At 63.3% G+C, this 114,304-nt stretch carries 102 protein-coding genes and 3 pseudogenes (2 of these 105 cut by a window edge); 48 read left to right on the top strand and 57 right to left on the bottom strand.

Features of this window, described 5'->3' with window-relative positions:
• The 3 genes in view from EJ078_RS24475 to EJ078_RS24485 are tightly spaced (each overlapping or abutting the next) and all read right to left on the bottom strand, a layout consistent with a single transcriptional unit that may run on beyond the window.
• Positions 1–214: the start of a TIGR04295 family B12-binding domain-containing radical SAM protein gene (locus EJ078_RS24475; RefSeq protein WP_127403169.1), read on the bottom strand. 1,079 nt of this gene lie to the left of the window's left edge; only the first 214 of its 1,293 coding nucleotides appear in the window; it begins with the start codon at positions 212–214; its stop codon lies beyond the left edge, outside the window.
• Positions 211–1,284, bottom strand: coding sequence for an NAD-dependent epimerase/dehydratase family protein (locus tag EJ078_RS24480; protein WP_127403168.1), 1,074 nt, complete (start codon positions 1,282–1,284; stop codon positions 211–213). Before EJ078_RS24480 ends, EJ078_RS24475 begins: the two co-directional genes overlap by 4 nt.
• Positions 1,281–2,387, bottom strand: coding sequence for an SDR family NAD(P)-dependent oxidoreductase (locus EJ078_RS24485; protein WP_127403167.1), 1,107 nt, complete (start codon positions 2,385–2,387; stop codon positions 1,281–1,283). The genes EJ078_RS24480 and EJ078_RS24485 overlap by 4 nt, the downstream gene beginning before the upstream one ends.
• Positions 2,388–2,600: 213 nt before the next feature.
• Here EJ078_RS24485 and EJ078_RS24490 point away from each other — a divergent pair, with 213 nt between their 5' ends.
• On the top strand, positions 2,601–2,873 hold the full coding sequence (locus EJ078_RS24490) for a hypothetical protein (RefSeq protein WP_095779479.1): 273 nt from the start codon (positions 2,601–2,603) through the stop codon (positions 2,871–2,873).
• A 386-nt stretch (positions 2,874–3,259) separates the two neighbouring features.
• Here EJ078_RS24490 and EJ078_RS24495 read toward each other — a convergent pair whose 3' ends face one another.
• On the bottom strand, positions 3,260–4,438 hold the full coding sequence (locus tag EJ078_RS24495; RefSeq protein ID WP_127403166.1) for a zinc-dependent alcohol dehydrogenase: 1,179 nt from the start codon (positions 4,436–4,438) through the stop codon (positions 3,260–3,262).
• A gap of 80 nt (positions 4,439–4,518) precedes the next feature.
• Positions 4,519–5,304 (bottom strand): SDR family NAD(P)-dependent oxidoreductase, encoded by a 786-nt coding sequence (locus EJ078_RS24500; RefSeq protein WP_095826294.1) that lies wholly within the window; start codon positions 5,302–5,304, stop codon positions 4,519–4,521.
• 160 nt (positions 5,305–5,464) lie between these two features.
• On the opposite strand from EJ078_RS24500, the gene EJ078_RS24505 reads away from it, so the two are divergent.
• Together EJ078_RS24505 and EJ078_RS24510 are read left to right on the top strand one after the other, a co-directional pair.
• A complete protein-coding gene (locus EJ078_RS24505; protein ID WP_095779478.1) occupies positions 5,465–5,704 on the top strand; it encodes a hypothetical protein in 240 nt (79 codons plus the stop codon).
• A gap of 564 nt (positions 5,705–6,268) precedes the next feature.
• The gene (locus EJ078_RS24510; protein WP_127403165.1) at positions 6,269–7,135 is read left to right on the top strand and encodes a Ku protein; all 867 of its coding nucleotides are present in this window, start codon (positions 6,269–6,271) and stop codon (positions 7,133–7,135) included.
• A gap of 187 nt (positions 7,136–7,322) precedes the next feature.
• On the opposite strand, the gene EJ078_RS30775 is transcribed toward EJ078_RS24510, so the two are convergent.
• Positions 7,323–7,445, bottom strand: a complete 123-nt coding sequence (locus EJ078_RS30775; protein ID WP_259979821.1) for a hypothetical protein — start codon at positions 7,443–7,445, stop codon at positions 7,323–7,325.
• Between the two features lie 78 nt (positions 7,446–7,523).
• Positions 7,524–7,844: a hypothetical protein gene (locus EJ078_RS24515; RefSeq protein ID WP_127403164.1), complete on the bottom strand. Its 321-nt coding sequence runs from the start codon at positions 7,842–7,844 to the stop codon at positions 7,524–7,526.
• Between the two features lie 270 nt (positions 7,845–8,114).
• On the opposite strand from EJ078_RS24515, the gene EJ078_RS24520 reads away from it, so the two are divergent.
• From EJ078_RS24520 to EJ078_RS24530, 3 genes are all read left to right on the top strand, one after another.
• Positions 8,115–8,516: a hypothetical protein gene (locus EJ078_RS24520; RefSeq protein ID WP_127403163.1), complete on the top strand. Its 402-nt coding sequence runs from the start codon at positions 8,115–8,117 to the stop codon at positions 8,514–8,516.
• A gap of 321 nt (positions 8,517–8,837) precedes the next feature.
• On the top strand, positions 8,838–9,263 hold the full coding sequence (locus EJ078_RS24525) for a hypothetical protein (RefSeq protein WP_067320635.1): 426 nt from the start codon (positions 8,838–8,840) through the stop codon (positions 9,261–9,263).
• 546 nt (positions 9,264–9,809) lie between these two features.
• Positions 9,810–10,124, top strand: coding sequence for a hypothetical protein (locus EJ078_RS24530; protein WP_095826296.1), 315 nt, complete (start codon positions 9,810–9,812; stop codon positions 10,122–10,124).
• 69 nt (positions 10,125–10,193) lie between these two features.
• Here EJ078_RS24530 and EJ078_RS24535 read toward each other — a convergent pair whose 3' ends face one another.
• Complete coding sequence (locus EJ078_RS24535) at positions 10,194–12,185, bottom strand: protein-L-isoaspartate(D-aspartate) O-methyltransferase (RefSeq protein WP_208720886.1); 1,992 nt, start codon at positions 12,183–12,185, stop codon at positions 10,194–10,196.
• Between the two features lie 395 nt (positions 12,186–12,580).
• Here EJ078_RS24535 and EJ078_RS24540 point away from each other — a divergent pair, with 395 nt between their 5' ends.
• Positions 12,581–12,844, top strand: a complete 264-nt coding sequence (locus EJ078_RS24540; protein ID WP_127213747.1) for a hypothetical protein — start codon at positions 12,581–12,583, stop codon at positions 12,842–12,844.
• Positions 12,845–12,910: 66 nt separating this feature from the next.
• Here the strand turns inward: EJ078_RS24540 and EJ078_RS24545 are convergent, their stop codons facing one another.
• Both EJ078_RS24545 and EJ078_RS24550 read right to left on the bottom strand, forming a co-directional pair.
• Positions 12,911–13,123 carry a hypothetical protein gene (locus EJ078_RS24545; protein ID WP_245456812.1) on the bottom strand — a complete coding sequence of 71 codons (213 nt, stop codon included), beginning with the start codon at positions 13,121–13,123 and terminating at the stop codon, positions 12,911–12,913.
• A gap of 8 nt (positions 13,124–13,131) precedes the next feature.
• On the bottom strand, positions 13,132–13,692 hold the full coding sequence (locus EJ078_RS24550; protein ID WP_127403161.1) for a hypothetical protein: 561 nt from the start codon (positions 13,690–13,692) through the stop codon (positions 13,132–13,134).
• A 587-nt stretch (positions 13,693–14,279) separates the two neighbouring features.
• Between EJ078_RS24550 and EJ078_RS24555 the strand changes: the two genes are divergently transcribed.
• The 5 genes from EJ078_RS24555 (at position 14,280) to EJ078_RS24575 (ending at position 17,251) form a co-directional block, all read left to right on the top strand.
• Positions 14,280–14,441: a hypothetical protein gene (locus EJ078_RS24555; RefSeq protein WP_082953723.1), complete on the top strand. Its 162-nt coding sequence runs from the start codon at positions 14,280–14,282 to the stop codon at positions 14,439–14,441.
• 181 nt (positions 14,442–14,622) lie between these two features.
• The gene (locus EJ078_RS24560) at positions 14,623–15,429 is read left to right on the top strand and encodes a nucleotidyltransferase (protein ID WP_067320790.1); all 807 of its coding nucleotides are present in this window, start codon (positions 14,623–14,625) and stop codon (positions 15,427–15,429) included.
• On the top strand, positions 15,422–16,168 hold the full coding sequence (locus EJ078_RS24565) for a metallophosphoesterase (RefSeq protein ID WP_067320643.1): 747 nt from the start codon (positions 15,422–15,424) through the stop codon (positions 16,166–16,168). The genes EJ078_RS24560 and EJ078_RS24565 overlap by 8 nt, the downstream gene beginning before the upstream one ends.
• A 76-nt stretch (positions 16,169–16,244) precedes the next feature.
• Positions 16,245–16,421 carry a hypothetical protein gene (locus EJ078_RS24570; protein ID WP_164750340.1) on the top strand — a complete coding sequence of 59 codons (177 nt, stop codon included), beginning with the start codon at positions 16,245–16,247 and terminating at the stop codon, positions 16,419–16,421.
• 5 nt (positions 16,422–16,426) lie between these two features.
• Positions 16,427–17,251: a Ku protein gene (locus EJ078_RS24575; protein ID WP_127213744.1), complete on the top strand. Its 825-nt coding sequence runs from the start codon at positions 16,427–16,429 to the stop codon at positions 17,249–17,251.
• Positions 17,252–17,267: 16 nt separating this feature from the next.
• Here the strand turns inward: EJ078_RS24575 and EJ078_RS24580 are convergent, their stop codons facing one another.
• Together EJ078_RS24580 and EJ078_RS24585 are read right to left on the bottom strand one after the other, a co-directional pair.
• The gene (locus tag EJ078_RS24580; RefSeq protein WP_066992031.1) at positions 17,268–17,549 is read right to left on the bottom strand and encodes a hypothetical protein; all 282 of its coding nucleotides are present in this window, start codon (positions 17,547–17,549) and stop codon (positions 17,268–17,270) included.
• Between the two features lie 131 nt (positions 17,550–17,680).
• Positions 17,681–18,712 (bottom strand): ATP-dependent DNA ligase, encoded by a 1,032-nt coding sequence (locus EJ078_RS24585; protein WP_127213772.1) that lies wholly within the window; start codon positions 18,710–18,712, stop codon positions 17,681–17,683.
• Positions 18,713–18,871: 159 nt separating this feature from the next.
• Between EJ078_RS24585 and EJ078_RS24590 the strand changes: the two genes are divergently transcribed.
• Together EJ078_RS24590 and EJ078_RS24595 are read left to right on the top strand one after the other, a co-directional pair.
• The gene (locus EJ078_RS24590) at positions 18,872–19,480 is read left to right on the top strand and encodes a cysteine hydrolase family protein (RefSeq protein WP_067320655.1); all 609 of its coding nucleotides are present in this window, start codon (positions 18,872–18,874) and stop codon (positions 19,478–19,480) included.
• 872 nt (positions 19,481–20,352) lie between these two features.
• Positions 20,353–21,111, top strand: coding sequence for a response regulator transcription factor (locus tag EJ078_RS24595; protein WP_067320656.1), 759 nt, complete (start codon positions 20,353–20,355; stop codon positions 21,109–21,111).
• A gap of 147 nt (positions 21,112–21,258) precedes the next feature.
• On the opposite strand, the gene EJ078_RS24600 is transcribed toward EJ078_RS24595, so the two are convergent.
• Positions 21,259–22,341 carry a hypothetical protein gene (locus tag EJ078_RS24600; protein WP_127213743.1) on the bottom strand — a complete coding sequence of 361 codons (1,083 nt, stop codon included), beginning with the start codon at positions 22,339–22,341 and terminating at the stop codon, positions 21,259–21,261.
• A 548-nt stretch (positions 22,342–22,889) separates the two neighbouring features.
• On the opposite strand from EJ078_RS24600, the gene EJ078_RS24605 reads away from it, so the two are divergent.
• A complete protein-coding gene (locus EJ078_RS24605) occupies positions 22,890–23,477 on the top strand; it encodes a sugar transferase (RefSeq protein WP_208720894.1) in 588 nt (195 codons plus the stop codon).
• Positions 23,478–23,562: 85 nt separating this feature from the next.
• Here EJ078_RS24605 and EJ078_RS24610 read toward each other — a convergent pair whose 3' ends face one another.
• Entirely contained in the window at positions 23,563–23,811 is a 249-nt protein-coding gene (locus EJ078_RS24610; protein WP_127213742.1) for a hypothetical protein, read from the bottom strand.
• A 411-nt stretch (positions 23,812–24,222) separates the two neighbouring features.
• On the opposite strand from EJ078_RS24610, the gene EJ078_RS24615 reads away from it, so the two are divergent.
• The 7 genes from EJ078_RS24615 (at position 24,223) to EJ078_RS24640 (ending at position 30,037) form a co-directional block, all read left to right on the top strand.
• Positions 24,223–25,527 carry an O-antigen ligase family protein gene (locus EJ078_RS24615; RefSeq protein WP_095826287.1) on the top strand — a complete coding sequence of 435 codons (1,305 nt, stop codon included), beginning with the start codon at positions 24,223–24,225 and terminating at the stop codon, positions 25,525–25,527.
• A 43-nt stretch (positions 25,528–25,570) separates the two neighbouring features.
• Complete coding sequence (locus EJ078_RS24620; protein ID WP_127403160.1) at positions 25,571–26,410, top strand: hypothetical protein; 840 nt, start codon at positions 25,571–25,573, stop codon at positions 26,408–26,410.
• Positions 26,407–26,754 carry a hypothetical protein gene (locus tag EJ078_RS30545; protein WP_245458934.1) on the top strand — a complete coding sequence of 116 codons (348 nt, stop codon included), beginning with the start codon at positions 26,407–26,409 and terminating at the stop codon, positions 26,752–26,754. The genes EJ078_RS24620 and EJ078_RS30545 overlap by 4 nt, the downstream gene beginning before the upstream one ends.
• A complete protein-coding gene (locus EJ078_RS24625) occupies positions 26,745–27,416 on the top strand; it encodes a hypothetical protein (protein WP_245458937.1) in 672 nt (223 codons plus the stop codon). The genes EJ078_RS30545 and EJ078_RS24625 overlap by 10 nt, the downstream gene beginning before the upstream one ends.
• 158 nt (positions 27,417–27,574) lie before the next feature.
• Positions 27,575–28,723, top strand: coding sequence for a PqqD family protein (locus tag EJ078_RS24630; protein WP_067320667.1), 1,149 nt, complete (start codon positions 27,575–27,577; stop codon positions 28,721–28,723).
• Complete coding sequence (locus EJ078_RS24635) at positions 28,714–29,715, top strand: nucleotidyltransferase family protein (protein WP_245433363.1); 1,002 nt, start codon at positions 28,714–28,716, stop codon at positions 29,713–29,715. Before EJ078_RS24630 ends, EJ078_RS24635 begins: the two co-directional genes overlap by 10 nt.
• 79 nt (positions 29,716–29,794) lie before the next feature.
• Complete coding sequence (locus EJ078_RS24640) at positions 29,795–30,037, top strand: hypothetical protein (RefSeq protein ID WP_082953725.1); 243 nt, start codon at positions 29,795–29,797, stop codon at positions 30,035–30,037.
• 193 nt (positions 30,038–30,230) lie between these two features.
• Here EJ078_RS24640 and EJ078_RS30550 read toward each other — a convergent pair whose 3' ends face one another.
• From EJ078_RS30550 to EJ078_RS24690, 10 genes are all read right to left on the bottom strand, one after another.
• Positions 30,231–34,643 (bottom strand): hypothetical protein, encoded by a 4,413-nt coding sequence (locus EJ078_RS30550; RefSeq protein ID WP_245456810.1) that lies wholly within the window; start codon positions 34,641–34,643, stop codon positions 30,231–30,233.
• Between the two features lie 151 nt (positions 34,644–34,794).
• Positions 34,795–36,300, bottom strand: coding sequence for a lipopolysaccharide biosynthesis protein (locus EJ078_RS24650; RefSeq protein WP_245307672.1), 1,506 nt, complete (start codon positions 36,298–36,300; stop codon positions 34,795–34,797).
• Entirely contained in the window at positions 36,297–37,325 is a 1,029-nt protein-coding gene (locus tag EJ078_RS24655; RefSeq protein WP_208720896.1) for a sulfotransferase, read from the bottom strand. Before EJ078_RS24655 ends, EJ078_RS24650 begins: the two co-directional genes overlap by 4 nt.
• 59 nt (positions 37,326–37,384) lie before the next feature.
• On the bottom strand, positions 37,385–38,731 hold the full coding sequence (locus EJ078_RS24660) for an HlyD family type I secretion periplasmic adaptor subunit (RefSeq protein ID WP_127213739.1): 1,347 nt from the start codon (positions 38,729–38,731) through the stop codon (positions 37,385–37,387).
• Positions 38,731–40,914: a type I secretion system permease/ATPase gene (locus tag EJ078_RS24665; RefSeq protein ID WP_245456808.1), complete on the bottom strand. Its 2,184-nt coding sequence runs from the start codon at positions 40,912–40,914 to the stop codon at positions 38,731–38,733. Before EJ078_RS24665 ends, EJ078_RS24660 begins: the two co-directional genes overlap by 1 nt.
• 27 nt (positions 40,915–40,941) lie before the next feature.
• The gene (locus EJ078_RS24670; protein ID WP_245456806.1) at positions 40,942–42,306 is read right to left on the bottom strand and encodes a polysaccharide biosynthesis/export family protein; all 1,365 of its coding nucleotides are present in this window, start codon (positions 42,304–42,306) and stop codon (positions 40,942–40,944) included.
• Positions 42,307–42,442: 136 nt separating this feature from the next.
• Positions 42,443–43,663, bottom strand: coding sequence for a glycosyltransferase (locus EJ078_RS24675; RefSeq protein WP_127213738.1), 1,221 nt, complete (start codon positions 43,661–43,663; stop codon positions 42,443–42,445).
• A gap of 184 nt (positions 43,664–43,847) precedes the next feature.
• On the bottom strand, positions 43,848–45,596 hold the full coding sequence (locus tag EJ078_RS24680; protein WP_245456804.1) for a hypothetical protein: 1,749 nt from the start codon (positions 45,594–45,596) through the stop codon (positions 43,848–43,850).
• Between the two features lie 272 nt (positions 45,597–45,868).
• Positions 45,869–46,432, bottom strand: a complete 564-nt coding sequence (locus EJ078_RS24685) for a transcription termination/antitermination NusG family protein (protein ID WP_095802267.1) — start codon at positions 46,430–46,432, stop codon at positions 45,869–45,871.
• 21 nt (positions 46,433–46,453) lie between these two features.
• A complete protein-coding gene (locus EJ078_RS24690; RefSeq protein ID WP_245458939.1) occupies positions 46,454–48,517 on the bottom strand; it encodes a polysaccharide biosynthesis tyrosine autokinase in 2,064 nt (687 codons plus the stop codon).
• 438 nt (positions 48,518–48,955) lie between these two features.
• Between EJ078_RS24690 and EJ078_RS24695 the strand changes: the two genes are divergently transcribed.
• Positions 48,956–49,513, top strand: coding sequence for a hypothetical protein (locus EJ078_RS24695; protein WP_127213737.1), 558 nt, complete (start codon positions 48,956–48,958; stop codon positions 49,511–49,513).
• 574 nt (positions 49,514–50,087) lie between these two features.
• Positions 50,088–50,702, top strand: a complete 615-nt coding sequence (locus EJ078_RS24700; protein ID WP_067328760.1) for a Crp/Fnr family transcriptional regulator — start codon at positions 50,088–50,090, stop codon at positions 50,700–50,702.
• Positions 50,703–50,788: 86 nt separating this feature from the next.
• On the opposite strand, the gene EJ078_RS24705 is transcribed toward EJ078_RS24700, so the two are convergent.
• From EJ078_RS24705 to EJ078_RS24715, 3 genes are all read right to left on the bottom strand, one after another.
• Positions 50,789–52,324 carry a 3-hydroxyacyl-CoA dehydrogenase gene (locus EJ078_RS24705; RefSeq protein ID WP_259979823.1) on the bottom strand — a complete coding sequence of 512 codons (1,536 nt, stop codon included), beginning with the start codon at positions 52,322–52,324 and terminating at the stop codon, positions 50,789–50,791.
• Between the two features lies 1 nt (position 52,325).
• Complete coding sequence (locus EJ078_RS24710; RefSeq protein ID WP_127213735.1) at positions 52,326–53,114, bottom strand: enoyl-CoA hydratase-related protein; 789 nt, start codon at positions 53,112–53,114, stop codon at positions 52,326–52,328.
• 173 nt (positions 53,115–53,287) lie between these two features.
• Positions 53,288–54,406, bottom strand: a complete 1,119-nt coding sequence (locus EJ078_RS24715; protein ID WP_127213734.1) for an NAD(P)/FAD-dependent oxidoreductase — start codon at positions 54,404–54,406, stop codon at positions 53,288–53,290.
• A 263-nt stretch (positions 54,407–54,669) separates the two neighbouring features.
• On the opposite strand from EJ078_RS24715, the gene EJ078_RS24720 reads away from it, so the two are divergent.
• A complete protein-coding gene (locus EJ078_RS24720) occupies positions 54,670–56,046 on the top strand; it encodes an aspartate aminotransferase family protein (protein WP_208720898.1) in 1,377 nt (458 codons plus the stop codon).
• Between the two features lie 78 nt (positions 56,047–56,124).
• On the opposite strand, the gene EJ078_RS24725 is transcribed toward EJ078_RS24720, so the two are convergent.
• The 18 genes and pseudogenes from EJ078_RS24725 to EJ078_RS24810 form a co-directional block, all read right to left on the bottom strand.
• On the bottom strand, positions 56,125–56,937 hold the full coding sequence (locus EJ078_RS24725; RefSeq protein WP_095802273.1) for an NAD(P)-dependent oxidoreductase: 813 nt from the start codon (positions 56,935–56,937) through the stop codon (positions 56,125–56,127).
• Between the two features lie 3 nt (positions 56,938–56,940).
• On the bottom strand, positions 56,941–58,143 hold the full coding sequence (locus tag EJ078_RS24730) for a pyridoxal phosphate-dependent aminotransferase (protein WP_127213732.1): 1,203 nt from the start codon (positions 58,141–58,143) through the stop codon (positions 56,941–56,943).
• Complete coding sequence (locus tag EJ078_RS24735) at positions 58,140–59,759, bottom strand: hydantoinase B/oxoprolinase family protein (RefSeq protein WP_127213731.1); 1,620 nt, start codon at positions 59,757–59,759, stop codon at positions 58,140–58,142. The genes EJ078_RS24730 and EJ078_RS24735 overlap by 4 nt, the downstream gene beginning before the upstream one ends.
• Positions 59,756–61,852 carry a hydantoinase/oxoprolinase family protein gene (locus EJ078_RS24740; protein WP_127213730.1) on the bottom strand — a complete coding sequence of 699 codons (2,097 nt, stop codon included), beginning with the start codon at positions 61,850–61,852 and terminating at the stop codon, positions 59,756–59,758. Before EJ078_RS24740 ends, EJ078_RS24735 begins: the two co-directional genes overlap by 4 nt.
• Complete coding sequence (locus EJ078_RS24745; RefSeq protein ID WP_127403158.1) at positions 61,849–63,519, bottom strand: thiamine pyrophosphate-binding protein; 1,671 nt, start codon at positions 63,517–63,519, stop codon at positions 61,849–61,851. Before EJ078_RS24745 ends, EJ078_RS24740 begins: the two co-directional genes overlap by 4 nt.
• Positions 63,520–63,639: 120 nt before the next feature.
• Complete coding sequence (locus EJ078_RS24750) at positions 63,640–65,043, bottom strand: FAD-binding oxidoreductase (protein ID WP_127217444.1); 1,404 nt, start codon at positions 65,041–65,043, stop codon at positions 63,640–63,642.
• A gap of 53 nt (positions 65,044–65,096) precedes the next feature.
• Positions 65,097–65,771, bottom strand: a pseudogene (locus EJ078_RS24755) (amino acid ABC transporter ATP-binding protein); the annotation flags it as partial.
• A 130-nt stretch (positions 65,772–65,901) separates the two neighbouring features.
• Complete coding sequence (locus EJ078_RS24760) at positions 65,902–66,984, bottom strand: amino acid ABC transporter permease (RefSeq protein ID WP_208720900.1); 1,083 nt, start codon at positions 66,982–66,984, stop codon at positions 65,902–65,904.
• 3 nt (positions 66,985–66,987) lie between these two features.
• Positions 66,988–68,154: an ABC transporter permease subunit gene (locus tag EJ078_RS24765; protein WP_245458943.1), complete on the bottom strand. Its 1,167-nt coding sequence runs from the start codon at positions 68,152–68,154 to the stop codon at positions 66,988–66,990.
• Positions 68,155–68,231: 77 nt separating this feature from the next.
• Positions 68,232–69,266, bottom strand: coding sequence for an amino acid ABC transporter substrate-binding protein (locus tag EJ078_RS24770; protein ID WP_095802280.1), 1,035 nt, complete (start codon positions 69,264–69,266; stop codon positions 68,232–68,234).
• An 87-nt stretch (positions 69,267–69,353) separates the two neighbouring features.
• Positions 69,354–70,301: a LysR substrate-binding domain-containing protein gene (locus EJ078_RS24775; protein ID WP_066992107.1), complete on the bottom strand. Its 948-nt coding sequence runs from the start codon at positions 70,299–70,301 to the stop codon at positions 69,354–69,356.
• Between the two features lie 83 nt (positions 70,302–70,384).
• A complete protein-coding gene (locus EJ078_RS24780; protein WP_095802281.1) occupies positions 70,385–71,134 on the bottom strand; it encodes an SDR family oxidoreductase in 750 nt (249 codons plus the stop codon).
• An 11-nt stretch (positions 71,135–71,145) separates the two neighbouring features.
• On the bottom strand, positions 71,146–71,856 hold the full coding sequence (locus EJ078_RS24785; RefSeq protein WP_127403156.1) for an SDR family oxidoreductase: 711 nt from the start codon (positions 71,854–71,856) through the stop codon (positions 71,146–71,148).
• 280 nt (positions 71,857–72,136) lie between these two features.
• Positions 72,137–72,925, bottom strand: coding sequence for a FadR/GntR family transcriptional regulator (locus EJ078_RS24790; protein ID WP_164757237.1), 789 nt, complete (start codon positions 72,923–72,925; stop codon positions 72,137–72,139).
• Between the two features lie 76 nt (positions 72,926–73,001).
• A complete protein-coding gene (locus EJ078_RS24795) occupies positions 73,002–73,349 on the bottom strand; it encodes a RidA family protein (RefSeq protein WP_066992119.1) in 348 nt (115 codons plus the stop codon).
• Between the two features lie 14 nt (positions 73,350–73,363).
• Positions 73,364–74,170, bottom strand: coding sequence for an SDR family oxidoreductase (locus tag EJ078_RS24800; RefSeq protein WP_127217406.1), 807 nt, complete (start codon positions 74,168–74,170; stop codon positions 73,364–73,366).
• A complete protein-coding gene (locus EJ078_RS24805) occupies positions 74,163–74,975 on the bottom strand; it encodes a shikimate dehydrogenase (protein ID WP_067328798.1) in 813 nt (270 codons plus the stop codon). Before EJ078_RS24805 ends, EJ078_RS24800 begins: the two co-directional genes overlap by 8 nt.
• Positions 74,976–74,978: 3 nt before the next feature.
• A complete protein-coding gene (locus EJ078_RS24810) occupies positions 74,979–75,869 on the bottom strand; it encodes a 2-hydroxy-3-oxopropionate reductase (protein ID WP_127847209.1) in 891 nt (296 codons plus the stop codon).
• Positions 75,870–75,973: 104 nt separating this feature from the next.
• Between EJ078_RS24810 and EJ078_RS24815 the strand changes: the two genes are divergently transcribed.
• Both EJ078_RS24815 and EJ078_RS24820 read left to right on the top strand, forming a co-directional pair.
• The gene (locus tag EJ078_RS24815; RefSeq protein ID WP_127214899.1) at positions 75,974–76,738 is read left to right on the top strand and encodes an HpcH/HpaI aldolase/citrate lyase family protein; all 765 of its coding nucleotides are present in this window, start codon (positions 75,974–75,976) and stop codon (positions 76,736–76,738) included.
• 59 nt (positions 76,739–76,797) lie between these two features.
• Positions 76,798–77,970 carry an FAD-dependent oxidoreductase gene (locus EJ078_RS24820; RefSeq protein ID WP_208721679.1) on the top strand — a complete coding sequence of 391 codons (1,173 nt, stop codon included), beginning with the start codon at positions 76,798–76,800 and terminating at the stop codon, positions 77,968–77,970.
• Positions 77,971–77,986: 16 nt separating this feature from the next.
• Here the strand turns inward: EJ078_RS24820 and EJ078_RS24825 are convergent, their stop codons facing one another.
• The 7 genes from EJ078_RS24825 to EJ078_RS24855 all read right to left on the bottom strand — a co-directional run bounded on the left by EJ078_RS24825 (position 77,987) and on the right by EJ078_RS24855 (position 87,249).
• Entirely contained in the window at positions 77,987–80,656 is a 2,670-nt protein-coding gene (locus EJ078_RS24825; protein WP_127403482.1) for a nitrate reductase, read from the bottom strand.
• Positions 80,657–80,659: 3 nt separating this feature from the next.
• On the bottom strand, positions 80,660–80,989 hold the full coding sequence (gene nirD / locus EJ078_RS24830) for a nitrite reductase small subunit NirD (protein ID WP_127214902.1): 330 nt from the start codon (positions 80,987–80,989) through the stop codon (positions 80,660–80,662).
• 58 nt (positions 80,990–81,047) lie between these two features.
• Complete coding sequence (gene nirB, locus EJ078_RS24835) at positions 81,048–83,498, bottom strand: nitrite reductase large subunit NirB (RefSeq protein WP_127214904.1); 2,451 nt, start codon at positions 83,496–83,498, stop codon at positions 81,048–81,050.
• Between the two features lie 17 nt (positions 83,499–83,515).
• Entirely contained in the window at positions 83,516–84,817 is a 1,302-nt protein-coding gene (locus EJ078_RS24840) for a nitrate/nitrite transporter (RefSeq protein ID WP_127403481.1), read from the bottom strand.
• Between the two features lie 63 nt (positions 84,818–84,880).
• Complete coding sequence (locus EJ078_RS24845; protein ID WP_095802340.1) at positions 84,881–85,060, bottom strand: hypothetical protein; 180 nt, start codon at positions 85,058–85,060, stop codon at positions 84,881–84,883.
• Between the two features lie 357 nt (positions 85,061–85,417).
• A complete protein-coding gene (locus EJ078_RS24850; protein ID WP_095824986.1) occupies positions 85,418–86,650 on the bottom strand; it encodes a CmpA/NrtA family ABC transporter substrate-binding protein in 1,233 nt (410 codons plus the stop codon).
• Positions 86,647–87,249 carry an ANTAR domain-containing response regulator gene (locus tag EJ078_RS24855; protein WP_127214906.1) on the bottom strand — a complete coding sequence of 201 codons (603 nt, stop codon included), beginning with the start codon at positions 87,247–87,249 and terminating at the stop codon, positions 86,647–86,649. The genes EJ078_RS24850 and EJ078_RS24855 overlap by 4 nt, the downstream gene beginning before the upstream one ends.
• A gap of 274 nt (positions 87,250–87,523) precedes the next feature.
• On the opposite strand from EJ078_RS24855, the gene EJ078_RS24860 reads away from it, so the two are divergent.
• The 11 genes from EJ078_RS24860 to otsB all read left to right on the top strand — a co-directional run bounded on the left by EJ078_RS24860 (position 87,524) and on the right by otsB (position 100,505).
• On the top strand, positions 87,524–88,408 hold the full coding sequence (locus EJ078_RS24860) for an AraC family transcriptional regulator (protein WP_066992353.1): 885 nt from the start codon (positions 87,524–87,526) through the stop codon (positions 88,406–88,408).
• A 227-nt stretch (positions 88,409–88,635) separates the two neighbouring features.
• Positions 88,636–89,703, top strand: coding sequence for a sugar ABC transporter substrate-binding protein (locus tag EJ078_RS24865; RefSeq protein WP_066992156.1), 1,068 nt, complete (start codon positions 88,636–88,638; stop codon positions 89,701–89,703).
• A gap of 263 nt (positions 89,704–89,966) precedes the next feature.
• Positions 89,967–90,779: an ATP-binding cassette domain-containing protein gene (locus tag EJ078_RS24870; RefSeq protein ID WP_066992159.1), complete on the top strand. Its 813-nt coding sequence runs from the start codon at positions 89,967–89,969 to the stop codon at positions 90,777–90,779.
• Positions 90,776–92,029 (top strand): ABC transporter permease, encoded by a 1,254-nt coding sequence (locus EJ078_RS24875; RefSeq protein ID WP_066992162.1) that lies wholly within the window; start codon positions 90,776–90,778, stop codon positions 92,027–92,029. The genes EJ078_RS24870 and EJ078_RS24875 overlap by 4 nt, the downstream gene beginning before the upstream one ends.
• A gap of 21 nt (positions 92,030–92,050) precedes the next feature.
• Positions 92,051–92,779: an SDR family oxidoreductase gene (locus EJ078_RS24880; protein WP_127214908.1), complete on the top strand. Its 729-nt coding sequence runs from the start codon at positions 92,051–92,053 to the stop codon at positions 92,777–92,779.
• Positions 92,780–92,819: 40 nt separating this feature from the next.
• Positions 92,820–93,578: a glucose 1-dehydrogenase gene (locus tag EJ078_RS24885; RefSeq protein WP_095802296.1), complete on the top strand. Its 759-nt coding sequence runs from the start codon at positions 92,820–92,822 to the stop codon at positions 93,576–93,578.
• A gap of 40 nt (positions 93,579–93,618) precedes the next feature.
• Positions 93,619–94,332 carry an L-iditol 2-dehydrogenase gene (locus EJ078_RS24890; protein ID WP_208720902.1) on the top strand — a complete coding sequence of 238 codons (714 nt, stop codon included), beginning with the start codon at positions 93,619–93,621 and terminating at the stop codon, positions 94,330–94,332.
• Between the two features lie 150 nt (positions 94,333–94,482).
• Positions 94,483–95,541, top strand: a complete 1,059-nt coding sequence (locus tag EJ078_RS24895; RefSeq protein ID WP_127214912.1) for a glycosyltransferase family 4 protein — start codon at positions 94,483–94,485, stop codon at positions 95,539–95,541.
• A 40-nt stretch (positions 95,542–95,581) separates the two neighbouring features.
• Complete coding sequence (locus EJ078_RS24900) at positions 95,582–97,744, top strand: amylo-alpha-1,6-glucosidase (protein ID WP_067328824.1); 2,163 nt, start codon at positions 95,582–95,584, stop codon at positions 97,742–97,744.
• A gap of 188 nt (positions 97,745–97,932) precedes the next feature.
• The gene (locus tag EJ078_RS24905; protein ID WP_127214913.1) at positions 97,933–99,726 is read left to right on the top strand and encodes a trehalose-6-phosphate synthase; all 1,794 of its coding nucleotides are present in this window, start codon (positions 97,933–97,935) and stop codon (positions 99,724–99,726) included.
• On the top strand, positions 99,723–100,505 hold the full coding sequence (otsB, locus tag EJ078_RS24910; protein ID WP_095802300.1) for a trehalose-phosphatase: 783 nt from the start codon (positions 99,723–99,725) through the stop codon (positions 100,503–100,505). The genes EJ078_RS24905 and otsB overlap by 4 nt, the downstream gene beginning before the upstream one ends.
• Positions 100,506–100,597: 92 nt before the next feature.
• Here the strand turns inward: otsB and EJ078_RS24915 are convergent, their stop codons facing one another.
• Both EJ078_RS24915 and EJ078_RS24920 read right to left on the bottom strand, forming a co-directional pair.
• Positions 100,598–100,903 (bottom strand): hypothetical protein, encoded by a 306-nt coding sequence (locus EJ078_RS24915; RefSeq protein WP_095779425.1) that lies wholly within the window; start codon positions 100,901–100,903, stop codon positions 100,598–100,600.
• A gap of 227 nt (positions 100,904–101,130) precedes the next feature.
• The gene (locus tag EJ078_RS24920) at positions 101,131–102,162 is read right to left on the bottom strand and encodes a hydroxyacid dehydrogenase (protein ID WP_127403479.1); all 1,032 of its coding nucleotides are present in this window, start codon (positions 102,160–102,162) and stop codon (positions 101,131–101,133) included.
• 138 nt (positions 102,163–102,300) lie between these two features.
• Between EJ078_RS24920 and EJ078_RS24925 the strand changes: the two genes are divergently transcribed.
• The 5 genes from EJ078_RS24925 to EJ078_RS24945 all read left to right on the top strand — a co-directional run bounded on the left by EJ078_RS24925 (position 102,301) and on the right by EJ078_RS24945 (position 107,218).
• Positions 102,301–103,374, top strand: a complete 1,074-nt coding sequence (locus EJ078_RS24925; protein WP_067328835.1) for a LacI family DNA-binding transcriptional regulator — start codon at positions 102,301–102,303, stop codon at positions 103,372–103,374.
• 72 nt (positions 103,375–103,446) lie between these two features.
• The gene (locus tag EJ078_RS24930) at positions 103,447–104,436 is read left to right on the top strand and encodes a substrate-binding domain-containing protein (RefSeq protein WP_127217102.1); all 990 of its coding nucleotides are present in this window, start codon (positions 103,447–103,449) and stop codon (positions 104,434–104,436) included.
• Between the two features lie 160 nt (positions 104,437–104,596).
• Positions 104,597–105,589: an ABC transporter permease gene (locus tag EJ078_RS24935; protein ID WP_067328839.1), complete on the top strand. Its 993-nt coding sequence runs from the start codon at positions 104,597–104,599 to the stop codon at positions 105,587–105,589.
• Entirely contained in the window at positions 105,586–106,362 is a 777-nt protein-coding gene (locus EJ078_RS24940; protein ID WP_066992195.1) for an ATP-binding cassette domain-containing protein, read from the top strand. Before EJ078_RS24935 ends, EJ078_RS24940 begins: the two co-directional genes overlap by 4 nt.
• 1 nt (position 106,363) lies before the next feature.
• A complete protein-coding gene (locus tag EJ078_RS24945; RefSeq protein WP_127403478.1) occupies positions 106,364–107,218 on the top strand; it encodes a sugar phosphate isomerase/epimerase family protein in 855 nt (284 codons plus the stop codon).
• Positions 107,219–107,223: 5 nt separating this feature from the next.
• On the opposite strand, the pseudogene EJ078_RS24950 reads toward EJ078_RS24945, so the two are convergent.
• Positions 107,224–108,879: pseudogene (locus EJ078_RS24950) on the bottom strand (sulfatase-like hydrolase/transferase).
• 145 nt (positions 108,880–109,024) lie between these two features.
• On the opposite strand from EJ078_RS24950, the gene EJ078_RS24955 reads away from it, so the two are divergent.
• The 5 genes and pseudogenes from EJ078_RS24955 to EJ078_RS24975 all read left to right on the top strand — a co-directional run.
• Positions 109,025–110,014 (top strand): sugar phosphate isomerase/epimerase family protein, encoded by a 990-nt coding sequence (locus EJ078_RS24955; RefSeq protein ID WP_208720904.1) that lies wholly within the window; start codon positions 109,025–109,027, stop codon positions 110,012–110,014.
• Positions 110,011–110,880, top strand: a complete 870-nt coding sequence (locus tag EJ078_RS24960; protein WP_127216180.1) for a MurR/RpiR family transcriptional regulator — start codon at positions 110,011–110,013, stop codon at positions 110,878–110,880. Before EJ078_RS24955 ends, EJ078_RS24960 begins: the two co-directional genes overlap by 4 nt.
• Before the next feature lie 13 nt (positions 110,881–110,893).
• Positions 110,894–111,829: a PfkB family carbohydrate kinase gene (locus EJ078_RS24965; protein WP_127216181.1), complete on the top strand. Its 936-nt coding sequence runs from the start codon at positions 110,894–110,896 to the stop codon at positions 111,827–111,829.
• 55 nt (positions 111,830–111,884) lie between these two features.
• A complete protein-coding gene (gene pcaD, locus EJ078_RS24970; protein ID WP_127216182.1) occupies positions 111,885–112,700 on the top strand; it encodes a 3-oxoadipate enol-lactonase in 816 nt (271 codons plus the stop codon).
• A gap of 59 nt (positions 112,701–112,759) precedes the next feature.
• Positions 112,760–112,921 (top strand): annotated as a pseudogene (locus EJ078_RS24975) (4-hydroxybenzoate 3-monooxygenase); the annotation flags it as partial.
• Between the two features lie 13 nt (positions 112,922–112,934).
• Here the strand turns inward: EJ078_RS24975 and pcaF are convergent.
• Positions 112,935–114,140: a 3-oxoadipyl-CoA thiolase gene (pcaF, locus tag EJ078_RS24980; protein ID WP_127216183.1), complete on the bottom strand. Its 1,206-nt coding sequence runs from the start codon at positions 114,138–114,140 to the stop codon at positions 112,935–112,937.
• A protein-coding gene (locus tag EJ078_RS24985; protein ID WP_127216184.1) for a CoA-transferase subunit beta crosses the window boundary here: on the bottom strand, positions 114,140–114,304 show its final stretch. The gene runs 636 nt beyond the window's last position; 165 of the gene's 801 nt are visible here — the last part of the coding sequence; the start codon falls outside the window, past its right edge — the gene reads right to left on this strand; its stop codon occupies positions 114,140–114,142. The genes pcaF and EJ078_RS24985 overlap by 1 nt, the downstream gene beginning before the upstream one ends.

A 114,304-nucleotide genomic window follows, 5' to 3' on the forward strand; every position in this document is an offset into this window, starting at 1 on the left:
CGACGGTCATGTCCGGCGCGAACGCCGCCACGCGCTCGGCAAGTTCCGCGTTGTCGAGATCCTGCAACTGTCCGTCCAGCATCAGCACGCTGTGGCCGTCGGTCTCCAAGAGCGCTTTGCAGTAGCCAAGCTCCAAGGGCAGATGCGGCTGGCGGCAGCCGAAATAGATGCTGTGTTCATACGTCCAACGTGGATTGACCAGTGCGACTTTCATGCGACGTACCTCGCCACTTCAGCGTGCGGCTGAAGACGGTGCCGCAACAGCCAGCCGGCAAGGTCGCTGATGCCTTCGCGCCACGGGACATGCGCCCGCCAGCCAAGCGCGGCCTCTATCTTGCGGGTATCGGCGATGAAGAAGGGCTGGTCGCCGGTGCGTTCGAGATCCTGCCGCACCACGATGTCGCGGCCGGTCATGATGGCGATCTCCGACAGGAGCGAGCGCAGGCTGACGGCATTCCGCGGTCCGCCGCCAAGATTGAACGCCTGTCCCTTGAGGTCTTCGATCCTGGCCAGCACTCCGCGATAGGCGGCAACCGCGTCGGACACATGCAGGATGTCGCGCACCTGCTTGCCGTCGCCATAGACGGTGATGGGCCGGCCGCTGAGCGCGCTGAGGAGGAAATGCGCGACCCAGCCCTGGTCCTCGGTGCCGAACTGGCGCGGTCCATAGATGCAGCTCATGCGCAGCACCGCCGTCGGCAGGCCATAGGACTTGGCATAATCAAGGACATACTGGTCCGCAGCGCCCTTGGAGCAGCCATAGGGCGTGCAGAAATGGAGCCCGATCGTCTCGTCGACTCCATTGGCGCGGATGGCTTCGTCGCAAGGCTCGTAACGGTCGTCCGTTTCCTGCACCGCGAGCTGGGGCAAGCTGCCGTAGACCTTGTTAGTGCTGGCGAAGATTACCGGGGCGCTCACCTGGCGCGCCGCCTCAAGCACGTTGAAGGTGCCTTTGAGATTGATGTCGAGGTCCTCCGCGGGATCGATCAGGCTCGTGGTCACGGCGGTCTGGGCGGCCAGATGGAAGATCGCTCTTGCTGGCGTCAGCACGGAGGCCAGTCTGGCTTGGTCGCGCACGTCCACGGCTTCAACCCTGAGATGGTTGCCGTGCTTTTGCGCCAGCCATTCGAGGTTCTGCTCGACGCCGGCTCGGCTGAGATTGTCGATGACCAGAACGGGCTCGCCATCCGACAACAGGCTGTCGGCGAGGTTTGAGCCTATGAAGCCGCTGCCGCCGATGACGGCCACCGGCGCTTTGCCGAGGCCGCGATGCCGCTCACTCATGACACCAGCCCCCGCTCTTCAAGTTCGCGCTTCATGTCGGCGCCGCGGTCGATGACGACGGTGTTGCGAACCCAGGCCGCGAATTCACCGAGGGAGTTCTCAAGCCGATGGCTCGGCTCGAAGCCAAGCAGCTCGCGCGCCTTGGCAATGTCGGCAAAGCAGTTGCGGATGTCGCCGGAGCGCGCCTTGCCGAGGATTTCGGGCGGCCGCTTCGGAACGCCCATCGCTTCTGCAAGCAATCGAGCGACCTCGCTGATGGTGTAGGACCGTCCGCTGCCGATATTGATCGGGTGGCCGGCTGCCTGGCGTTGCTCCAGCGCCAGCCGGAAAGCCCGTGCGACATCGCGCACATGGACGAAGTCGCGCTTTTGCTCGCCGTCCTCGAAGATCATCGGCCGCTTGCCGTTGGCGAGCCGCGAAGCGAAGTTGGCAAGCACGCCGGTGTAGGGATTTGCGAGCGCTTGACCGGCGCCGAAGACGTTGAACAGGCGCAATGCCACCGCATCCACGTCATAAGCCTGACCGAAGATCAGCACCGCGCGTTCCTGCGCATATTTGGTCAGCGCGTAGATCGAAGCGAGGTCAGGACGTTTCTCCTCGTCGGTCGGAATCGGCGACAGCGCTTCGCCGGCAGCCGACAGCGGGTCCCATTGGCCGATCCTGATGTCGCTTGGCTTGCGATGGGCATCGTCGATACGCCGCCCGTCTGGTGTCTTGTAGAGGCCTTCGCCGTAGATGCTCATCGACGATGCGACGACAATGCGTTCGACTGGTTTCTTGATCAACGCCTCGAGCAGGGTCGCGGTGCCGAGATCGTTGGTGCCGACATATCGGGCGATCTCGTACATGGATTGGCCGACGCCGACCTCGGCAGCGAGGTGGATGACGGTGTCGACATCCGCTACCGCGTCGGCGACCGTGTCTCGATCACGTACATCTCCCCGTATCAGCTCGGCGCCAGCTGGAATGCTGACGGCTTCATTGCCGTGCACTTGGTCCAAGAGTGCGTCCAGGACACGGACCTCGTAGCCATGCTCGATGAGTTCCTGGGCGACATGCCGGCCAATGAAACCGCAGCCTCCCGTAACCAGGACACGTTTCACGAGAACTCCTTGCCGAGTTAGCGTTGGGGCCGATTTAGCGTTGGGGCCGATTTAGCGTTGGGCTCCCGAACTTCGGGACAAAAGGTTTGTTCCCTGCTTCATCAAAGTTCCCTCCGTGGCGAAGCTGTCGGCGGGTCGCGCGCATGCCTGGGAACATTGCCCTTTGCGCGCTGTTAGGGCCGCTCACCGACGTGCGGCGAGAAAGGGAATGCCATGTCTGAAGCGAAGACGACCACCAATCACGACGAAATTCGCAAATGGGTTGAGGAGAGGGACGGCCATCCCGCCGTGGTTCGCACCAAGGGCGAGGGCGGCATCCTGCGCATCGACTTCGGCGAGCCGGAGGAAGCGCTCGAACCGATCGAGTGGGATGAGTTCTTCCGGATCTTCGACGAGAACGACCTTGCCTTCCTCCATCAGGACAAGGCCGGGAGCGGAGGAAAGAGCCGCTTCAACAAATTTGTCGAGCGGAGCGGGAATGGTTGACGCGGGCGGCGGCAGGTAACCAGCAACGAACGCACGCAAGCGGCCCGACCGGCGGAGGCTGCCGCGCCGCCCCGGTTGCCTCAATCCAATGGCTTGTCGGTTGGGCGCGGGGTGGTTCCGGCCTCGCGCTTGCGACCGGCATTGCGATTGGCAACCTTGCTGTCGAGCGGTGATGTCGACTGTTCCTCGGCGGCGCCGGCTGTTTTGGGAACTGCCGGTCTCGCGCCAGCGTCGCTATCCATGGCATCGCGGTCAGGACGCGGAAGGCCTTCGGCGTTCGGTGACCTGGTGGCCGGCCGAGATGTGTTTTTCAGTTGAGCCATTTGATACCTCCTTACCTGATCGCAACGACAGGGCGCCCGGGCGAGTTCCGGGCAAAGACGTGGTCACCCGTGTGGGCGCATCACGACCTTGATGCAGCCGTTCTGCTTGTCGCGAAACTTCCTGTAGAGGTCGGGTCCGGCCTCGAGCCCGGCGCGGTGGGTGATCACGAAGGACGGGTCGATGTCGCCGCTTTGGACCTTGTGCAGGAGAGGCTCGAGATAGCGTTGCGTGTGGGTTTGTCCCATGCGGAACGTCAGCCCCTTGTTCATCGCCGCGCCGAACGGGATGTGGTCGACAAGGCCGATATAGACGCCGGGCACCGAAATGGTGCCTCCCTTGCGACAACAATAGATCGCCTCGCGCAGCACATGCGGCCGGTCGGTGCCAAGATAGACACTCGCCTTGACCTTATCGAGCATGGAATCCGGGGTGGCGCTGGCATCGGCTTCGGTGCCGACACAGTCGATGCAACTGTCCGGGCCGCGACCGTTGGTCATGGCCATCAGGGCATCGTAGATATTCACGTTGCTGAAATCGAGGGTCTCGGCCTTGCCGTGGTCCCGCGCCATAGCAAGCCGCTCCGGCACCTTGTCGATGGCGATCACGCGTCCGGCGCCAAGCATCCAGGCGCTCTGGATCGCGAACTGGCCGACCGGCCCGCAGCCCCAGATGGCGACGGTGTCGCCCTCCCGGATGCCGGCGTTCTCCGCCGCCATATAGCCGGTCGGGAAGATGTCGGAGAGGAACAGGATCTGTTCGTCGTCCATGCCGTCCGGCACCTTGATCGGGCCGACATCGGCAAAAGGCACGCGCAAATACTCGGCTTGCCCGCCCCAATAGCCACCGACCAGATGCGAATAGCCGAACAGGCCCGCGGGCGACTGGCCCATGACCTTGGCGGCCTGGTCGGCGTTGGGGTTCGACCGGTCGCAGAGTGAAAACAGGCCGTTCTGGCAAAACCAGCATTCGCCGCATGAGATATTGAAGGGAACGACGACGCGATCGCCCTTCTTGAACTTGGTGTGTCCACGGCCGACCTCCACCACTTCGCCCATGGTCTCATGGCCCAGCACGTCGCCCGATTTCATCGTCGGCATATAGCCGTCCATCAGATGCAGGTCCGAACCGCAAATGGCGCAGCAGGTAACCCTGATGATGATGTCGCGGTCGTCCTCGATCGCGGGATCGGCGACCGCGTCGCACCGGATATCGCCCTTGCCGTGCCATGTCAGCGCTTTCATCGTGCCATTCCTGTCGATCGGAGGATTGAGTGCATCGAACTTGCGCCCGGCTGGAATGTTCCCCGGGCGGCGCCTCGCATTCATCCGTTGTTCGCGGAACCCGGTTCGGCGGCCTTGCGATGCTGCTCGGCCAGCGTGCCGGCCGGCGTGACATGGGCCGCGGCAGCCTGCATCTTGTTCTTCAAACCGCTAACGACCTGCTCTTTTCCGGCCATCATGGCATCATAGCCGTCCTTGGCCACATCGGCCGGATTGTCTTTCTCCTGAGTCCCGATTTCGGTGTCCATCATGTCGGCCCGCTCGAAGAAGCGGGTCTGCGTCGCGCCGGGCATCAGCACTGTCACGGTCACACCGCTGTCCTTCAACTCATGGCGCAGCGCGATGGCGAAAGAATCGATGAAGGCTTTGGTGCCGTTGTAGACCGCTTGGAAGGTGCCGGGCATGAAGCCGGCGATGGAGCCCGTGAACAGGATCCGGCCGCGGCCACGCCGGACCATCTGCCGGCCGAGCCGATGTGCCAGATAGACCGTGCCGGTGATGTTCGTGTCGATGACGCGGCGCGCCTTGGGCCAGTCCTGATCGATGAAGCCCCGGCCCAGGCCTCGTCCCGCGTTGAGGAACAGAAGGTCAATAGCGCGGTCACCAATCCTCGCGATCAGTTGATTGGCCCCTTCCTCGGTCGCGAGGTCGGCTTCTACCGCCTCGACTGCAACGTGGTGAGATTGCAGCGCCTCGGCAGCCTGCTCTATCGCCGGCTCGTCGGCCACGATCACCAGTTCGTAGCCATCTCTCGCGCATAATTTCGCCAGTTCCTTGCCGATGCCGCTGGAAGCGCCGGTCACCACGGCGAGCTTTCCGTTTTCCATTTCGTTCTCCGACCGTGCGAGTGTGGTCCGGCCGAACATGCGCAGAGTGCGATTGTTCCGTTCGAATTCTTGGGATTCGGCAACGCGCGGCAAACGAGGCTTGGCGAGACGGAACCAATTCGGGGCACGGCTGTTCCGCCGTCAATGTGGAGCGACAGCCATGGGCATCTTTTCCGATCTGGATAAGAAACTTACCGACAACCTTTATGAGCATGGCAGCCAGCTGACCGATCCCAGCGCTGATCTGCCCCGTCGGGTCAAGGAGAGGGTCGATCTCCTCATGCCGTTCATCCAGCCGGAGGCGCGTGAGGCGGTGAGGCTGCAAATCCTCGGCATCATTCACGAGCACATATTAGATGAGACCGAGATTGGGCCTGGAGAGCCAGCGGCCAAGGAATGAGAGAAGCTGGCTGGACGCGTCATCGATTTCCGGCCGCCCTAAAGCGGCAGCGCCGAACGGAGCCAGGCGCTAGCTGATATCTATGATTTTTCGCTTCTTGGGCGTCCGGCCCGGCCTGGCCGCGGGAGGAGGCGACTTTGCCGCCGGTGCCGCGGCCAAACGCTGCTCGCGTAGTCGCGCCGTCTTTGCCTGGCGCGCCAGTCGTTCCGTCTCAAGCAGTTCGCGCGCCGCATTCGAGGTGCGCTCACGCCTGTCCTTGTCGATCTTCCGCGTCGCCACGGTCGTTCCAGATCAATTCGCCGTTGGAGCCGTATCCAACTTGCCCGAAGGCCCATTGTTCCGAATGATCCCGCGACGGACGGACGTTTCGAACGAAATGTCTGCAACTCGAATATGTCGGGCCAAGCCCTTGTCGAAAGCTCCCGTTGCTTCTCCCGCCGGGAACTTCAGCGCTGCTTCCCGGTTCAGCCGGCTGAAGCCGACGCGATGCGCCGGCCTGCGACGTCGGAACCGAAGCGGTGCGTTCGCCGTTCCGGCTGCATTCCTGTCGCCAAGGAGATCGCCATGGCGCCGCGTCCCGCCTGGAGCGGTTATCTCAAACTGTCGCTGGTCACCTGTGCCGTCGAATTGACGAACGTCGTGACCCATGCCGAGAAGGTTTCCTTCCACGTGCTCAATCGCAAGACCGGCAACAGGGTCCGGCGCATCTATGTCGATGCCGAGAGCGGCAAGCCGCTGGATAAAGACGACGAGGTCAGGGGCTACGAAGTCGGCAAGGACGAATTCATCTTCATCGAAGAGGAAGACATCGAGGCGGTGCAGATCGAGTCCTCGCACACGCTCAATCTCGACGGCTTCGTCGACAAATCGTCGATCGAGCAGATCTATCTCGACGCACCCTACTACGTGACGCCCGCCGACAAGGTCTCGGAAGAGGCCTTTGCGGTGATCCGCGACGCGCTGGCAGAAAAGAAGATGGCCGGGCTCGCTCGCATCGTGCTCTATCAGAGGGAACGCCCGGTGGTGGTCGAGTCGCGCGGCAAGGGCATGATGCTGACCACCCTGCGTTATGGCGACACCGTGCGCGAGCCCGCCGGCGTCTTCGCCGAGATCAAGTCGGGAAAGCCCGACAGCGAGATGATCGGGTTGGCCGAGCACATCATCGATAAGCAGAAGGGCAAGTTCGATCCCACCGAGTTCCGAGATCGATATCAGGAGGCACTGCTGGAACTGGTTCGCGCCAAAAAGGCCGGCAGGAAGGCGCCGAAAGCCAAGGCGGAACCCAAGCCGTCCAATGTGGTCAATTTGTTCGATGCGCTGAAAAAGAGCCTCGGCGCGGAGGCCGGGGCAAAACCCAAATCCCCGAAGTCCAGGGGAGCGCCGAAACGAAAAAAGACGAAGAATTCTGCACGGGGGCGCAAGTCGGCATAGCAGTTGTCTGTGCGGTGAGCGACATCAAGCTGGCTTGCAGGCCGAGGCAAACAAGGCTGGAGGCTTGGCGCCTTCGCCGAGGAGGAATTCGGGTAACGCTCAGCGCGGGCTAAAACACCGTCCGTGGCAGAAGAGCACGAGCTCGAGGATTTCGCGCGCCGGGGCGCACCGGGCACGATCCAAAAATCTATCCGTTGCGTTCCTCGCTTTCACGCAACAGCCGCACGATCGCATCGACTGGGGATGGATTGGCCGCTGGCTGGATTTTCCGTCGCCAAAGATGGCGAAGAAGCTTTTTCAACATGCGCATGCACATACTCCCTAGCTATCAGACCTTGCATCGGGCGTTCCGGGTTGGAGCGCCACTTCCTCGGCGAGCCGGCATCCATCAACCCAGCCGGGCGGCAAGCAGGAAAGCGGCGCCCGCCAGAACCACGAGCGCCGCAATCACCAGCACCGGCCCGTTCCTGCTCGGCTGAAGGCCGGGCGCGTTCTCGGGGCGCTGCATGGCGTTGGCGAAGCTCGCCTGATTGGTGAATTTCGGTTCATCTGATGCGACGCGATGGGCGGAACTCGTCGACCCTCCCGCCTCTGCATCGGTTTCCTGCGGGGCGGCAGAAGGGTCGAATCCGGGCGTCTTGTCCCGGGTAAGGCCCATCTGCATTTCGCCTCGACCCTCGGCGGGCGTTCGCTTGCTCGGTGAGGTCATCGGACAGCTCCTTCGCTACCAAACATCTGTCCGGCGTCGGTGTTCCCACGGGATCTTGAACGCGAAGTAGAAACGCTGCTGTGCGGGAACTCGTTTCCGGGAAGGGGGAACTATCAATCGCTGAGCGCGGCCGGAACATTTCCTGTTGGGCAGCTTTTACCTTCGTTATCTAAGATGACGAGGCACCGATGCAGGTTCTCGAGACCCACATACTTTCCAGGTCGGAAGGCGTGGTGACAGTCGAATTTCTCGGTGAGGGCGGCGAAAAGATTGCCGTCACAATGGCTGGATCCGATCCACGGCCCACGTACGGCGACCGCTCTTATCGATCGCGCCAAAGAGATGATGGTGCCGTGCGCGGTTTTCGAGACCGTGGAAAACCGGTCCGAGCAGCAGAGCAGCCGCGACTTCAGCGAGCCCGCCAAGCCGGACAGCCCCTTCACATTCGAATATCGCGACAATGATGGCGTGCGGCAGCTCAAGGGCGTGGAATTCCCGAACCTGGAGGCCGTGCACGACGAGGCGCTGCGTTCGGCGATTGATTTGCTTGACGACACGGCCGCCGAAGGTGGGCAGCAGGGCTGGGCCGTCCGGGTTCGCGACGCCAACGGAAAGATCGTGCTGTCAATCGACTTCGACGAGGCGAAACGGAAGAAGGCGGCAGCGGAATGAGGACCGCGGGGGCCTGAGAAAGGACCATGCTCCCGTTCCTATCACTGGATATGAGATATTCGACAATGCGCCTGCATCTTAGTCCAGCCTGGGCTCGCAACTGAAACGCCGTGCAGTCCTGCACTGCGGAACCTCATTCCAAATGAATTCCGTGTTCATCCGGAACTTTGGGGACGACTGTCAGTTCGATGATTTGCAGGCGCCGCTTTTTTGGCGCCTGCCGGAGATCGGTGGGAAACACTGATCGGCCCGCACCTCAGACGCGGGCCTGCCGACCCCGCCAGGACAAGCCGGTCAGCCAAGTATGGACGGGAGCCTATCATGAAACACCAAACGCTCGACCAACTGCACGCAGTCGCTGATATCAATCCGCTGGTGCCGCTCACGACAAGGACTGAAAAGATAGAGAGGTGGGCAGAACTGCTCGAGCGGAATCCGTTGCGCTGTCTCGCCGCGCTCACCGGCACCGAGTATCTCTATCCAGGCATGCGGGAAGAGGCGCGGGCGGCTGGATCCCCGCTGACGGTTGCGTTCGAAGACCCGCTGCTGAGGGCCTCGGGCCTGCAGTCCGATACCTATGGGGAAGCCAAACGCTTCTTTGAACTCTCCGATTGGCAGTTGCATGAAGTCGTCTGCAGCTGCCACACCGGCGCAACCATGCAGGCCAGTTGGGCTGCTGGACGCGTCCGGAGAATTGTCACAGGCAATCGCATTTTTGCCTGGCTGAGAAGCCGCTTCATACACTGACTGCGTCTCAACCTGCTCGCTATCGCGGCTGTTGCGACAGCCGCCGGCTTTGCTCGGACGTTGATCGATCCGCGGAGCGATAGGTCCATGCAGGGCGCGCGAGACCGCAATGCGGCGAAGACGGCGATGCGGTGAGAACGGCAAGTCGCCGATCGAAAGGCCCTGCTTCAGCCGTTCTGGTCGATCGCGTGGGGCGCTGGCTGCTGGCTCCCGCCGCTCGGGCGCTCGGGCTCTCGGCCGATCCAGGCCCAAACGGTTATCAACAAAATCACCACGATCGCGATCACTGCAACGATCCGGGGCATCAGAAATCCTTTCGTCCGCTGCTAGCCGCCCGGCTTTTTCGTGTTTGGAGCCGAAGCCGCGCCGACTGTCGGATCGGGCGCAACCGGACCGCGCTTGGCCTCCGAACCTCTTGCCTAATTGGGCGATGGCGTGTTTGTTCCATCGGACTGATGGAGCCGATTGCCCGCGTCCCTTATCGGCCAGGTCGGGGAACGCTCTTCCGACGATCTTGTTATCCTCCAGATCAACCCGGAGAGAGTCATGGGCAAGGAAGAGAACCGCCGCGAGACCGGCGCCAGGAAGTACCCGGCCAATACCGATCCGGATCCCTCAGACCGGTTTTCGCAGGCCGCGGCCGGCAACGAAAAGCCTCACGATCGCTTTGGGCTCACCCGCAGACAGGGCGAGGTGGAAGACAAGACACATCAGTCGGAAGGGCAAAACCCTCCGGGACGGGCGACGCCTGGTCCTGCGACGCAAAAAACTTCCGGAGCCGGCCCATCGGTCGCCGAGCATTCCAAGGATGCGAAAGCACCCAGAGGCGGCCGCCGGTCTGGTGCCTACGTGAAAGAATAGTAGTCTTCGCTCGCCGCACCACGCGCCGAAGGTTCCGCATCAGCGCGATGTCGAATGCATTCGTCATGCCTACACGCCGAAGGGGTAGGTGTCCGGGACCCCGCGCGTCGCATGCTCCGGCCCGAGCGGCGTCACGGCGGTGGTTTCATCGAACCAGACGAAGGCATCGAATTGCCGCGCAAGCGAGGCGTCGGCATAGTGGCTGTGCAGTTCCGTTTCCGGCCGATAGATCACGCCGATGAACCGTTCGAGCCGACGTTCGGTCAGCCGATCATGAAGGGCTGGATCGGCTCCAAGGTCGAGCAGGAAACGAGCGGTGCCGGCGTCGTGGCAAAGCCGCTCATAGCTGTCCTCGCGCGAAGGCCGCACGGACATGATTTCCATTTCGCCGTCCCAATGCTTGGCGGCAGCGACCGTGCCGGCATGCGTGCCGAAGCCGATGACGGCTACGTCGTCGCCGAACCGCTGGCGACAGAGCTGACCGATGTTCACTTCGTCCCTGACGATTCCCATCTCCGTGAAGCGGGCGTCGCCGATATGGGAGTTGTGCGCCCAGACCACGGCCTTGGCATCGGGAGAACGCGCTTCGATAACATGTTGCAGCGTGTCGAACATGTGCGTGTCGCGCAGGTTCCAGGATTGCGCGCCGCCATAGTACATCACGCGATAGTAGTGCTCGGCGGAGGCAATGAGCCGGGCGTTCTGCGCGGCGTCGAACAATTCGTCGCCGTCCTGGCCGGCGTGATCGAGCTGACGCGACAGCATGTCCCGGCACTGCCGCAGCACCGCCTCCTCGCATTCCCGGTAGCCTCGGGTTAGCGCCGCCCGGCCATAGGTGGCGGGTTCGTGCTGCCACGGCGTCAGGCAGCCGTAGCGTTCGCGGGCAATGCTTGCCGCCTCCGGATCGATGCGGTCGAGATATTCCAAAACCGCCGCGATCGAGCCTCTCATATTGTAGATATCGAGGCCGTAGAACCCTGCCTGGCTTGCCGGTGTTTCGATCTGCTCGTTGTGCGCACGCAGCCACTCCACGAATGCCGCGAATTCGGCGTTGCGCCACATCCAGGTGGGAAACCGCTGGAAAGGCATGTCGGCGCGCGGCGAAGGTGGGCGGTGGCGCACATAGCGGTCGATCGCCGCGGCGTCGGGCCAGTCGGCTTCAGCGGCGACGATCGTGAAGCCATGTTTCTCGATCAGTCTTCTGGTGATCCAAGCCCGCGCCCGATAGAATTCGGATGTACCGTGGCTCGCTTCCCCGAGAAGCACGATCCGCCGGTCGGCAAAGCGATCGAAGGCCTCCACAAAGGCGGGATCATCGAACTCCGGAAGCGGTTCGGCCGCTGCGGCAATCATCTGCGGAAGACTGCGCGCTGGCAAGAGCGGGGAGACACGGCTGGATCGGATGCGGTTGTCCTCCTGCCAGCCTTCTTCGCCGATCAAAGGGACAAAGCGCACGGCACCGAAATCTTCCTCGCTGTAGGTGGAAGCGCCCCTGCGGGTGACTTTGAGGAGGCGCTGCTCGTCAGGGTCATCTCCGACCGGAATGACCAACTTGCCGCCGACATCCAACTGCTGCTGCAGCGCGAGCGGCGCGCCGGGCCCGCTCGCCGCGACGACAATGGCATCGAACGGTGCCGCTTCGGGCCAGCCCTTGGTGCCGTCGCCGGTGCGGACATCGATGTTGCGATAGCCAAGCGTCTCGAAGCGCCGTCTCGCGGTTTCCGCCAGGCCGGCGTGCCGTTCCATCGTGTAGACATGATCGACGATGCGGCTCATCACGGCGGCGGCGTAGCCAGATCCCGTGCCGACCTCGAGGACGTGATCGCCGGGCCCGATCTCAGCCATTTCCAGCATGAACGCGACGATATAGGGCTGCGATATCGTTTGACCCTCGGCAATCGGCAGCGGTCCATCCTCGTAGGCAAATTCTTCGAAGCCAGGGTCCACGAAAGTCTCGCGTGGGACCTCGCGCATCGCTGCCAGGATCTCACGATCATGAATGCCGCGGCGGCGGAGATGAACATCGACCATTCGGCGACGTTCGCGGGACAGGTCGAGCATGTGCATCCTCAACAGGAAGTTGGAATCGCAAGCGGCTGCGGCAACGTCATCCCTCGGCTTCCATCATCGTCCTGGCCGGCTCCCGCGCGACGTTCTCCTCGATCCGCTCCCGCCCCGGAGCCTCCGGCAGCGCCTTGGGGAAATGGCGGGCCCAACATGACCTCGACATCCCCAGGCAACCGGAGTGTCGACGAAAATTTCGGCTGCATTGGCATGGCAAGGCTCCAATGAATGCATTCCGAACCAGTAGGGCGGCAGTTGGTTCCCTTGGCCACGCAGCCAGGCCACCGCCTCGCAAGGAGCGATTTCGCGGGAACGAGCGAGCCGGACGCGGATTGAATCCTCATTCGCTGACGCAAAGCGCCAGGATCGGCGATTAGCCGGAAGGGTTGATCATGAGCGAGCCACTGAAAACCACAAGTCACGAGGTGATCCGGGCTTGGATTGAAGCCCGCGAAGGCAGACCTGCAGTCGCGCGGAGTGCGGGCAAGGGAGCGGTGCTGCGCGTCGACTTCGGCGAGCAGGAAGAGGATCTGCAGCCCGTCGAATGGGAAGAGTTCTTCGCCATATTGGATGAGAACGAACTTGCTTTCGTGCACCAAGACCTGACGGCGGAAGGTTTGCCCAGCCGTTTCAACAAATTCGTCGAGCGCGGATGAGAGAAGCGCCATGCGATCGGGCGGAAAGCAACTCGCTCACCTGATGCTCGCTGCTTACGCCTGCCGCTATTGATTGCCCGGCATTTTGTTGCTGCCTTGCGGATCCTTTTTTATGCCGGCGGCCGGAGACGTGTCCTGGGGTGCGTTTCCGCCCTGGTTCTGCTCAGGTGTCCGCTTCAACGGTGCCGTCGGCCAGCTACTCTGGACATAGGCGAAGGCCCAGTAACATGCCAACAGCACAACTACCGTCAGCATCAGCGGCAACAGCACTCGTCTCACGCTGACTCCTATTTGCTCTGCTGACGGTAATCGCCGGCCCGCGGATCGAATCCGGTCCAACCGCCAGCTTCGTAGTCGTTCCGCCGTTCGCCGATGTCCACCGACCTGGAATCGTGGAGGATCGCTTGTGCTTGCGGTGCGAGGTCATCTTCGACGCGAGCGGTAACGAGAGTGCCGCCCCGGCGAATGCCTTCGGCATAGACATGGGCGTCGCCCTCCGACACGCCGCCGTCGGTCAGACTGCCGATGATGCCGCCGGCCGCTCCACCAACAACTGCGCCCGCGGCCGCGCCCGCGGCTGTCGCCGCCAGCCAGCCAGCCGCCACGACCGGACCGACGCCAGGTATTGCTATCGCGCCGAGGCCCGTAGCCAAGCCGCCGGCGCCGCCCACGACCGCCCCGATCCCGGCTCCACTGGCTGCATCTTCGGCAGCCGCGGAAGAATGCCGGCCGTCGGCATTGTTGGCGAGGATGCTGAGATCGCTCGGCGGTACGCCCATGGACTCCAGCTCGCCCACGGCATCGGCGGCATCGTCATAATCGTCGAACAGTGCGGTGATCGTCTGCATTTTGATGTCTCCTGTCGATTACTATCGGCCGGCAAAGGTTTGCGCGTTATCGGCTGCGACCGCCGGAAAAAACGAGGAGGTCGCAGCGACGGCTAATGGCGCGAGAAGTGTCCGCATGTTCATGGCTTCCAGCTCCTGTGCTCGATGGGCCGGAGCCGAACAAGCGACTCAGGGCTTTGTTCCAGTCCGAGCCTGTCGATTTTCAGATGGCGTCTGCCGGAACTGTGATCCGAAGGCCGCGTTCCACGACAAGCCCACCTCAGAGGTTCTTGCTCGCCGCAGTCGCTTGGACGGAACGACCTTTCCTGCTGCGGTTTGGTCAAGAGGCCGCTCTCGGCAAAGAGACATCGCGCATACGGCGGGCCCAAACGAACTGGCGGCTACCGTCTGCGATTTCCTTCGGCCGTTTGGCTCAGGGTGCCGCAACGGCCGGACATGGTCGCCAAGGCGATCCCGCCGGGCGCGTAAGCGGCTGACCACGCAGGCCGCCTACTCCCTTGGACAGGAACATTTGCAGCCCTTATCGGTTAGCTCAAGACCAGCGATAGGTTGCTGGAGAAACCACCTTCGACAGGAAGGGAAACGCCATGTTCGGCTCCGATTTATGGCTGTTCGTTGTTGCCGGCGGTCCGCTGATCCTTCTCATTGCGATCATCTACGTGCTTTTCACCCGCCGTCACAGAGGTCCAGTCGAACGGCGCGAGAGCGACCGCGCGACCGAGCGCTTGTACCGCGAGCAAAAGGACTAGCGCACCAGCCAAGCTGTCGCGCCCAAGTCGTTGTTTTCACGCGATTTCGGCAATGCTCCGCGCGCGGCGCGGCTTGCCTGCTCTCCGGACGGTGTTGCCGGGCCCATTTCGCAAGCTCCGACAGCGGAACAAGCGGGCCCCGCGGCTGTTATCGAAAGGTCCGAAATCGGAGCAGCAGTTGATGACCAACGACGAGTTGCCGGGTCTGCCAGCATCGCTCCCCGTGATCGACGCGAAAGCCGAGCCAACGCTGAGAAGCGCCGCGGCGGAGGCGTTCTACACCCATGCGATCCGCGAGCTCGCCGCTACCGACATTCCTTTCCTGGTCGCCGGGACCTACGCGGTGAGCGCCTATACGGGCGTGGTTCGGCAAACCAAGGATCTGGATATCTTCTGCAAGGCCGGAGATTGCGCGCGCATACTCGAGCACTTCAAGAACATCGGCTATGCGGTCGAGATCCGGGACGACCGCTGGCTCGGGAAGGTCTTCGAGGGCAAGCATTTCTTCGATGTTATCTTCGCCTCGGCCAACGGCACAATGCAGGTCAAAGATCAGTGGCTGGAGCATGCCCGCCAAGTCGAGCTGCTGGGCAGCCGGGTCCGGATCATCGGCCCAACGGAGCTCATCTGGTCGAAATGCTTCATCCAGGACAGAGGACGCCACGACGGCGCCGACATCGCCCACACCATCCTCAAGGCGCACGACCAGATCGACTGGCAAAGGCTGCTCGCCTATCTCGATGTCCATTGGGAAGTGCTGCTGATGCAGGTCCTCAACTTCCGGTGGATCTATCCCAGCGAGCGGGACCGCATCCCAGACTGGCTGCTCGACGAACTGCTGGGCCGGCTTGCGCGGCAACGGCAGCTGCCGTCGCCCAAAATGAAGATCTGCCGCGGCCGCCTGCTGTCGCAGGTCGACTATGAGATCGACGTCAAGGAATGGGGGTTTGCCGGCGTCGGCGGCGTTGGAGAGATGCGCGATGCCTGAACCAGCCACATCAGCGAAATCAAACGGCAACGGTGTCATCAAGGTCGCCGCCATGGGCGACCTGCATGTTCAGGAAGATGCCCAGACCTCGTACCGCGACCTGTTCGGCGAGATATCGCGCGAGGCCGACGTCCTGGTCCTTACAGGCGATCTCACCAATCTCGGAAAACCGCGTGAGGCGGAACTTCTGGCCGAGGATCTGCGCGCATGCTCGATTCCCGTGGTCGCGGTTCTCGGCAACCATGACTACGAATCCGGTTGCGTCGAGCAGATCGCTGCAACGCTCCGCCAGGCGGGGGTCCATCTCCTCGATGGCCAGGCGATCGAACTGAACGATGTCGGCTTCGTCGGCGTGAAGGGTTTTGTCGGCGGCTTCGGTCGAAGGATGCTGGGCTCCTTCGGTGAGCCGGCCATCAAGGCGATGGTGGCCGAAAGCGTCAATGAGGCAATGCGGCTCGAGAATGCTATGCGGCAGGTGCGCGCCAAGCGCACGCTCGTGGTGCTCCACTATGCGCCGGTCCCGGAGACCGTGGCGGGAGAGCCTCCGGAAATCTTTCCGTTCCTCGGCTCCTCGCGGCTGGCCGAAACCATCGATCGCTTCAAGGTAAGCGCCGTGGTGCATGGCCATGCCCATCGCGGCTCGTATGAAGGCCGGACCCCTGGTGGGGCCAGCGTCTACAACGTCGCCATGCATATCGCGAAGCCGACCGGCCGTCCTTACGCGCTGCTCGAAATCTGAGGCGCAGCGCTGCCTGCCGCTTCGGAACCATGCCGGCAGCGATGAGTTGTGCAGGAGACCAACGGAACCAACTTCGATGCCTGACCCCAGACAACCGGATCCCAATCGCGACACGCCGATGCCGGCGCCCAGCTGGAAACCGGAGCCGGTCAGGAAGCCGGAGCGGCACGGGCTGCCGGACGAGGCGCCGCGCCCAAATCCCGATGAAACCGACGATCCGCCGGCGCCTGCCGGGCGCATCCGGACGGAGTAAGCTCGATGGCTGCGCCTCGCGCGATCTGGAAAGGCTTCATGAAGGTCGGATCGGTTTCATGCGGCGTCAAGATCGTCGGCGCCACCAGCGAAGCGTCGAAAATCCATTTCAGGATATTGAACCGGAGGGACGGCCTGCCGGTGAAAAGCGCCTATGTGGATGAGGAGACCGGCGAACCGGTGGACGCCGAGGACCAAGTCAAGGGCTTCGAGACCGATAAGGAGGATTTCATCCAGATCGAGCCCGAGGAGATCAAGGCGCTGAAACTCACCTCCGAGCACACGCTGGAAATCGGCGAGTTCGTGCCGGTCGCAGACATCGACACGCGCTATCTCGAGAAGCCCTATTACCTCATTCCGGCGGAGGATGCTTCCGCAGAGGCGTTCAACGTCCTTCGGGAGGCCATGAAGAACAAACGGGTGGCGGCGCGATCCTGTGTCGTCCTCTACCAGCGCGGACGCGAGGTTCTCATCCAGCCCTTCGGCCAGGGAATGCTTCTCACCGAGCTGCGGGACCGCAATGAGATGGTTTCGGAGGCGACGGTGTTCGAAGGGCTGAAGAAGCAGGACTACGAGGCGGACCTGCTCGAGATCGCCGGCCTGCTGATCGACAAGAAGGCGACGAAGTTCGATCCTTCGAAATTCGAGGATACATACGAGAACGCGCTGATCGCCATGATCGAGGCCAAGCGCAAAGGCAAGAAGCTGCCCAAGGCGGCGCCGAAACCGCGTGAGAACGTCATCAATCTGGCCGACGTTCTACGCAAGAGCCTTGCCAAGGAGGGCATCGCCGCGAAAGGCGCGAAGCAAGGCAAACGCAAGTCAGCTTGACGCCAAGAAAGGCCGCTCAGACCTCGTCGAACCGGCTTCCTTCCTTGGAGGGATCGCGCGCGAGGACCCGCTCCTCCTCGTCGTCCGGGAGTGCCTCGTCACTTTCCTGATAGGGATTGTCGTCGTCTTCTTCGGGGAGCGTTCCCTCCGCTTCTTCATCGTCCTGCGGGTCGCCGTTGACGGCGACGCTGTCGGGCAGGATCCGGCCGCCCTCAAGCGCGTCCCAGTCCTGCTGCTCGACTGCCGGAGCCTCGGTTTCGTCCTGATTTGCGGTGCGTTGCTTTTTACGCGGGTCCATCTCGTTCTCCAATGCTGCAAGCCTATCCGGCTCGCGGTTCGCTCAGTTGGAAAACCGCTCAGGCGATTGGTGGTTCCGCCCGTTGCAGCAAGTGGCGGCCGTTGTGGCGTCGCCTCTCCCTGGTAGGTGCCCTACGCGATCTGTTCTAACGTGCATTGGCGCGGCGCCTTGTCGGGCCGCCAGCGCACCAGCCTTGTTCCATGCCGGAATCGGTCGCCGGTGACATGGTCGAAGCGGACCTCCACGACCAATTCGGGCCGCACCGGCTCCCATTCTCCGCTGCGCTCGGTGCTCCAGCGGCTCGGGCCGCCGGGTGCCTTGCCGGTGAAGCCGAGCCCGCCGCGCAACGCTTCAAGCCTCTTGGTCAGCGCCGCTCGCTCGTCACTGGCGATGGTCGAGGTGAAGCCGACATGGTCGAGCTGGCCACGGTCGTTGTAGAGGCCAAGCAGCAGCGAGCCGATCTGGCGCTTGCCGCTCAGGTAGCGAAAGCCACCGACCACGCAGTCTGCTGTGCGCAGCCGCTTGACCTTGATCATGGTTCGCTCGCCCGGGCGATAGGGTTCGGCCAGTGCCTTGGCGACCACGCCATCGGTGGCACCTCGGCCGGCGCCGCGCAACCATCGTCTGGCGGTCGCGAGGCTCGTTGTGGCCGGCGAGAGCTTCAGCCCGGCGTTCTCTGCCCTGGCAACGAAGTCCTCGATCGCCCGGCGCCGATCGGGCAAGGGCAAATCGAGCAACATCTCGCCTCCCGGGGCAGCCAGTGCATCGAACAGGATCAACCGCGCCGGTGATTCCGCGCTCAGCTTGCGGATACGGCTCTTGGCCGGATGAAGGCGCATCTGCAGCGCGTCGAAGGAGACGCGCCCGTCGATCTCGATCACGATCTCGCCGTCCACGACGAATTGCCTTGCGGCGAGGTCGCGCAGCATCGTGGTCAGTTCGGGAAAGTAGCGGCCGAGCGGCTTGCCGGATTTGGCGCGAAGCTCGACGGCGTCGCGGCCTTTGAAGGCCAGGCAGCGAAACCCGTCCCATTTGGGTTCGTACTGCCAGGGACCTTCAGGCAAGGCGTCCGCGGTCCGCGCCTCCATCGGCGGCGTATCCAAAGACAGCGGAAACTCGGGACTCGAGATCGCCGGTTGGGACGTAATCCTGGAGGTCTCCATCTCGGTAGAACGTTCGACCACACCTGTAGTTTCCGGTCGACGGGAACGAGTTGCACGGCGAGGCGTTGCCTCACCAAAGTTCAGAAACGAAATGTCGAGCTTTGACCGCGTCGGGCACTTCTTCACCAGAGCGAACATGAACTTCCGATAGGAAATCCGATGTCGGCTTCCGGCTTGAGCTATGGTCCTCTGGGCGAGCGCTGCGCGCATCTATGCGTCGACATGCAGAAATTGTTCGCGGAACCTTCGGAATGGGCCACGCCGTGGATCACCCGCGTCCTTCCGAGGATCGTCAGCCTGGTCGAATGGAAAGCCGAGCAGACCCTTTTCACGCGCTTCGTGCCGGCTGAAAAGCCTGGCCTGGGTGCCGGCACCTGGAGGCGCTACTATGAGCGCTGGGCGTCGATGACGATCGAAAATGTCGGGCGAGAAATGGTCGGGTTGCTGCCGCCGCTGTCATCCTTCTGTCCGCCGGCGCAGGTGATCGACAAGCATGTTTATTCGCCCTGGCCGGAGGGCAGACTGCAGAGGGCACTTGCCGCGCGCAGCATCGACACCCTGGTGGTCACGGGAGGCGAAACCGATGTTTGCGTGCTTGCAACCGTCCTGGGGGCGATCGACATCGGATATCGCGTGGTGCTGGTCACGGATGCGCTTTGCAGTTCATCGGACGCGACGCACGATGCCCTGATGACCGTCTACCATCAGCGCTTCGCGCAACAGGTCGAGACCGTCGAGATGGAGACGGTCCTTTCGGCCTGGACCTGAACGTTATGGGACGATCCGCACCGGCTACAGCCGAAAGCGACCGATCAACTGCTGTTTGACGGGAACCGCAATGTTTCTCCGAAATTGCGCAGGCAGGGAGTGTGTAGATGCCTAAACCAGCGAAACGGGAAAAAGCTCGCAAGCCAAATCCGTCTGACCCCAACCCAAAGCAAAAGCCGCCGTGGGACACGCGCGAAAACCCGACACGGAATCCGGACGGTCCCGGCGAATTGCCGGACACCACCACGCGTGAAGGAGTCGAGACAGTCAGGCCTAACCTGAAACGCTAGTACCGGTAGGCGTACGTATTTCCGAGGCGCGACGCTTTGATGTTGTGGAGATAGGCCGCGCGAAGATTGACTTGTCGGCCCGACAAGACTGCGATTGCCGGCCAAAAAAGGAACCCCGGCTGCAGTGGTTGGGTGGGGGCACGGCAGCCGAGGTCAATGTTTTTCTCAGAACTGTGGCGCCGTTTGCTTCAAACCGCAAATCTCGCTCTAAGGTCGAGATATGCTCGCGCGCAGCTTTGAGGAGCAGAGTTCCTGTGATGGCAACTTAAGGTTGTCATCCTTTCGGTCATATTAGCCACCTAAGATATAATTACCAAATTGTTAACCAGGATTAATGCGCCTTTTCCACAGCATCGTAGTATGCATTTGAGGCTGGATTACCTCAATGGAGCGGGGATCCCATACGTCCGTGGGTTGGGCCGGCGTATGCACTACTCCTTGAATCTATTCCTCACTTCGCAGCAAGTCGCCCGACACACGGTAAACAGCGTATCAGTTCATGCCGCTGAACAGGCCCTGCGTGGGAGTCAAGATAAAAAGGGGAGCGAGCGAAGTCGGCGGCGGAGAGGAGTAAATAAGGCGATGGGACATCTTCAAATTTCCGAGTCTTGGAAAGACGCGACGGGGTCGTTGCAGAACGGGCATCTGACGGACGTGAACGGGCTCGGCACGTCTGATCTCGAAGAAGGACACCCGACCGAAGGTCTGGTGGTAATTGTGGACAAGCGGGCACTCGAGCGCGAATGTCTTGCTCGAGGCCTTATCGAACATAATCCGGCTTTGCGCGTCAGCGCCGTAGGATCTCTTGATGAGATTCAGCACGTCGCCGGCGGGGCGGAGGCTTCCGCGATCCTCGTTATTCTCGGCGCCCGAAAGGTGACCGACCAGAGCGTTCGGGCGGAACTTGTGCACCTCATCTCCGAGGTCGGCGCCGTACCGGTAATCGTCGTGGTGGATTCCGACGAGCCGGGGGAGATCCTTGCGGCTCTCGAATGCGGCGCCCGCGGCTACATTCCCACGAGCGTCAAGGTGAAGGTCGCTGCCGAGGCCATCGGTCTCGCCCGCGCCGGAGGAATCTTCGTGCCCGCCAGCTGCGTGCTGGCGCTTCGCGAGATCATCCATTCGACGGCAAACGGCGCCCGTCCGCTCGCCGGAATGTTCACCTCGCGCGAGGCCGCGGTCGTGGAAGCGCTCAGGAAAGGCAAGGCCAACAAGATCATTGCCTACGAGCTCAACCTCTGCGAGAGCACGGTCAAGGTCCATATCCGCAACATCATGAAAAAACTGAAAGCCACGAACCGCACTGAGGTGGCCTACAAGCTTAGACAGATGATGCTTTGAAGGCTGCCCAGGCCTGGTGCCTGGCAATAGAACGACGCACGCCGATCCTCGACGTGGAGGCGGACCTATTTCAGGTCCGCCTCCCTTCGAGATTCAAGAATAGGACGGTGCCTGCAGGTCTTGAAACGGATGCGCTCAGGCCGATGCTCAGGCATGTTCCCGGTCGAGCATCTCGAATCCTGCCTTCACGAGAAATCCAACACTGTCGCGGCCCAACTCCGCACCGCGATATGCTGCTTCGGCAGCCTTCAGGCCTCCCGTCAGTCTGCGGATCACCGGAGCCGCTCCGAGTATCTCGAGCGGCAGGCCCAGCTCGCCGCGGTTGGGGCGCTTCGGCGGCCATACCCTGAGGCCGAAATAGCTGGCGGCCGAGCGGTCGATCCCGCCGCTGAACTGCACCAGCAGCGCCTGGCGCGTTCTCCTGGCGATGCGGCCCAGACTGTTGATGTCCATTGGGGGTTTGGCGGAGGGCCGCATAGCGACGATGATCACCTCCCATGCATCATCGGTCAGCAGAACCGGATGCGAAAAAACACCAACTCTTGCTCCACGTTCGGCGAGCATACGTTCGAGGAATGGTGCGCAGGGCGTGTCGCAGACGACGGCGAATCTCGAGGCACGCTGATCGACACCGGCATCCTCGAGTAGGACCCGGCATAAGCGCGCGAATTCCGGCATCAGGTCTATGGCCGGGTGACCGAGATTTGGAGCAGCAACCTTGATGCCGGCCTCGTCACAGGCATCGAAGTCCAACACGCCTTGCCGAAGCTCCCAAGGCTCCGCCATGAGCGCAACGACCGCGTGAGAGGGCAAGAGCTCGATGAGCGATCTCGAAATCGGTCCGACCTGGGGACAATTGGTGATGAGGTCGACCTCCTGCCATTTGCGGCTTTCGATGCGGTTCGTCACTTCCACGCGTTCGGCGACCTTGGCGTACTCGGCAAATGCCAACGTCGCGTCCGCGGCCGCCGCCAGGCTCGGATGTCTGGAGGATACGCGGGTGAGTGCAACGACACGGTCGGCATTGGCTAGCGCCGCGGCTGTCGCAGTCACCGCCTGATAGCCCGTCGCCGCGCCAGCCACGACAGTGAGGCCGGAGAGATCAAGATCGAGCAAAGCTATCTGCTTGCGGACGACGGCAAGTGCTTCCGCATGGTCGACCTCCAGAAACTGACGAGCGCCCGGCCTTGCGGGGAAGTCACCGGACGAAGGCTTCGGAATGGGCGTCACGTTGCGTGCTCCACTGACAGGCTGGCAGGCATTCTTTCGACGCGGAAGATCTGTCTCGTCGAATCTCGTCGCATGCGCGCGCATGCTTTTCAGGCATTGCCAGACGGCTGCCGGCTCGCCCATCCGGCACCAGTGGCTCCAGACATTCTCTCGGCATCCTTACCATCAGAGCTAGGGCCTGAATTCAGTCGGCGGTCTGGATCGCCCCTAGCCGGACCAGTTGATTTCGTCGATCACGAATACAGTCGAAGGTGCCCACACTGCTACTGCAGAAAATGGGTGCCAGTGTTACGCCGTTTGATCAGAAGGCTTATCGACACCGCGCAGGCAATACGCGTTCAGGCTAAGAGGCTAACCGGCGCCAGATAGGGCGCTACCTCCTTTTCGGTTCTTGCCGGGAATGATCCGCCGCGTGAAGTTGAGCGCTAAAATCAGCCGTTTTCCTTGGCGAAGCTCATGACAATCAGCGCATTCGACACGAACCCCCGCAGACCCGGAATAGGCGTCGGCCAAAACCATCGTCCGCTTGGGGGCGGCGCAAGAGGATCATGGACGTCACCATCGCATCGATCGCGCTTGTGCTGGCCGCTCCGATCATGCTTGTGGTTGCCCTCTTAATATTGGCGACCGACGGCGGACCGGCGATATTCTCTCACACTCGGGTCGGCTTCAACGGCAGGCGTTTCGCCTGCTACAAATTCAGGACCATGGTTGCCAACTCCCAGCAGGTTCTGGCCGACTATCTTGCGAGCAATCCCGAAGCCGCCAAGGAGTGGGAGCAGAATTTGAAATTCAAGAACGATCCGCGCGTCACCTTCCTGGGGCACATTCTCAGAAAGTCGAGCCTTGATGAGTTGCCTCAGCTCATCAACGTGCTGCGCGGCGACATGAGTTGCGTCGGCCCTCGGCCGGTCGTCCCCGACGAGCTGCAACGTTACGGCGCCTGCGCTATCGATTATCTTCGAACCCGGCCCGGGCTGACTGGCGCGTGGCAAGTGACGGGCAGAGACGCAATAGACTATCCCAGCCGTGTCTCCCTCGACAGCCGCTACGTGCGAAACTGGTCCATATGGGCCGACGTCGTCATTCTCGTTCGGACGGTCTTCGCTGTGATGAGATTCGATCATGCGTCCTGACTGGCGAGGCAGGCAGCGAGCATTGGCGGCATCGCCGCTTTAAAAAAAATTCCGGCGCCGGCGACGAAATGGCAGCCGCAATCCGTCAATGCTCATCGGTCACGGCGCGACGCCACACGATGCCGAAGAAGACGCCGAGCAGGTAGGCGCCCTGCAGCGTGACAACGAAAAGCAGGATCGAAAGCAGACGGTCCCAGGCAAACAGGCTGCCGATGCCGCCTGCAATGGCGCTGAACACCACAATCACCGCGGTCATGACGATGAGCGCCGGCGCGCGAACACGAAATCCGAGCAAAATGCCGATCACGCCGACAGCGACAAGACCCCAAAGCACGGCGATCTCCTACGGTGTGAAAGACTCGGTGTGCCGCGCCCAAGTCTCCCACATATGCAAATCCGCACCAACACCGAATCCCCGCCGCGGCTGGACCGGATCTCGACCAGGCAGACTGGAATCGCAGCACCACCAGCCCTTGCACAAAAGGCGTAGGACACCTTGTCCCAATGACGCGTTTTCGCTCATTTCCTTGTCATCCCACTGCGCCTACGCTGCTTATGAAATAGGTACGCGGAGTATTCACCCGCGGTGCGGCAGCGCGCCTTGAATCACCGTCCTGGAGTGAACGTTGTGTCTCTATTTCTTGGCGTTGCCGTTCAGGACACAGGGGCACCGGACGCAGCCTGGCGAGGCAAGAGCGCGTCGGCCCGCGGTTGTTGCATAGCATTTTCAGCGTGACGTCCATCGATGCTGCAGGCTTCCATCCTTTTGCTGATCGTGTCGATATGGTTCCCTGGCGCCACGCGGATTGCCGGAACAGATGGCTCGATTTCCTTTTTGCTGGCTTTGTTCTGCGGCCTGGTAAGCCTCGTTCCCTACGCCGAAGCGACAAAACGTCTGCATCGCACCGACACGGCCCTGGCAACTGCCGTGCTGACAACATCTGCCCTCATCATGGTTCTATCGCTGCTGTCGGCGCTACACGCGGACAATCCGGTCAGGACCATGCGCGCTGTCTTCGCCCAGGTGTTTGGTTTCGCCACTATCCCGACCATTGCATTGATCGCCGCGAGGCCTAGGAGTTTTGAGGCAATCGACAGGATTGGGATGACCATGGCCATCATGGTTGCTGTTACATCCTGCCTTGTCGTTATTGGCCTCGGCGATGCTCGATTCGCCGATCGGGCGGAGGGCTATTTCAAGCACGCAAACCAGCTCGGAATTGCCTTGTCGGCCGGTCTGCCGCTTGTCGCCGCGAAGCTGGTCGCTTCTCGAAGGCACCGAATCCTCCTTTCGGTTTGCCTCCTCGCGGGGTTGCTGGGTTTGGTCAAATCGGGATCCAAGACGAATTTCGTTCTTGGGGTCGTCGGTCTCGGCACGTTCTACGGGCTATACTGCATCTATCTGGTGATAAGGAAGCAGCGTCCGGTAACAGTGATCGCGGCGACCGTTACGGCTCCGATATTGTTCCAGGCTAGCTTTATGATGTTGCAGTTCCTGAACCCACGGGCCTACAAGCTGCTGTCGCTTCAGCTCTCCGGCGGGGAGGCACATTCGATCGTTTCGCGGCAGCGACTGTGGTCTATATCAATCGATCTGGGCCTGTCGCATCCATTCATGGGCGTGGGCGCAGGGCAATGGGTGGGCGACATCGCTCCGCACAGCCACAACCTGTTCATCGATTATTTTAGAACGCTGGGAGTGCCCGGCCTCGCCCTGGTGGTGATCATGGTTCTGCTGGTGGTGGGTTATCTGATCAGCGCCGTTCTGCACACATTGGTCGACAGGGGCAGGAGCGAACAAGCGACCGAAGTGAATGTCATGGTGCTCGGAACATCGGTCGCCGTATGGAACTACTTGGTCGCCAACCAGATGAGCGATTCCTTCGGGCCGTCAACCGCCGCCTTCTTCTGGCTGCCGCTCGCTTTGCTCATAGTCTACCGCGGCATGCAGCGATCGCTGCAGACCGGCCTTGCCAAGACCCCGAGGTTGTATGTCGGGACCGGGTCTCAGCTGCTTGAAGTTGAGTATGCCCCTCGAACATCGCCTTGACTTCATTGGCGTTCCAAGAGTTCATCGTACCACCCGAAATCCAATGACCTCGCACACTGTTGGTGACCTGGCGGCAAGCCTCCCGCCAAGCGTCGAAGCACGCGCGCTGCGGACAGACATTCGATTTGTCGAATTCTTTGGTCTGCCCGGGGTCGGAAAGACAACCACCTCCGGCCTGCTGGCGAACAGCCTGCGACGGTGCGGCCCGCCGGTAGGCGACGTGCGAGTGGCGTGGGAAGGAAGAACATTCATCGAGAGGCAGATACACAGAATGGGCGTTGTCGCCCCTCGGCTGCTAGATCGTGAGTTTCGCTCGTTGCTTGCTCGAATTGCCCGCTTCGTCATCGAAAGCAGGCAAGTGTCGCGCCTTGATGCCATCAGGCTTGTCTGGAATCTTATCAGCCTGGTCGCATTTATCCAGCATGAGAGGGCAAGAAGAAATTCAATAATCATAATGGATCAGGGGTTGCTGCAGGGATTCTGGTCCATATTGCTGAAGAGCAGATGCAGAAAAACATCCGAGAATTGGCTGGATATGCTTTCTGCCGTCGGATTGCATGACATGGTTTTTGTCCACCTGCGCAGCGAGACCGGCATCGCCAGAGACCGGCTCCTGACCAGGGGCGATCGCTCCTCGCGGCTGCAACGGACATCTCCGGACAGCGATCCCGACCTTTGGTCGGCGGCGGATCGGGCCTGCCGCGAAATGGCGGCCGCCCTTGAGCGGGGAATGGGAACGGAAGATCGCATGGGCGTGCTGGCGGCCATCGACATCGAAAGGCTTGCTTCGCCCGAAGCCGTGGCCTCGAGAGCTCTCGAGGCGGTCCGTTCGGCCTGTCTCGACCGGCATCGGCAATCCCTTTCTTCAGGTCAACGAGCATGAGGATGAACCGCCGTTCATTCATGGGTCTTGCTGGGCTGTCTCCCGTGTTCGCGCTGTTGCCGGGCTCGTGCCAGGCGGAGGGCGGGCAGATGCCGGAGGGCAAGCAGCTCGTTCTGACGGGTGAGCACGGCTACGAACAACAAATGTTTCGGGATCTCGAAGCCGGGGCGACAATCGATGCCCGGAATGCTTCCTTCACAGTCGCCAACAGCAGAAATCCTGAGCCCAGCGCGATGATGGGCTGCGACGAAGGAGACCTGCCGGTCAATCGCTACCCGGTGGTCATCCGCAACTGTCCGGACGTTCATTTCATCGGGGGCGCTTCGACGGCCAGGTGCCGCTGACCTCCGATTGGCGCGACACCTACTGCAACAGCGCGGCTCTGCTGGTCAGGGACGGAACCGCCAATGCGACAATAGAAGGTGTGCGCGCGCGGCGCTGCTGGGATGGCGTGCGTTTCGCAGCGCGGGCCGACGGCTTTCACCTGAAAGGCTGCTGGCTTAGCGAAATCAGGGATGATGCGGTGGAGAACGACTACCTGCTCAGCGGCATTGTCGAAGATTGCCTGTTCGACGGCTGTTTTTCGGGGATCAGCGTGGATCCTGCCTCAAACGAGCGGGATGGGACAGGGGAGACAGTGCAGATCGATCGAACCCTCATTCGCATGCACCCGTTTCTCTCCAAGGGCGAAATCACACATCAGGCGCCGATCAAGGCCGTCGATCAGTCACCCAGGCTGAGGATAACGGGATCGGTTTTCGCATTGGCTTCGGTGAACATGCGTGGACTCCGTCGCCTGGAAAGAACCTGGGGGCTGGCTATCGAAAGCCGGGACAACGTGTTGCTGTGGCTGCCCGACGAACCAATTCCTTCGGAATTGCCGCTGCCGCCATCCGGTTTCAAGGTGCTGACGGGCGCTGACGCGCGCGAATACTGGAACAAGGCGCATCTGCAATGGGTCGCGGCGCATCAGAACGTGGCCCGGTTCTCCGACGAAGCGCTGTGAGAAGTCGCACTCGGGGGCAAAACATTCGGTTGCTTAGCTGTGTTGGGCGAAGTGAACTCCTGCCGAAACGCTTGTCGCTTCGCCCATTGAACGTACCTGTTTCGCAACGATAGGTTGGACCGCCGTCGCGTTCCGGCAGAGGGGGAGAGGACTACTCGATGAATCACGAGGCGGGTAACGGAACGGCGCCGCCAGGCTCCACCGCTCATATCCCGGCCACGTTTGTGACCCAGGGACGGCTGGCACGCGTCAGGGGGCAGAATATCCTGTTCAGTCCTTCCCAGCGGGCCATCTTCGCCGTCAACGATACTGCCGCCGAGATCTGGCGCTCCCTGGAAGAGGGAACATCGCCGCGCGCCATTTCGGCCGAGATGGCGCGCGCCGGCGTCGATGGGATCGAGGCAAACAGGCATGTCGAGGCCGCGCTGAGGGATTGGCAGCGGCTGAGCTTGATACGGCCCGACGCACCGCCGTCTGTGTCGGCTCGAGAGGCTGTGAGCCAGGTCGTCGCGATCGCGGGCCTTTCCGTACGCATCGAGTATCCTGCAGCCTGCGCCTTTCCCGCGGTCGCCGTGTTCCGGCATCTCGAGGTCCGACGAGAGACTGCCGACATTCTGTTCCAACTGGTCGAGCATGAAGGACGGGTCCACCTGTTCCGGGATGGCGACTGGGTTCTTTCCTGCGCGCCCGACGAGCTGCCCGTCATGGTGAAAGGGCAAATGCTGATCGAGGTCCTCGATCGCAGCGCCTACGAACTTGCTCTGCACGCGGCTGCGCTTCTCAAAAATGAGCGCATCGTGCTTCTTTGCGGCAACCCGGGCGCAGGCAAGACTACGTTGACCCTGGCCCTGGTCAATGCAGGGTTCGGTTTCGTATCTGACGATGTGACCCTGTTGGACTCCCGGGGACATGGCATTGGTCTGCCGTTTGCGCCTGCCGTCAAGGCAGGAGCATGGCCGCTTTTGGCCGAACGCTTCCCCGATCTCGACGCTGTTCCGGTTTGTCGCCGGCCAGACCGCAGGCGAGTTCGGTTTGCGGTGCCCAGCGAGGTCGTGCCGTCCTCTCCCATACCAATCGGCTATGCAATCCAGCTTCGTCGAGGTCGCGACGCGAAAGCTTGCCTCGAGCCGATCGACCCGGCCAGCGCATTGCGTGTGCTGCTCAACGGGGCGTTCGCACCCGGCCGAGAGTTGAGTGGCAGCGCCTTCGACACTCTGACCGAAGTCATCGGATCGGCGGGCACCTATTGCCTGAATTATTCGAAGCTCGATGATGCAGTAGAGCTGATCACGAAGGCATGCCGGTGAGACACAGAGGCAACGCGCTCGAGGCTCTGATCGCCGGACTTCGCGGCAGTCCGGCCGACCGGGCCGATTGGCACGCCGTAATCGCTCTGGCCAATCGCACTTTGCTCACGCCGGATTTGTTCTCCTCCCTCGCGCGCGCCGGCCAGATCCACCGGCTACCGCAGGACGTGTACGAGTATCTCCGGTTCGTTCATGACTGCAATCGGGAGCGGAACTTGCGCTTGCGTGCGCAACTGCGCGAAGCCGTTGCGGCGCTCAATCGCCGCGGCATCGTTCCGCTCCTGCTCAAGGGCGCTGTTCCCTTGTTCCTTGCGCCGGCAGGCCAGGCTCCCAGCAGGATGACAAGCGACCTCGATCTGGCCGTGGAGCCGGCCAACGAGGCGGCCGCCCAAATCTGCCTTGAAGAGCTCGGCTATGTCGAGGTGGCAGGTGAGCGAGGCATGGCGCGTGAGCAGGATGCCGGAATGCTGGAACTCCGGGCGCGCCGGGCGATCGACTTTGAACCTCCCAAGCTCGTCCAGCACGACGATTTGTGGGTGAATATTCCTACTGCCCAGTCCCGGGCTCTGCACTGGATCGTGCACGACCTGTTTAAGGAGGGCGACTATTGGCGCGGAAGGATTGATCTCAGGCACCTTCACGACCTGGCGCAATTGGCGGAGACCGAGAACGTGGACTGGAGCGCGCTGCAGGCATCCATGTCGGACCGAAGCGCCCGCAATGCCCTGGATACCCAGCTCCTGGCCTTGCATCACTTCTTCGGAACCAGGATCCCGGCAAGATGCGCGCGGCGCCCGATCGTCCGTTTCCAGCACTGGAGGCGCGTCTTCACGGCAACCCACCCGATCATCGGCGCTCCGTTGCGCCTGGCCGGGAATTTGATTTGGGGAACGCGGCGGTTTCTAAGCGCCAGGGGTTCGGCGAGGGGGGGCTCGTCCGATTTCGCGCGGCGCATCGCTCGGACGCTTTTGCTTCCAAGCGCGAAAATCTAAGCCTTTTGGTGAACTAGTATCCTGGCATCGGGAAACATAAGCTGTTGTGATACTTTGGAACCCGCATGGGAGAATCGTCATGCCAACCGAAAGCACGAAACGCTCGGAAAGGACGCAGGAAGTCCTCGTTTCAGAGGCTCAGGCGCGCCGGGACTTTCTCAAGAAGGCAGGGCGTTTTGCGGCGGTGACTCCACCGGCCATAACGGTTCTGCTCGGCACCAGCCTGAACTCCAGAGCGATCGCCAAATCGGGAGGAACACGCCCGGGCAACGGCTGGGGCGACAACAATCATATTCACATTGGTCCTCCCGGCCAGTCGTAAGGTTGACCGTCAGGGTCGCTGAAGCAGCGTTTTGAGAACCAAAAGCGCGTCGCGGGGAAATGGATCCCGGCGGCGCGCTTTCGCGTCTTTGCTTCAATTTTGATACCCCGATCGCTGGCGGCACGCCGCGGTCGGGGTATTTTGTTTGTTGGCGGCGACCGGGTTGGCGCAAGCGTAAATCGTTCCTGTCAGATCAGGCGAGCAGCCAATCGTTCAAATGGAATTCATAGATCTTGCCGTCGTTCTCGGTCGGATTCGAGTCGTTGTCCACGCCGCGATCGACGACATAGAGGCTCATTTGGTGGCTCGGATCGTCGCTGCTCGGCGCCAGGGCAAGTCCCGCCGGCTTTTTCGCGTTGGCGGCGGAGATGTCGAGTGTGCCCAGCAGATCCCCGGTTGGCGTCACCATTGCCACGGAGGTGCGTGACACGATGACATAAAGCAGGTCGTGGACCGGATCATACGCGATGCCCCCGTCAGAAGGGGTTCCGAGCGCCTCTTCAGAAAAACTCGTCACGACATCATCGCCCCCCGTGCTTGGGACCCCGTCGAATCTGCCGTTCTGGCCCGGAGCGATGGTGTAAATCCTATGGGTTGTGCCATCCTCGAGATAGAGCACGCCGCGGTTTGTGTCGTAGGCAATACTCTCCGCATCCGTACTGCCGAACGCGGCGGTCCTGAACGAGGTCACGATATCGTCGGAGGTGTTGTAAAGCCCATCGTTGCCCGGGTTCAACTCGTAGACGCTCTTCGTGCCGGTATCGTCCGAGAAGAAGAGATGGTGGTTCGCCGGATTGTAGGTGACCCCGGCCGGCTCATCCGAGAAATTGATGGTGGTGAGCGTGCCCGTCAGGGTGCCGTTCAGATTCATCTGGAAGAGATTCTTGCCGGTGAAAATCGACATCTCCTCCACCTCACTATCGGCCACCAGCAGCTTGCCGAGATGGGAGATATAGACGATATCGGTCGGGTCGGGGCTCGGCGGTGACCACTGCGAAGTCAGAATGGTGTGCGCCAAGGTCACGGATGTCGGCAACTGGGTGGCGGTGACGCCGACGGTGAAGGTGTGCGTGGCGATGCTGCCGTCGGACGAGGTGGCTGTCACGTGGAGATCGATCGTCGGTTCGGACTGAGCGTTGAGCGTGCCGCTGCTCGATCGCGTGATGACGCCGGTGCTGGAATTGATGGCAAAGCGCGAGTCGTCGATCGTGTAGGTGACCGTCGAGCCGGCATCGGGATCCTTGGCCGAGGCGGTGATGCCGACGGCAGTGCCGGCGGCGGCATTTTGGACGATCTGATTGGCCGCGGTGTTGGCATCGGGCGGCGTGTTGAACGCGATCGGTTCGGGGCTGTTGAGGACGGCGAGGGTGAAGCTCTTGTTGGCGGTGCTGCCGTCGGAGGAGGTCGCCGTCACCGTCAGGTTGATGGACGACTGAGTCTCGAAGTCGAGCGTGCCTGTGCCCGAACGCGTGATGACACCGGTGCTGGAATTGATGGCAAAGCGCGTGTCGTTGATGCTATAGGTGACCGTCGAGCCAGCATCGGGATCCGAGGCCGAAGCGGTGATCCCTGTCGGTGCCCCCGCCGCGGCGAGCTCGGCGATCTGGTTGGCGCCGGAGTTGGAGTCGGGCGGAGTGTTGAAGGCCACGGGCTGTTGGCCGGCCGTGACGCTGACAGTGAAGGTGCTCGTGGCGCTGCTGCCATCGGACGACGTCGCTGTCACCTGGAGATTGATCGTCGGTTCGGACTGGGCGTTGAGCGTGCCGGTGCCCGAGCGCGTGACGACCCCGGTGCTGGAATTGATGGCAAAGCGCGAGTCGTCGATCGTGTAGGTGACTGTCGAGCCGGCATCGGGATCCGAGGCCGAAGCGGTGATGCCGACGGCAGTGCCGGCGGCAGCGTTCTGGCCGATCTGGTTGGCCCCGGAGTTGGCATCCGGCGGCGTGTTGAACGCGATCGGCTCCGGGCTGTCGAGGACACCGAGGGTGAAGCTCTTGGTGGCGGTGCTGCCGTCGGAAGAGGTTGCCGTCACCGTCAGATTGATGGACGACTGGGTTTCGAAGTCGAGCGTGCCTGTGCCCGAGCGCGTGACGACGCCGGTATTGGAATTAATGGCGAAGCGTGCATCGTTGATGCTGTAGGTGACGGTCGCGCCGGCATCGGGATCGGTGGCCGAAGCTGTGATCCCGGTGGGTGCTCCCGCCGCGGCGAGCTCGGCGATCTGGTTGGCGCCGGGGTTGGAGTCGGGCGGAGTGTTGAAGGCCACCGGACTTCCGGATCCCGGCAAGACATATTCGATGTGCAGCAGCGGCGCGCTGGCGGGATTGTATTCGTAGGAATCGGCGGTGCGCGTGCCGGTGCCGGTGATCAGGAAGGCCATGTCGTTGAGCGCTGCCCAGCCCGAGCGGCTGACGATCTCCTGGACGATAGCCGTGAGGTCTGGCGTGCGCTCGGCCTGGACGTGCTCGCCCACCGTGGTCCACGGGGCCGGCGTCCAAGCTGTCGACGCGTCGGTCGTTGCCCGTGACGATACATTGAAGCTGGTGCTGGTGAAGGGGCTTGCGTCGTCGGTGTCCTGGCCCTTGATCAGCAGCGAGGCCGCGCCTGTCTTCACCTCGTTGGCCTGGAACTGGATGTAGGCGCTGGTGATGATCGCGCCTTGCGGGATATCGATACCGGTGAAGCGGAGACCGACCGTCTGGCGGGTAGAGCCGTCAAAGCCCAGTTCCAGATCACTGACGTTGCTCGAAATCGAGCCGGAACCTTTCTCCTCGACATCGTCGCCCGCGGCCGCCACCCTGGCCTCGAAAGTCCCAGGCGTGCTGCCGCCGGTGACGTCAACATTGAAGGCGTGGGTGTTGGTGCTGCCGTCCGACGAGGTCGCGGTGACCGTGAGCGCTACCGTCGGCTCGGACTGGGCGTTGAGCGTGCCGGTGCTCGAGCGTGTTATGACACCGGTGCTGGGATTGATGGCAAAGCGCGGGTCGGTGAGACTGTAGGTGACCGTCGAGCCGGCATCGGGATCCGAGGCCGAAGCGGTGATGCCGACGGCAGTGCCGGCGGCAGCGTTCTGGCCGATCTGGTTGGCCGCGGAGTTGGCATCCGGCGGCGTGTTGAACGCAACCGGTTCCGGGCTGTCGAGGACGGCGAGGGTGAAGACCTGGTTGGCGGTGCTGCCGTCGGAAGAGGTTGCCGTCACCGTCAGGTCGATCGACGACTGGGTCTCGAAGTCGAGCGTGCCTGTGCCCGAACGCGTGATGACGCCGGTGCTGGAATCAATGGCAAAGCGCGCATCGTTGAGGCTGTAGGTGACCGTCGAGCCGGCATCGGGATCCGTGGCCGAAGCGGTGATGCCCGTGGGTGCTCCCGCCGCGGCGAGCTCGGCGATCTGGTTGGCACCGGGGTTGGAGTCGGGCGGAGTGTTGAAGGCCACAGGCTGTTGGCCGGCCGTGACGGCGACGGTGAAGGGGTGCGTGACGACGCTCCCGTCCGACGAGGTGGCGGTGACGGTGAGGTTGACAGACGGCTCGGACTGGGCGTTGAGCGTGTCGGTACCTGATCGCGTGATGACGCCGGTGCTGGAACTGATGGCAAACCGCGTGTCGTCGATCGTGTAGGTGACCGTCGAGCCGGCATCGGGATCCGAGGCCGAAGCGGTGATGCCGACGGCAGTGCCAGCGGCAGCGTTCTGGCCGATCTGGTTGGCCGCGGTGTTGGCATCCGGCGGCGTGTTGAACGCGATCGGCTCCGGGCTGTCGAGGACATCGAGGGTGAAGCTCGTGGTGGCGGTGCTGCCGTCGGAAGAGATTGCCGTCACCGTCGGATTGATGGACGACTGGGTTTCGAAGTCGAGCGTGCCTGTGCCCGAGCGCGTGATGACGCCGGTATTGGCATTGATGTCGAAACGCGAGTCGTTGAGGCTGTAGGTGACGGTCGCGCCGGCGTCGGGATCCGTGGCCGAAGCGGTGATCCCGGTCGGCGCTCCCGCCGCGGCGAGCTCGGCGATCTGGTTGGCAGTGGGATCGGCATCGGCAGGCGTGTTGAAGGCCACGGGACTTCCGGATCCCGGCATGACATATTCGATGTGCAGCAGCGGCGCGCTGGTCGGATTGTACTCGTAGGAATCGGCTGTGCGCGTGCCGGTGCCGGTGATCAGGAACGCCATATCGTTGACCGCCGCCCAGCCCGAGCGGCTGACGATCTCCTGGACGATAGCCGTCAGGTCGGGCGTGCGCTCGGCCAGGGCCTGCTCGCCCACCGTGGTCCACGGGGCCGGCGTCCAACTCGCCGACGCGTCGGTCGTTGCCCGTGACGATACATTGAAGCTGGTGCTGGTGAAGGCGCTTGCGTCGTCGGTGTCCTGGCCCTTGATCACCAGCGAGGTCGCGCCGGTCTTCACCTCATTGGCCTGGAACTGGATGTAGGCGCTCGTGATGATCGCGCCTTGCGGGATATCGACGCCGGTGAAGCGTAGGCCGACCGTCTGGCGGGTCGTGCTGGCAAAGCCCAGTTCCAGATCGTCGACATTGGTCGAAATCGAGCCGGAACCTTTCTCCTCGACATCATCGCCCGCGGCCGCCAGCCGCGCTTCGAATAGTTCAGCCATAGTCGGTCTCCTCTCGTAAATTTCCTCCGCAACGACGGAATCTCCCGGTGCCCGATCGGGCGTCAGGCTGAGCCCATGATCGAGCAAGGCGATGGCGTCGTTGCGCGTGAAGAACGTGATCCTGGGAACTGACCTCGAGTTCCGCCGCTGATCAGTCTGTTGCCTGCCTCAGTCTTGGCCATGCGGGCACGACTGCCGCGAGCAGGCGCAGCAGTGACAGGCCTTCCCGCCCAAGGAATAGCGACGGCAGGAGCCAGCACAACAGCAAGCCCCCCACAGACGCCAGCAATGCCGTATCGATGAGCAGCGGAAGAGGCGATAGATGGAGGGCGCGAAGCCAGTCCACGAATGCCCAGATACCGGTTCCGACAACGCCGGCGAGCGCGACGCCAGGCAGGTGCGCAAGGAAGAAATTCGCCCACGTCATCCCGGTCACGCGGAGACTCAGCTGCGCCATGAGAAAGAAATTGGCCCCGAATGCCAGGCCGACACCGAACGCCACCCCTTCCACGCCCCAGAATTGCCCTATGAAGGCTCCGATGCAGACACCGACGGTGAAAACAGCCTGGCGCCAGGCCCGGGCATAAACCGTTCCGGTTGCCCGCGAGACGGAATCGCTAAGCTTGTAGCTCGTGCGGAACAGCATGCTGAACGCCAGGATCTGGAGGGGGCCGACCACGCCCTCCCAGCCCCGTCCGAGAATGACCCGAACCAATTCGGGTGCGACGATCGCCACCACCACGCTGGCCGGCAGGACAAGCAGGCTGCAACCGGCGACCGCGCTGCGATAAGCGCGCGCAAGCCTGACGGGCTCTTCCTGGACCAGCGCCATGGTGGGGAACAGCACGCGATCGAGAACCTGGCCGACGATCACCGCCGGAGTGGTCATGAGTTGGGACGACAAACCGTAGACACCGAGCGCATCGGCGCCGAGATAGCGGCCCACGACAAGCCTGTCCACCTGAGTGGCAAGGTAGTTGCAGACCCGCGCAATGGTGAAGCCGCCGCCAAAATAGAGCAGTTCGAAAATCGCGCTCCGCTCGAGCAACGGCCGCATCGGGTGCCGCTGGCCGACGAGCAGCACGATCGTGCGGAACAACTGCTGGACCAGGATCGCTGCGACAAGTGCCCAGATACCGAAGCCGAGCCAAGCCAGCACTGGACCGACGACCACGTAGCCGATGGCGAAAGCGACCGCGTCGACAAGCGCGAGCCAACGGAACCGCAAGGCACGCTGGGCCGAGGCCAGCGCCACCATGGAGGCTCCTTGGAAAAGAAAGATGAAGCAGACCGCACGCACGATCGGAGTGAGCTCGGGCAGGCGAAGAAGACCGGCAATAGCGGGTGCCAACGCCCATACCAGAGCGGTTACGGTAAGCCCAAGGAAGAGCGACAGGGTATATCCGACCCGGAGATGCCGCTCCTCCAGTACAGGTCGCTGCACGATCGCAGGCGTGATGCCGAGGCCCTGGAAGATGGCCGAAAACTTGATGACGATCAGTGCCGCGGAGTAGAGACCGAACTCGTTGGGTGAGAGCAACCGGGCCAGGAGGACGAGGGCGACAAGCTCGGCAACCGCCAAGGCGCCCATGGACAGGCCCGTCCAGAACATGCCTACGACACTGCGTTTTGCCAGCCCGCGCCGGATGTCGCTCACGCCAATCTCCACATGCCGCCTTGCTTACTCGACCGACCAAAGAAGGGCGGCCATGCATCTCCCCGGAACCGCTCAGCGGGGGGAGGGGATATTCGGATGGCCATGCTGAAACGCCAACGGCGCCCGCGTGGGCCGCGAGCCATGCCCGACGAGAAGGGACGGGGGATCTCGTAGCGGTAGAATCCCATCTCATCCCGCACCTCGGGGATGATCGCCGCCAGTTCGTTCGCATCCAGGCGCAGCCACTTCTGCTGGCGGCCGGGATCGATCATCTCCTTCGCCACGCGAAGGATGTCGTCAGAGCAATGCAGCCCGCAATGTTCATAGATACGGCGCAAGACCAACTCGGGATCCTGTATCAGATCCTCATAGCGAAACGACAGCACGCGGCCTTCGCCCAGCCTGGCGAGATCCTCTCGGGCCATTCGATTGCCGCGCGCCCACTGGCGCGCGATCACTGTCAATTTTTGATGCTCCTGCAAATCCCGATCTATTCCCTTGTAGCGCGGTCCGTAGATCGACGTGTATTTTCTGTGTAATATCCTCTTGGCGACTATCTGCTTTACGACGTCTCCCACGTAGTAATGGACTTGTGTGGCCGGCGTTTCTTTCAATAGTCGCAGAAGACCTTTGAAACTTTTTGCGCGCTGCCACTTAAGTTCCATGGAGCTTATATAGGAAAACGGATTCCTTGTAATATATAGAAATATAGCTTCTGGGAATATCTGGTGGATAAATGGCACGCGCAAGACGTTGGCGGGCGTATTTTCCATGATTTGCCGGTTGCCGTTCCGCAGCTGATAGTCGAGGAACCGGTTGCGAATGTAGCGCACGACCTTCTCGCTGGCATCGGCTTTGACAAATTCGTCATGCCGGCGCGCCGGATCGGCATAGAGCCACAATGTTTTTGGCTCGTACCAGGTGACGACATCCGGGTGCAGCCCGATCAATTTCTGCGTGATGGTGGTGCCCGACCGGTAGTTGCCAATCAGAAAAATCGGAGGTTTCAACTCTGCTGTCGTCATGACAAGCCCCTATCGCTAAAGGTCAACCAGGATGCACGGATGCGCACGACAACGCGCTGCTACTGGTCTCTGAACGCACGCATCATCTGGTCCGTCAAAGGCTTCATCAGGTATGAGAGCACCTTGCGGTCGCCAGTCCGTACGAACGCTTCCACCGGCATGCCGGGCGCCAGCGAGAGCGCTCCAAGCTTCTTCAGCTCCTGGGGGTCGGGGGTGATGCGCACCGTGTAGTAGATTTCGTTGGTATGCTGATCGCGCGTCACGTCTGCTGCGATCATGGAGACCATACCTTCCGTTTCGGGCGTGGTGTGGACGTTGAAAGCCGTGAAGCGAAGAAGCGCGCGCTGACCGATCGAGAGCTGATCGATGTCCTGAGGTGCGGCCTTTACCTCGACCGCGAGAGCATCGGTGTCGGGCACGATCAGCATGATCGGATCCCCCGCGCCAATCACGCCGCCAACGGTATGGACTGCGGATTGATGGACCGTGCCGCTGGCGGGGGCGCGAATATCGATGCGCGACAGCTGGTCCTCGGCGGCGACCTTGCGCTCCTCGAACTCGGCGATCTTGGCCTCGACATCGCGCAGATCGCTCCCGGTCTCGCTGGAAAACTCCTTGTCCAGCTGCAGGATCTGCAGCTCGATTTCGGCGATCGCTCCCTTTGCCTGCGCAATGCTCGACACAAGTTGCGCCCGCTCACCCTCGATGCGCGTTGCCTCACGTTCATATTCGGTCAGCTTCGATTTGAGGGTGAGTTTCATTTCGACAAGACTGCGTATGTCGACGAGCTCGTCGTTGATCAGCTTGATCTCCTTCGTCTTTGCCGATTCCTGCGCCGAATAGCCTTCGATCTGCTTCCCGAACTGCTCGATGCGTTCGCGCAGGCGCGCCTTGTTGCCAGACACCTCGGTTCGACGAAGCTCGAACAGCCGCTGTTCGCTCGCCACCGTGGCAGCTATCTCAGGGTCGTTCATTCTCGCGACAAGCATCGGAGCAAGCGTGATGCGCTCGCTGCCGTCACGCTCGGCCTCGAGCCGGGATTTTCGCGCATAGAGCTCATCCAGGTTCTTCGTCACGTAGGCCAGGCTGGCACGCGGAACGGTGTCGCTGAGCTGGACCAGAACGTCTCCGGCCCTGACGCGGTCGCCGTCGCGCACAAAAATCTTGCCGACCACACCGCCGGTCGGGTGTTGAACCTTCTTTTCGCTGCTGTCGACGACCACCGTGCCGTGCGAAATCACCGCTCCCGAAATATCCACCGTCCCGGCCCAGACTCCCATTCCGCCGACGAGCAATGCGACGATGGTCGTGCCGCCCAGCAGATTGCGACGGATCGACCGTCGGTTCAAAAGCGACACGTTCGAAAGGGCAGCTGTCATTTCCCCATTCCAATCCGGGTCAGCCATCAACGCGGTGTCGGAGTGAGCTTGAAAACCGGCTGCAGGCCTGCGGTCACGGTCTGTGGCGCGGGCAAGAGTGTCGACAGAACGCTTTCCCTGGTGCCGAACATCTGCGTCTGGCCTTCTTTCATCACGAGCAGGAAATCCACTGTGCTGAGAATGTTCGGCCGATGCGCCACGATCGCTAAGATGCCGCCGCGGGCCTTGATTGCGAGGATGGCCGCGGCAAGCGCCATTTCACCTTCGGCATCGAGATTGGAGTTGGGTTCGTCGAGGACCACCAGGAACGGATCGCCATAGAGCGCGCGCGCCAGCGCAATGCGCTGACGCTGGCCGGCTGAAAGCGCGGCTCCGCCCTCTCCGATCTGCGTCTCGTAGCCATTGGGGAGACCGATGATGAGCTCGTGGACGCCCGCGGCGCGGGCGGCTGCGACAATGGCCTGCGGGTCCGGCCCGGGATCGAAGCGCGCGATATTGTCGGCAACCGTTCCCGCGAACAGTTCGACGTCTTGCGGAAGGTAGCCTATGTAGCGGCCCAGCCGCTCCGACGACCACTGGTCGAGAGCGGCACCGTCCAGCTTGATACGGCCCGCCAACGGTCGCCATGCGCCGACCAGCCCGCGAACCAGACTCGATTTGCCGGAACCGCTTGGTCCTATGATGCCTAGCACCGAGCCGGCATCCAGGCTGAATTCCACACCTTGCACGATGATGCGTTGCGCGCCCGGCGCACCGATCGCGATGCGCTCCACAGTCAACTTCGACCCGGGCACCGGAAGCGCCATCGGTTGAGCGTCCTGCGGCAACCGGGCGAGCAATTTGCTCAGCCTGCTCCAGCTCTGTCGCGCCCCGACGAAGTTGCGCCAATGGGCGATGGCAAGATCGACGGGCGCCAGCGCACGGCCTACAAGGATGGAGCCGGCGATGATGATCCCGGAGGTCGCCTCGCCCTCGATCACAAGCCAGGCGCCCACACCCAGCATCGCCGACTGAAGCATCAGTCGCAACGCGCGAGCGAAACTGCCGAAACCGCCAACGATGTCGCTGACACGCTGTTGCAGCGCAAGATGTTCGCGGCTCGCTTCGCGCCAGTGGTCGTGCAGGCGCCTGCCCATGCCCATCGCCTGAAGCACCTCCGCGTTGCGGCGGCTGGCCTCGGCCAAGCTGTTGCGCCTCACGCTGCTTTGAACCGCGGCGCCCATCGGTCTGCGCGTGAGGATCTCCGTCGCGACCGTCAGCGTCACCAGCACCAACGCGCCGCAAGCGGCGGTTGTCCCGAGGGTCGGATGAAGGCTCCAGATGATCGCCAGATAGAAGGGCAGCCAGGGAAGATCGAACAGGGTGCCAGGCCCGGCACTCGACAGAAAAGTACGGATGTTGTCGAGATCGCGTTGCGGCTGCAATCCATCTCCCTGCTGGCCGATGTACAGGGGCAACCTCGAAACGGCGGTGAATACGCGTCCCCCAACCGCTTCGTCCAACTCAGCACCGATCCGGTTCATGATGCGGCCGCGCACGAGGTCGATGAGCGCCTGCCCGGCAAACAGAACGCCGGCCAGTATTGCCATGGCGATCAGAGTGGGGACGCTGCGGCTCGGCAGCACCCTGTCGTAGACCTCCAACATGAACATTGCGCCGGTCAGCATGAGGATGTTGCTCACGCCGCTGAAAACTGCAACGCCCGCGAAGGCTGCCTTGCAGGAGTGCAACGCACTGGCCAGTTCGGAGCCGGGCGCCGGTTCCTTGGTCGAGGGCGGGGCGCCGGCGTTCGCGAATGCGCCGGGCAAGTCGTTTCTTCGTCTCCGCCTTGCGCTGCGGACGGCTGCCATGAGCAGACCAAGGGCCGCGACCGCCACGAAAACCTGGAGGGCACCCGGACCGGCCAGAAAGGCCCGCGGATCGGAAAAATAGCGCCAGCCAGCCACGAGGTCCGTCCAGGGTCGCGTCTGCGAAACCCTGGCGAGATCAACAAAGCGTGGCAGAAACTCCGCACCCGCAAGCGCGGCGGCGAGAAGGAGCAGGATTGCAGCGGGAAGTCGGACGATGAGGCGGCGGCGCGGGGCCTTGCTCGACTTCTTGCGGCGCGCAGTTGTGCGGGGGCGCTTTGGCGGCCGCTGCTTCGTCTTGGCATGGAAATTCGCCCGGCGGGGACGCGCTCCAAAGGCCGTCAATACTGTGCCAAAGATCACGTCAAAATTCCGAAGATATCTGCTGCTCTATTGGCCGACCATGCTGCGCTGGACGGCCGGATTTTGCACTTTGGGAGAGGTACCAGCGTCCGGAGCGTAGAACCCCTTGTTGGCCACGACGGAAACCTCGATGACGTCGCCGGCTCTCACTTCCGTGTTTTGATCGGCGACGATGTCGTGGGCGATCTTCTGGTCGCGCCTGAAGATGGAAATCCTCACCGAGCCCTGCAGGTCGTCGAAGGTTCTCTGTTCGCCGTAAGTGAAGATAAAGAGAAGCTTGTCGGCCACGTATCTGATTTGACTTTGGATTTTTCCGAGCTCAACTTGCGCGTCCTGGGTCTGGCCGATCAATTCCATTTCGTGACTTTGGTGCTTCTTTCGCAGCTCGCTTTCAGCGTTCAGCATCGCCTGCTGCGCCTGTTCCTGCTGCAATTCCGTCTGCGCCAGTTCAGCCCGATAGCTGGTATGTGCTCGTTCCGCCGTCAACACATTCGAGTTCGTTATCAAACCCTTTTCCCGCAGAGACCGGGCAGACTGCAGTTCTTGCAGTTGGATGTTCGCGGTCTTTTCACGTTCTTCCCTGGCCGCGGCTAGCATGGCCGCTTCCTTCTTCGCCCGATCCAGCGAGGCCTCCAGGTAGGAAACGTCATCCCGATACGCGGCAAGGCGGGCGTCCAGCTGCTGCTGTTCGGACGCGATGATGCCGTCAATCAATTGCCCGCCAAACTCGACGGGCGAATCGGGAGGAGCGACGAAGGACTTTTCCAGTCGACTTTCCGCCTGGAGCCGAGCAAGACGGACCTTCAGGCGATATTCTTCAAGCGCCAGGTTTGAGCGCGCGCTTCGCAGATCAGCTATTTCCAGGGCCGGCTCCGTGTTGCCCACAGCGCTGGCGCGAAACCCGCCTGCTATAGCGAGTGCATGGCGAACCGTTATTCCGGGTTGAAACGGATAGGATCCAGGGTGGGCCACCGTTCCGGAGATGAAAAATGGCCGGTATTGTCCGATCTCCACTTTCACGAACGGCTGGAGGATCAGCTTCTGCTGCTGAAATGCTTGCTGGATGGCCTGCGAGAGGGCAACGGTGGTCAGGCCGCGCGCTTTGATGTCACCCAACATTGGCAGTGAGATAGAGCCCCGATCATCGACCACGACCTCCAGCGGATAGGATTGTTCGCCGATCACGGACACACGCAGGATGTCACCGGTGTCGAAGGTGTATCCATCCGCGCGCGATGCACTTGCGGTGAGCAGTACAATGGCAACGGCAAGTCCACCGATCATTGCGAGCATGCTGCCGACCGCGGGTTCGAAGTTGGAAACTAGCCGTCGGCCCCAGCCCTTCATGCGCAGAGGCTTGGGAGGAAATTGCTGGTCAATACGCATACGCATCGTCGGTACTCCGGTTGTCTAGCCTGCTGCCATCGGGGCCCGTCGACATTCGCCGGCGGGAGCGTGACAAGAGGTTCTTCCTATGGTTCGAGAAGTAAGCCTGCATTCCGAATTCCATCGGAGCAGCGAAGGCTGATCAAAATCCGTGCAGCCCGAAGGTTTGCCCGGCGAGGCGGTCGCGAATTCTCGCCTCGTTTGGCCTCGCGGCCGAAGGGGCGGGCTCCAGCACGGATTGATAAATCTGCTCGACGCTTTCGCACATGGCGTCCAGCCCCCAGGACGACAGGTCGGTGCGTTTCGCGCCGTCGGCCAGTTGAGTGCGGTGCTGCTGGTTCTCGAGAAGACCGGCGACAGCCGCCGCCGCGGCGCCCACATCCTCGGCCGGGGTCACAATTCCGTTCACGCCATGGCGGACAACCTCTTCCACGCCGGGCAAATGCGAGACCACGCTGGCTCGACCGCCGGCCAAATACTGCATCATGACGCGAGGCAATCCCTCTCGCATCGAGGTCAGTACGCACACGTCCGCCAGGCTGATCAGTCGTTCGGGCTCGCTATGGTAGCCGATCATGCGAATGTTGTTTGCGAACCGGGATCGTTCAATGGCCGATTCAACGTCCGAACGCGCCGGTCCGTCACCGGCGAGGAGCAGTCGCACGTTTGGAACTCGGTCAACGACTTTGCCGAATGCCTCAATGAACTCGACGTGGCGTTTTCTCGGTTCCAGCGCGGCCAACATCAGAACCACCGGCGGCTTTGGCTCCCCGGCAGCCGTCCCCAGGAGCAGATGCGGATCTTGCGGCCATCGCGCGTTCGCGAAGCGTGCCAGATCGAAGCCGGAATGGACGACATGGTGCTGATCGGGGCTGCCCAGATGATTGGCGATGCAGATGTCGCGCATAGCCTGACTGACATCGATGAAAGCGCGCGTGAACCTCGCGGCCAGGCGTTCGGCGGCCAGGAACACCAGCCTCTGCCCGCGGCCGACATGCACGAAAGGCAAGATGTGGACGCCATGTATGATGCCGGGGATATTGGCTTCCTTGGCGGCGAGGCGGCCGACAATGCCGGCTTTGCTTTGATGCGTGTGCACGATGTCGGGCCGCCAATCACGCATAAGGCGGGTGAGTTGCCTGAAGGCGGAAACGTCGCGGGACGGCGAGATCGGATTGATGAGTTTTTCCAGCGTCACCAGTCGAAGGGCTCCGGCAAGGGATGCCCGTAACCTCGGGTCGTATTCCGCGCCGTGAACCAACAGCACTTCATGGCCGTGCCGCGCCTGAGCGAGACAGCAAGCCAACGTGTTCTCCTCGGAGCCGGCTCGAAGCAGTCTGGTGATCACATGGACGATCTTCATTTGCTTGTACCTCAGGGACATGAAATGCGAAGCGGCGGGAGATCGAGGGGATCGAGCGGGAGTATCGCCGGGCGCCTTCCGCGGGTTTCGGGGCACGGGCCGGGCTCGCCCGTCGTTCGGCGCGATCGCGTAAAAGCTGCACGTCGGGGATGATGCGGGGCGGTTGGACCGCCCGATTTGCCTCTCAGAGAGACAGCCAGATATGCCTGAACAACTCTTGGCCGACGGCCTCTATGCCGGCGCTGGCGTCAACGGTCCGGATATCCTTGTCCTTCGCCCGCAGTTCCGCCATCAGCGATAGCCGCGCGTCGAACGCTTCTTTCCTGATGTCCCCGGGCTTTCGCTGTTCGGAGACCGCAAAGTCTGAAACGAGGTGCAAAACGAGGTGTGGGCGGCGTTCCGCCATCTTCTCGTAGAGTCGCTGCTCAAGCCGGGCGAGAACTGACAGGCCTGGGACGGAGAACAGGCGAGCGGGAATGGTCGGCCCGTCCAGATATCCCCTGCCGAGCGCCTGCGGCCACCGGTCACAGATGACGATCATGCCGCGCGTCGACCATCGATGTGCGCGTTTCACTACAGCGTATCGCTCAAACGCGATCAAAACCGCCCAAAACGCCAACGCGGCAGCGACAAATCCTCCCTTCGACCAAGCCCGGCCGGAGGAATCGTTGCCATCGTTCTGGGCCAGGGACTTCAGGCGCCGTCTATGGGGAGAGACGACGGCCTGCAGTGCCTTGCGAAGCCGCCATCCATTGCCATCGCCAGTTCCGACATAGACTTGGGCACATCCGAATTTCCACCCGAATATCTGCCTCAGCCAGGTAGCCTGAGTGCTCTTGCCCATGCCATCGGGACCTATCAAGGCCACCACGAATCCACCAGCTGCGGGCCGTCTCTTCGGTGGAAAGCGCCCCGGCAGCAAGCGGTGGAGGGATCTCAGGGCGAGATAGCAGGTCTTGCGCACCAGATGGACCGCCGCATCGGCGATGGCGGGGCGTCCCGTATAGCCACACATTTCCCGGATCGAACGCCGCAGCCTGGCCAGATCTCCGCGGTGGGCGGCCAAGCCGTCGGCGCTTTGCAGGAACCTGCAGCGCACCGTTCTTGCGCCGTCAAACGTGCAGTCGACGACCTGCAAGCCGTGCTCGTCCGACGTGGACGGCAGGCGCGCAAAGTGCTGCTTCCAACCCTCGTCGAGGGTGATCCATTGCCTCCATGGAAGCGCCGAGGCGCGGAAGGCGAAGCGGGCAATCGCTATTCGAAGCTCGTCTTCGGGAGAGACCACCGGAACCGATACTCCGTCGACGCAAATCGCCTCCCATCGCGTGATCGCCGCATAATCGAAAGCCGGATAGCGCTTGCGAAATTCCCGGCCGACGCGGGCACCGATATGCATGTCGAGATGGAGATAGCGGCCATGCGTGAAGTCAGGCAGGAACCAGTCTTCTCTGCCGGCACAGACATTATCGTAGCAGGAGAGGCTCACGCCGCGCCGGCCGTGCAATTGACAGACGATAGAGCAGAAGAGCGGGTAGTCATGCTTGTCCAAAAGGACATCCAGATCATCCCGGCCGGCAAATCCGTCGTGCACGGACGCGAGATCCTGAATAATTCCGTACCTCACGCCAGCTTCATTGAGTGCTCGAAACAGTTCGCTGGCAATCGGCAGTGCCGGCGCCGTTTCGATCGGCCTGAAAGGAGCGTCTCCGTCAGTTTGATACGGCGCTGCACCTGAGTGGCTGCCCAATGCGCCCGCGCCAACAGTCTTCGCCGACGCTGAAACATTCGCTCCCGGCGCCAACGTTTCCGCCACGATCTCCGCCTTGGCCTCCGTAGCCCAGCGTCGATACTGCTGCGGCTGCAGACGATCCCGAAGGTCTCCGGCCGCGGCCGGAGGGAAGGCTGCCGATTTGGACTTGCGTGGTGTTTGCAAGAGATTTCTCGTGATTGGTCGCGGGCGAGCGTCACCCGCTCGTCGTCGCCGGAAACGTCGTGGAACTGGCGTGCGGTAAGTCCAAGCCCCTCGGTGGGCTGGTGTTCCTGGGATGTCGAACGACCAATCGTCTCAGTGCCGGCCCGCAGGTTCTGACATCACCTTCGCAGGCTACCGCACCGAGGGTGAATTGGGTGCCAACTCATCACTCCCTGCCGAGTATTTCGGCATCTGTGTAACGAAAGCGGTGAGTAAAAACTCACCGGGTAGTTTCAAGACACTATCGACAACTTGTCCCGATCAATAGTGATAGGAGTAGACCGGTTCATGATGTCGAGAAGGATTCTGACCGCTCCGGCGCTTCCGACATGATCAAGTACCCCGAGCTGGTCCGAAAATGGCCCGTCTATGATCCTGATTTTCTGGCCCGGCCTCAACAGGATGTCCGGGTGCAAAATCCCGTCCTCATCGGTTGCCGATATCAAGGATTCAACCACCCCATAAGGCGCCGGTACCGGCATGCCCTTGCTCATGACGAGCTTTCGGACGCCCACGGTCGAGTTGATCGGGTACCAGCTCTGCTGATGGACAGCCAGGGAGACGAACAGATAGCAGTCGAAATACGCGCTGGAGACGGTCCTGACCCTGCGGGCGTGCCGGACGGTTCGCCTGCGCTTGGGCAGATAGGTCCGGAAGTTCTGCGATAGCAGGTGCCGCTCGGCAAGGCTCTCGGAATGCTGGTGCGTCTGGACCACGCACCAGCGCGCAGCTTCGCCGCCGTGACTTTTGTCCGCCGAGTCAGGAAAACCGTTGTTGCAGAAGTTAGTGTGCAGCATGACGCAATACTGTGTCTTTCCCTAATTGAGGTAGTAACTGTCCGAGACACTGCTTTCGAGCGACGTGTAACGGCCGTATCTGGGCAGCTTTGGTTCGTCCACCATCGTCAGGGCAATGCCGGCAAGCTTGGACCGATCGCCAAGATGTCGAATTCCTTCGGCAACGGCCTCGCGCGAGGTTTCCCGCCACCTCACGACGAAGACGACCTTGTCGACATGCCTGGCCAGGATCGAGGCATCGGCCGCGGGTCCGACGGGTGGTGCGTCAATGATCACCGTGTCGAATTTGCCCCGAACTTCCTCAAGCAGCGAGCGCATTCGCGCCGAAGCAAGAAGGGCAGGCGGGTTGCGGGTTCTTGCTCCTGCGGGCAGCATGGATATGCCCGAGCGTTCGTCCAGATGGATCGCGTTTGCGGCCTTCACCGGCAAGGTCAGGAGATCGACCAATCCGACCTTGTCAGCCATGCCGAAGAAGGCCGTGGCGGCCGAAAGGCGCAAGTCCGCGTCGATGACCAGAACCCGTTCGCCGTCGGCAGCCGCCGAGCAAGCCAGGCTCAATGCCAGCGTTGTCTTGCCTTCGCCGGGCATCGCCGATGTCACGAGCACCAGGCGCGGCGAACGGTCCAATTCCGGCGTGGCCTGGATACCGAGGCGAAGCCGCCGCACCGCTTCGCTGTACCTGGAGAGCGGTTTGCGCTCGAGATAGGCCACAGGCTGAGCATGGACGTCTTTCGACCAGCCTGACATCCTTGGCATCGACGCAAGAACCGGAACGGCCAATTCTTCCTCGATCTGCTTCTTTGCCATGAAGCCGGAAGCGAAGAGTTCACGCAGAACGGCGCCGGCGCCCCCGAAGAAGATGCCGAAAACCACACCCAAAGCCGCAAAAAGAGGCCTGTTTGGGAAGCTCGGAGCGCCAGGAACGCTGGCATCGGTGATTACACGCACGCCGCTGTTGAGGAGGGTGGATTTCTCCTCGGTGAGCTTGGCGCGCGACAGGAACGTCTCGAAGAGTTCCTTGTTCGCGGCCGCGATCCTCTCCAGATCGCGTAACTGGACGCCAACCTGACCTTCGATTTCGGAGCGGTTGGATACCGAGTCCAGGGCGCGAGCCAGAGAAGCCTCCCGAGCTTCGGCCGCGTCGACCTCGTTCTTCAGATTGCCGATCAGGCGCTGGACTTCGGCGGCGATCTGTCCCTCGATGTCGCGGCGCTCGGCCTGAGCGGACAAGACCTCGGGATGCCGCTCGCCATACTTCAATTTGAGGTCGGCTTCCCGCCGGGTCACTCCGGAGAGCTGAGCCCTGAGCGCGTTAATCACCACCGACTGCAGCACGTCCGGAATCGACTGGATGTCGCCTCCGGCAGCCTGTACCTTGCTAACTTGCTGATATTGCGAACGTTTCTCGGACAACTCGGCGCGAGCATTGATTAGGGCGACGTTCAACTCGGACAGTTGCTGGTCAGTCAAGCTGCCCGCCTGCGTCGCTACTAGATTGTGATCGATCCGAAACTTCTGGACAGCTTGCTCCGAGCGGCTGAGCTCCGCTCGCAGATAGGCGGCCCGATCGCTGAGCCACGAGGAGGCCTTCTGGACCCCTTCGTAACGGGACCTTATTCGATCTGCCACATAGGCCTGGGCAATCGCGTTCGCGAGCGATGCCGCTTTTTCCGGATCGTAGGCGCCTACATCAAGCTCAATGACGTTGCCAAGCCCGACGCGCGAAACTCCCAGCGCGTTCTGGAGCCATATCAATGCTCCCGGTCCTATCTTGGGGTCTTCCGCCAGCTTTTGGCTGTCGACGACCTGCTGAAGAAGTGACGCAGACCTCAAGACAGCGATCTGACTTTCAATGAATGTTGGATTGTCAGAAAAATCGGAATTGGAGTAATCCTGTGGAGTCATATAGTCGATCGGAGCGTCGAGCAATATCTGAGAGACGCCGGTGTATGTTGTCGGAAGAGTATATGCGGCAGCCATAAACAGTGTGAAAGTGATGACGGCAATTCCGCACACCAGCTTCCACCGACGAAGAAAGAAATCGAAGACTTCCCTGACGTCGAGGGGCAGGAATTCCCGAATCATCCTCGGATTATCAGTTGGACTGGCCATTTCCCGAATCCTCACGATCGACAGCACAACTCCCAGCCCTTCAGCGTCGGCTGAATGGCGTTCATTTCAAAATGGGTCGGGCAGCTAGCCGTTATGCGCTCTCAAACGCATGAATCGTAAGGGTTGGTGTCCCGCCGACATGTCCAAATCGCTCTTCTGCGCCCACTCACCGATCGCGTCACCGGTAAGGCAGAAACATATCAGCTTCGCGGACATCGCCGCCATTACCATTATTGAGTAGTAACTCGGCTAAAGGTCGATCTGGTCTACCCCGTATGCCTCTCCGAGCTTTAAGAAGTCGCCGAGACACCTTCCTCTCGCCCTTCAGGGAGGTCCACTACAACGCTACGATCGTCAAGGATGCTCCTGACGATGAGAGAAGCGGCCGGCCTCGGCAGTTCTGAGGTTGACATGGACACTTATAGCGAAGTCGTTCCGAGTTTTGCAGGTTGGGTGCTCGACGGTCCCGGGGTCATTCTTCTGCTGGCGGCAACCCTGCCGCTGATGCTTCTTCTTAAGGGCCGGCAGCTGGGCTACGGGACCCTTGCCGTCATTATCGGCACTGTCATGTTGCTTTTGTTGGGTATCGAGAATTGGGCGGGAGCGGTCGCCGCCCTTCTCGCCTATTGCGTCCTCGTTTCATTGGCCTTGCTTTCCACCTGGAGGCGTATGAAGCAAATCGAGGACCGCCTCGCATTGGTCGCGTCGGCAATAGACGGCCTGGAAGTCGCCGAGGAGCGGCGACAGACCTACAGCGTCAGGCGTTCGCGCCGGAGGCCGGAAGCCGGAGCAATGGTGCAAACCGTCGCGGTCGGCGCGACGGACAATCCAGAAAGCGAGACGCGATATATCCCAGGGCCGCCTTGGCAAGAGCTGCAAGCGCCCGGTCCGCGACCGGAATCCGCGGCTCCGGCGTCAACGCAATCGGCAGGGCGCGATTTTGCCTCATCGACGGGTGGGAGCCCCTGACAAAAGGTTCGAAGACAAGGATCGGTGTTCCGGCGGCAGGTTCTCGGGCAGCCTGTCCGGACCGAGTCTCAGCAGCGCGGTTCAACTTTTCACTGCATCCGCGGCGTCGCGCGTAATGTCCTTGCTCCGACGAGATCCTGCCGGCCTCTCGCCGGGGGCTTTGCGATGGTCCAGGCGATACTGTCGGGCGCAGTATGCGGGATCGGTGCGGTGGGGCCTGCATTTCGACGGCATGCGGGCACGCCGCGGCATGCTGCTTGGCATCGGTGCGGCACGAGCTGTTGTTCCGAAGTCATCGTGCGCTGCAAGCCAAAGCTGTGCTGCCTGAGCGACTTTAATATACCAAGGGTGTAGGGTTGTACCAAAAGGTGGTAGACTGCGCTGCAATTCGGATGAGGTGACAGATGGAACTTTTTGCCTAGTCGATAGTTGCAGCTTCAGGTTGACCCGGGGGGTGGATCATGGGCTTGGGCGATTCGGGGAAATGAACTTATCGAAGCAAGTTGGATTGGTGAAAGGACCCACGCTTGCTGACGCAAGCTGGGAGAGGGGAATCTCTGTACTGCCAGGAGCCGTGCGCCGCACCTATGCGGCCAACGCGACTATTGCAGGCGAATACCACACCAAATCCTCTATTCTGATTATGATCGCCGGCTGGGCGGCATTTGCGAAGACATTGCCGAATGGCTCACGTCTCATCGTCGATTTTGCGCTTCCTCGCGAAATTGCGGTGATCGAGTTCGCCGGAAAAGCGGGCGATACGGTGACGGCCCTCTCGGACGTTATCGCGATCGAGCTGGCCGGCCCCGTCCGTACATGTTCTGCGCGTTATCCGCAGTCCATCTGCGAAGCAATCCTGCGGGCTGAGGCGGATCGATATTCAAGGGTTGCGGAACACCTAGCAAGCGTCAGCAGAAGGGGTGCCGTTGAGCGCACGGCCCATTTCCTTCTCGAACTGGCCTGCCGCTCACATCGATCGGCAACGAGCTATCCGGCCCGCTTTGAATGCCCGCTGACCCAGGGCGAACTGGCCGATGCATTGGGACTTTCGGCTGTGCATGTGAGTCGCGTGTTGAAAACGTTGCGACAGACCGCCCTGGCCTCATTCCGTTACGGGGTCGTCGAGTTGCACGATCTTCCGGGACTGATCAAAACAGCCGGATTTGATCGGTCCTACATTTCGAGCTGATGCAAGGCGCCTGGCACGGGCAGTTCAGCGCGCGGAAGTACTGAACTGCCCAAACCGTTAGGGCCAAATCGTCTCCTTCCGGCAGCCTATTCTTCCAGCGCAAGCCCCAATTCGGCGCGCCGTCGCAGCCAAAGACTTGCGCGGTAGCGAGGATCCCGGGTGCGGTCATGGATCGTATCCAGGATGCGCAGAATGCGGGCAGGGCCGAGCTTGTTGCCCCACTCCAGAGGTCCGTGGGGATAGCCGAGCCCCAGCCGTACGGCGGCGTCCACATCCGCCGCCGATGCAATCTTTTGCTCGACGATCTCGCTGCCGATATTGACGATCATCGCGACCACGCGCTGGCAGACCGCGCCGCAACTATCGCTCACCAGGGTCGCCTTGCGGCCGGCGCTTTTGGCAAGCGCGAGGGCGGCGCTCCTGGCCGTATCGGATGTCGCCGCCGACGCGACGAGCGTGACGTGACGGTCCATGCCGAAATAGGGATCGAACCCGACGCATAGTGAAGATGAGAGGCCAAGCCGCATCGCGGCGCCGGCGACATCGTGCCCCTCCAACCCTACGAGGATGAGGCCGTCCCGCCCTAGCGCCTGATCCTGGAGACCGCAAACAGTGGCGCCGGCCGACGCGACCAGTTTTTGCATTTCGCCGGTGTCATTGTCGGCCAGAACGGTGACGCGATCCGGAATCCCGGCGGTCTCCGCCGGCTGTGTCGATGCGGGCGGAACGGCTTGCCGGCTGCCGTCGTAGGCATAGAAGCCGCGTCCGGTCTTGCGCCCGAGCAGGCCCGCAGCCACACGCTGCGCCGCGATGACGGAAGGGCGGTAACGCGGATCCTGATAGAACTGGTTGTAGACACCCTCCATCACCGGGTGGGAGACATCGAGCCCGGTGAGGTCCATCAATTCGAAGGGGCCCATCCTGAAGCCGGCGGCGTCGCGCAGGATCGCATCGATCTCGGCGATCGAGGCCACGCCCTCCCGCAGCATGGCCAGGGCCTCGGTGCCGAAGGCGCGGCCGGCGTGATTGACGATAAAGCCGGGCGTGTCGCTGGCGACGACGGGCCGGTGGCCGAAGCGGGCCGCAAGCTCGACCAGCGTGTGCTCCACCTCAGGCGCCGTGTGAGCTCCTGAGACGACCTCGACCAGTTTCATCACGGGCACGGGATTGAAGAAATGGTAGCCGGCAATCCGCTCAGGTCGCTTGGCCGCGGAAGCGATCGCCGTGACGGACAGCGAAGAGGTGTTGGTCGCGATGATGGCGTCCGGCCTGACGATTGTCTCCAGCGCCTCGATGAGCTGACGTTTGGGCTCGAGACGTTCGACAATAGCTTCCACCACCAGATCGGCGCCTGCCAGTCGCCCAAGTGTTTCGGCAGGTTCGATATGGGCGAGCAGCTTCTCGACTACCTCCGAGCTGACTTTGCCGGCGGCTGCCCTGGCGCGCTGACGCGACGCGATTTGCTCGATGGCCGCCGCCGCCTTTCCGGGGGCATCATCGACCATCATCACATCGATGCCTGCCGCCGCCAGGACCTCCGCTATGCCGGAACCCATCACCCCGGCGCCTACGACACCGGCTTTCCCGATCCGACTGGTGGGCTCCCCTCCCGCGCCTGCCAAGTCAGCGCCCCTTGAACGAGGGTCCGCGCTTCTCCAGGAAGGCGGCAATGCCCTCCTGTTTGTCCGCGGTATCGAAAAGCAGCTGGAAGGCTTTGCGTTCCAGCCTCAAGGCGGTTTCCAACGGAGCGTCTTCGCCGTTGACGACCGCCTCCTTGATCTGCTCGACGGCCAGCGGCGGAAGACGGCCGATCCTCTCAGCGATTTGCAGCGCATGCTGCAAGGCCTGGCCCTCATCCGTCAGGGTGCTGACCAAGCCGGCACGCTCGGCATCCTCGGCCGAAAACATGTCGCCGGTGAGAAGGAGCATCAGCGTCTTGTATTTGCCGATTGCCCTGAGCAGGCGCTGGGTGCCGCCGGCGCCCGGCATCAAGCCGAGCTTGACTTCAGGCTGACCAAAAGTGGCTGTCCGTGCGGCGACGATGATGTCGGCGTGCATGGCAAGCTCGCACCCGCCGCCCAGCGCGAAGCCTTCGACCGCGGCAATGACCGGCTTCGGGCACCTGGCGATCGCGTCCCAGTAGCGGTGGGTGCGCTGCAGAAGCATGTCGGCCGAGCCGAGCTTTTCAAACGCTTTTATGTCGGCTCCTGCAGCGAAGTTGCCGCCGCGCCCAGCAATAACGATCGAACGGATTTCCGTGTCCTCGGAAAAGCTTGCCACGGCGGCGGCCAGCTTCTGCCGCACTTCGAGGTTGAGCGCGTTGCGCACTTCGGGACGATTGATTTCGACCAGCCCCACATTCTCGACAGGGCGGCTCTCGACGACAACAAGGGATTCTTTCGCGGAACTCATTTCGTGCTGCGGAATCTAACAGGGAAACTTAATTTCATACCCGAATTATGGTCAGCGCCCGCGAGGCCCGCAAGGATATTGTTTGCTGCGACCGGTGCGATCAGGGCGGTCCGCAGGCCTGAGGCGGCTTCTCAGCGTCATGCTTTCGCTCGAGCTCCGATGAGTTCTATCCATTAGCGATGCTCCAGCAAAATGCGCGTCACATGCTCGGCGATGGCCAGGCTCGAGGTCAGCCCAGGGCTTTCGATGCCAAATAGATTGACCAGGCCCGCGATGCCATGCGTCCCGGTATCCTGGATGACGAAATCGCTGTTGGCTTCGCCGGGACCGGAAAGCTTTGGCCTGATACCGCTATAGGCCGGCTGCAGGCTGCCGTCGGCCAGTTCCGGCCAGTATTTGCGGATTTCAGCATAGAAGCGGGTGCCGCGTGCGGGGTCGACGCGGTAATCGAGCGCATCGGTCCATTCGACGTCAGGCCCAAAGCGCGCCGTGCCACCGAGGTCGAGCGTCAGATGGACGCCGAGCCCGCCGGGCTCCGGCACGGGATAGATGAGGTGCGAAAAGGGCGCTCGCGTCGCCACTGAAAAATAGTTGCCTTTGGCGTAGCGAAGCCCGGGCAGGAACCGGCGATCGAATCCTGTGATCGAGCCGGCAAGCGCGACAGCGCCGAGCCCCGCCGCGTTCACGAGCCGCGATGTGGCGATCTCGAAATCTTCGCCGCTTCCCGTGCTGGTTGTCTGGAGAACGATGCGGTCGGCTTCGATCCGGCCCGACACGATGCGGGTGTTGAGCGACAGCAGCGCACCGCCTCCCTCGGCTTCGCCGAGCAGGGCGAGCATCAGCGCGTGGCTGTCGATGATGCCAGTCGAGGGCGAAAGCAGCGCAGCGGTGCAATGCAGCGCCGGCTCAAGCTTGTGAGCCTCGGCGGCGGAGAGGAAACGCAGGTCATCGACACCGCAGGCCGCGGCATTGGCTCGAATTTTGGCAAGCACCGGCTCCTGCGCATCATCGGTCGCGACGATCAGCTTGCCGCAACGCCGGTGCGGGATCGAGCGCTCGGCGCAGTAGCGATAGAGCTTCTCGCGTCCGGCCACGCAGAGCCGCGCCTTGAGCGAGCCTTGCGGATAATAGATGCCGGCATGGATGACTTCCGAATTGCGCGAGCTCGTCTCGGTGCCGATGGCATCCGCCGCTTCGACGATCAGCGTGTCGAAACCTTGCGCGGCAAGGCCGCGCGCGATTGCGAGGCCGACCACGCCGGCACCGGCAATCACGCAGTCAACCCGTTCCATGCCCAGTCCATTCGGTTGCGCGAGCGGCGCCTCACAGCCCTTTCTCAAGGATCATCTGGCTGTTGTCCATTGCTGTCGGGCAATGATGTGCCCGCCGCCGCTTCCGAGACCGACCATGCGCCAGGTTCCCATGGCGCTATCGATCGTGACAGGGCGGCTCTTGCGGCTTGAACCCGCGATGATGCATCACAGCTCAGACACGAGGGCAAATTTCGGACTTCTCGACCAGCGAGATGGTCCTACACTCGCAGACAGGAGCCATCATGGACGCCAGACCGAATTCCCCTGAAGCCCGCGACATCCGCTACCACATGCACGCCTACACCAATGCCCGCAAGCATCAGGAAACGGGACCGCTGGTCATCGAAAAGGGCGACGGCGTCTATGTCGAGGACATTGCCGGCAACCGCTATATCGAGGCGATGGCCGGCCTGTGGAGCGTTGCCGTCGGCTTCTCGGAAAAGCGACTGGTCGAGGCGGCCACGCGGCAGATGTCGAAGCTGCCCTTCTACCACGATTTCGGCTCGAAGGCGCATTCGCCGCTGATCGATCTGGCCGAGAAGCTGGTGCAGATGGCACCGGTGCCGATGAGCAAGGCCTACTTCACCAATTCGGGCTCCGAGGCTAACGACACGGCGATCAAGATGATCTGGTACCGGTCGAACGCGCTCGGCCAGCCGACGCGCAAGAAGATCATCAGCCGCAAGCGCGGCTATCATGGCGTCACCATCGCGTCCGCAAGCCTGACCGGGCTGCCGAACAATCATCTGTCCTTCGACCTGCCGATCGCCAATATCCTGCACACCTCGACGCCGCACCACTGGCGCGATGCCGAGCCCGGCGAAAGCGAGGAGCAGTTTTCCAGCCGTCTGGCCGACGACCTGGAAAAGCTGATCCTCGCAGAGGGGTCGGAAACCATCGCCGCCTTTATCGGCGAGCCGATCATGGGCGCCGGCGGCGTGGTCGTTCCGCCCGCCGGCTATTGGGGAAAAATCCAGGCGGTGCTGTCGAAATACGACATTCTTTTAGTGGCCGACGAGGTCATCTGCGGCTTCGGCCGCACCGGCGAGATGTTCGGTTCGCAGACCTTCGGCATCAAGCCCGACATCATGGTGTTGTCCAAGCAGATCTCGTCGTCCTACCTGCCGATCTCGGCGCTGCTGATCAACGACAAGGTTTTCGAACCGATCGCCGACGAGAGCGATCGCATCGGCACCTTCGGCCACGGCTTCACCGGCGGCGGTCATCCTGTCGCCGCGGCCGTCGCGCTGGAAAACCTCAAGCTGATCGAGGAGCGCGACCTTGTCGGCAATGCGCGCACGGTCGGCGCGCATTTGCAGGCCAGGCTGCGCAAGCTCGGTTCCCATCCACTGGTGGGCGAGGTGCGTGGCGTCGGCCTGATCGCCGCCGTCGAGCTGGTCGCCGACAAGGCGAGCAAGGCGCCATGGGGCAAGCCTGCGGCTCTCGGTGCGCTGGTCAATGGGTTCATGCAGCACAACGGCGTGATCTCGCGCAACATGGGCGATGCGATCGCTTTCTGTCCGCCGCTGATCATTACCGAGGCTCAGGTCGACGCTTTGGTCGACGCGTTCGAACGGTCGCTCGAGGCCGCGCTGCCGCAGGTGCGGCCACGGGACTGACCCATCGATCACTATGGCAGCGCCCGTGTCGGCTCGGTCAGATCGGCATTTCCGAACTGACCTGCTTGCGAGGCATGGTTATTCGGGCTTGTCGTCCGGATGACCGAGTTCGCAGAACCAGCCACCGAGATATTTCACCGACGGCCTCCTTGGGTCGGGAATTGGCGTCTTCGCCTCGACGGCGGCCCGGAACGGCTCGGCGCTGTCCTGCGGGATAAATCCGAGATGATCGGCGCCGCTGTTGTCGACCATCTTCAGCTTGTTGTTGGATAGGCCGAACGAGATGGTGTGGCCGACGCGCGGCGCTGTCAGCGATGCCTCGACCAGGCGCACGCAGTCGGCGAAGGAAAGATACGACCACAGCATGCGCCGGTCGGCCGGCTCGGGGAACGACGAGAAGATGCGCAGGCACACCGTCTCGATGCCGAACTTGTCCCAATAAAGCCGGCTGAGGCTTTCGACGAAATTTTTCGACACGCCATAAAGACTGTCCGGGCGCACCGGCGCGTCGACGCCGATATGCGCCTCGATTTCGTGATAGCCGATGGCATGTACCGAGGAGGCGTAGACGACGCGCTTCACGCCGTGTTTCCGGGCGCCTTCATAGATGTGGTAGGAGCCGCGAATGCTGGAATCGAGGATGGTCTGCCACTCGCATTCGAGCGGCGCGCCGCCGAAATGCACGATCGCATCGCAGTCCTTGGTGGCCGCGATGGTCGCCTCCATGTCGGCAAGATCGAAGACGGCTTCTTCTTCATGAGGCGCAAGATCGCTGAACGGCCCGCGGCCCGCCAGGCGGATCTTGCTTGCCAGCGGCACCAGTCCCTTGCGCAATTGCGAGCCGAGCCGGCCAGCGGCGCCGGTGATCAATATACGTTCGTAGTGCGGCATCGTTTACTCCACTTGCGCGACGGCGGCATTGATCCGCGAGATCGCCTCGGCCAGCACCCCTTCGCCGGTCGCCGTCGAGATGCGGAAATAGGGTGACAGTCCATAGGCGACACCCGGCACCGACGCCACGCGTCCTTCGTTGAGAAGATAGTTGGCCACGGCCGCGTCATCCTCCAGGACGAGGCCCTTGGGCGTCTTGCGGCCGATCAGGCTGGCGCAGCCGATATAGGCGTAGAAGGCGCCTTCGGGCGGCGACAACGTCAGTCCGTTTATCTTCCTGATGCCGTCCACTACCAGGTTGCGGCGCGCCTCGAAGGCCTGCCGGAAGCGCGCGACTTCATCCTGCGGCCCGTTGAGGGCGGCGACGGTCGCGGCTTGTGCGATCGAGCACACCGAGGTGCAGGACTGGCTCTGGATCGTCGACATCGCCTTGATGAGTGGCGCGGGGCCGGCTGCGTAGCCGACGCGCCAGCCGGTCATGGCGTAGGACTTCGAGACGCCGTTGACGATCAGGGTGCGGTCCTTGAGCTCGGGGCAGGCCTTGCCGAAGGAGACGAATTCGCGTCCGTCGAAGAGGATGTGCTCGTAGATCTCGTCGGAAAGGACCAGCACCTGCGGGTGTTTTGCCAGGACCGCGCCCAGCGCCTTGAGATCGGACGCGGAATAGACCGCGCCAGACGGGTTGCCGGGCATGTTGAGGAAAAGCCACTTTGTCCTTGACGTGATTGCCTTTTCCAGCAGCGCCGGCGTCAGCCGGAAACCTGTGGTCTCCGGGCATTCGACGACGACGGGCGTGCCGCCGAGCAGCTTCACCATTTCGGGATAGGAGACGAAATAGGGCGCCGGCAGGATCGCCTCGTCGCCTGGCTCCAGCGTCGCCATCAGGGCGTTGAAGATGATCTGCTTGGCGCCGTTGGCGACGACGATGTCGTCGGCCGTGTAGTCCAGCCCGTTCTCACGGCGGAACTTGCCGGCCACGGCTTCGCGCACTTCGATGGTGCCAGCGGCAGCGGTGTAGAGCGTCTGTCCGGCCTTGGCGGCAAAATGCGCGGCATCGATGATGTGAAGCGGGGTCGGGAAATCGGGTTCGCCCAACCCGAGGTCGATCACGTCCACACCCTTGGCGCGCAGCGCCTTGGCGGCCTGCGAAGCCGCCATGGAAGCCGAAGGCTTCACCGACGAGAGGCGCGAGGCAATGTAACTCATTGGTCGTTCTCCGAGATGTAACCCTTGGATCGGTCTTTGGCCCGCGCGGCGGCGCTGCGCTTGGCCGGATCGCCATAGCCGCCGCCGCCCGGCAGTTCGAGGATCAGCCGCCGCCCGGCGGGCACGTGCTGCCAGCCCTTGGGGCGCATCTTTGTGCCGTCGTCGAGCTTGACCACGCCGGCGACGCCGGGCTCGCCGCCATTGCGTCCGCGCGGGGGATGGTTCACGCGGTCGAACATGGCGGAGAAGTCGAACTCGTGGCCGTCGGTCGCGGCGATCTCGATGATCTGACCCAGGCCGCCGCGGAACTCGCCGTCGCCGCCGGAATTCGGCCGCAGCTCCTTGCGCCAGATCACGATCGGACCGGTATGCTCCGTCGCCTCGATCGGCATCGTATGGACACCGGACGGGAAGGCCGTCGCCGACAAGCCGTCGAGCTCAGGCCGCGCGCCCATGCCGCCGGAGTTGAACATCAGCACTTCGGCGCGGCGGCCGGACGCGCCGGCGACGGGCCGCGCCGAAATGTGGATGTTCCACAGCGCGCCGGCGCCTTCGGCGAGGATCTTTCCGGGCAACGCCTTGGAGAACGCGCCAAGTACCAGATCGGGCACCATGTGGCCGAAGATGTGCCTCAACGCCACCGGGGCCGGCCGCACGGCATTCAGGATGTTGACCGGCGACGACACGGTGAAGAAGGCGAGCGAGGCGGCATTGTTCGGGATGTCGGGCGCCACCATGCATTTCAGCGCATAGCAGGCATAGGCCTTGCTGTAGATGATCGGGCAGTTGATGCCCCAGCGGCTCATCGGGTCGGTGCCGGTGAAGTCGACCTCGACATGGTCCTCGCGGACCGACACCGTGGCCGCGAGTTTCACCGGCTCGTCGTAGCCGTCGGTCACCAGCTCGTTCGACCAGCTTCCCTTGGGCAGCGCCTCGATGCGTTCCAGCATGGCGTCGCGGGTGCGGGAGAAGATGAAATCGCCTAACCCATCCAGCGAGGTCAGGCCGATCTCCTTCATCATGTCGACGAGGCGCCGGTGTCCGACCTCGTTGCAGGCAGCGAGCGAATAGAAATCGCCGACCACCTGGTTGGGCTCGCGGACATTGGCGCGCAGGATCCTGACCAGATCGAGATTGACCTTGCCCTTTTCCGCGAACTTCATGATCGGGATCTGGATGCCTTCCTCGTAGACCGACTTGCCGTCGGCGCCGAAGCCGCGCCCGCCGACATCGACGACATGCGCCGTGCAGGCGAAGAAGGCGACGAGCTCGCCGTTGAGGAAGGACGGGGACACCATGGTGATGTCGTGCAGGTGGCCGGTGCCCTGCCAGGGATCGTTGGTGACGTAGGTGTCGCCTTCGAACATCTGGTCACGCGGGATTTCGTGCATGAAATGCAGCACCGCCTCGGCCATGGTGTTGACGTGGCCCGGCGTGCCGGTGACTGCCTGCGCAAGCATCTGGCCGCGCGGGTCGAACACGCCAGCCGACAGGTCGCCGGATTCGCGCACCGAAGTCGAGAAGGCGGTGCGCAGGAGTGTGAGCGCCTGCTCCTCGACCACCGAGATCAACCGGTTCCACATGACCTGCATGCGGATTTCGCCAATATCGCTCATGCCTGGCTGCCTTTGCGGATCAGTAGGATCGCGCCGTCGCTCTGGATGACGGCGTCGAAGCTGGTGGTGACGACGGTGGAAGTTTCGCGCTCGACGATGACCGCGGGGCCCGCGATCCGATCGCCGGGGCGGAGCGAGTCGCGCTCGACGATGCCGTAGCTGCGCGGCGCGCCGCTGACCGGATCGAACACCTCGCGGGTCGTTTTGAGTTCGCTCGTTGTCTTGCCAGTTGTGAGTTCGTGCCTGGCGACGGCGGGACGAACATCCGTCGCCTTGACCGACCAGGTGACGATCTCGATTTCCAGTCCGTCGAGCCCCTCGATGGCGCGGCCGAAGAAGCGCTGGTAATTCTCCTCGAACAACGCCTTGAGTTCTGCAACGGCATCGTCTCCGAACGGCTCGTCTGCCACCGGCACGGGGATTTCCCAGCCCTGGCCGGCATAGCGCATGAAGGCGGTGATTTCGCAGACGATCCTGCCGCTGGCGCCGCCGCGCACAAAACCCTCGGCGGAGGCCTTGAGATCGGCGAGCAGGGCATTCACTTCGGCAGGCTGGAACCGCGACAGGCGCGTCAGCTTCGAGGCCAGCGCCTCGTAGCCGAACGGCGCCTTGAGGAAGCCGATCGCCGAGCCGACGCCGGCGCCGCACGGAACGATGCACTGGTCGATGCCGAGCTTTTCGCACAGTCTCGCCGCGTGAAGCGGGGCGGCGCCGCCGAAGGCAATCATCAGATTGTCGGATATGTTCTTGCCGTTCTCGACCGCATGGACGCGGGCAGCATTGGCCATGTTCTCGTCCACTACCTCGCAGATGCCGAAGGCCGTCGACATGGCATCGAGCGACAGCCGCTCGCCGACATCGCGCAGAATCGCCTGCTCGGACGCAGTGCTGTCCAGCTTGATCGCCCCGCCGGCGAAATTGTCGGGGTCGAGCTTGCCGAGCACGAGATCGGCATCCGTGATCGCCGGACGCTTGCCGCCGCGCCCGTAGCAGGCCGGCCCCGGCTCCGAGCCGGCACTCTCCGGCCCGGTCTGGATACGGCCCATGGCGTCGACCCAGGCGATGGAACCGCCGCCGGCGCCGATCTCGATCATCTCGATAACCGGGATGGAGATCGGCATGCCCGAGCCCTTCGAGAAGCGGTAGGTGCGCGCCACTTCGAAGGTTCTCGCCGTGCGCGGCGCATAGTCCTCGATCAGGCAGATTTTGGCGGTGGTTCCGCCCATGTCGTAGGAGACGACCTTCTCAAGACCAAAGCGCCTGGCGATGTCTGCGGCGAAGATCGCGCCGCCCGCCGGGCCGGATTCGACCAGCCGGACCGGAAATTCCGAAGCGGTCCCCACCGAGATCAGGCCGCCGCCGGAATGGATCATGAAGACGGGGCAATCGGCGCCCATGTCCTTCAGGCGCGTCTGCAGGCGGGCGAGATAGTCGGCCATCTGCGGCCGCACATAGGCGTTGGCGCAGACCGTGTTGAAGCGTTCGAACTCACGCATCTGCGGCGAGACTTCGGCGCTGATCGAGATCGGGATGCCGAGTTTTCTGGCGAGGATCTCGCGCGCCCGGCGCTCGTGGTCGGGGTTGGCATAGGCATGGATGAAGCCGATCGCCACCGAGCCGAAACCACCCGCCGCAATGCGGTCGGCGATGTCTTCCAGAGCGGCTTCGTCGAGCGGCTGCAGCTCTTGGCCTTCCGCGCCGATGCGGCCCTTGACGGTGAAGCGATCCTCGCGCGGGATCAGCGGCGTCGGCAGTTGCAGGTTCAGATCATACTGCTCGAAGCGGTTTTCCGTGCGCATCTCGATCACGTCGCGGAACCCTTCCGTCGTGACCAAAGCGGTCTTGGCGCCGCGGCGCTCGATAAGTGCATTGGTTGCGAGCGTCGTGCCGTGGATGATGATGCCGATTTCGGCCGCTGAAATGCCGGCGTCGCGAATGACGATGGCGATGCCGTCGAGGATCGCCTGCTCGGGAGCCGCATAGTTGGTCAGCACCTTGGTCGAAAACATCGTCCCTCGGACATCAAGGGCGATGTCGGTGAAGGTGCCGCCGATGTCCGCGCCGAGACGGATGTCGTCAGTTCTGGAGGTCATGACTTGGCCTTCTGGGAAGCGAGCGCGGCGTCGCGCATCTGAGAGAGGGTCTGCCGGGGCGTTATCGCTTCGGGCGAGATGGCGATGTCGAGGACGGCGCCGGTCGTCGAGCTAAGCGCCCGCTCGAACGCCGCCGCGAAATCCCCCGTGGATTCGACCCGCTCGGCGTGAAAGCCATAGGCCTTCGCCAGCGCCACGAAGTCGGGATTCTCGAGCGAGGTTCCGGAGACGCGAGCCGGATAGTTGCGCTCCTGATGGGCACGGATGGTGCCGTAGATGCCATTGTTGACGATCAGCACGATCGGTTGCGCGCCGGCCTGCATGGCGGTTCCGAGTTCCTGGCAGTTCATCTGGAAATCGCCGTCACCGGCAAAGCAGACCACGGTGCGTTGCGGGTATGCGACCTTGGCCGCGATCGCGGCCGGCAGGCCATAGCCCATGGCGCCGGATTGCGGCGCAAGCAGGCGCGCTTGCGGTCCAAACTTGAAGAACTTGTTCGGCCACACGGTGAAATTGCCGGCGCCGTTGGCAAGGATGACGTCGGCCGGGAGATTCTCGCGCAGCCAGGTGCTGACGGCGACCATGTCGACCGGGCCGGGCTGCACGGGCGCAGCGAACGTGCCTTCATAGGCCTTGCGTGCCGTCGTGCGCCAGTCGGCCCAAGAACCCTTGATCGGGGTGAGCGCCTTGGCGAAGGCGTTCGGACCGGCATGGATACCGATCGTGGGCACATAGATCTTGCCAATCTCGCGATCGGAGCCGTGCACGTGGATCAGCTTCTGGCGCGGTACGGGAACTTCGAGCAGGGTGTAGCCGTCGGTCGTCATCTCGCCGAAGCGGACATTGACGGCGAGGATCACGTCCGCATCGCGGATCAGGTTTTTCACATGCGGCACCATCCCGACGCCGGCCTCGCCGACAAACACCGGCGAATGGTTGTCGAACTGGTCCTGATACCGGAAGGCTGTCACGACCGGGATATCGGAGGCCTCAGCGAAAGCCTGAAGCGCCGCGCGTCCGTCAGCCGTCCAGTTGGTGCCGCCCATCAGCAGCACCGGATTTTCGGCGGCGGCAAGCATCTTCAATGCCGACGCAATTGCCTCCTGTGCCGGCGCCGCTTCGAAGACAGACGCCGGTCCGCCGAGCGGCGCGGCTCCGGTCATGGCCGTCAGCATGTCTTCCGGCAGCGCGACCACTACGGGGCCGGGCCGCCCGGTCAAAGCGGTGGTCCAGGCCCGCGCCACGATTTCGGGAAGGCGATCGACGTCATCGATCTCGACCGCCCATTTTGCGACGGTTCCGTACACCGCCCGGTAGTCTATCTCCTGGAAGGCTTCGCGGCCTTTCATGTCGGTGCCGACCTGGCCGACGAAGAGGATCATCGGCGAACTGTCCTGCATGGCGGTGTGCACGCCGATGCTGGCATTCGTCACGCCCGGGCCGCGCGTCACAAAGCAGATGCCCGGCGTGCCCGTCAGCTTGCCGTAGGCGGAAGCCATGAAAGCCGCACCGCCCTCATTGCGGCAGAGCACGTAGTCCAGCTTTCCACGCGTGTCGTGCAGCGCGTCGAGAACGGCGAGATAGCTTTCGCCGGGAACGCCGAAGCTCTTGGTCGCGCCAAGCGAGATCAGGCACTCGACAAGAAGGCGACCGCCATTGCGGACCATGCTTCGGCATCCTCTTACGCTGGTGGCAAGCAGACGAAGCTTGCCCTTCGAACTTATACCTGCACTCTGGCGGGCCGGCGCGAAATCAAGAAATGCGATCCATTCGAAAGTTTTTCTTTATTATGCAATCCGAACCAGGACGCCGGGATTCATCGTGCCCTGCGGGTCGAACGCGCCCTTCAGCCGCGCCATGAGCTCCCGCTCCACGGAGCTGCGATTCCGCTCGGCCATGGCGATCTTGGCGCGCCCAAGCCCATGTTCCGCCGCGAAGCTGCCCCCCATCTCGGTAGCGAGCGCAGCCAGCGCCTCGGCAAATTGTCCCGCCTTGCCGTCGAAATCGGCGCGGCCTTCCGGCGGTGACAGATTGTAGTGGATGTTGCCGTCGCCGAGATGCCCGAACGGGTTGATCCGCACGCCGGGCAGGATGTCGTCGCAAATCCCGGCGCCGGTCTCGATGAAGCGGGCGATGGCGCCGGGCGGCACCGAGATGTCGTGCTTCAACTGTTCGCCTTCCAGCCGCTGCCCCTCGGGTTGTTCCTCGCGCAGCCGCCAGAATTGCGCCCGCTGCGCGCCCGAATTGGCCAGCGCGCCATCCACGACCAGACCTTCCTCCATACCCCATTCCAGTGCCGAATCGAGGATCTCGTCCAGCGGAACGCGCGCCGAACCTGACGCCAGTTCGACGAGCAGGTAGACGTCGCCTCGTGTTTCCAGCTGGTAGGCGAGATCAGGCAGATTTTTGAGCGCCAGCGTCAGGCCGACATCGGAGAAGAATTCGAGCCCGGCAAGGAACTCGCCGGCCTCGCCGCGCAGATAGGTGCCGAAGGAAACGGCCGCGGCGAAGTCGGACATTACCAGAAGCGCGCTCGCCTGTTGTTTTGGGGTGGGATAGAGCCTGAGGACAGCGCGCGTGACGATGCCGAGCGTGCCTTCGGCCCCGCAGAACAGCTTGCGCAGCTGATAGCCGGCATTGTCCTTCTGCACCGCGCGAAGGCCGTCCCACATCGCGCCGTCCGGGGTCACGATTTCGAGGCCGAGCACAAGGTCCTGCATCATGCCATAGCGAAACGCCTGGCTGCCGCCGGCATTGGTGCCGATCAGGCCGCCGATCCTGGCGCTGCCTTCGGCGCCGAGATGCATCGGGAACATCAGGCCATGCGGCTCCAGCACGTCGTGCAACGCGGCGAGCACAACGCCCGCGTCAACCGCTATCGACCCGCTCTCCAGATCCGGTTCGCCTATTGCCGTCATGCGCGAAAGCGAGACGATCACCGCGCTCGCCCGATCGGCGACGGCGCCGCCGCATAGGCCGGTGTTTCCGCCTTGCGGAATCACGGCCAAGCCCGCCATCCGGCATGCCTTGACGACTGCCGCAACTTCGGCCGTGTTTGCGGGCCTGGCAACGCCCAAAGGCGCGACGCCATAGCGGTTCAGCCAGTCGCGCTGATAAGGCTTGGCGTCGGTGCCCGAAAGCCAGCCTTTCGGTCCGAGAATCTCGCGCAAAGCGGTCACGGGGTCGGTCATTGCGATACCTGCGATGTGTGGCACGCCGCGTATAGACAGCAGCGGCGCCTGGCTCAATGACCCAGCACCTGCGACAGGAATTGCCGGGTGCGCTCGTTCCGGCAAGAGGTGAAGAACTGCTCCGGCGGCGCCTCCTCGACGATTTCGCCGCTGTCCATGAAAATGACGCGGTCGGCGACGCGGCGCGCGAAGCCCATCTCGTGCGTGACACAGATCATCGTCATGCCGTCCGAAGCAAGGGTCACCATGACGTCCAGCACTTCGGCGATCATTTCCGGGTCGAGCGCCGACGTCGGCTCGTCGAACAGCATGAGCTGCGGCTGCATGCAAAGCGCGCGCGCAATCGCCACCCGCTGCTGCTGGCCGCCGGAGAGCTGTCCGGGAAACTTCGTCGCCTGCTCGGGAATGCGGACCTTCTCCAGATAGCGCCGGGCGGTCGCCTCGGCCTCGGCGCGCGGTCGCTTGCGCACGATCATCGGTGCGATCATGCAGTTCTCCAGCACGGTCATGTGCGGGAACAGGTTGAAGTGCTGGAACACCATGCCGACTTCGCGCCTGATCCCGTCAATGTTGGCGACATCGTCGTTGAGCTCGGTGCCGAGCACGGTGATGCGCCCGCCATTGTGCTGCTCGAGCCGGTTGATGCAGCGGATCATGGTCGACTTGCCGGAGCCCGAGGGGCCGCAGACGACGATCTTTTCTCCGCGCTTCACGCAAAGGTTATGTTCCGTAGCGCTTGGAAGAGCCGCAGTATTCGATCGGGCATGCCGTAGCGCTGGAAAGAGCGCAGTATTTGTCGAGGTTCTCGATATGAACGCGGCGCCGGATGACTGCGTCGAATTCACTTTGCGCGCCTCCCTACCGTTCGTTCGCCACCGACATGCGGCGCTCGAGGTAAGCACCGTAGCGGGACAGGCTGAAGACGAAGACGAAATAGATCAGCGCAATGAAGGCATAGACCTCGATATAGGCGAAGCGCCATTCGCCGGTGCCGTAGGCGGCATTGCCGGAAGCGAGGATCTCGAAGAAACCGACGATAACCACCAGCGAGGTTTCCTTGAACGAGATGACGAACTGGTTGATCGTCGCCGGCAGCGCGTTGCGCATGGCCTGCGGCAGGAGGATGCGGCCGATGCGCTGCCAGTAGCTCATGCCGAGCGCCATGGCGGCTTCCTCCTGCCCCTTCGGAACGCCCTGCATGCCGCCGCGCACGATCTCGGCCTGATAGGCCGAGAAGAACAGGGCCGAGCCGAGAATGACCCTATACAGCTTGTCGCCTGCCATCCATTGCGGCAGCGCGAAGGGCAGCACGACGGCAAAGGTGAAGAGAATAGAGATCAGCGGCAGCGAGCGCACTCCGTCGATGATCAGGCCCGTGGTCCTGGATATCCAGGGCAGCTCCGAGCGGCGCAAGAGAGCCAGGCAGATCGCCAGCGGGAAGCCGATCAGGCAGGTGGTGACGAAGATGAAAAGGGTGAGCGCCAGCCCGCCCCAGGCTTCCTCGCCGACATAGGGAAGGCCGAACACGCCGCCTTTCATCAGCACATAGTAGAGCGCCGATCCGGCGCCCCAGACGAGCGCGATGCGGCTGCCGGTCCAAAAGGCCGGAATGCAGCTCAGCACTGTCATGACCACGACGGCCACACAGGCCAAGGCCGAGCGCCATTGCTCCTCGAAGGGATAGAGGCCGAAAAGGATGATGCGCCACCTGGCGGCAATGACCGACCAGCAGGCTCCTGCCGCCGCCTGGCAGGCCTCGGGCCCGCCGCTGGGGGTGAACACCGCTGAGAACACCGCCCAGTTCAGCAGCTTCCAGAGGACAAAAGCCACGATCGTCAGGGATATCAGCGACAACAGCGCCTGCAGCGGCGTGGCGAAGAAACGGCGCCTCACGTCTTCGAGCTTGCCAGGGGCAGGGGGAGCGACAATTACCATCTCCATCACTCACCCCCTCAACTGATTGCCCTTGAGGGCAATGGTTTTGTTGATGCGGTTGAACACGGCGGCCAGGCTGAGATTGATCGCCAGGAACCCTGCCATCAGGATACCGATCGCTTCCAGCGTCTGGCCGGAGTGGTTGATGGTCAGCGCCACGATCATGAAGAAGTCGGTGAAGCCCACCGCAATGCCCATGGTCGTCGCCTTCATCAGCCAGACATATTGGTTCGCGAGGATCGGCAGCATGGCACGCAGCGCCAGCGGCAGCCGCACCAGCGTGAACACGCGCCAGGGGCTCAGCCCCAGCGAAAGTGCGGCCTCCATCTGGCCCTTCCCGACGGCCTTGAAGCCGCCACGCACGATTTCGGCGATATAGGAGCCGCCATAGATGGCGATCGCGATGGCCAAAGCGGAAAATTCGGGAGGGATGCGCAGGCCACCCTTGAGATTGAGACCTTGCAGGGCAGGGAAGTCGAGCAGCGGCAGGTCCGGCAGGCGACCTAGCGCAAGGACAATGACTGCGCTGGCCAGTGCCGTCGCGGCCGCGGTCAGTTGAATGCCGAGCCGCTCGCCGGGCGGTTGGCTGAGGCGCGTGGTCCGGCCCAGCCAAACCGGCAGCGCGATCGCGGCGATTACAGCAAGGAAAGCTGCCGCAAACGCGACGCCGCCGACATTGGGGACCGGCACATAGAGGCCGCGGCTGGTCAGCAGCATACCGAAGGCCTCGTGCGCGGCGCGTGGCGTCGGCAGATGCGTGATGACGGCGTACCAGAAGAAGACCTGGAGGATCAGCGGGATGTTGCGGAAGATGTCGACATAGGTGCGGCCAAGCAGCCGCGCCAGTTCGTTCGAGGAAGTCCGCGCCAGGCCGACGATGGTGCCGACGATCGCCGCCAGGATCAGCCCGGTGCATCCCAGGAATAGCGTGTTGATGACGCCGATGAGGAAGAACCACCAGTAGGGGTCGTTGGCGGTGGCGGGCAGCAGCGAGAAGTTGACATCCCAGCCCGTCGACTTGAACAGGAAGTCGAAGCCGGAGGTGATGCCTTGCTGCGCCAGGTTCCGCCGGGCAATCATCACGCAGGCAAGGATCATCGCAGCAAGCGAGCCGACATAAAGAACCTGTAAAAGCGTATTGCGGACCCTCTGATTTCTTAGCAGGCTGACCATCATGGTCGTCCCCGAATTGTCGCCGGCTCCGCCTGGCGGTGCCAGGCGGAGCTCAGAGCGAGCTGCGTTAAGAGGTGGAGTCAGTCGATCACCAGCGGGAACAGGACGCCGCCATTGTTCCAGAGGTTGGTCAGCTCGCGATCCATCTTGTAGGGCGACTCCTTGCCGAGATCGCGATCGAATATCTCGCCATAATTGCCGACCTTCTTGATCACGTTGTAGGCCCAGTCGTCAGGAAATCCGAGACCCTTGCCCATGCCTGGCGCGGCACCGAGGAACTTGGCGACTGCCGGCGACGTGGGCTTGGCCTTGATCTCATCGACATTTTTGGACGTGATGCCTTCCTGCTCGGCGAAGAGCAGGGCGGAGAGCGTCCAGTTGGCGACGTCGACCCAGTTGTCGTCGCCTTGCCGCACGATCATGACCTCGGGTTCGACGGCGAGCACGTCGGGCAGGATCACGTGGTCGTCGACCTTGCCCTTGGCGACACGCGCGATTGCGAGAACTGGCCCCCACTGGGCATACATGTCGCAGCGCCCCGAAAAGTATGCTTGCTCGAGCTCTTCCGTCTTTTCGATGACGACAGGCTCCAGCTTGATCCCGACCTTCTGCGCATAGGCCGCGACCTGCTGCTCGATGGTCGTCCCCGCGGGGATGCAGATCGAGCCGCCATCGGCGTCCTTGAGCGACTTCAGATTGAGCTCCTTATGCGCCATCACCTTGGTCGTTCCGAGGTAATAGGACATCGAGAATTGCAGGCCGAGCTCGGTATCTCGGCTGAGCGTGCCGCCCGACGCCTTGATGATGATGTCGACGTCCCCCGACTGCAGCGACGGCCAGCGCTGCGCCCAGCTGATCGGGACGATCTTCAGCTTGGCCGGGTCGCCGAACACGGCGGTCGCCACCGCCTTGCAGAGGTCGATGTCCATGCCCTTCCAGTTGCCCTTGTCGTCTACCTCGGCGAAGCCGAGATAGGAGCCGTCATGGCCCGTGCAGTTGAGCAAGCCGCGCGCCTTCACCGTTTCCAGCGTCTTGCCGCCCGCCGCCTCGGCAGGCGCCGCAAAATGAACCAGGCCAAGGGCCATGGCTGCGGCCCCCCATTTCATCATTTTCATGTTTGTTGTCTCCACTGTTGAGGTTCACTTGTTCTTGTTGTTGGAGGCCCGAAACACGCGCTTCGGCCCTCGGTCGCGAAGCCGCTCCTAATCGGAGAGCGGTGTCGGTTTCGGCAGAGAAAGCTTGAGGTCGCTGCCCCAATCCTGCTGGACGAGCCAGCGATGCAGGGCGGCCACCGCCTTCACGCGCAGATGCCCGCGCGGCATGACGAGGTAGAAGCCGGGGACTTCTTCCGGCTTCATGTCCGAGAGGGCGTCACGGCCAAGTGGCGCGACCAGCGCGCCCGACCTGAAGTCCTCCTCGGCATCGATGACGGAAACCAGGCCGACACCGATGCCTTGGAGCGTCGCACGGCGCATGGTGGCGGCGTCATCGAACCCGATGCTGCGGTCGCCCTCAGCCAGTTCCACTCCGAGGTGCCGCAATATGTCGGGCCACAGCCGCTTCGACTTGACGGTGTCGAGCAGCGTGAACCGCGTCAGGTCCTGCGCCGACTTGATCTTCTCGCCGATCGCCGGGGTACAGCAGATGATCTTCGGGTCCGGCACCAGCAGCGTGGTCTCGTAGTCCGGCCAGTTGCCATAGCCCCACTGCACCGTCATATCGATGTCGTCACGCCCAAAATCGGGCAGGTCGACCATCGTCGTCAGGCGCAGATCAGCGCCCGGCAGGATCTCGCGGAACAATGAAAGCCTGGGCAGCAGATAGTGCGTTGCGAAGTAGGGGCTGGCATTAAGATTGATGCGGTCCCGGTAGTTCGATTTGGTGACGCGGCGAACGCCTTCGGAAAATTCGTCGAAGCCGGCTTTGACATAGTGCGAGAGCAGGATCGCCGACTCAGTCAGTTCGATCGAGCGCCCCTTGCGCTCGAACAGCGTCACCTGCAGCGTGTCTTCCAGGAGCTTGATCTGCTGGCCGACGGCTTGCGGCGTCACCAGGAGCTCGTCGGCGGCCTGCCGGAAGCTCTTGTGCTGTGCGACGGCGTGGAAGACGCGAAGCGCATTGAGCGAAGGAAGGCGAAGCTTGCCGGTCATCGTGAGGTCCGCCTCCTTTCGTTCGAGACTCCGTTGATCATGCACTGCTGGATTTCAGGCGCCGCCGGCTTATGAAAACCGATTCAGGCGTAGATGTAACCGCCTGAGACGATTACGTTTTCACCGGTCATATAGGTGTTCTTCGGGCCGCCGGTCATGAGCACCCACTCGGCGATCTCGGTCGGCTCGGCGCCGCGGCCGAGCGGGCTTGCCTTGGTCAATTCCTCGAGAAAACCGAGCGCCTTGGCCTTCTCGGTGGCCATGCCGGCGGGCGCGACGGAATTCACCAAAATCCCGTCCTTGGCGACGTGATGGGCAAAGGAGCGCGTGAGGCTGACGACGGCGGCCTTGGTCGCCGCATAATGGGCGTTCTGCGGATGCGCCTTGAAGGCGTCGACGGAAGTGAGGTTTACGATCCTTCCACGCACATGCGCTTTTGGCTCTTGCGACTGCATGTGGCGAACGGCCGCCACCATCATGTGGTACGTGCCCTTGATGTTGATGCCGTTGGAGGCGTCCCACTCGGCGTCGGTGATCTCGAGGAGCGGACGCCGAGGATAGATCGCGGCGCAATTGATCAGCGTGTCGACGCGCCCGAGCTTCGCGACAATGGCGTCGAAGGCGGCGTGACACTGCGGTCCGACCTGGATGTCGCAAGCTGCGGCAGCCGTGGGCAGGCCCTTGGCTTTCGCCGCGTCGAGAGCGCTCTCAGCGGCTTCCTGGTTGATGTCGATGATGGCGATCTTTGCCGCCCCGGCCTCCACAGCCATGCGGGCGAGAAGGGCGCCAAGGCCGGCGCCGCCGCCGACGATCAGAACGGAAAGATCCTTCATCGCAGTTTTCCTTACTTGGTGCCGCTGGGCGAGGTCGGCCAGGTCGGCATGATGTCGAAACGGGTAACGTCGGCCCATGCGGGGAGCGCCAGCACAGCGACGACCATCCTGCCCACGTCGTCCGGCTGCACTACTTTTCCGGCGTACATCGCCGCCCGGGCGTCGGCGTCGAGGATGCCTTTGTAGAGCTGCGTCTCGACGCGACCGGCGACGATCTCGGTGACGCGTATGCCGGACGGCGAGAGGTCGGCGCGCAAGGCAGCGGCAAAGCCGGAGATCGCCGCCTTGGTGGCCGAATAGACGGCGATGTTGGAATAGGCCGCGTGGCCGGCGGTGGAGCCGGTGAACAAGATGTGGCCGGACTGGCGCTCGCGCATCTGCGGCACGACGAGGCGGGTGAGCAGGATCGCCGCGCTGAGGTTCACCTCCAACGTGGTGTCGATGTCTGCGATCGTCATGTCGGCGAAATTGCCGAGCGGCGGCATGATGCCGGCGTTGTTGATCAGTACATCGATTCTGAGATCGGCCAGGACCGATTCCAAAGTCTCGCGGTCGGTAACGTCAACGGCGATCGGCAGGATGCCCGGACGCTCGGCCTGCAGTTCTTTGAGCGCGGCCTGGCTGCGGCCGACCGCATAGACGTCGTAGCCGGCGTCGCTCAACGCGATGGCGATGGCTCGCCCAATGCCGCTCGTCGCACCTGTGATGAAGGCTGTCGTCACGTGGGCTTCCCCTTATTGCCTGATCTTCAGTCTGCGGCCTCGACCGGTGACGCGAAACCAAGAAAAGCAGCAAAAAGGAAAGATAAACTTTCGCGAGCCTTTCCGGCAGTTCAAACGTTCCACGCTGCCTGCGCGGCCTCCAACGCTGCGAACCAAGGGAAAATCATATCTTCGGCGCGCGGGAGAGGATTCCCGGTCGTCGGTGGAACAAAAACACGGCTTTCGCTATGCACAGCAGGTCGCATTCGGTGCCGACGCGAAAGATCGACCCCGTCGCGCCTTACCCGGCCGTTGGTGCAGGCCTTTTCATTTCGGTGAAGAGCGAGGCTGCGGCGGCCTTTTGCTCCGCGTCGGTCGCCTCGACTCCGGAAGCCCGCGCCAGGGCGCGAACGCGCCCGAGGCTGTTGTGTAGATGCTTGCGCATGGCCTGGCGGGCCTTGCCGCCGTCCTGTCTTTCGATGGCATCGACGATGGCTTTGTGCTCGCTGTGGATGCGAGCGTAATAGCTGTCCTTCAGGGCCGGCTCGACGACATAGCCGAGCTGGAAGCGCGGCACGATCATCGGTCCGAGATAGGCCAGGAAGCCATGGATGAATTCGTTGCGCGCGGCTTTGGCGATCGCGAGGTGGAAATCGTAGTCGTAGTGGATCTGGACGGCCGCCGGGTCGGCCTGCTGCGCGTCGATGTCATCCATCATGGCACGGATGGCGCTCGCCTCCTTGTCGGTGCGGCGTTCGGCGCAGAGCCCGGCGGATTCGACTTCGACGCTCAACCTGAGTTCGAGCAAGGCGATGGTTTCCGGCAAGGTTCTCAGCGCCTCGTCCGGGATCGAGAAATTGCGCGGCACGGGTGTTTCGCTGACGAACATGCCGCGACCCTGCTGCGGCACCACCATGCCCTCGGAGCGCAGCCGCGCCACGGCTTCGCGCACGACGGTGCGGCTGACATCGTACTCGGCGCAAAGCTCCGCCTCGGTCGGCAGTTGCGCGCCCGGCTGCAACTCACCGGAGCGGATTTTTTCGGCCAGGCTCTCCGCCACGACGGTGGAAAGCGGCTTGCGCTTCGTCATTCAGGCCTTCCGTTCAAGTCCAGACTAGGGCCGTTCAAGTTCAGATTCGGGATGATGCCCGAACCGGCGAGACCATTCAAACCGCCGCGGTGACGATCAGTTCGACCAGCATGCCGGGCTTGGCCATCCGCCCCTCGCCGGAAGAGCGTGCCGGCGCATGCTCTTTCGGCATCCAGGCGTCCCAGACCGCATTGACCTCGTCGAAATCCCGCACGTCGTCCAGCCACATCTGGACGTGGAGGATGCGGGTCTTGTCGGTGCCTGCCGTGGCGAGTAGCGCATCGATCTTGGCGAGCACCTCGCGCATCTGGTCGGCCGCCGGTTGGCCCGGCTTGGCAACCTGGCCGGTCAGGTAGAGCGTGCCGTTGTGGATGACGCCATGATGGATGCGGGTGTCGAAGTCGAAGCGCTGGATATCGCCCACTGGATTCTTCCTCGTCAGATTGCCGGCGTCTGCCGGATGGGGTTGCCCTGCAGGTACTGCGCGTACGGCGCCTGGACGAGCCAGCCCGCATCGACGGGCAGCGTAACGCCGGTGATCGAGGCGGCACGGTCGGAGCAGAGGAACAGCGCCGCCTCGGCGACATCGCGCGGCTCGACGAAGCGGCGCAGCGCGGTGGTGGCCTGGATCGCTTCCGGGTTGCGTTCGCCCTTGGCGATCCTGGCCTTCAGCGCGTCGGAGAGGGTATAGCCCGGCGCTACGGCGTTCACACGGACTCCATGCGGGCCGAGTTCGGCAGCCAGGATCTGGGTGAGCGCCAGGACCGCATGCTTTCCGGGCGTGTAGGCCGGAAGCGACAGCGGCGCGAAGGAGGCGAGCGAGCCGACATTGAGGATCGCGCCGCGTCCGGCGGCCGACATCAGCCGGCCGAACAACTGGCAGCCAAGCAGCGTGCCGCGATAGTTGATCCGCCAAATCTGCTCGTCTTCGGTGAGGTCCTGGTCGAGCACATGCTTGCCGCTCTGCAGGATGCCGGCGCAGTTGACCACGACATGAGGGGTGCCGAACGCATTGCTGACGTCTTGCGCCAGCGCCTCGACGGAAGCGGGATCGCCGACATCGGTCTGGACAAACACGGCGCGTGGGGCGCCGGCGCTCTCGCAGGCCTCGGCTGCTTCCTTGCCGCGGCTCGCGTCCCGGCCTGCGACGACCACCTGGTAGCCTTCCTCAGCGAAGCGCTCCGCAATAGCGCGGCCGATCCCGGACGTGCCGCCGATGACGACCGCGGTCGAAGCCTCAGCCATTGTGGCGCTCCTTTCGCTCGATGTCGAAGAATGCGGCCATGGCCTCGACCTGGAAGTCCATCATCGGGCGTCCGGGCTGGATGCGGCAGCCGATCTCTTTCGCCGCCTTGAGCAGGGCCGTTTCGGCCGGCTCCATGATGATGTCGACCACGGTCATCTCCGGCGTCAGCTTGTTCACATCCATCGGCAGCGGATCGCCGGCCTTCAGCCCGGAGGGCGTCGCGTTGATCGCCATGTCCATTCCGGACGGATCGGGTTCGCCGACCTCGATGCGGCAATCGGGGAACGACCTGCTGACCAGCGAAGCGAGCTTTTGCGCGCGTTCCCTGTCGATGTCGGCGAGGCGGATCTCCGTCGCGCCTTCCTCGGCGAGGCAGTAGGTCAGCGATGCGCCCGCACCGCCTGCGCCGACCTGGAGGATGCGCCTGCCGGCGATCCGGTGTCCGCCGGCCTTCAAGCCGTCGATGAAGCCGACGCCGTCGAAATTGTCGGCATACCAGGTGCCGTCCGCCTGCCGGCGCACGGAATTCGCGCTCTGCACGCGCGCGGCGCGATCGTGGGCGGCGGCGCATTTGTGGTAGACCGGGACCTTATAGGGCACCGAGATGATGACGCCGCGGATGTTCTCCGCCGCCGTGATGCCGGCCCAGAAAGTATCGAAATCTTCCGGACGGCAGCTCAGCGGCACCATCAGACTGTCGAGCCCCTTCTGCTCGAAGATCTCGTTGAAGATGCCAGGGCTTTTCGCGTGGCCCACGGGATGGGCCAGCATGACGAAGACATCGGCCTTGCCGGTTCCGCGCATCGGTTATTCCTTTCCGTTTGACAGTTCATGATCGCTCAGGACCTCGAGAGCCCGGACGAGCGACGAGTGGTCTGCTTCCGCGCCGCCCGGGCGGGCCGCACAGGCATTCATCAGTTGCTGCGCCAGCGCCGTGCTCGGCAGGACGGCTCCAAGCGCGCGGGCGCTTTCGAGCGCGAGGTTGAGATCCTTCTGGTGCAAGCGGATGCGGAAGCCCGGGACGAAGGTGCGGGCGATCATGCGCTCGCCATGCACTTCGAGCACGCGGGACGAGGCGAAGCCGCCCATCAGCGCGCTTCGGACCTTCGCCGGATCGCAGCCCGCTTTGCTGGCAAAAACAAGCGCTTCGGCAACGGCTTCTATGTTGAGCGCGACGATGATCTGGTTGGCTATCTTGCAGGTCTGGCCGGCGCCGTTCTTCTCGCCGATCAGGGTGATATTCTTGCCGAGCTTTTCGAAGATGGGCAGCGCGCGCTCGAATTCGGCAGCCGGCCCGCCGACCATGATGGTGAGACTCGCCGCTTTTGCGCCGACCTCGCCGCCGGAGACGGGTGCGTCGAGGAAGCCGCCTCCCGCTTCCCTGAACTTCGCCGCGAATTGCGCGGTGGCGATCGGGCTGATCGAGCTCATGTCGATGACCAGCTTGCCGGCTGAAATCCCTTCGAGCACGCCACCCGGCCCGAGCAGGACGCGCTCCACGTCGGGCGTATCGGGCAGCATGGTGATGATGATTTCGCAAACCCGCGCCACTTCCGCCGGGGAAGCCAGCACCGACGCTTTCAGATCGGCAGGCAGAGGAGAGCGATTGAGCACCGTGACGATCTCGTGCCCGGCATCGGCAAGATGCCGCGCCATGGGCGCGCCCATGACGCCAAGTCCGATGAAACCGATTTTCATGCGCAACTCCCGTGCTCGCCAGAGCGTCTTGCAGCTCAATGGAGGCGTATGATATAGGACATCATACAAATTTCAATGCCTCTTCCACTGGAGACCGATCGCAAATGCAAGAGCGCGTCAATTCGCTGAAGGCGGCCGTTAAGGCCGACCGGCCTCATATCGGCATCTGGTGCTCGCTGGCTTCAGCGCTGACCACAGAAGTGGTGGCTGGTTCCGGAGCGGGCTGGCTGCTGATCGACGGCGAGCACAGCCCCAACGATCTGCGCAGCATCATGGCGCAGCTTCAGGTCGCTGCGGCATTTCCGTGCGAGGCGGTGGTGCGCCTGCCGTCCGACGATCCCAACCTGATGAAGCAGGCCCTGGATGTCGGTGCCCGCAGCCTGATGATTCCGAATGTGCGCACGCCGGACCAGGCGCGCGCAATCGTCGCGGCGATGACCTATGCTCCGGGCGGCTTCCGCGGCTTCTCGGTCGGCCATCGCGCCAACGCCTTCGGCCGTATCGCCGGGTATCATGCGAAAGCGCGCGAGCAGCAGCTGTTGGCGGTGCAGATCGAGGACGCGGCCGGCGTCGCCAATGCGGCTGAGATCGCAGCGGTGGATGGCGTGGACGTTCTGTTTGTCGGGCCCGGCGATCTTTCCACGAATATGGGCGCGATGGGCAATCCCGGCGCTGCGCATGTGCAGGAGGCGATCGCTTCCGTGCGCAAGGCCACGGCCGCGGCAGGCAAGGCGAGCGGGATTTTGGCTCCCGTGAAGGCCGACGCCGACCGCTATCTCGCCGACGGCTTCACCATGGTTGCCGTCGGTTCCGACCTCGGCCTGCTGGCGCGGGGCTCGGACGCCCTGATTGCGTCCTTCAACCTCTAGACTCGGGAGACGGCCGTGGCGATCCCCCTTACAAAGCACCCTCGCGCTACGCCTACGACATCGTCATCGTCGGCGGTGCCGTCATCGGCTCGTCGACGGCATATTGGCTGAGCCAAGCGCTGGGCAGCGGCGCCTCGATCCTCGTGGTCGAGCGCGACTCCAGCTACGAATTCTCCTCGACGGCGCTCTCCACCAGCGCCATCCGCCAGCAATATTCCAATCCGATCAATGTGAAGATCAGCCAGTTCGGCATCGAGATCATCCGCGGTTTCCAGGAGCGGATGGCGCCCTTCTACACGAACGAGCCGGCGCCCGATCTCGGCTTCAAGGAGCACGGATATCTCTATTGCTGCTCGCCGGAAGGCGTGGAGGCGGCCAAGGAGCGGGTCGAGCTGCAGCGCAGCCTCGGCGCCCACACCGTCTTCCTCGAGCCGGGTCCGCTGAAGGAACGCTTCCCCTGGCTGAATGTCGACGATCTCGGCGGCGGTTCGTGGGGTGCGCGCGAAGAGGGCTGGTTCGATTCCATGGGCATGTTGAACGGCTTCCGCCGCGCCGCCCGCGCCAGCGGGGTCGAGTACATCGACAATGCCGTGACCGGACTGGATGTCGTCGATGGGCGGGTTGTCTCCGCTCGGCTGGCGACCGGCGAGACAGTCGCTTGCGGAACCCTGGTCAACGCCGCCGGCCCGCGAGCGCAGCAGGTCGCTGCCATGGCCGGCCTTTCCATCCCGGTAGCCCCGTACAAGCGCTACAGCTTCGTCTTCGCCAGCGCCAACCCGATCCCTGGGCGAATGCCCAACGTCATCGACCTTTCCGGCACTTTCGTGCGCCCGGAAGGCGAGCTCTTCCTCACCGGCAACACGCCGCAGGGCGACGGGCCGGCCGATTACGACGATTTCGAAATGCATTTCGAGGAGTTCGACGACTATATCTGGCCGGCGCTGTGGCACCGCATTCCGGCCTTCGACGCGCTCAAGGTCCAGACCAGTTGGACCGGCCACTACGAATACAACATGCTCGACCACAACGGCATCGTCGGCTTTCACCCGGAGGTGAAGAACTTCATGTTCGCCAACGGCTTCTCAGGGCACGGCCTGCAGCAGTCGCCGGCGGTCGGGCGGGCGGTGTCGGAGCTGATCGTTCACGGCGCCTTCCAGACGCTGGACCTGTCACCGTTCTGTTACGAGCGCATCCCGCGCAACGAACCGTTCCTGGAAGAAGCGGTGATCTGAGCTGTTCCGGAGAATTTCACTCGGCGGCCTGAACGTGCCGGGCGTCGATGATCGCCCTTATCTCCGAGCGGCACGACCCGCAGTTGGTTCCGGCGCGCAGCGTCGAGCCGATCGCCTCCAGACTGTCGCAGCCCGCAGCGACCGCCGAAGCGAGCTGGTTGACGCCGACGTGGAAGCATGAGCACACGACCCGCCCGATGGCGGGTATTGGCGCTGGCGAACGCCCGGAAAGAAGCGCATGGCGATCGCCTGCCGACAGCGGCTGGCGCGTGGCCAGCAGCGAGATCAGCCAGTCCTGCGTCGGCAACTGGTCTGGAGCGGCGACGAGCACGGCCTCAGCCATGGCGCCGCCTTCGTCGATCGCAGCGGCGCGATAAGCGAGCCCGCGGCGGTCGGTGTATTCGAGCAGTTGATCCTGCCGTTGAACGCCGAGCAGCTTGCGCGCCAGAAGAATGCCCTGGTCCGGCGGCTCGGTCCCCGTCAGTTCGTAGACCCAGCCGCCTTCGACCGTGTAGCGGCTCCAGTGGACGAAACCCGTCGGCCTGAGATTGCGCCGCGTGATGAGCACGCCGGCCCATCCAGTGTTTTCGCGCACGATTCTGGCTGGGACATGCTTCAGTTCCGGCTGGCCGGAATGCGGGTCGGTAACAGGCGAGGACAGCAGGCCGGCGGCGGCCCTGGCCGCGAACTGGCCGCTCCAATGCATGGGCATGAAGGCATGGCCGCGCCGCTGCGCGTTGGCCACTCGTACTCTCGCGCGCACGAAGCCGAAGCGCGTCGACAGATGGGCAAGGTCGCCATCCTTGAGCTGGTGCGCGGCTGCATCCGCCGGATTGAGGTCGACCGCCGGTTCGGGCGCGTTGGCCATCAGGCGCGGCACGGTGCCGGTACGCGTCATGGTGTGCCATTGGTCGCGCAGCCGGCCCGTGTTCAGGGCAAGCGGGTAGTCCGCATCGACTGTGAACGCCGTCGCCTCCTGCCGCACCGGCACGAAACGCGCACGGCCGTCCGGTGTCGGGAAACGACCGTCGGCAAACAATCTCGTCTGGTACTCGCGCCGTTCTGGTGTCGGCCAGTGGCGCGGCGCGAAGCCGGCATAGCCCGCATCGCTCATATCCGCCAGGCCGCCGAGATCGAACAGGCGCCCCCCATTGTTCTCGAAAGCCGAGAGCGCGGCATGCTCGCGGAAGATTTCGGCCGGCGTCTGGTAGGCAAAAGCATCGCCGAAGCCTATGCGCGCGGCGACCTCGCAGATGATGCGCCAATCGGCTTTCACGTCGCCCGGCGACCGCATGAACGGCCGCTGACGCGAGAGGCGCCGTTCCGAATTTGTGACCGTGCCGTCCTTCTCGCCCCAGGCAGCGGCGGGCAGCAGCACGTCGGCATAGCGCGTGGTGTCGGTGCGGGTCACATCCGAAACCGCGACGAAATCGCATTTGGACAGGGCGGCGCGCACGCGCGACGCGTCCGGCATGCTCACCGCGGGATTAGTGCCCATGATCCACAGCGCCTTGATGCGGCCGTCGGCAACCGCCTGGAACATGTCCACGGCCTTCAGCCCGCCGCGTCGCGCGATTCCGGGCGCCTTCCAGAAGCGGGAGACCCGCTCGACAGCGGCCTGATCCGCGAAGTCCATGTGCGCGGCAAGTTGGTTGGCGAGGCCCCCCACCTCGCGGCCGCCCATGGCGTTCGGCTGGCCCGTGACCGAGAACGGCCCCATGCCTGGCTTGCCAATGCGGCCGGTGGCGAGGTGGCAGTTGAGGATGGCGTTGACCTTGTCGGTTCCATGTGCCGACTGGTTGACGCCCTGGCTGTAGACGGTGACCGTCCGTTCGGTGCCGGCGAAGATCTCATAAAAGGCCTGGACATCCGTGGCCGCCAGCCCGCAGCCTTTTTCGACGCGCGCGACCGACGGCGCATCGGCACCGGCCAGCGCGGCAGCGGCTTCGAAGCCCGATGTGCTGGTGCGGATGAAATCCGCGTCGATCTTTCCGCTCTGGACGAGATGCGCCAGAAGGCCGTTGAACAAGAGCACGTCCGTGCCCGGATCGAGCGCCAGATGCAGGTCGCATTCGTCGGCCGTGGCGGTGCGGCGCGGATCGATGACGACGATCCTGGTTCCGCGTTCGCGCTGCGCCGCAAGCATGCGCTGGTAGAGCACGGGGTGGCACCATGCGGTGTTGGAGCCGGTGAGCACGATCAGATCGGCGTGCTCGAAATCCTCATAGACACCGGGAACGATGTCCTCGCCGAAAGCGCGGCGGTGGCCGGCGACCGACGAGGCCATGCACAGCCGCGAATTGGTATCGATATTGCCCGAGCCGATAAAGCCCTTCATCAGCTTGTTGGCTACGTAGTAATCTTCGGTAAGCAACTGGCCGGAGACATAGAAGGCAACCGAGTCCGGCCCATGCTCGGCAATCGCACGCGAGAATTTCGCGGCGGCGAGGTCGAGCGCTTCGTCCCAACTCGTCTGCCTGCCTTGGATTTCCGGCTGAAGCAAGCGGCCCTCGAGGCCGAGCGTTTCGCCAAGCGCGGCACCCTTAGAGCAAAGGCGGCCGAAATTGGCCGGGTGCTCGGGATCGCCGCGGACGGTTGCCTTGCTATCCGCGGCGATCTCGGCCACCACGCCGCATCCCACCCCGCAATAGGGGCAGGTGGTCCTCACCTCGCGTGCTTCTTCCATGGCTCAGGCCGCTTTCGAGGCCAACGCTTCGAGCGCAATGAACAGCCGTTCGCCTTCGATCCTGACCGGGATCGTCCTAACCGAGCCTTCGTCGGCGCCGAGCGCCTTGCCGGTCTCCAGCGAGATCACCCAATTGTGCAGCGGGCAGGTCACCGCCGCGCCATGGACGATGCCCTGGCTGAGCGGCCCGCCCTTGTGCGGGCAATGGTCTTCGATCGCAAAGACCTGGTCATCCGCGGTGCGGAAAACCGCGATCTTGCCTTGCGGGATGGCCACGCAACGCGCGCCGCGGCGAGGGACGTCGGAAACGGAGCCGATTGCGATCCAGTTCATTGGGGCACTCCCGTATTTGCTTGATAGGCGAGCGTCCAGGATGGCGCGAACTTCTCCATCACTCGGCCGCCTCGGCGAACCCGACCGAGGCCAGCGGCCGGAACTCGTGCTTGTCCTTGCCGGAGACGCGTTCGGACCACGGGTCGACCTGCGCGAATTTCTGCGAAAAGACGAAGCGCTCGAAATAAGCGCGGCGCTTCTCCACGTCATCCAGGATCTGCTTTTTGATCTCGGCGGCACCGACGCGCTTGGCCCATTTGTAGATGCGCTCGAGGTAGCGGGCCTGCTCGCGATACATCTGGACAAGCGCCACGATCACCTCCAGCGCTTCGTCCTCGGTCTTCACCAGGCCGAGCACTTCGGTGCCCTTGATGTCGAGGCCGGCGGCGCCAGCGAAGTGGATCTCGTAGCCAGAATCGACGCAGACCACGCCGACATCCTTGCAGGTCGCTTCGGCGCAATTGCGCGGGCATCCCGAGACCGCCATCTTCACCTTGGCCGGGGTCCAGGAACCCCACATGAACTTCTCGATGCGGATGCCCAGCCCCGTCGAATCCTGGGTGCCGAAACGGCACCAGTCGGAGCCGACGCAGGTCTTCACCGTGCGCAGGCCCTTGGCATAAGCATGACCCGAGACGAAGCCGGCCTTGCCGAGATCGGCCCACACCGCCGGCAAGTCCTCCTTGCGGATGCCAAGCATGTCGATGCGCTGGCCGCCGGTCACCTTCACCGTCGGGATGCCGAACTTGTCGACCACGTCGGCGATGGCGCGCAATTCACCGGCGCTGGTGACGCCGCCCCACATGCGCGGCACGACCGAATAGGTGCCGTCCTTCTGGATGTTGGCATGGACGCGCTCGTTGATGAAGCGCGACTGATAGTCGTCGGCATATTGGTCCGGCCAATCGCAGACCAGATAGTAGTTGAGCGCGGGCCGGCACTTCGCGCAGCCGCAGGAGGTCTTCCATTCGAGCTCCTGCATGATGGCCGGTATCGTTTTCAACCCCTTCGCCTTGATCAGGCGCCGCACGTCGTCATGACCGAGGCTCGTGCAGCCGCACATGGGCTGCACGGCCGCCGGATTGTAGGCCTCGCCCAGCGTGAGTTTCAGGAGTTGTTCGACGAGACCCGTGCACGAGCCGCACGAAGCCGAGGCCTTGGTGTGGGCGCGCACGTCGTCGAGCCCGGTCAGCCCTTTGCCGGTGATCGCGCCGGTGATCTTTCCCTTGCAGACGCCGTTGCAGCCGCAGATTTCCGCATCATCCGCCAGTGCCGCAACGGCCGCCAAAGGGTCCGAGGAAGCGCCTCCCTGGAATGCCTGGCCGAAGATCAGCGTGTCGCGCATCTCCGAGATGTCGGTCGCCTTCTTCTTCAAATCGTTGAACCAGGCGCCGTCGCCGGTCTCGCCGAACAGCACCGTGCCGATGATGCGGTTGTCCTGCAGCACGACCCGCTTGTAGATGCCGGCCGATGCGTCGCGCAGGATGATCTCCTCGCGGTCGTCGCCGTCGGCAAAGTCGCCGAGCGAATAAAGGTCGATGCCGGTGACCTTGAGCTTGGTCGGCGTGTCGGAATGGACGAAGCGCCTGTCCTCGCCGTTCGCCAGCCCGGCTGCCGCGACGCGGGCCATCTCGTAGAGGGGCGCGACCAACCCGTAGACATGGCCGCCGACCTCGGCGCATTCGCCGAGCGCCATGATCGCCGGATCGGATGTCTGCATGCGGTCGTCGACGACGATGCCGCGATTGACTTCCAGCCCTGCGTCCTTGGCCAGCGCGATATTCGGGCGGATGCCGACCGCCATCACGACCAGCGTCGCCGGAATGATCGTGCCGTCCATGAGTTCGACGCCCTCGACTTTGCCATTGCCGACAATGGCCTTGGTGTTGGCCTTGGTCATGACCTTGATGCCGCGCGCCTCGACGGCCTTCTGCAGCAGATAGCCGGCAGCCGGATCGAGCTGGCGCTCCATCAGTGTCGGCATGACGTGCAGGACGGTCACGTCCATGCCGCGCTCTTTAAGCCCGGCCGCCGCTTCAAGGCCGAGCAAGCCGCCGCCGATGACGATCGCCTTGGCGCGCGACTGCGCGGCAAGCAGCATGGCGTTGACGTCGTCGAGATCGCGGTAGCTGAGCACGCCCGGCAAGTCCTTGCCTGGCACCGGGATGATGAACGGCACCGAGCCGGTGGCGATGATCAGCCTGTCGTAGCCTTCGGTCACGCCGTGGTCCGAGGTGACGGTCCTCGCGTCGCGGTCGATGGCGACGATCCTGTGGCCCTTGTAGAGGGTGATGCCGTGCTTGATGTACCAGCCGTCGCCATGGATGACGATTTCCTCGAACTCCTTCTCGCCCGAAAGCACCGGCGACAGCATGATGCGGTCGTAATTCACGCGCGGCTCGGCGTTGAAGATGGTGACGGCGTAGCGGTCGGGTGCAGCTTCCAGCAGGTGCTCGAGCATCCTGCCGGGGGCCATGCCGTTGCCGATGATGACGAGTTTCTCGCTCATGTCCGGTCAGCTCCGATCTATTCGGCGGCGTAGGTGAGGGGCGCGGGCTTTACGGCGGCCGCGCGCTCCATCCGGCGGATGGTGGCGTGCATCCAGAGAAGGCACGAGACCACGATGACGAACAGCAGCATGAAGCAGCTCGACCAGACGCCGGTGAGGTCGTTCAGCGCGCCGAAGGCGATCGGCAGGATGAAGCCGCCGAGGCCGCCGATCATGCCCACCACCCCGCCGACCGCGCCGACGCTCTGCGGGTAGTAGACGGGGATGTGCTTGTAGACGGCGGCCTTGCCGAGGCTCATGAAGAAGCCGAGCACGCAGGCGACGGCGATGAAGGCGAGCGGGCCGATCTCGACATGGAACGGGATCGGCCCGCTGATACCGCGCACGACGTAATCTGCCGAGGGGAGAGACAGAACGAGGGTCGCGACGGCAGATACGGCGAAGGTCCAATAGAGCACGGTACGGGCGCCGATGCGGTCGGAAAGCACGCCGCCATAAGCGCGGAAAATGCTTGCGGGGATCGAATAGGCGGCCCCGATCATGCCGGCGGTGGCGATGCCGAAGCCATAGACGCCGATCAGATAGCGCGGCAGCCAAAGCGACAGCGCCACGAACGCACCGAAGGAGAAGAAGTAGTAGAAGGCGAAGCGCCAGACCTGCAGGTTCTTCAGCGGCGCGAATTCCTGCCAGAAGCTTCTCGCCGGTACTGCCTTACCGGCACGGCGCTCGCGGATAACCGGATCGTCGCTGGTCATGAACCAGAACACGCCGGCCATGACAACCAGCGCCGCGGCCCAGATCAGCGCGACCGACTGCCAGCCCCAGGCAATCAGTACGAGCGGCGCCAGGAACTTGGTGACCGCAGCGCCGACATTGCCAACGCCGAAGACGCCGAGAGCCGTGCCTTGTTTGCGCGCGGGGAAGAAGCGCGAGACATAGGCGACGCCGACCGCGAAGGAGCCGCCGGCAAGCCCGACGCCGAGCGCCGCGACCAGCATCTGTTCATAGGTATGTGCAAAGGCGAGCAGGAAGGTCGCGACCGCCGCCGCGAGCATGGTCATGGTGTAGACCAGCCGGCCGCCGTAGCGGTCGGTCCAGACGCCGAGCACCATGCGCACGAGCGAGCCGGTGAGGATCGGCGTGCCGACCAGCAGTCCGAACTCGGTCTCGTTCAAGCCGAGCTCCTGCTTTATGCGCACGCCGATGATGGAGAAGATCGTCCACACCGCGAAGCAGACGGTGAAGGCGATGGTGGAGATGACGAGCGCCTGCCGGGAGCTACTGTCCTGGCTGGGCGCGGCTTGGAGGTTTGCGGTCATGGTCGGCTCCGTTTGCGGCGTGGGAGGCACCGCGTGTTGTGTTGATCAAAGGCTCGGCATCGGTCAGCGCGCCGAGGCTGGGACCTGCGCGGTGACTTGCGGACCCTTGGCCTCTCTGTCGTGATTGGTGGGAAACAGCAGAAGCGCGGCGGCGAACCCCACCGCCGTCAGGATGCTGCTCGCCAGGAAATCGCGGCGGGTGAAATCCTTTAGGGAAGCGCCAGTTCCGATCCGTTTCGTCATCGTCGTCTCCGTCCGGCGCCGCCTGGGATCGGCGCCTTCGATTGCGTTTCGGTCCAAAACAAAAAAGCTGCCGACCAGGCCTGTCGCGTCCGTACATCCGGGACACGCGTCGACCTGAGCGGCAGCTTTGCCTGTGGCGCCCGCCATTGGACGCCTGTTCTATTGCCCGCGAGGGGCGCGATTATCTTAAAGCACGAAGCGTGCCAGTTTTGCGTGGAAGACGGATTTCCAGGAGAATCAAAGCGGTAGGCGCTTCAGGCGCCGGCCCGGCCGAGCCGAGACACGGTCAAACGTTGATCAAGGGAGCGGGCAGGGCGCACAAATTTTGTGCAATGCACAAGAATGGCGCGCAAATGATCAGTCGCGATTCTGGGCCGCGATGTAGGCATCGATCCGATCGGGATCGAAGATCTGGCCGTCGAAGAATCCGTCCGGGCCGAGCACAAGGCTCGCCCCGGCCGAGCCGACCGGCGTCGCGGTCTTCAGCGCGCCTTCCACTTTGGCGTTGGCGCCGGGCAGGGCCACGCCGAGCGGCTTCAGCGCCGAGCGGTAGAGATCGGGCCGGTAGCAGTCGCGGGCGATCGCCAGGTTTTGCGGCGTATGCGGCAATTGTCCCCAGCGCACCATCTGCGTGTAGAACCAGAGCGCATGGCTCTTCCAGGGAAAGTTCGCCGCCTTGTCGAAGGGCAGGAAGAAAGCCTCAACGCTGCGCTCCGGGCCGCCGCCGAGCTGAAGTCGCCCGGTGAGTGCCGGCATCTGGATCGCCTCCGGCTGCCCGAGGAACGCAGGCTTGGCCATCAGCGCGGCCAGCGCGCCGCGGTTCACCGGATCCTGGCACCAGCGCGCGGAGTGATGCAGCGCTCTCAGCAACGCCGCCAGCGCGTCGGGGTTTTCCTCGGCCCAGCTTCTGCGCGCGCCGATCACCTTTTCCGGGCTGTTGCGCCACAGCAGCGCCTTGACGGTGACGATGCGGCCGGTGCCGGCGGCGACGGCGGCACTGTTCCAGGGCTCTCCGACGCAATAGCCGTCGATGCGGCCGGCGGAGAGCGCATCGGCCATGAAGGGCGGCGGCACGATGACGATCTCGACATCGCGGTCGGGATCGATGCTGCAGGCGGCGAGCCAGTAGCGCAGCTCGTAATTATGCCCGGAATGCGGATGGACGACGGCGAAACGCAAAGGCTCGCGGCCGGCGGCCGCCCGCTCGCGGATCAGAGCGCCAAGCGCCGTCCCGGCGCGCGCCGGATCGAGATCGGGCGCGGCCCCGTGCGCCGCCATGCCTTGCCACACCGCATTGGAGACGGTGACGCAGTTGCCGCCAAGCCCGAGCGAGAAGGGCACTATGGTCTCCGAGGCAAGCGGCGTGAGGCCGAGGCTGCAGGCGAGCGGCATCGGCCCCAGCATATGTGCCACATCGAAATGGCCGATGGCGATGCGGTCTCGGATGTTGGCCCACGAGGTCTCGCGATGCAGCTTGAGCTCGATGCCTTCGCGGGCGGCAAAGCCCATCTCGCCGGCCGCTACAAGGACGGCGCTGTCGAAGAGCGGCATGAAGCCGGCGGTGATCTCGTGCGCGGCAGTCTTGCTCATTTGCCCTCCAGCGGGCCCAGCAATCCCGCCGCCGTCACCAGGCTCTGGGCGATGTCGGCGATCTTGCGGTTCTGGTTCATGGCGGTCTTGCGAAGAAGCGCGTAAGCGGCCTCCTCGCTCAAGCCGCGCGACTTCATCAATATGCCTTTGGCGCGATCGACGACCTTGCGGTTCTCGAGCTCGCTGCGCGCCTCCTCCAGTTCGCGCGCCATGCGCGAGAAGGCGTTGAAGCGGCTGATCGTCATGTCAAGAATCGGCTTGATGCGCTCCTTCTTCAGCCCGTCGACCACATAGGCGGACACGCCGGCTTCGACCGCCGCCTCGATCGAGGCCCGGTCGGAGCGGTCGACGAACATAGCGATCGGCCGTTTCACTGCTCGCGAAAGCTGGAACATGTTCTCCAGCATGTCGCGGTTGGGGTTTTCGAGATCGATGACGATGACATCCGGCTCGATCTCGGCGATGCGCTTGGCAATGCCGGCCACGTCATGAACAACGGTGACATGGCGATGGCCGGCGTCCCGCAATCCGGCCTCAATGATCGAGGCGCGGATGCGGTTCTCGTCGATAACAAGGATGGTCAACGAACCAGCGGACATGCGCCCTATTGTGCAGCCCGGCCGGAATTGTGCAATGCGGTAGCGTGGTCCGCGGCGACTTTCCCACGCCCAAACGCCGCCGGCCAGTCGCCGATATTCGAAGCTTCTAATTTTCGAAGGCAGGTTTTTCGCTGGGCCAAAAAGGTCAAAAACGTATCAGTCGGCGCGGCGTGGCGAGGTGGCGGACATCCTTGGCCGCCGCTATCCTGACCCTAGATGAGCCGGAACAAACGGCCGCGGTTCGAAGGCTGGCGACAGCCTGCGGGAGGAATCGATGGGACCCGATCTGGAAGTCATACAGATAAGGCCTGGCGAGTCGTTCGCGGTGAGGTGGCATGGCTATCCCTACCATACGGTGCGCTGGCATTTTCATCCGGAGTACGAACTGCACCAGATCGTGGCGACCAAGGGCCGCTATTTCGTCGGCGACTTCATCGGCGAGTTCGAGGTCGGCAACCTCGTTCTCACCGGTCCCAACCTGCCGCACAACTGGATCAGCGAGGTTCCGGAAGGTCAGTCAGTTCCGCTGCGCTGCAGGCTGGTCCAGTTCAGCGAGGAATTCATCGGCGGCGCGATCGCCACTTTTCCCGAGCTTGGCGCGGTCTCGCCACTGCTCGAGCTCGCGCGGCGCGGCGTCCTGTTCAGCGCCAGTGTGAGCAGGGCGGTCATGCCGTTGCTGGCGGAGATCACGCATGCTTACGGCGTTCACAGGATCAGCCTGTTCATGTCGATCATGGAGGCGCTGAGCCGCGAAACTACGCCGCGCGTGCTCGCCAGCGAGAACTATCTGCCGGACCCATCCGGATACATGTCTGCGGGCATGAACCAGGCGCTCGCCTATATCCGCGAGAACCTGACCCAGCAATTCAACGAAGGCGATCTGGCGGCAATCGCGGGACAGACGCCGAGCGCCTTCTCGCGCTCGTTTCGCAAGCATACCGGCATGTCGCTGCTGCAGTACATCAAGCGGCTGCGCATCAATCTCGCCTGCCAGATCCTGATGAGCGACGAAGAGGCGCAGATCTCGGATATCTGCTTCGAGGTCGGCTTCAACAATCTGTCGAACTTCAATCGCCAGTTCCTGGCCGAGAAGGGCATGCCGCCCTCGCAGTTCAGGAGATTGGTTGCGGATAATTTCGCGGCCGCGCGCGCCGCATAGAAAGGAGTTCGGGAGGAGAAACAAGCCTTAGACAAGAACCAGGACGAAGCGGTGGGTCGCGCAAGCGAACCAGCGATGGACGAGTATTTCCTCGTGTCATGCCAGCGGGAGGAAGCCGTGAGGCTGCTGCACGAGTTCACTGGACTTCCAATCGGGTGCGCGAGCAGCATCCGCGACTCGATGTCGAAGTCCGTTTAGATCACACAATGGGAATTGGAGAAGACCTTATGTCCAGATACGTGTCCAGATTGACAGCAGCCGCGATGGCCGTCTCGAGCCTCGCTCTTGGGGCGACTTTTGCCAATGCGCAGGATATCGCCGGCTCCACGGTCGCGTTCCTGATGCCCGACCAGGGCTCGACGCGTTACGAAGAGCATGATCATCCGGGCTTCGTCGCTGAAATGAAGAAGCTTTGCGACAGCTGCAAGGTGCTCTATCTCAATGCGGACGCCGACGTCACCAAGCAACAGCAGCAGTTCAACTCCGTCATCACCCAGGGCGCGAAGGTTGTCGTGCTCGACCCGGTCGATTCCGCGGCGGCGGCCTCGCTGGTGCACAATGCGCAGGCTCAGGGCGTCAAGGTGATCGCCTATGACCGTCCGATCCCCACGGCCAAGGCCGATTTCTATGTATCGTTCGACAACAAGGCCATCGGCAAGGCGATCGCCGCCTCGCTGGTCGAGCATCTCAAGGCCAAGGGCGTGTCGAGCGACGGCGATGTCGGCGTGCTGCAGATCAACGGCTCGCCGACCGACGCCGCGGCGGGCCTGATCAAGGACGGCATCCATGAGGGTCTCAAGACCGGCAGCTACAAGACGCTCGCCGAGTTTGATACGCCGAACTGGGCGCCATCGAATGCCCAGCAATGGGCGGCGGGACAGATCTCGCGCTTCGGTAACAAGATCGTCGGCGTGGTCGCCGCCAATGACGGCACGGGCGGCGGCGCTATTGCCGCCTTCAAGGCAGCCGGCGTCGATCCGGTGCCGCCGGTGACGGGCAACGACGCGACGATCGCCGCCTTGCAGCTCATCATTGCCGGCGACCAGTACAACACTATCTCCAAGCCGAGCGAAATCGTCGCCGCGGCGGCGGCAAACGTTGCTGTGCAGCTTCTCAAGGGCGAGACTCCGAAAGCCGAGACAACGCTATACGATACGCCCTCGCAACTCTTCGTGCCGGCGGTGGTGACGCAGGAGAATTTGAAGGCCGAAATCATCGACAAGAAGATCCAGACCGCAGCCCAGCTCTGCACCGACCGCTACGCCGAAGGCTGCAAGAAGCTCGGCATTCAATAAGGAGCGATGCGGCTGAAGCCGCATCGTCTCCCAAAGCGATGCGGCTGAAGCCGCATCGTCTCCCAGAAGCGATGCGGCCCAAGGGTGCATCGTCTTCGAGGAGCGAGGCGGCGGAGCCGTATCGTCTCCAACAGCGATGCGGCGCAGCCGCGTCGCCTGCGATATGCTCGGCTGGCCCCGTCAGGGCTGAGAGCCGGGTGTGTCCGGCCGCTACCTCCTGGCGGCCGGACAGATCGACCAAAACGCGGGAAGAGAGACACGCAATGGCAATACCCGACGCACCGCCCACGACGAGCCGTCCGCCGGTGCTTAGCCTGCGCGGCATCTCGAAGAATTTCGGCGCGGTGTCGGCTCTCACCGACGTCGATCTCGACATCAATGCCGGGGAAATCGTCGCCCTGGTTGGCGACAACGGCGCCGGCAAGTCGACGCTGGTGAAAATCCTGGCCGGCGCGCATATGCCGAGCTCGGGCTCGATCACTTTCGACGGCCAGCCGGTGACGCTTGCCAATCCCGCCGCGGCGCTGAAGCTCGGCATCGCCACCGTCTTCCAGGATCTCGCGCTCTGCGAAAACCTCGACGTCGTGGCCAACATCTTTCTCGGCCGCGAGCTTCATCCGCTTCGCCTCGACGAGGTCTCGATGGAGGTCCGCGCCTGGACACTGCTCAACGAGCTCTCGGCACGGATTCCCAGCGTGCGCGAGCCGGTGGCGTCGCTGTCGGGCGGGCAGCGGCAGACGGTGGCGATCGCCCGCTCGCTGCTGATGGAGCCGCGCGTGATCCTCCTCGACGAGCCCACCGCCGCACTCGGCGTCGCGCAGACCGCCGAAGTGCTGAACCTCATTGAGCGCGTGCGGGATCGCGGGCTGGGCGTCGTCATGATCAGCCACAACATGGAGGACGTGCGCGCCGTGGCCGACCGCATCGTGGTGCTGAGGCTCGGCCGCAACAACGGCATCTTCCTGCCCGGCGCCTCCAATCAGGAGCTGGTCACCGCGATCACCGGCGCCGACGACAATGCGGTCTCGCGGCGCGGCAGGCGCACGGCCGAGAAGGCGCAAGGAGAACAGCCATGACCACGGCGTCCGACCGCAATCCCGGCGCGCTGCTCGATCGCAGCGACGAACGGCTGAAGGATCGCAGCGGCGCGAAGGGCGCCATCAGGGGCTTCCTCGACCGCGTCCGCTCCGGCGATCTCGGCTCGCTGCCCGTGGTGGTCGGGCTGGTTTTGATCTGCACCATCTTCCAGACGCTCAACCCGGTATTCCTGTCGCCGAACAATCTGGTCAATCTTTTGTTCGACTGCTCGACCGTCGGCATCATCTCGCTCGGCATCGTCTGCGTGCTGATGGTTGGCGAGATCGACCTGTCCGTCGGGTCCGTCAGCGGCCTGGCCTCCGCGCTGCTCGGCGTGCTGTGGGTGCAGTGGGGCTGGCCGGTCGCGCTTGCCATGCTGGCGGCGATGGCGGTCGGGTTCGTGACCGGCTGCGTCTACGCGCTGCTGCTCAATAGGCTCGGCATGCCAAGCTTCGTCTCGACGCTGTCGGGCCTGCTCGCCTTCCTGGGATTGCAGCTCTACATCCTCGGCCCGACGGGCTCGATCAACCTGCCTTACGATTCGCCGCTGGTGAATTTCGGACAGCTGCTCGTGATGCCGCACTGGGTGTCGCACACTTTGGCCGTCGTGCCCGGCGTGCTTGCCCTGGCTCTCGGCTATCGCAAGGCGCAACGCCGCCAGGCCGCCGGCCTGTCATCGCGTTCGCTCGGCGGGCTGCTGCTCCAGGCCGTCGCGATCACGGTCGCGCTCGAACTGGTGGCTTACTACCTCAATCTGTCGCGCGGCGTGCCCTGGATGTTCGCGTTGTTCGTCGGCCTGGTCGTGGCGATGAACTATGCGCTGAAGCGCACCCAATGGGGCCGCTCGATGACCGCTGTCGGCGGCAACCGCGAAGCGGCGCGTCGCGCCGGCATCAATGTCCGGCTGATCTACGCCAGCGCCTTCGCGCTCTGCGCCACGCTGGCGGCGACGGGCGGCCTGCTCTCGGCAGCACGCCTGGCAACCGCCAGCCAGCAGGCCGGCACCGGCGACGTCAATCTCAACGCCATCGCGGCGGCCGTCATCGGCGGCACCAGCCTGTTCGGCGGCCGCGGCAGCGCCTATTCGGCGCTGCTCGGCATCATCGTCATCCAATCCATCGCAAGCGGCCTGACGCTGCTCGATCTGTCATCCTCGCTCCGGTACATGATCACCGGCTGCGTGCTGGCGATCGCGGTCATCGTCGATTCTCTCGCCCGCCGCTCGCGTGTTTCACACGGCCGCGCCTGAGGCCTATCGAAGAGGATCGCAATGTTTGAAAGTCTTTCCGGCAAGGTTGCCGCAATCACTGGCGCTGCCTCGGGCATCGGGTTGGAATGCGCCCGCACCATGCTCGCAGCCGGCGCGAAGGTCGTCCTGGTCGACCGGGCCGAGGACCGGCTTCAGGAACTTGTCGCGGAGCTCGGCGACAATGCTTATGCCGTCGTCACCGACCTGCTCGATCCGGCGAGCGTCAACCGCATGATGCCCGAGATCCTCGAAAAGGCGGGCCAGCTCGACATCTTCCATGCCAATGCCGGCGCCTATGTCGGCGGGGAGGTAGCGTCGGGCGATCCCGACCAGTGGGATAGGATGCTCAACCTCAACGTCAACGCCGTGTTCCGCACGGTGCACGCCGTGCTGCCGCATATGATCGAGCGGAAGAAGGGCGATATCATCGTCACCAGTTCGGTGGCCGGCTTCGTTCCCGTGGTCTGGGAGCCGATCTACACCGCCTCGAAATTCGCCGTGCAGGCATTCGTCCATACGGTTCGGCGCCAGGTGCTGAAGCACGGCATTCGCGTCGGTGCAGTCGCTCCCGGTCCGGTGGTGACGGCGCTGCTCAGCGACTGGCCAAAGGCCAAGATGGAAGAAGCGCTCGCCGCCGGCAGCCTGATGGAGGCGAAGGAAGTGGCGGACGCCGTGCTGTTCATGCTGACGCGACCGCGCAACATCACCATTCGCGACCTCGTCATCCTGCCGCAGAGCGTGGACATCTGAGCGGCTCGCCGACCGGCCCTCGCAGAACGGAACCGCCGCCATGATCCTCGACCGCTTCCGACTGGACGACAGGGTCGCGCTGGTGACCGGCGGCACGCGCGGCATCGGCCTCGCCATCGCGAAGGCGCTCGGCGAAGCCGGCGCACGCGTCGTCGTTGCGGGCCGGACGATGAAGGATGATGCGCGGCAGGAACTCGCGGGCCTCGCCTTCGACTTTCACGCCGCCGAGATGCTGGACGAGAAAGCGCCGGACAGGCTGGTCGCCGACACGCTCGCCAAGGCCGGCCGCCTCGACATCCTGGTCAATAGCGCCGGCATCGCCATCCATGGCGACAGCGGCGACTATCCGGAGGACATCTGGCGGCAGACGATGGCGATCAATGTCGATGCCGTCTTCCGCTGCTGCAGGGCGGCGCTGGCGCCGATGCGGCGCCAGGGAGGCGGCGCGATCCTCAATGTCGGCTCGATTTCCGGCATCGTCTCCAACATTCCCCAGAACCAGGTTGCGTATAACAGTTCCAAGGCGGCGGTGCACATGATGACCAAGAGCCTCGCCAGCGAGGTGGCGGCCGATAACATCCGCGTCAACGCCGTCGCGCCCGGCTATATCGAAACGGACCTTTCGCGCGGCGGCATCGAGAATCCGGAATGGTTCCCGATCTGGCGCGGCATGACGCCGATGGGCCGCGTCGGCCAGCCGGAAGAAGTTGCGGCGGCCGCACTTTTCCTGTGCTCTCCCGCCTCAAGCTACGTGACCGGCGAGGTGCTGGTCATCGACGGCGGCTATACCACACGCTGAGATGGCGCTGAGCTTAGGGCGCTGAGACAGGAGAATTGCGATGAAACTCAAGGACAAGGTCGCCGTCGTCACTGGCGGCGCGCAAGGCATCGGCGCAGCCATCGTGCGCGGTTTCGCCGCCGAAGGCGCCCATGTCGTCATCGCCGATATGGCACTAGACAAGGCGGAAGCGCTTGCGCGCGAGCTCGAAGGCAAAGCTACCGCTCTGCAACTCGACGTGCGCGACCTCGCCTCGATCGACGCGATGGTCGCTTCGGTGACGAGGACGCATGGCGGGATCGACATCCTGGTCAACAATGCCGCCGTCTTCGACATGGGCCCGCTTCTCGAGATTTCGGAGAAAAGCTTCGACCTGCAATTCTCGGTCAATGTGAAAGGGCTGTTGTTCACGCTGCAGGCGGTGGCCAAGCGTATGGTCGCCCAGGGGCGCAAGGGGAAGATCATCAACATGGCCTCGCAGGCGGGTCGGCGCGGCGAGGCGCTGGTCGCCGTCTACTGCGCCACCAAGGCCGCCGTAATCAGCATCACGCAGTCGGCCGGCCTTGCGCTGATCAAGCACGGCATCAACGTCAACGGCATCGCGCCGGGTGTGGTCGACACGCCGATGTGGGACCAGGTCGACGCGCTGTTCGCGCGCTACGAGAACCTGCCGATCGGCGAGAAGAAGCGGCAGGTCGGGCTGGCGGTGCCGGCCGGACGCATGGGCGATCCCGACGATTACCGGGGTGCGGCCGTCTTCCTGGCATCGAGCTAGGCCGACTACGTGGTGGCGCAGACGCTCAATGTGGACGGCGGCAACTGGATGAGTTGATTGGCCGAAGCTCGAGGCCCCGCCTGCGACAATCGGGCAGGAACGATCTGGCGGCTGACGCATTTTGGTTCCCATCAACCATTTGAGGGAACCATGCGCATCGCTCATGTCGCGCCGCTCTATGAATCCGTGCCGCCGAAACTATATGGCGGCACCGAGCGGATCGTGTCCTATCTCACCGAAGCGCTGGTGGAAGTCGGGCACGAAGTGACCCTGTTCGCCAGCGGCGACAGTGAGACCTCGGCGCGGCTGGTGCCCGGTCGCGACCAGGCGATCCGTCTTGATCCGCGGCCGAAAAAGTCCGAGATTGCGGCGCATATGGCGATGCTTTGCCAGGTGCGCGAGCGGGCGGACGAGTTCGACGTCATCCACTTCCATCTCAGCCATTTCGTGCATTTTCCATTCTTCGAACACATGGCGGGGCGAACGGTGACGACCCCGCATGGCCGGCTCGACTATGTCGACCTGGCGCCGGCCTACAAGCGCTTCCCGCGCTTTCCGATGATCTCCATCTCGCACAGCCAGAAGCGCGGATTGCCCGACGCCAACTGGCTGGCGACGATCCATCACGGCATTCCGGTCGATGCGTATCAGCCCACCTACAATCCCTCGGCCGAGGAACCCTATTTGGCTTTCCTGGGCCGGCTGTCTCGCGACAAGCGCCCGGATCGAGCGATCGAGATCGCGCGAAGTTCCGGTTTGAAGCTTAAGCTGGCGGCCAAGATCGGCGATGACGATCGCGCCTATTTTCACGACGAGATCGAGGCGCTCGTCGACGGCGACCGGGTCGACTATGTCGGCGAGATCGCGGAACACGAGAAGGCCGAGTTTCTCGGCAATGCCGCGGGCCTGCTGTTTCCCATAGACTGGCCGGAGCCGTTCGGCCTGGCGCCGATCGAGGCGATGGCTTGCGGCACGCCGGTAATCGCCTGGAACTGCGGCGCCCTGCCGGAGCTCATCGACCAGGGCGTGACCGGCTTTGTCGTGGACTCTGTCGATGATGCGGTCGCTGCGATGCCGGTCCTGCTCGGACTGGAACGACGGCAGGTGAGAGTGGTCTTCGAAAAGCGGTTTTCAGCCACCAGGATGGCGCGCGACTATCTTGCCGCCTATATGCGCCTGATCGGCATCCAGGAGGCGAGAGCCTCCTGATCGGCATTCTCTTGGGGCGGGGCAAGCGAAGAGGTCACGAATGACGCAGCTCGACGAGCGCAAGCTCGATCCCGCCGTAGCCCTTGCCTCGCTCGACGAAACTGCGCCGCGGGAGCCGCACCGGCTGTTCGCGCTCAAACAGGGCGATTGTTTCGCGGTCACCGACGCCTATGGTGACATCAGGGGCGCCGGCGACGGTTTCTTTCGCGACGACACGCGCGTTCTTTCCGAGTTCCGCCTGACGATCGGCGGCAGGCCGATGTCGCTGCTCGGCGCCTCGCTCAGCCAGGACAATGTTCTCTTCACCAGCAACCTCACCAACTTGCCGATACAGAGCGCCGCCGGCCGCGACATTCCGCAAGGCGCGATCCATATCGAGCGCGTCAGGCTGATCTGGCAGGACAGACTATTCGATCGCATCACGCTTTCCAACTACAGCCGCGAGCATTCGACCATCGCCATCTCCTTGCATTTCGCCGCCGACTTTCGCGACATGTTCGAGGTGCGCGGCTCGACACGGCCGAAACGTGGAACGGTCCATCTGGCGAAGACCGACAAGGCCTCCGTTATGCTCGGCTATGACGGTCTCGACGGCCTGCCGCGCCAGTCGGCAATCTCCTTCTCGCAAGCTCCCGACCAACTGAGCGACAATCGAGCCGACTTCCTGATCGCGGTGACCAAGCGCAGCAGCAAGGTGCTTTATGTCGAGGTGGGCCCGGAAGTTGCCGAAACGCCGAATCGCGACCGGTTCCGGGCCGCTGCCGCACGCGCGCGTTTTGCCATGCGCGCCAAGCGTCGGCATGGCGCCACGGTCCACAGCTCCGGTCGCGTCTTCAACGATTGGGTCGAACGCGCCCGCGCGGATGTCGCGTTGCTTACCACCGAGCTTCCTACCGGGCCTTATCCTTATGCCGGCATCCCGTGGTTCTCCACGGCCTTCGGCCGCGACGGCGTGATCTCCGGCTTGCAGATGCTGTGGCTCAATCCGGGTCTCGCGCGCGGCGTGCTGGCGTTCCTTGCCGAACATCAGGCGACGGAGACGTCGCCCTTCATCGATTCCCAGCCAGGCAAGATCATGCACGAGACGCGCAAGGGCGAAATGGCGGCGCTGCGCGAACTTCCCTTCGGCCGCTATTATGGCGGCGTCGACACGACCCCGCTCTACATTCATCTCGCCTGCGCCTATGCCGACCGCACCGGCGACATGGCCTTCATCGACACGCTCTGGCCATCGCTCAAGGCGGCGGCCGAGTGGACGGAAGAGGCAAGCCGGGCAACGGGTTTCGTCACCTACCAACGCGCAGCGGAGTCCGGCCTCGCCAACCAGGGCTGGAAAGACAGCGTCGACTCGGTCTTCCATGCCGACGGCCGCATGCCCAAGGGACCGATCGCGCTGGTCGAAGTGCAAGGCTATGTCTTTGCCGCTTATCGCGGCCTTGCCGCGCTCGCACGCCGCCGCGGCGAGTTTGCCGATGCCGAACATTGGGAGAACCGCGCCGAGGAAATGCGGATCGCCGTCGAGCGTGACTTCTGGATCGAGGATCTGAACTTCTACGCCATCGCGATCGACGGCGAAGGCCAGCCCTGCAAGGTGCGAACGTCAAATGCGGGGCATCTGCTTTATGCCGGGCTGCCGCAGCCGGAGCGCGCCAAGATTGTCGCCGATCAATTGCTGTCGGCTTCCTTCCATTCCGGCTGGGGACTGAGGACGCTTGCGGACGACGCGATCTTCTTCAACCCAATGTCCTACCATAACGGCTCGATCTGGCCGCACGACACGGCGCTCTGCGGTGTCGGCCTCTCGCGCTATGGAGAGCGCGAAAGTGTCGTGCGGCTGATGAGCGGCACGTTCGAGTCGGCCGTGCACTTCAACATGCGGCTGCCGGAATTGTTCTGCGGCTTCACCCGGGCGCCAGGCGAGGCGCCGATCGCCTATCCTGTCGCCTGTCTGCCGCAGGCCTGGTCGGCAGGCTCCACCTTCATGCTGATGCAGGCCTGCCTCGGTCTGGAAATCGACGGTTGGAAAGGCGAGTTGCGCGTCACCCGCCCACGGATGCCTATCGGTATCGACACGCTCACGCTCCGGCATCTGTCCGTCGGCAATAAGACTATCGACCTCACCTTCCAGCGTGTCGGGGACCGCGTCGTTGCCTTCCTCGCCGATCGGCATGAGGGCCTGGTGCCGCTGATTGTGCGGACTTAGACGGGTCGATTGCGCAATTCCGGACGGAAAACCGTTACGAGAGCGGAGTTCCGCAAATGCATCCGGCAGTCGAAAAATGTCGGAACCGACGAGCGCCCTATGCGTTTGCAAACCGGAACCGGCACACCTCTCCGCAGCCGGCAAGAACGAAAACAAAATAGCGGACAGCCGGAGGCAACCTGGCATCAATGGCACAGTATGGCGTCGACCTCTTGTGGGTCCTTATACTAGCTAGTCTCGGACTCAGCGCTCTCGCGATCTTCGTCTCAATAACCAGGCACCGTCACCAGCATGCACCGGCTGTGAACACGCCCGGTGCGGGCGAGGACGTCGCATCGGAAGCTGCACGCAAGGTGTTGCGCGAATTCGAGAAGAACGGGCAGTCGGTCGACGCCGCCCTCGTCACCTGGTCACCGGAGACGCTGCGCAAGATCCTTGCCGAGGATCTGCCGGACGCACAGGTCATCGTCGTCTCCAACCGCGAGCCCTACATCCACAATGAGGACGAGAACGGCGATGTCGAGCTCGTCGTGCCGGCGAGCGGACTGGTCTCGGCACTGGAGCCGATCACGCGCGCCTGCGCCGGCACTTGGATCGCCTATGGCGGCGGAAGCGCGGATCGTCAGGTCGTCGACCGCCACGACCGGGTACAGGTGCCGCCCGAAAATCCATCTTATGCCCTGCGCCGGGTCTGGCTGACCGATGAGGAATATCAGGGCTATTATCTCGGCTTCGCCAATGAAGGGCTTTGGCCGCTCTGCCATATAGCCTTTACCCGACCGATCTTCCGCGAGTCGGACTGGGCGGCCTACGAGGCCGTCAACCGCAAATTCGCCGAAACGGTGGTTGCCGAGGCGCGCAACGAGAGGCCGATCGTGCTGGTCCAGGATTATCATTTCGCGCTGCTGCCGCGCATGATCCGCGAGCGCCTGCCCGAGGCGATTGTCATCACCTTCTGGCACATCCCGTGGCCGAATTCGGAAGTGTTCAGCATCTGTCCGTGGCGCGAGCGCATTCTGGATGGGCTGCTGGGCAGCTCGATCATCGGCTTCCACACCCAGTTCCATGCCAACAACTTCACCGAGAGCGTCGACCGTTTTATGGAGAGCCGGATCGAACGGGCGGATGCCGCGGTGTCCTATGGCGGCCAGACGACTTTGGTCCACGCCTACCCGATCTCTATCGAATGGCCTGTGCAGCTCCTGAAGAGCCTGCCGCCGGTCGAGGAATGCCGCGCGCAAATCCGCGAGCGGTTCGGGATTCCAGCCGACGCCAAGCTGTGCGTCGGTGTCGAGCGCCTCGACTACACCAAGGGCATTCTCGACCGCTTCCATGCGCTGGAGGAACTGTTCATCCGCTACCCTGAAATGATCGGCAAGGCGGTGTTCCTGCAGGTCGCCGCACCGAGCCGGGGCACATTGCCGGCCTACAAGCACCTGCATGAGGAATGCCAGCGGCTCGCCGAGGGACTCAACGAGCGCTACGGCAACGGCTGCTATCGTCCCGTCGTACTCGTGGCCGAGCATCACTCGCAGAAGGACGTCTACAAGATCTACCGCGCGGCCGACATCTGCCTCGTCACCAGCCTGCATGACGGCATGAACCTCGTGGCCAAGGAGTTCGTTGCCGCGCGCGACGACGAAGAGGGCGTGCTCCTGCTCAGCACGTTTGCCGGCGCCTCGCGCGAACTGCTCGAGGCGCTGATCGTCAATCCTTACGACGCGGCGATGATGAGCGAAGCCATGCGGCAGGCGCTGGTCATGGGGCCCGACGAGCAGCGCGAGCGCATGCGCCGCATGCGCGAGATCGTACGCGACAACAATGTCTATCGCTGGGCCGGCAGCATGCTGCTCGACGCGGCGCGATTGAGGAAGCGCGGCGAGCTCGACCGCGTCACGGCCTTGTCCGACCGCTCGGCAAACACCAACGGCGACAATGTCGTCTCTATCTTCGAACGCAAACAGGCAGTCGGATTCCGATGAACATCCAAGCAGATTTGACACCACCGCTTCCCGAAGGCCGGTGGGCGCTCTTCCTCGATATCGATGGCACCTTGCTCGAGCACGCCGCCCATCCAGATAGCGTCGCGGTCAGCGCGGAGTTGCGTTCGCTGCTGCAAGCGGTCGAGCGCCGGCTGGATGGAGCGCTGGCTTTCATCACCGGCCGCTCTATCGCGGCCGTCGACCGGCTGTTCGAGCCTTTGAAGCTGCGAATCGCCGGCCTCTACGGGCTGGAGCACAGGCTGACACCGGACGGACAAATCGAGGCCGCCGACGAGCCGGCGGATATGGCCGCACTTGCCGACGAAATCGAGCTGGAGCTGGCAAGCAAGGCTGTCTATGTCGAGCGCAAGGGGCCGGTGCTCGCCATCCACACGCGGGCAGCGCCGCAATTGCTGGCCCGCGCGACGGAACTGGTCGAGACAGCACTTGCCCGGCTGCCGAAAGGCTACCGCGTAATTGCCGGCAATGCCGGTGTCGAACTGATGCCGCTAGAGGCGGCCAAGGGCGCCGCGATCCGGCGCTTCATGCAGCTTGAACCTTTCACCGGACGGCGACCGGTATTCCTCGGCGACGACACGTCCGACGAAAACGGTTTTGAGACCGTCAATGCCGCGGGCGGGATCTCGATCCGCGTGAGACCGCAGGGCGAGACCGCGGCGCGTTTCGCCATCGCCGATGTCGCCAGCGCGATCGCCTGGCTCGCGGCGAATTTCAATGACGGCTTCGAACCGGCGGACCGCAGCGATCTGGTTGCCTGATCAATCTCGGGAAAAGTGCGTCACGGTCCTTCGTCTTGGATCGCAAAACGGCCCCACAACGGGGCCGTTTTGTCGGTAGCTGCAATGATTGGCTACTTGCTGCCGCCGTTCTCCTTGACGCTGCTGCAGAACTCCGGATGGCTGTTGGCTGCATTGGCGTTCTTGGCCTCGTCCTCACAAGCCGTCATCATCGCGGTCTGGTCCTCCGGCGACATTGCCTTCCACGCCTTCACGAAGGCGTCCTTGCTGACCATCGTCTTCATGCTGGAGTCGGTGTAGAAGGGCTGCATCTTGGCTGGGTCATCCAGCGCCGACGTGCCGGTTTCGCCAGCGGCGAGAGCCGAGCCGGCGACCATCGAAAGGGTCATTGCGCCAAGGCAGATCATCTTGATGTTCATGACATAAACCTCCTGTTTCTCTGGATCGTTCGAGAAACGATCGTGTCATCAACGGAAGGTCCGGATCAAAGTTCCTCTATTCCCGTGAAATGCAGAAAAAAATTCTGAAGAAAAATGGTCCTGAGAGGGCCGAAACTCTCCGTGGTCCGGCCGTTAAGTTTGGTTGCATTACACTCAGGGCGGCAATCAGTAGCAGGAACGCTAATGTTCCAGGCGACGAGGCGCGATCAGTTCCTGTCGACCGGCTTGGAGCGCATCCGCGAAACGGTCTCTCGCTCGGCGCGCTTGGAGCGCATCGGCGGCAGACCGCGATCGACGAGGTCCATGTCCTCCAGCACCATGTCGCCCATGCGCTTGAAGGCAACGTCGAGCGCGCCGGCGCGGTGTGCCGAGCGCAGAAAGCCGGAAAGCGAGCGCACCGGGTGGTTCTTGGCCAGCGGCTCCTCGGGAAACACGTCGCTGGCCGCAACGACATGGCCGCTTTTGACCGCTTCTATCAGCGCCGGGAAATCGACGACGCCGGCGCGGCTGAGCAGGATGAAAGCGGCGCCCTGGCGCATCTTGGCGAAAGCGTCGGCGCCGAGAAAACCCTGGTTCTCGCTGGTCACCGAGGCGACGACGAAAACGAAATCGCTTTCCGACAGCACCTTGTCGAGCGAGGCCGGCTCGACGCCTTGCTCCACCAGCACGGAAGGCGGTAGCCAGGGATCGAAGACCCTAGTGCGCGTTCGGAAGCCGGTCAGCAGCCGATTGAGAGCGCGGCCAAGATCGCCGAAGCCGATGATGCCGACATCCGAACCTGAGAGGAGTCGCGCCGTCTGGTTGCCGTCACCGCCCCATAGTTCCTTGCCTTGCCGGAAGGCGAGGTCGGCATCGACGATGCCGCGCGCCAGGTTTAGCGCCATGGCAAGGCCGAGTTCCGCCACCGGCTCCGCGAACACCAGGCCGGTGGTGACGACGTGAATGCCGCGGGCAAACAGCGTCTCATAGGGCATGTTGTTGATGAGATTGGTCTCGACGTTGAAGATGCAGCGCAGCGCTTTCAACCTCTCCAGCGTCTGAGGGGTGATCGGCGGCTGGCCGACGATGTAGCGGGCTTCGGCCAGCACATCTGTCGGCAACTCCGAGACGCCTTCCGGCGTTGTCTCGACGATGCGATATCTTTTGCGGAAGCGCGCCAGCTGCGGCGGCGTGAAGATCAGGTCGAGCGTGCGCGGTTCGGGTGCGCTGATCACCAGCGGCGAGGCTTTGTTGGACATGATTTTCCTCCCGGCGCGATTGGATCGCACCAATCATATCAGCGTTTTTACTCCCGATGAAACGATTTACAACGGCGAAAAATCGATTTATCGATTATGTTAACGAGAGGGCGACCACTCGCCTCCGGGAGAAGATTAATGGCGCAACAGCAGGCCCAGCAGCGGCGCGCGTCGATCCACGATGTGGCAAGCCAGGCGGGCGTGTCGGCGGCCACCGTTTCCAAGGTTCTTTCCGGCGTCACCACGGTAAAACCGGAAAACGCGCAGCGCGTCCTCGATGCCGTCGAGCTTCTGGGCTACCGCGTCGATCCGCTCGCCTCGGATATGCGCAGGGCCAAGCGTCGCATCATCGGCGCCATCATGCCGGAGTTCGAAAGCGAGTTCTTCGGCCAGATGGTGAGCGAGCTCGAAGGCCTCGCCGAGCAACGCGGCTATACGCTGGTCGCCGCCTCCAGCCGGGAATCGGAGCAACGTGAGAAGGAGATCCTCGCCCGCATGCATGACTGGCGCGTTGCCGGCGTCGTACTGGCGCCGGTGCGAAACGAGCACGGACCGGCGGCTGGTTTCATGAAAGCGAACGGCATGACAGGGGTGCTGATTGACCGCGTGCTTGCCGATGACGCCTTCGACACGGTTTCGGCCGACAGCGCGGCGGCAAGCGCCGAAGTGGCGCGCGCGCTCGTCAGCCAGGGCCATCGCCATGTTCTTGTGGTCGGTCTCGGCCAGCAGGCGGCGACCGTGCGCGCCCGCCTCGAAGGGTTTCGCAAGACGGCACTTGAGCTTGCGCCCGACATCCGGATCGACGTCGTACTCTGCGAAAGCGATGTCGGGCCCTTGCGGACGCTACTTCGCGATTATTTCAGCCAGCGGGAGGACGGCGGCGACAGGCCGACGGCGGTCTATTCGCTCTTCCTGAAGGGCACGCTGGTGGCGCTTTCGGAATTTCGGCGGCGCGGCTGGCATTGCCCAAACGACATCTCGCTGGTCGGCTTCGACGACGCCGAATGGATGCAGGTGACGTGGCCGGCGATCGCCGCGGTGGTGCAGCCGGTGCGCGAGATCGCAGCCAACGCAATGGAGGTTTTGTTTCGCAGGATCGAAGGCGAGCGCGGCCCGCCGAGGGCGCGGCTCGAACCTTGCAAGGTGTTCATGCGGGAATCCGTTGGCTCGCCAGGCAGCGTCCCGCATTCCGGGGGAGGAGACCGACAATAACCCCCATGTCGACAACGGAAGAAGAGTGCCGGCCCTGGCCGAGGCATCCGGCGCAAGCAAACGGAGGATGGAATGACATCGCTTTCCACAAAGATAAATCGATTTACCCTCGCATTGGGCGTGGCGCTTACGTTTGCCGCGGTCGGCACTGCTAAGGCCGAGGACGGCGAATATGGCGTGCTGATGAAGACCTTGGCCAATCCGTTCTGGGGCGCGATGGCGCAGGGCGTCGCCGACGGCGCCAAGGAAGCCGGCGTGAAATACTTCCAGCAGGCGGCCGAAAGCGACCAGGCGGCCGAGCCGCAGCTCAACCTCTGCAACACGATGCTCGAGCGCAAGCCGGTGGCGATGATCACCGCCGCCATCAACTCGACCAACCTCTTGCCCTGCCTGAAATCGGCGCAGGATGCCGGCATCAAGATCGTCGATCTCGACAACAATCTTGACCAGGCGGTTCTCGACAAGGAAGGCGTCAAGGTCACCTTCCATATCGGTTCCGACAACGTCGCCGCGGGTGCGCAAGGGGCCGAATATCTCGTCTCGAAGCTTGGCAAGGACGCCAAGGGTCCGGTGCTGGTGATCGAGGGTCTCTCAGGCAACATCACCGGCGAGAAGCGCGCCAAGGGCTTTGCCGACAAGCTCAAGGAACTGGCGCCGGGGCTCGAGGTGGTCGCCTCGCTGCCGGGCGATTGGGATCGCGGCAAGGCCGCCTCGATCGCCACCGACACACTGACGGCGCATCCCGATCTGGTTGCCATCTTCTGCGCCAACGACGGCATGGCGTTGGGCGCCGTGGAATCGGTCTACGCCGCCGGCAAAGGCGAGCAGGTGACGATCATCGGCGTGGACGGCAATGTCGACGCGGTGAAGTCGATCAAGGAAGGCCGTCTGAACGCTTCCGTCGCGCAGCTTCCTTATCTCGTCGGCAAGCAGGCGGTCGAGAACGTCAAGAAGGCGCTGGCCGGCGAGAAGGTCGAGGAAAGCATCGCGGTGCCCACCCTGGTGCTGACCAAGGACGTGCTCGACGCCGGCAAGGAGCCGATGCTGCAATATGTGAAGTAGCAAGAGAAGGGACTAGGGGAGCAGGTCAGTAGGGGAGCAGGTCAGTAGGGGAGTAGGTCCGTAGGGGAGTAGGAGTAGGAAGGTTTGCACTTCCAAGACCCGGCTCTCTCCCGCTCACTTCCCTATTCCCCTAGTTCCCTTACCCAGAAGGGTGAAAACCATGGCTTCCGAAACGGCGCAGCCCGGGTTTTGGGCTCGGGTGCAGCGCGCATCCGTCGAGAGGCTCCACATCAGGCTGGAGTCGCTGCTGGTGCTTGTGCTGCTGAGCGCGGCGATGGCGATTCTGTCGCCTTTCTTCCTGTCGCTCAGCAATTTCCTCAACATCCTGCTCGCGACGTCGACGATCGGCGTGCTGGCGATCGCCGCGACCTTCGTCATCGGTTCAGGTGGGCTCGATCTGTCGCTGGGATCGGTCATGGGCCTTGCCGGCGTGGCGGGGGCCTTCGTCGCCGTCAACCTCGGCTGGCCGTCGGTGTTCGCGGTGATCGCCTGCATTCTGGCCGGAAGTATCGCCGGCTACATCAACGGCCAACTGGTCACCCGCGCCTTCGTGCCGGCCTTCATCGTAACGCTCGGCATGCTGGGCCTTGCGCGCGGGCTGGCGCTCGTCATCTCACAGGGCAGGGCGATCTACGGCCTGCCGCCGGAGATCGTCTATATCGGACAAGGGAGGCCGCTCGGCATTCCGATGCCCGTCATCATCTTCGTGCTGACGGCGATCGTCGCGCATACGGTGCTTGCCTATACCCGCTTCGGTCGCCACACGTTGGCGCTCGGCGACAGCGAAGGCGCGGCGCGCGCCGCCGGCATCCGCGTCGAGCAGCATCGCCGCATCATCTACACGCTCTCCGGCGCGCTTGCCGGGCTTGCCGGTCTCTTGTTCACCGCCCGCGTCAATGCGGGCGACCCGACCGCAGGCATCAACTATGAGCTCACCGCGATCACCGCGGCGATCATCGGCGGCACCAATCTGTTCGGCGGCCGTGCCTCGATCCTCGGCACCATGATCGGCGCTCTGATCATGGGCGTGCTGCAGAACGGGCTGACGTTGCTTGCCGTGCAGTCCTATTACCAGCAGATGGCGATCGGCGCGGTTCTCATCCTCGCGGTCTTCATCGACCAGTATCAGGTGCGGAAGGAGTCGCGCGTATGACCCTGCTTTCGCTCCACAAGATCCGCAAAAGCTTCGGGGCGGTCGACGTGCTGCATGGCGTCGACCTGTCGGTCGCGGCCGGCGAGGTGGTCGGGCTGGTCGGCGACAACGGCGCCGGCAAGTCGACGCTGATGAAGACCATCACCGGCATCTACCGCGCCGACACCGGCTCGATCGAGTTCGACGGCAAGGACATCCTCGCTCTCGATCCCGGCCAGCGGCGCCGGCTCGGCATCGAGATGATCTACCAGGATCTGTCCTTGGCCAAGCAGCAGGACGTGGCCTCCAACATCTTTCTTGGCCGCGAGCCGACGAAAAGGCTGCTCGGCCTCTTCCCCGGCTTTGTCGACAAGACCGAGATGGATCGGCAGGCGGCGCGGATGATCGAGCGGCTCGGGGCGCACCTGCCGTCGATCAGTCGTTCCGTCGGCTCCTTCTCCGGCGGCCAGCAGCAGACGGTGGCGATCGCGCGGGCGCTCACCTTCAACCCGAAGCTCGTCATCATGGACGAGCCGACGGCGGCGCTCGCCGTGCGCGAGGTGCAGAGCGTGCTCGATCTCATCCGGCGGCTGAAGTCTGAAGGCATCGCCGTCATTTTGATCTCGCACCGGCTGAACGACGTGCTGTCGGTCACCGATCGCATCGTCGTGCTGCGCCACGGCAGGGCGGATGCCGATCTCGTCACCGCCAAAACCAACATGAACGAAGTCGTCAGCCGCATCGTCGGCGGCGGCGATACGGCCGCCGCGGCGGCGCACGAGCAACGAGGCTGATATGAATGTTTTCGGACTGCACACTTTCGCCATCGCCCCGGTCTGGGATCTGGCCCGCATCGAGCCGCAGATGGACCGGCTGAAGGAGCTCGGCATCGGCCTCATGGAAATCCCGCTGCTCAGACCCGAGGAGATCGACACCAAGCGCACGCGCGGTTTTGCAAACCATTATGGCGTGCAGCTCATTCCCTCGCTCGGCTTGCCGCGCGCGCTCGACGTGGTGGAGCGACCGGAAGAGGCGCTCGACTTCCTGCAGCCGGCCTTCAACGTCTGCAACGAGGTGGGCGCCGAGGCGCTCGGCGGCGTCACCTATGGAACGATCGGCAAGACCACCGGCCGGGCGCCGACGCAGCGGGAGATCGACGGCATGTGCCGCTTCCTCGAACGGGCGGCAAAGTCGGCGAAGGCCCGCAGCCTGAAGCTCGGCATCGAACCCTGCAACCGCTACGAGACGCATCTGATCAACCGCGGCGTCGACGCGGCGCGCATCATCGAGCGCATCGGCGCCGACAACATCTTCATCCATCTCGACACCTACCACATGCATATCGAGGAAGAGAGCTTCGCGGCCGGCTTCGAGGCGGCGGCGCCCTTCCTCGGCTATGTCCATGTGTCGGAGGCCAATCGCGGCGTGCCGGGGCGCGGCATGCTGAACTGGGCAGCCTGCATGAAGGCGATCGCCGACATCGGCTATGAGGGCCCGATCACGCTCGAAAGCATGAACCATGTCGACGTCGACATCGCCGGGGGGCTCGCGGTATGGCGTCCGGTGGCGGAAGACCCGCGCGACGTCATCGAGGTGGGGCTGCCCTTCCTGCGCGAGGAAGCGAAGAAGGCGGGGCTGACACTCGGGTAACGAAGCTAGTTGCCCCGGCGCGTCAGCCAGCGGCGACGCGCCTCCAGCTGTTCGGCGAGTTCGGCCTCGTCCCAATAGCCGATGAGCACGCCGGAGCCGATGATCGGGTCGAAATGGCCGACCTTGTCGTCGATCTCCGTCAGCCACTCGTCGGGGACGGTAATGCGGTTGTTGGGCAGCGCCAGCCAGCGCATCAGCATTTTGCGCAGCCGCTCGATATCGCCGGCGGCCGACGGCTCGCGGCCGAGGTCGCGCAATTCGCCGGGGTCGTTCTGGAGATCGAAGAACATCGGCTCGACACCTTCACCATGGACGAGTTTGAAGCGGCCGTCGGTGATCATGTAGAGCTTGCAGCCCGAAACCGGCATGACGAGCTTCAGCCGCGCCGCATCGCCGCTGTAGTCATATTCGCTGACGGCATAGTTGCGCAGGCTCTTCCGCTCACCCGAAGTCAGCGACAGCAGCGAGCGGCCTTCGAGGACATGCGGCTTGGGCCTGCCGCCGAAATAATCGAGAAAGGTGGGCGCGAGATCGATCATCTCGACCAGCGCGTCCGACGTGGTTCCTCTTGTGACGTCGGCTTCCCGACGAGGATCGTAGACGATCATCGGCACCTTCACCGCGACGTCGTGGAACAGGTATTCTCGCCGAGCCAATGGTCGCCGAGATAGTCGCCGTGGTCAGAAGTGAAGACGACAAGCGTGTTCTTGAATAGGCCGCGCTTCTCCATGAAGTCGAACAAATGGCCGAGCTGATCGTCGATCTGCTTGATCAGGCCCATGTAGCAGGGAACGACCGTTTCGCGGACCTCATCGCGCGAGAAGTTCTTCGAGTACCGCTCCTGCTGGAAGGCCTCGAAGATCGGGTTTGGCGAGACGCGCTCGGCTTCGCTGCGAACGGGCGGCTGGATGTCCGCCTTGCCGTACATGGCGTGGTAGGGCGCGGGCACGATATAGGGCCAGTGCGGCTTGATGTAGGAAAGATGCGCGCACCAGGCTTCGCCCTTGGCCTCGGCGTCCTCAATGAAGCGCATGGCACGGCGCGTCATGTAAGGCGTCTCGGAATGCTCCTCCGGAATGCGCGCCGCCTTGTCGGCATGGACGAGCAGCCAGCCGTTGAAATTCTCGCCATTCTCGCCTTCGCCGGAATTCGCCCAATGCTCCCAAGGATTTTCGGCCTCGAAGCCGTGCTGGCGCAGATAGGAGTCGTAGGCCGGATCGGGGTCGTAGCTGGTCGAGGGGTGCAGGCCGTCATCGCGCTCGAACGGCTCGAAGCCGCATTCCGCGACACGCACGCCGATGACGGAATCCTTGGCGATGCCGAGGCGCTCCATCCCTTCCTCGTCGGCCTTCATATGTGTCTTGCCGATGAGCGCACAACGCACGCCGACCTCGCGCAGATGGTCGCCCAGCGTCGGCTCGCCGACTCTGAGCGGCACGCCATTATGCGTCGAGCCGTGCGAGCGGACGTAGCGGCCGGTATAAGCGCTCATGCGCGAGGGGCCGCAGACCGTCGATTGCACATAGGCATTGGTGAAACGCACCGCGGCTGGCGAGCCGGTCGATGTTCGGCGTCGTCAGACTCTTCTGCCCGGCGCAGCTCAGATAATCGAACCGCAGCTGGTCGCACATGATGAAAAGGACGTTGCGTTTCGAGGTCATTGCTGCCCGTCGGAATGGTTCTCGAACCCGGTAATGCCAGAACAATCAGCGCATGCCAACCAGGGCAACCAGCCTGTACAGCTCACCAGAGAACTTTACAAAATCATTTTTTCATGTGAAGTCTCAGGCATCCCAAGGATCCCAAATGACATCCCATCGTTTTGCCACCCGTCTCAATTCCTTCGCCTCGCGGCCTGAGGCGGAGTGGGCCTGGCTTACCGGGAAGCCCTCGGTGCTGCAGATGGCGGCGCGGGCGGCTAAGGTCGAGGGGCTCACCGATCTCGACCTCAACTTTCCCGACCATATCGGTGAAAACCCCAGGGAAATCGCACGGAGGCTTGGTGATCTCGGGCTTTCCATCAATGGCTTCGCGATGCGCTACTATTCCAATCCCGCCTTCAAGCTCGGCGCGTTCACCAATCCCGATCCGGCAGTGCGGCGTGAAGCCATCGACCTCACCAAGGCTGGCATCGACGCGGCGCGAGAGGCCGGCGCCGGTCTCATGACATTGTGGCTGGGGCAGGATGGTTTCGACTACGCTTTCCAGGCCGACTACGCGACACTTTGGCAACACGAAATCGACGGTATTCGTGAAGTTGCGGCGCATGACCCCGATTGCGCCATCAGTCTCGAATATAAGCCGAACGAGCCGCGTTCTTATTCGCTGATGCCGGATGCCGCGACCACGTTGCTGGCGATCCGCGAGGCCGGCCTGCCCAATCTCGGCGTCACCCTCGACTTCGCGCATGTTCTTTATGCCGACGAGCAACCGGCCTTTGCCGCCGCTCTTGTCGCCCGTCACAGCAGGTTGCTCGGTGTTCATCTCAACGATGGCTACGCCAAGCGCGACGACGGCCTGATGGTCGGCGCCGTGCACACGCTGCAGACCATCGAGCTGCTGCGCCAGATACGCAGGGACGGCTACGCCGGTGCCATCTATTTCGACACCTTTCCGGACATGACCGGTCTCGACCCGGTGCGCGAATGCGAGGTCAACATCGACACCGTCAAGCGCATGTTGCGGGTCGTCGAGCGGCTGGAGCGGGACAATCGGTTGGCGGCTGCCCTCGACGGGCAGGACGCGGTTACCTCGCAGGCTATCGTCCAGGAAATCCTGCTCGGAGCTGCAGGATGACGTCCGCGGATCTCCGGGCCGTGGGGCCGCGCATCCGCATGATGATGCCGCATCTCACACCGCTGGAGGCAAAGGTGGTGGAAACCGTGTTCGGCCGCCGCGGATTCGACGAGACGATCCCTTTGAAGGAGATCGCTGACGAGGCCGGCGTCTCCGAGGCGATGGTGGTGAAGATTGCCAAGAAGCTGGGCTTCTCCGGCTATCGCGACTTCCGGACGGCAGTCTGCGAATACAGCCGCTCGCCGACCGCCGAGATGCACCGGGAACTCTCCGTCGACGACAGTTCGGCCGAGATCGTGCAAAAGGTCTTCCGCACTTCGATACAGGCGCTGGAGGAAACGCTGGCGATCCTTGACATCGGCGATTTCGACCGGGCCGCCGACCTCATTTATCGATCCAGAAATCGCGACTTCTATGGCGTCGGCGGCTCGGCTCAGATCGCCCGGGACGTCTCGCACAAGTTCCTGCGGATCGGCGTGCGCGCGGCGGTTTACGACGATTCCCACATGATGCTCATGTCGGCGTCGCTCCTCGGCGCCGAAGACATTGCCGTCGGCTTTTCCCATTCCGGCAACAGCAGCGCGGTGATTGATGCCGTTCAGCTCGCCAAGAAGAACGGCGCCCGCACGCTTGCCATAACCAACTACGCCAACTCGCCGCTGGCAGCCGAGGCGGATGTCGTGCTCTGCTCGACCGCGCGGGGGTCGCCGCTGATGGGCGAGAATGCGGCCGCCCGTATCGCCCAGCTCAACATCCTGGATGCGCTGTTCGTCGCGGTGGCGCAGCGCGACTACCAGGCGGCGGAGCACAATCTCGGCCGCACCATGTCGGCAGTGACGTCGAAACGGCGAGACAAGTACAGATGAAAGATCGTCGCGGATGAGTGTTGCTTCAGCGGGGCTGGTGGCCGTGTTCGGCGGCCTGCATTACGACATCCTGGTCGACGCACCGGATCGTCCGCGCAAGGGCGAGACGGTGACCGGTTTCGGATGGCAGCCGAAATGCGGCGGCAAGGGCGGCAATCAGGTCCTGTCGGCGGCGCGTGCGGGTGCGAGGTCGGCGATGATCGGCGCCGTCGGCGACGACGATTTTGGCTGCGCGCTCCTCGCCAATCTCAGCCGCAGCAATGTCGAGCACCGCTTCGTGCGAGTGGAACCGGGCATCCGATCAGGCATGAGCGTTGCCATTTTCGACGACGATGGCGACTACGGCGCGGTGATCGTTTCCGGCAGCAATCTGACACTCGGCGAAAAGGATGTCGCGGCGGCCGCCGGTCTGCTCGCGCAGGCTGAGGTGCTGTTGCTGCAGAACGAAGTGCCGGAAATCGCCAACATCGCTGCCGCGCGCGCGGCGAAGGCTCACGGCTGCTGCGTCGTGCTCAACGCGGCGCCGGCCCGGCCGCTGCCCGCCGAACTCACCGGGCTCGTCGACATCGTGATCACCAACGCCATAGAGGCGGAGTTCCTGGCCGGCATTCCGGTCGTCGACACGCTTGAAGGCGCGGCTGAGGCAGCGCGGCAATTGGCAATCGTTTATCCGGCTGCAATCGTCACCGCCGGCGGCGATGGCGTCGCCTATCACGATCGCGATGGCCGCGCCTTTGCGCTCGCTGCCATTCCGGTGAAGGTGGTCAGCACCCATGGCGCAGGTGACGAATTCGTCGGTGCCTTTGCGGCTGCGCTTGCTCGCGGCGAGCCCACCGAGGCCGCCATCGCCGCCGCGAATGCCGCCGCCGCCCTGCTGGTCTCGACGCCGGAGGCGGATCGCCAGACGCCCCCTCAAAAGATCCAAGGTGGCGTGCACCGTCCAGAGTAGCCTCGGTTTACCGATCTAGACAACTGGTGCAATGTTGGTTTGGAGGATCGAGATCGTGCCATTCGTCAGTATCGGCGGCATTGCGTTGCACCATCGCCTTATCGCCGGGACGACTGCTGCGCGCCCGATCATCTTCATCAATTCGCTCGGCACCGACTTGCGGATCTGGGACGATGTCGTCGCACGGCTTGCCGGTGAGATGCCGATGCTCGTCTATGACAAGCGCGGCCACGGACTTTCCGACATCGGCAGCGGCGTGCGCTCGATCGACGACCATGTCGACGATCTGAGCGCGCTGATCGATTGCTTCGGCTTCCAGAAGGTCGTGCTTTTTGGCCTGTCGGTCGGCAGCATGGTCGCGCAGGGGTTCTATGCACGGCGGCCCGAACTCGTCGAAGCGCTGATCCTCAGCGACACCGCGCACAAAATAGGTACCGCCGAGAGCTGGAACAGCCGCATCGCGACGGTCGAGCGTGACGGCATCGAGGCGATTGCCGATGGCATCATGAAGGTGTGGTTCACGCCGGATTTTCATGCCAACCGCGCCGCCGAGCTTGCCGGTTGCCGCAACATGCTGACCAGGCAGGCGCTGCCGGGTTACATCGGCACGTGTATGGCGGTTCGCGATGCGGATTTCACCGACAGCGCGCGCCGCATCGCGGTGCCGACGCTCTGCATCGTCGGCGACCAGGACGGCTCGACGCCGCCCGATCTCGTGCGCTCGCTTGCCGACCTGATCCCCGGCGCGCGCTTCGAGGTGATCCGCGGCGCCGGGCACATTCCCTGCATCGAGCAGCCCGACGCGCTCGTCGCCCTGATCCGCGCCTTCGTCGCGTCGTTGCCTGAGGGAAAGCATCTCCATGGGCGATGACGCAAACAATACCAACCGATCCCGGACCGGGCTCGAGGGCGACGCATCGCATCGATTGCGAGGCGGTGCGCTTCTCCTGGTGGATGACGACGATCCTTCACCGCTTCCCCGAGGCGGGTGAGTTCGGTCAGCGCATCCAGGAAGCCGAGCTCAATTATCTCGTACACTCCAACGCCGCCTCGACCGCGCTGGCGGAGAACTATGTCGGCCTGCCTTACTGAGCGGGCCGAGCCGTCAGACCCGTTCCAGTGCAATCGCAATGCCCTGGCCAACGCCGATGCACATGGTGGCCAAAGCGCAGCGTCCGCCGCGCTCGCGCAGCTCCAGCGCCGCCGTGCCGGTGATGCGCGCGCCCGACATGCCAAGCGGATGACCGAGCGCGATGGCGCCGCCGTTGGGGTTCACATGCTTCGCCTGCTCGGAAATTCCGAGTTCGCGCAGCACGGCAATGCCTTGCGAGGCGAAGGCTTCGTTCAACTCGACAACGTCGAATTGGTCAGGCCTCAAGCCGAGAAGGGCGCAGAGCTTTTTGGTTGCCGGCGCGGGACCGATACCCATGATGCGCGGCGCGACGCCGGCAACAGCACCGCCGAGAATGCGGGCGATCGGCGTCAGGCCATGTTTCCTGGCAGCCGCTTCGGAGGCGATGATCAGCGCAGCAGCACCATCATTGACGCCGGAGGCATTGCCGGCGGTCACCGTGCCGCCCTGGCGGAACGGCGTCGGCAGCTTGGCCAGCGCCTCGATGGTCGTGCCGGCGCGGGGATGCTCGTCCTTCGAGACGACGATTGGCTCGCCCTTTTTCTGCGGGATCGCCACCGGCGTGATCTCCTTCGCCAGCCGGCCATTGGCCTGCGCCGCAACAGCCTTGTCCTGGCTGCGCACGGCAAAGGCGTCCTGGTCGGCTCTGCTGACCGAAAACTCCTCGGCGACGTTCTCGCCGGTCTCCGGCATGGAATCGACGCCGTACTGCTTCTTCATCAGCGGGTTGACGAAGCGCCAGCCGATGGTGGTGTCGTAGATCTCGGCATTGCGCGAGAAGGCGGTGTCGGCCTTCGGCATGACGAAGGGCGCGCGGCTCATCGATTCCACCCCGCCGGCAATCATCAGCTCGGCCTCGCCGGCCCTGATGGCCCGGGCGGCGATGGTGACGGCATCCATGCCCGAGCCACAGAGCCGATTGATCGTGGAGCCCGGAATGTCCTGGGGAAGGCCGGCCAGCAGCAACGCCATCCGCGCCACGTTGCGGTTGTCCTCGCCGGCCTGGTTGGCGCAGCCAAAGACGACGTCGTCGACCGCGGCCCAGTCGACGCCCAGGTTGCGCTCGACCAACGCTTTCAGCGGAATGGCGGCGAGATCGTCGGCTCGCACCGAGGACAGCGCGCCGCCGAAACGGCCGATCGGCGTGCGGATATAGTCGCAGATGAAGGCATCAGTCATTATGCAGCTTTCCCTTTGGCGGTACCTGCATGCGCGGCCTTGGTGCGCGCCTGCAAATCGCGCAACGTCTTCAGCTCGATTTCCGTCGGCGCCGGCGTCTCGTCAAGCGCCTCGGCAAACTTTGCTTCCCAGCCACAGGTCGCCTGCACCTCTTCGCGGGTGAC

It is taken from the genome of Mesorhizobium sp. M1A.F.Ca.IN.022.06.1.1 (assembly GCF_003952605.1).
Taxonomy (GTDB): Bacteria; Pseudomonadota; Alphaproteobacteria; order Rhizobiales; family Rhizobiaceae; genus Mesorhizobium.

Excerpts from the sequence above, each read along its gene's own strand:
- EJ078_RS24480 (WP_127403168.1), bottom strand. The coding sequence starts at position 1,284 with ATGAGTGAGCGGCATCGCGGCCTCGGCAAAGCGCCGGTGGCCGTCATC.
- EJ078_RS24490 (WP_095779479.1), top strand. The coding sequence starts at position 2,601 with ATGTCTGAAGCGAAGACGACCACCAATCACGACGAAATTCGCAAATGG.
- EJ078_RS24495 (WP_127403166.1), bottom strand. The coding sequence starts at position 4,438 with ATGAAAGCGCTGACATGGCACGGCAAGGGCGATATCCGGTGCGACGCG.
- EJ078_RS24500 (WP_095826294.1), bottom strand. The coding sequence starts at position 5,304 with ATGGAAAACGGAAAGCTCGCCGTGGTGACCGGCGCTTCCAGCGGCATC.
- EJ078_RS24505 (WP_095779478.1), top strand. The coding sequence starts at position 5,465 with ATGGGCATCTTTTCCGATCTGGATAAGAAACTTACCGACAACCTTTAT.
- EJ078_RS24510 (WP_127403165.1), top strand. The coding sequence starts at position 6,269 with ATGGCGCCGCGTCCCGCCTGGAGCGGTTATCTCAAACTGTCGCTGGTC.
- EJ078_RS30775 (WP_259979821.1), bottom strand. The coding sequence starts at position 7,445 with ATGCGCATGTTGAAAAAGCTTCTTCGCCATCTTTGGCGACGGAAAATC.
- EJ078_RS24515 (WP_127403164.1), bottom strand. The coding sequence starts at position 7,844 with ATGACCTCACCGAGCAAGCGAACGCCCGCCGAGGGTCGAGGCGAAATG.
- EJ078_RS24525 (WP_067320635.1), top strand. The coding sequence starts at position 8,838 with ATGAAACACCAAACGCTCGACCAACTGCACGCAGTCGCTGATATCAAT.
- EJ078_RS24530 (WP_095826296.1), top strand. The coding sequence starts at position 9,810 with ATGGGCAAGGAAGAGAACCGCCGCGAGACCGGCGCCAGGAAGTACCCG.
- EJ078_RS24535 (WP_208720886.1), bottom strand. The coding sequence starts at position 12,185 with ATGCTCGACCTGTCCCGCGAACGTCGCCGAATGGTCGATGTTCATCTC.
- EJ078_RS24540 (WP_127213747.1), top strand. The coding sequence starts at position 12,581 with ATGAGCGAGCCACTGAAAACCACAAGTCACGAGGTGATCCGGGCTTGG.
- EJ078_RS24550 (WP_127403161.1), bottom strand. The coding sequence starts at position 13,692 with ATGCAGACGATCACCGCACTGTTCGACGATTATGACGATGCCGCCGAT.
- EJ078_RS24555 (WP_082953723.1), top strand. The coding sequence starts at position 14,280 with ATGTTCGGCTCCGATTTATGGCTGTTCGTTGTTGCCGGCGGTCCGCTG.
- EJ078_RS24560 (WP_067320790.1), top strand. The coding sequence starts at position 14,623 with ATGACCAACGACGAGTTGCCGGGTCTGCCAGCATCGCTCCCCGTGATC.
- EJ078_RS24565 (WP_067320643.1), top strand. The coding sequence starts at position 15,422 with ATGCCTGAACCAGCCACATCAGCGAAATCAAACGGCAACGGTGTCATC.
- EJ078_RS24570 (WP_164750340.1), top strand. The coding sequence starts at position 16,245 with ATGCCTGACCCCAGACAACCGGATCCCAATCGCGACACGCCGATGCCG.
- EJ078_RS24575 (WP_127213744.1), top strand. The coding sequence starts at position 16,427 with ATGGCTGCGCCTCGCGCGATCTGGAAAGGCTTCATGAAGGTCGGATCG.
- EJ078_RS24580 (WP_066992031.1), bottom strand. The coding sequence starts at position 17,549 with ATGGACCCGCGTAAAAAGCAACGCACCGCAAATCAGGACGAAACCGAG.
- EJ078_RS24585 (WP_127213772.1), bottom strand. The coding sequence starts at position 18,712 with ATGGAGACCTCCAGGATTACGTCCCAACCGGCGATCTCGAGTCCCGAG.
- EJ078_RS24590 (WP_067320655.1), top strand. The coding sequence starts at position 18,872 with ATGTCGGCTTCCGGCTTGAGCTATGGTCCTCTGGGCGAGCGCTGCGCG.
- EJ078_RS24595 (WP_067320656.1), top strand. The coding sequence starts at position 20,353 with ATGGGACATCTTCAAATTTCCGAGTCTTGGAAAGACGCGACGGGGTCG.
- EJ078_RS24605 (WP_208720894.1), top strand. The coding sequence starts at position 22,890 with ATGGACGTCACCATCGCATCGATCGCGCTTGTGCTGGCCGCTCCGATC.
- EJ078_RS24615 (WP_095826287.1), top strand. The coding sequence starts at position 24,223 with ATGCTGCAGGCTTCCATCCTTTTGCTGATCGTGTCGATATGGTTCCCT.
- EJ078_RS24620 (WP_127403160.1), top strand. The coding sequence starts at position 25,571 with ATGACCTCGCACACTGTTGGTGACCTGGCGGCAAGCCTCCCGCCAAGC.
- EJ078_RS30545 (WP_245458934.1), top strand. The coding sequence starts at position 26,407 with ATGAGGATGAACCGCCGTTCATTCATGGGTCTTGCTGGGCTGTCTCCC.
- EJ078_RS24630 (WP_067320667.1), top strand. The coding sequence starts at position 27,575 with ATGAATCACGAGGCGGGTAACGGAACGGCGCCGCCAGGCTCCACCGCT.
- EJ078_RS24635 (WP_245433363.1), top strand. The coding sequence starts at position 28,714 with ATGCCGGTGAGACACAGAGGCAACGCGCTCGAGGCTCTGATCGCCGGA.
- EJ078_RS24640 (WP_082953725.1), top strand. The coding sequence starts at position 29,795 with ATGCCAACCGAAAGCACGAAACGCTCGGAAAGGACGCAGGAAGTCCTC.
- EJ078_RS30550 (WP_245456810.1), bottom strand. The coding sequence starts at position 34,643 with ATGGCTGAACTATTCGAAGCGCGGCTGGCGGCCGCGGGCGATGATGTC.
- EJ078_RS24655 (WP_208720896.1), bottom strand. The coding sequence starts at position 37,325 with ATGACGACAGCAGAGTTGAAACCTCCGATTTTTCTGATTGGCAACTAC.
- EJ078_RS24660 (WP_127213739.1), bottom strand. The coding sequence starts at position 38,731 with ATGGCTGACCCGGATTGGAATGGGGAAATGACAGCTGCCCTTTCGAAC.
- EJ078_RS24670 (WP_245456806.1), bottom strand. The coding sequence starts at position 42,306 with ATGCGTATGCGTATTGACCAGCAATTTCCTCCCAAGCCTCTGCGCATG.
- EJ078_RS24675 (WP_127213738.1), bottom strand. The coding sequence starts at position 43,663 with ATGAAGATCGTCCATGTGATCACCAGACTGCTTCGAGCCGGCTCCGAG.
- EJ078_RS24685 (WP_095802267.1), bottom strand. The coding sequence starts at position 46,432 with ATGCTGCACACTAACTTCTGCAACAACGGTTTTCCTGACTCGGCGGAC.
- EJ078_RS24690 (WP_245458939.1), bottom strand. The coding sequence starts at position 48,517 with ATGATTCGGGAATTCCTGCCCCTCGACGTCAGGGAAGTCTTCGATTTC.
- EJ078_RS24695 (WP_127213737.1), top strand. The coding sequence starts at position 48,956 with ATGGACACTTATAGCGAAGTCGTTCCGAGTTTTGCAGGTTGGGTGCTC.
- EJ078_RS24710 (WP_127213735.1), bottom strand. The coding sequence starts at position 53,114 with ATGAGTTCCGCGAAAGAATCCCTTGTTGTCGTCGAGAGCCGCCCTGTC.
- EJ078_RS24715 (WP_127213734.1), bottom strand. The coding sequence starts at position 54,406 with ATGGAACGGGTTGACTGCGTGATTGCCGGTGCCGGCGTGGTCGGCCTC.
- EJ078_RS24720 (WP_208720898.1), top strand. The coding sequence starts at position 54,670 with ATGGACGCCAGACCGAATTCCCCTGAAGCCCGCGACATCCGCTACCAC.
- EJ078_RS24725 (WP_095802273.1), bottom strand. The coding sequence starts at position 56,937 with ATGCCGCACTACGAACGTATATTGATCACCGGCGCCGCTGGCCGGCTC.
- EJ078_RS24730 (WP_127213732.1), bottom strand. The coding sequence starts at position 58,143 with ATGAGTTACATTGCCTCGCGCCTCTCGTCGGTGAAGCCTTCGGCTTCC.
- EJ078_RS24735 (WP_127213731.1), bottom strand. The coding sequence starts at position 59,759 with ATGAGCGATATTGGCGAAATCCGCATGCAGGTCATGTGGAACCGGTTG.
- EJ078_RS24740 (WP_127213730.1), bottom strand. The coding sequence starts at position 61,852 with ATGACCTCCAGAACTGACGACATCCGTCTCGGCGCGGACATCGGCGGC.
- EJ078_RS24745 (WP_127403158.1), bottom strand. The coding sequence starts at position 63,519 with ATGGTCCGCAATGGCGGTCGCCTTCTTGTCGAGTGCCTGATCTCGCTT.
- EJ078_RS24750 (WP_127217444.1), bottom strand. The coding sequence starts at position 65,043 with ATGACCGACCCCGTGACCGCTTTGCGCGAGATTCTCGGACCGAAAGGC.
- EJ078_RS24760 (WP_208720900.1), bottom strand. The coding sequence starts at position 66,984 with ATGGAGATGGTAATTGTCGCTCCCCCTGCCCCTGGCAAGCTCGAAGAC.
- EJ078_RS24765 (WP_245458943.1), bottom strand. The coding sequence starts at position 68,154 with ATGATGGTCAGCCTGCTAAGAAATCAGAGGGTCCGCAATACGCTTTTA.
- EJ078_RS24770 (WP_095802280.1), bottom strand. The coding sequence starts at position 69,266 with ATGAAAATGATGAAATGGGGGGCCGCAGCCATGGCCCTTGGCCTGGTT.
- EJ078_RS24775 (WP_066992107.1), bottom strand. The coding sequence starts at position 70,301 with ATGACCGGCAAGCTTCGCCTTCCTTCGCTCAATGCGCTTCGCGTCTTC.
- EJ078_RS24780 (WP_095802281.1), bottom strand. The coding sequence starts at position 71,134 with ATGAAGGATCTTTCCGTTCTGATCGTCGGCGGCGGCGCCGGCCTTGGC.
- EJ078_RS24790 (WP_164757237.1), bottom strand. The coding sequence starts at position 72,925 with ATGACGAAGCGCAAGCCGCTTTCCACCGTCGTGGCGGAGAGCCTGGCC.
- EJ078_RS24800 (WP_127217406.1), bottom strand. The coding sequence starts at position 74,170 with ATGGCTGAGGCTTCGACCGCGGTCGTCATCGGCGGCACGTCCGGGATC.
- EJ078_RS24805 (WP_067328798.1), bottom strand. The coding sequence starts at position 74,975 with ATGCGCGGAACCGGCAAGGCCGATGTCTTCGTCATGCTGGCCCATCCC.
- EJ078_RS24810 (WP_127847209.1), bottom strand. The coding sequence starts at position 75,869 with ATGAAAATCGGTTTCATCGGACTTGGCGTCATGGGCGCGCCCATGGCG.
- EJ078_RS24815 (WP_127214899.1), top strand. The coding sequence starts at position 75,974 with ATGCAAGAGCGCGTCAATTCGCTGAAGGCGGCCGTTAAGGCCGACCGG.
- EJ078_RS24825 (WP_127403482.1), bottom strand. The coding sequence starts at position 80,656 with ATGGAAGAAGCACGCGAGGTGAGGACCACCTGCCCCTATTGCGGGGTG.
- nirD (WP_127214902.1), bottom strand. The coding sequence starts at position 80,989 with ATGAACTGGATCGCAATCGGCTCCGTTTCCGACGTCCCTCGCCGCGGC.
- nirB (WP_127214904.1), bottom strand. The coding sequence starts at position 83,498 with ATGAGCGAGAAACTCGTCATCATCGGCAACGGCATGGCCCCCGGCAGG.
- EJ078_RS24840 (WP_127403481.1), bottom strand. The coding sequence starts at position 84,817 with ATGACCGCAAACCTCCAAGCCGCGCCCAGCCAGGACAGTAGCTCCCGG.
- EJ078_RS24845 (WP_095802340.1), bottom strand. The coding sequence starts at position 85,060 with ATGACGAAACGGATCGGAACTGGCGCTTCCCTAAAGGATTTCACCCGC.
- EJ078_RS24850 (WP_095824986.1), bottom strand. The coding sequence starts at position 86,650 with ATGAGCAAGACTGCCGCGCACGAGATCACCGCCGGCTTCATGCCGCTC.
- EJ078_RS24855 (WP_127214906.1), bottom strand. The coding sequence starts at position 87,249 with ATGTCCGCTGGTTCGTTGACCATCCTTGTTATCGACGAGAACCGCATC.
- EJ078_RS24860 (WP_066992353.1), top strand. The coding sequence starts at position 87,524 with ATGGGACCCGATCTGGAAGTCATACAGATAAGGCCTGGCGAGTCGTTC.
- EJ078_RS24865 (WP_066992156.1), top strand. The coding sequence starts at position 88,636 with ATGTCCAGATACGTGTCCAGATTGACAGCAGCCGCGATGGCCGTCTCG.
- EJ078_RS24870 (WP_066992159.1), top strand. The coding sequence starts at position 89,967 with ATGGCAATACCCGACGCACCGCCCACGACGAGCCGTCCGCCGGTGCTT.
- EJ078_RS24875 (WP_066992162.1), top strand. The coding sequence starts at position 90,776 with ATGACCACGGCGTCCGACCGCAATCCCGGCGCGCTGCTCGATCGCAGC.
- EJ078_RS24880 (WP_127214908.1), top strand. The coding sequence starts at position 92,051 with ATGTTTGAAAGTCTTTCCGGCAAGGTTGCCGCAATCACTGGCGCTGCC.
- EJ078_RS24885 (WP_095802296.1), top strand. The coding sequence starts at position 92,820 with ATGATCCTCGACCGCTTCCGACTGGACGACAGGGTCGCGCTGGTGACC.
- EJ078_RS24890 (WP_208720902.1), top strand. The coding sequence starts at position 93,619 with ATGAAACTCAAGGACAAGGTCGCCGTCGTCACTGGCGGCGCGCAAGGC.
- EJ078_RS24895 (WP_127214912.1), top strand. The coding sequence starts at position 94,483 with ATGCGCATCGCTCATGTCGCGCCGCTCTATGAATCCGTGCCGCCGAAA.
- EJ078_RS24900 (WP_067328824.1), top strand. The coding sequence starts at position 95,582 with ATGACGCAGCTCGACGAGCGCAAGCTCGATCCCGCCGTAGCCCTTGCC.
- EJ078_RS24905 (WP_127214913.1), top strand. The coding sequence starts at position 97,933 with ATGGCACAGTATGGCGTCGACCTCTTGTGGGTCCTTATACTAGCTAGT.
- otsB (WP_095802300.1), top strand. The coding sequence starts at position 99,723 with ATGAACATCCAAGCAGATTTGACACCACCGCTTCCCGAAGGCCGGTGG.
- EJ078_RS24915 (WP_095779425.1), bottom strand. The coding sequence starts at position 100,903 with ATGAACATCAAGATGATCTGCCTTGGCGCAATGACCCTTTCGATGGTC.
- EJ078_RS24920 (WP_127403479.1), bottom strand. The coding sequence starts at position 102,162 with ATGTCCAACAAAGCCTCGCCGCTGGTGATCAGCGCACCCGAACCGCGC.
- EJ078_RS24925 (WP_067328835.1), top strand. The coding sequence starts at position 102,301 with ATGGCGCAACAGCAGGCCCAGCAGCGGCGCGCGTCGATCCACGATGTG.
- EJ078_RS24930 (WP_127217102.1), top strand. The coding sequence starts at position 103,447 with ATGACATCGCTTTCCACAAAGATAAATCGATTTACCCTCGCATTGGGC.
- EJ078_RS24935 (WP_067328839.1), top strand. The coding sequence starts at position 104,597 with ATGGCTTCCGAAACGGCGCAGCCCGGGTTTTGGGCTCGGGTGCAGCGC.
- EJ078_RS24940 (WP_066992195.1), top strand. The coding sequence starts at position 105,586 with ATGACCCTGCTTTCGCTCCACAAGATCCGCAAAAGCTTCGGGGCGGTC.
- EJ078_RS24945 (WP_127403478.1), top strand. The coding sequence starts at position 106,364 with ATGAATGTTTTCGGACTGCACACTTTCGCCATCGCCCCGGTCTGGGAT.
- EJ078_RS24955 (WP_208720904.1), top strand. The coding sequence starts at position 109,025 with ATGACATCCCATCGTTTTGCCACCCGTCTCAATTCCTTCGCCTCGCGG.
- EJ078_RS24960 (WP_127216180.1), top strand. The coding sequence starts at position 110,011 with ATGACGTCCGCGGATCTCCGGGCCGTGGGGCCGCGCATCCGCATGATG.
- EJ078_RS24965 (WP_127216181.1), top strand. The coding sequence starts at position 110,894 with ATGAGTGTTGCTTCAGCGGGGCTGGTGGCCGTGTTCGGCGGCCTGCAT.
- pcaF (WP_127216183.1), bottom strand. The coding sequence starts at position 114,140 with ATGACTGATGCCTTCATCTGCGACTATATCCGCACGCCGATCGGCCGT.